Origin of the sequence: Corynebacterium sp. HS2168-gen11, assembly GCF_024834075.1 — a bacterium.
Taxonomy (GTDB): Bacteria; Actinomycetota; Actinomycetes; order Mycobacteriales; family Mycobacteriaceae; genus Corynebacterium.
Map to the genome: position 1 here is coordinate 1 of NZ_JANUXR010000002.1, position 115,343 is coordinate 115,343.

At 48.5% G+C, this 115,343-nt stretch carries 103 protein-coding genes, 2 tRNA genes and 1 rRNA gene; 45 read left to right on the forward strand and 61 right to left on the reverse strand.

Translation table 11 applies throughout. From position 1 onward, the window contains the following. The 17 genes from rrf to der all read left to right on the forward strand — a co-directional run. Positions 1–115, forward strand: a 5S ribosomal RNA gene (rrf, locus tag NXS99_RS01345); the annotation flags it as partial. A 95-nt stretch (positions 116–210) separates the two neighbouring features. After that, positions 211–1,494 (forward strand): hypothetical protein, encoded by a 1,284-nt coding sequence (locus NXS99_RS01350; RefSeq protein ID WP_259286885.1) that lies wholly within the window; start codon positions 211–213, stop codon positions 1,492–1,494. 13 nt (positions 1,495–1,507) lie between these two features. After that, a complete protein-coding gene (locus tag NXS99_RS01355; protein ID WP_259286886.1) occupies positions 1,508–2,500 on the forward strand; it encodes an HAD-IIA family hydrolase in 993 nt (330 codons plus the stop codon). Next, complete coding sequence (locus NXS99_RS01360) at positions 2,501–2,779, forward strand: hypothetical protein (RefSeq protein ID WP_259286887.1); 279 nt, start codon at positions 2,501–2,503, stop codon at positions 2,777–2,779. It begins immediately after the preceding gene. Positions 2,780–2,791: 12 nt separating this feature from the next. Beyond that, positions 2,792–3,616: a TlyA family RNA methyltransferase gene (locus tag NXS99_RS01365; RefSeq protein WP_259286888.1), complete on the forward strand. Its 825-nt coding sequence runs from the start codon at positions 2,792–2,794 to the stop codon at positions 3,614–3,616. Continuing rightward, positions 3,613–4,536: an NAD kinase gene (locus tag NXS99_RS01370; protein WP_259287103.1), complete on the forward strand. Its 924-nt coding sequence runs from the start codon at positions 3,613–3,615 to the stop codon at positions 4,534–4,536. The genes NXS99_RS01365 and NXS99_RS01370 overlap by 4 nt, the downstream gene beginning before the upstream one ends. Positions 4,537–4,747: 211 nt before the next feature. After that, entirely contained in the window at positions 4,748–6,508 is a 1,761-nt protein-coding gene (recN, locus tag NXS99_RS01375; protein WP_259286889.1) for a DNA repair protein RecN, read from the forward strand. A gap of 63 nt (positions 6,509–6,571) precedes the next feature. Beyond that, positions 6,572–7,768, forward strand: coding sequence for a putative cytokinetic ring protein SteA (steA, locus tag NXS99_RS01380; RefSeq protein WP_259286890.1), 1,197 nt, complete (start codon positions 6,572–6,574; stop codon positions 7,766–7,768). A gap of 44 nt (positions 7,769–7,812) precedes the next feature. Next, on the forward strand, positions 7,813–8,745 hold the full coding sequence (locus tag NXS99_RS01385; protein ID WP_259286891.1) for a copper transporter: 933 nt from the start codon (positions 7,813–7,815) through the stop codon (positions 8,743–8,745). 19 nt (positions 8,746–8,764) lie between these two features. Continuing rightward, positions 8,765–9,415, forward strand: coding sequence for an NUDIX hydrolase (locus tag NXS99_RS01390; RefSeq protein WP_259287104.1), 651 nt, complete (start codon positions 8,765–8,767; stop codon positions 9,413–9,415). A gap of 13 nt (positions 9,416–9,428) precedes the next feature. Next, positions 9,429–10,349, forward strand: coding sequence for a site-specific tyrosine recombinase XerD (gene xerD, locus NXS99_RS01395; RefSeq protein WP_259286892.1), 921 nt, complete (start codon positions 9,429–9,431; stop codon positions 10,347–10,349). 211 nt (positions 10,350–10,560) lie between these two features. Next, positions 10,561–11,433: a ParA family protein gene (locus tag NXS99_RS01400; protein ID WP_259286893.1), complete on the forward strand. Its 873-nt coding sequence runs from the start codon at positions 10,561–10,563 to the stop codon at positions 11,431–11,433. After that, a complete protein-coding gene (locus NXS99_RS01405; protein WP_259286894.1) occupies positions 11,434–12,258 on the forward strand; it encodes a ScpA family protein in 825 nt (274 codons plus the stop codon). 264 nt (positions 12,259–12,522) lie between these two features. Then, positions 12,523–13,074 (forward strand): SMC-Scp complex subunit ScpB, encoded by a 552-nt coding sequence (gene scpB, locus NXS99_RS01410; protein WP_259286895.1) that lies wholly within the window; start codon positions 12,523–12,525, stop codon positions 13,072–13,074. A gap of 156 nt (positions 13,075–13,230) precedes the next feature. Then, the gene (locus NXS99_RS01415; RefSeq protein ID WP_259286896.1) at positions 13,231–14,214 is read left to right on the forward strand and encodes a pseudouridine synthase; all 984 of its coding nucleotides are present in this window, start codon (positions 13,231–13,233) and stop codon (positions 14,212–14,214) included. Next, complete coding sequence (gene cmk, locus NXS99_RS01420; RefSeq protein ID WP_259286897.1) at positions 14,214–14,933, forward strand: (d)CMP kinase; 720 nt, start codon at positions 14,214–14,216, stop codon at positions 14,931–14,933. The genes NXS99_RS01415 and cmk overlap by 1 nt, the downstream gene beginning before the upstream one ends. After that, a complete protein-coding gene (gene der / locus NXS99_RS01425; RefSeq protein ID WP_259286898.1) occupies positions 14,930–16,576 on the forward strand; it encodes a ribosome biogenesis GTPase Der in 1,647 nt (548 codons plus the stop codon). Before cmk ends, der begins: the two co-directional genes overlap by 4 nt. A 310-nt stretch (positions 16,577–16,886) precedes the next feature. Here der and NXS99_RS01430 read toward each other — a convergent pair whose 3' ends face one another. Next, entirely contained in the window at positions 16,887–17,723 is an 837-nt protein-coding gene (locus NXS99_RS01430; protein ID WP_259286899.1) for a class I SAM-dependent methyltransferase, read from the reverse strand. A gap of 180 nt (positions 17,724–17,903) precedes the next feature. On the opposite strand from NXS99_RS01430, the gene NXS99_RS01435 reads away from it, so the two are divergent. The 3 genes from NXS99_RS01435 (at position 17,904) to glpK (ending at position 21,744) form a co-directional block, all read left to right on the forward strand. After that, a complete protein-coding gene (locus NXS99_RS01435) occupies positions 17,904–18,077 on the forward strand; it encodes an antitoxin (protein ID WP_259286900.1) in 174 nt (57 codons plus the stop codon). Between the two features lie 407 nt (positions 18,078–18,484). Further along, on the forward strand, positions 18,485–20,209 hold the full coding sequence (locus tag NXS99_RS01440; RefSeq protein ID WP_259286901.1) for a glycerol-3-phosphate dehydrogenase/oxidase: 1,725 nt from the start codon (positions 18,485–18,487) through the stop codon (positions 20,207–20,209). 2 nt (positions 20,210–20,211) lie between these two features. Continuing rightward, positions 20,212–21,744 (forward strand): glycerol kinase GlpK, encoded by a 1,533-nt coding sequence (gene glpK, locus NXS99_RS01445; protein ID WP_259286902.1) that lies wholly within the window; start codon positions 20,212–20,214, stop codon positions 21,742–21,744. 96 nt (positions 21,745–21,840) lie between these two features. Here the strand turns inward: glpK and NXS99_RS01450 are convergent. The 4 genes from NXS99_RS01450 to NXS99_RS01465 form a co-directional block, all read right to left on the reverse strand. Further along, positions 21,841–21,914, reverse strand: a tRNA-Pro gene (locus NXS99_RS01450). A 57-nt stretch (positions 21,915–21,971) separates the two neighbouring features. After that, positions 21,972–22,670, reverse strand: a complete 699-nt coding sequence (locus tag NXS99_RS01455; protein WP_259286903.1) for a type 1 glutamine amidotransferase — start codon at positions 22,668–22,670, stop codon at positions 21,972–21,974. Positions 22,671–22,673: 3 nt separating this feature from the next. After that, positions 22,674–23,087: a YchJ family protein gene (locus NXS99_RS01460; protein ID WP_259286904.1), complete on the reverse strand. Its 414-nt coding sequence runs from the start codon at positions 23,085–23,087 to the stop codon at positions 22,674–22,676. 86 nt (positions 23,088–23,173) lie between these two features. After that, entirely contained in the window at positions 23,174–24,358 is a 1,185-nt protein-coding gene (locus NXS99_RS01465) for an alpha/beta fold hydrolase (RefSeq protein ID WP_259286905.1), read from the reverse strand. A 245-nt stretch (positions 24,359–24,603) separates the two neighbouring features. Between NXS99_RS01465 and secA2 the strand changes: the two genes are divergently transcribed. The 5 genes from secA2 to NXS99_RS01490 all read left to right on the forward strand — a co-directional run bounded on the left by secA2 (position 24,604) and on the right by NXS99_RS01490 (position 29,746). After that, complete coding sequence (gene secA2 / locus NXS99_RS01470) at positions 24,604–26,898, forward strand: accessory Sec system translocase SecA2 (protein WP_259286906.1); 2,295 nt, start codon at positions 24,604–24,606, stop codon at positions 26,896–26,898. A gap of 236 nt (positions 26,899–27,134) precedes the next feature. Beyond that, entirely contained in the window at positions 27,135–27,557 is a 423-nt protein-coding gene (locus tag NXS99_RS01475; RefSeq protein ID WP_259286907.1) for an FHA domain-containing protein, read from the forward strand. A gap of 50 nt (positions 27,558–27,607) precedes the next feature. After that, positions 27,608–28,342, forward strand: a complete 735-nt coding sequence (locus NXS99_RS01480; RefSeq protein ID WP_259286908.1) for a MerR family transcriptional regulator — start codon at positions 27,608–27,610, stop codon at positions 28,340–28,342. Between the two features lie 8 nt (positions 28,343–28,350). After that, positions 28,351–29,046 (forward strand): bifunctional nuclease family protein, encoded by a 696-nt coding sequence (locus tag NXS99_RS01485; RefSeq protein WP_259286909.1) that lies wholly within the window; start codon positions 28,351–28,353, stop codon positions 29,044–29,046. Positions 29,047–29,185: 139 nt separating this feature from the next. Continuing rightward, positions 29,186–29,746 carry a MerR family transcriptional regulator gene (locus NXS99_RS01490; protein ID WP_259286910.1) on the forward strand — a complete coding sequence of 187 codons (561 nt, stop codon included), beginning with the start codon at positions 29,186–29,188 and terminating at the stop codon, positions 29,744–29,746. A gap of 398 nt (positions 29,747–30,144) precedes the next feature. On the opposite strand, the gene NXS99_RS01495 is transcribed toward NXS99_RS01490, so the two are convergent. From NXS99_RS01495 to gndA, 6 genes are all read right to left on the reverse strand, one after another. After that, a complete protein-coding gene (locus tag NXS99_RS01495; protein ID WP_259286911.1) occupies positions 30,145–31,590 on the reverse strand; it encodes a VWA domain-containing protein in 1,446 nt (481 codons plus the stop codon). Positions 31,591–31,640: 50 nt separating this feature from the next. Next, positions 31,641–32,519 carry a hypothetical protein gene (locus NXS99_RS01500; protein ID WP_259286912.1) on the reverse strand — a complete coding sequence of 293 codons (879 nt, stop codon included), beginning with the start codon at positions 32,517–32,519 and terminating at the stop codon, positions 31,641–31,643. A gap of 16 nt (positions 32,520–32,535) precedes the next feature. Then, positions 32,536–33,597 carry a hemolysin family protein gene (locus tag NXS99_RS01505; RefSeq protein ID WP_259286913.1) on the reverse strand — a complete coding sequence of 354 codons (1,062 nt, stop codon included), beginning with the start codon at positions 33,595–33,597 and terminating at the stop codon, positions 32,536–32,538. 2 nt (positions 33,598–33,599) lie between these two features. Further along, positions 33,600–34,994, reverse strand: a complete 1,395-nt coding sequence (locus NXS99_RS01510; RefSeq protein ID WP_259286914.1) for a hemolysin family protein — start codon at positions 34,992–34,994, stop codon at positions 33,600–33,602. Between the two features lie 188 nt (positions 34,995–35,182). Beyond that, on the reverse strand, positions 35,183–36,589 hold the full coding sequence (locus NXS99_RS01515; protein ID WP_259286915.1) for a DEAD/DEAH box helicase: 1,407 nt from the start codon (positions 36,587–36,589) through the stop codon (positions 35,183–35,185). Between the two features lie 129 nt (positions 36,590–36,718). Further along, a complete protein-coding gene (gndA, locus tag NXS99_RS01520) occupies positions 36,719–38,173 on the reverse strand; it encodes an NADP-dependent phosphogluconate dehydrogenase (RefSeq protein ID WP_259286916.1) in 1,455 nt (484 codons plus the stop codon). A gap of 212 nt (positions 38,174–38,385) precedes the next feature. Here gndA and NXS99_RS01525 point away from each other — a divergent pair, with 212 nt between their 5' ends. Then, entirely contained in the window at positions 38,386–38,856 is a 471-nt protein-coding gene (locus NXS99_RS01525) for a PaaI family thioesterase (protein ID WP_259286917.1), read from the forward strand. Positions 38,857–38,861: 5 nt separating this feature from the next. On the opposite strand, the gene thiD is transcribed toward NXS99_RS01525, so the two are convergent. Continuing rightward, entirely contained in the window at positions 38,862–39,710 is an 849-nt protein-coding gene (gene thiD / locus NXS99_RS01530) for a bifunctional hydroxymethylpyrimidine kinase/phosphomethylpyrimidine kinase (RefSeq protein ID WP_259286918.1), read from the reverse strand. Between the two features lie 126 nt (positions 39,711–39,836). Then, positions 39,837–41,225 (reverse strand): NAD(P)/FAD-dependent oxidoreductase, encoded by a 1,389-nt coding sequence (locus NXS99_RS01535; RefSeq protein ID WP_259286919.1) that lies wholly within the window; start codon positions 41,223–41,225, stop codon positions 39,837–39,839. Between the two features lie 469 nt (positions 41,226–41,694). Here NXS99_RS01535 and NXS99_RS01540 point away from each other — a divergent pair, with 469 nt between their 5' ends. Continuing rightward, positions 41,695–43,020, forward strand: coding sequence for a class I SAM-dependent methyltransferase (locus NXS99_RS01540; RefSeq protein WP_396124791.1), 1,326 nt, complete (start codon positions 41,695–41,697; stop codon positions 43,018–43,020). 88 nt (positions 43,021–43,108) lie between these two features. On the opposite strand, the gene NXS99_RS01545 is transcribed toward NXS99_RS01540, so the two are convergent. The 4 genes from NXS99_RS01545 to NXS99_RS01560 form a co-directional block, all read right to left on the reverse strand. Continuing rightward, positions 43,109–46,027, reverse strand: coding sequence for an FAD-binding and (Fe-S)-binding domain-containing protein (locus tag NXS99_RS01545; protein WP_259286920.1), 2,919 nt, complete (start codon positions 46,025–46,027; stop codon positions 43,109–43,111). Between the two features lie 1,013 nt (positions 46,028–47,040). Further along, entirely contained in the window at positions 47,041–47,229 is a 189-nt protein-coding gene (locus tag NXS99_RS01550; protein WP_259286921.1) for a hypothetical protein, read from the reverse strand. A 16-nt stretch (positions 47,230–47,245) separates the two neighbouring features. Then, complete coding sequence (locus tag NXS99_RS01555; RefSeq protein ID WP_259286922.1) at positions 47,246–47,938, reverse strand: YceI family protein; 693 nt, start codon at positions 47,936–47,938, stop codon at positions 47,246–47,248. Positions 47,939–47,947: 9 nt separating this feature from the next. Next, positions 47,948–48,280, reverse strand: a complete 333-nt coding sequence (locus tag NXS99_RS01560; RefSeq protein ID WP_259286923.1) for a hypothetical protein — start codon at positions 48,278–48,280, stop codon at positions 47,948–47,950. Positions 48,281–48,459: 179 nt separating this feature from the next. Between NXS99_RS01560 and NXS99_RS01565 the strand changes: the two genes are divergently transcribed. Continuing rightward, positions 48,460–48,864 (forward strand): RNA polymerase-binding protein RbpA, encoded by a 405-nt coding sequence (locus tag NXS99_RS01565; protein WP_259286924.1) that lies wholly within the window; start codon positions 48,460–48,462, stop codon positions 48,862–48,864. 95 nt (positions 48,865–48,959) lie between these two features. Here NXS99_RS01565 and NXS99_RS01570 read toward each other — a convergent pair whose 3' ends face one another. The 3 genes from NXS99_RS01570 to NXS99_RS01580 are packed head-to-tail and all read right to left on the reverse strand — an operon-like array spanning position 48,960 to position 51,846. After that, positions 48,960–49,763: a polyprenol monophosphomannose synthase gene (locus NXS99_RS01570; RefSeq protein ID WP_259286925.1), complete on the reverse strand. Its 804-nt coding sequence runs from the start codon at positions 49,761–49,763 to the stop codon at positions 48,960–48,962. A gap of 17 nt (positions 49,764–49,780) precedes the next feature. Next, the gene (gene lnt, locus NXS99_RS01575) at positions 49,781–51,289 is read right to left on the reverse strand and encodes an apolipoprotein N-acyltransferase (protein WP_259286926.1); all 1,509 of its coding nucleotides are present in this window, start codon (positions 51,287–51,289) and stop codon (positions 49,781–49,783) included. A gap of 14 nt (positions 51,290–51,303) precedes the next feature. After that, positions 51,304–51,846: an FxsA family protein gene (locus NXS99_RS01580; protein WP_259286927.1), complete on the reverse strand. Its 543-nt coding sequence runs from the start codon at positions 51,844–51,846 to the stop codon at positions 51,304–51,306. Between the two features lie 190 nt (positions 51,847–52,036). Here NXS99_RS01580 and NXS99_RS01585 point away from each other — a divergent pair, with 190 nt between their 5' ends. Beyond that, positions 52,037–52,960, forward strand: a complete 924-nt coding sequence (locus NXS99_RS01585; RefSeq protein ID WP_259286928.1) for a precorrin-3B synthase — start codon at positions 52,037–52,039, stop codon at positions 52,958–52,960. 168 nt (positions 52,961–53,128) lie between these two features. Beyond that, positions 53,129–53,425, forward strand: a complete 297-nt coding sequence (locus NXS99_RS01590) for a hypothetical protein (protein ID WP_259286929.1) — start codon at positions 53,129–53,131, stop codon at positions 53,423–53,425. A 170-nt stretch (positions 53,426–53,595) separates the two neighbouring features. On the opposite strand, the gene NXS99_RS01595 is transcribed toward NXS99_RS01590, so the two are convergent. The 4 genes from NXS99_RS01595 to NXS99_RS01610 form a co-directional block, all read right to left on the reverse strand. Continuing rightward, entirely contained in the window at positions 53,596–54,330 is a 735-nt protein-coding gene (locus NXS99_RS01595) for a precorrin-6A/cobalt-precorrin-6A reductase (RefSeq protein WP_259286930.1), read from the reverse strand. Positions 54,331–54,531: 201 nt separating this feature from the next. Beyond that, the gene (gene cbiE / locus NXS99_RS01600; protein ID WP_259286931.1) at positions 54,532–55,815 is read right to left on the reverse strand and encodes a precorrin-6y C5,15-methyltransferase (decarboxylating) subunit CbiE; all 1,284 of its coding nucleotides are present in this window, start codon (positions 55,813–55,815) and stop codon (positions 54,532–54,534) included. 21 nt (positions 55,816–55,836) lie between these two features. Beyond that, on the reverse strand, positions 55,837–56,586 hold the full coding sequence (locus NXS99_RS01605; RefSeq protein ID WP_396124792.1) for an SDR family NAD(P)-dependent oxidoreductase: 750 nt from the start codon (positions 56,584–56,586) through the stop codon (positions 55,837–55,839). A 23-nt stretch (positions 56,587–56,609) separates the two neighbouring features. Beyond that, positions 56,610–57,737, reverse strand: coding sequence for a Xaa-Pro peptidase family protein (locus NXS99_RS01610; RefSeq protein WP_259286932.1), 1,128 nt, complete (start codon positions 57,735–57,737; stop codon positions 56,610–56,612). Positions 57,738–57,957: 220 nt separating this feature from the next. On the opposite strand from NXS99_RS01610, the gene NXS99_RS01615 reads away from it, so the two are divergent. After that, a complete protein-coding gene (locus NXS99_RS01615; RefSeq protein ID WP_259286933.1) occupies positions 57,958–58,554 on the forward strand; it encodes a serine protease in 597 nt (198 codons plus the stop codon). On the opposite strand, the gene NXS99_RS01620 is transcribed toward NXS99_RS01615, so the two are convergent. The 11 genes from NXS99_RS01620 to NXS99_RS01670 all read right to left on the reverse strand — a co-directional run bounded on the left by NXS99_RS01620 (position 58,511) and on the right by NXS99_RS01670 (position 72,026). Continuing rightward, positions 58,511–61,282, reverse strand: coding sequence for an RNA helicase (locus NXS99_RS01620; RefSeq protein WP_259286934.1), 2,772 nt, complete (start codon positions 61,280–61,282; stop codon positions 58,511–58,513). The two genes, NXS99_RS01615 and NXS99_RS01620, sit on opposite strands and share 44 nt — an antisense overlap. A 204-nt stretch (positions 61,283–61,486) precedes the next feature. Next, positions 61,487–62,395, reverse strand: a complete 909-nt coding sequence (tatC, locus tag NXS99_RS01625; RefSeq protein ID WP_259287107.1) for a twin-arginine translocase subunit TatC — start codon at positions 62,393–62,395, stop codon at positions 61,487–61,489. Between the two features lie 108 nt (positions 62,396–62,503). Beyond that, positions 62,504–62,785 (reverse strand): Sec-independent protein translocase subunit TatA, encoded by a 282-nt coding sequence (gene tatA, locus NXS99_RS01630; protein WP_259286935.1) that lies wholly within the window; start codon positions 62,783–62,785, stop codon positions 62,504–62,506. 107 nt (positions 62,786–62,892) lie between these two features. Further along, positions 62,893–63,843, reverse strand: a complete 951-nt coding sequence (locus NXS99_RS01635; RefSeq protein WP_259286936.1) for a YafY family protein — start codon at positions 63,841–63,843, stop codon at positions 62,893–62,895. Then, a complete protein-coding gene (locus NXS99_RS01640; RefSeq protein WP_259286937.1) occupies positions 63,843–64,844 on the reverse strand; it encodes a YafY family protein in 1,002 nt (333 codons plus the stop codon). The genes NXS99_RS01635 and NXS99_RS01640 overlap by 1 nt, the downstream gene beginning before the upstream one ends. After that, positions 64,837–66,231 carry a Pup--protein ligase gene (pafA, locus tag NXS99_RS01645; RefSeq protein ID WP_259286938.1) on the reverse strand — a complete coding sequence of 465 codons (1,395 nt, stop codon included), beginning with the start codon at positions 66,229–66,231 and terminating at the stop codon, positions 64,837–64,839. Before pafA ends, NXS99_RS01640 begins: the two co-directional genes overlap by 8 nt. Beyond that, positions 66,232–66,417 (reverse strand): ubiquitin-like protein Pup, encoded by a 186-nt coding sequence (locus tag NXS99_RS01650; RefSeq protein ID WP_259286939.1) that lies wholly within the window; start codon positions 66,415–66,417, stop codon positions 66,232–66,234. A gap of 6 nt (positions 66,418–66,423) precedes the next feature. Next, on the reverse strand, positions 66,424–67,908 hold the full coding sequence (gene dop / locus NXS99_RS01655; protein WP_259286940.1) for a depupylase/deamidase Dop: 1,485 nt from the start codon (positions 67,906–67,908) through the stop codon (positions 66,424–66,426). Next, positions 67,905–69,428 carry a proteasome ATPase gene (gene arc / locus NXS99_RS01660; RefSeq protein ID WP_259286941.1) on the reverse strand — a complete coding sequence of 508 codons (1,524 nt, stop codon included), beginning with the start codon at positions 69,426–69,428 and terminating at the stop codon, positions 67,905–67,907. Before arc ends, dop begins: the two co-directional genes overlap by 4 nt. Positions 69,429–69,914: 486 nt before the next feature. Beyond that, entirely contained in the window at positions 69,915–70,751 is an 837-nt protein-coding gene (locus tag NXS99_RS01665) for a tRNA (adenine-N1)-methyltransferase (protein WP_259286942.1), read from the reverse strand. Positions 70,752–70,757: 6 nt separating this feature from the next. Continuing rightward, a complete protein-coding gene (locus tag NXS99_RS01670; protein WP_259286943.1) occupies positions 70,758–72,026 on the reverse strand; it encodes a M18 family aminopeptidase in 1,269 nt (422 codons plus the stop codon). On the opposite strand from NXS99_RS01670, the gene NXS99_RS01675 reads away from it, so the two are divergent. Beyond that, positions 72,025–72,855: a RecB family exonuclease gene (locus NXS99_RS01675; protein WP_396124793.1), complete on the forward strand. Its 831-nt coding sequence runs from the start codon at positions 72,025–72,027 to the stop codon at positions 72,853–72,855. The two genes, NXS99_RS01670 and NXS99_RS01675, sit on opposite strands and share 2 nt — an antisense overlap. A 130-nt stretch (positions 72,856–72,985) precedes the next feature. On the opposite strand, the gene NXS99_RS01680 is transcribed toward NXS99_RS01675, so the two are convergent. From NXS99_RS01680 to NXS99_RS01710, 7 genes are all read right to left on the reverse strand, one after another. Further along, positions 72,986–74,638 (reverse strand): formate--tetrahydrofolate ligase, encoded by a 1,653-nt coding sequence (locus tag NXS99_RS01680; RefSeq protein ID WP_259286945.1) that lies wholly within the window; start codon positions 74,636–74,638, stop codon positions 72,986–72,988. Positions 74,639–74,783: 145 nt separating this feature from the next. Next, entirely contained in the window at positions 74,784–76,199 is a 1,416-nt protein-coding gene (gene aspA, locus NXS99_RS01685) for an aspartate ammonia-lyase (protein ID WP_259287108.1), read from the reverse strand. Positions 76,200–76,474: 275 nt separating this feature from the next. Beyond that, positions 76,475–77,179, reverse strand: coding sequence for an HAD family phosphatase (locus tag NXS99_RS01690; RefSeq protein WP_259286946.1), 705 nt, complete (start codon positions 77,177–77,179; stop codon positions 76,475–76,477). Positions 77,180–77,187: 8 nt separating this feature from the next. Continuing rightward, positions 77,188–77,376 (reverse strand): hypothetical protein, encoded by a 189-nt coding sequence (locus NXS99_RS01695; RefSeq protein ID WP_259286947.1) that lies wholly within the window; start codon positions 77,374–77,376, stop codon positions 77,188–77,190. Positions 77,377–78,423: 1,047 nt separating this feature from the next. Further along, the gene (locus NXS99_RS01700) at positions 78,424–78,813 is read right to left on the reverse strand and encodes a hypothetical protein (protein WP_259286948.1); all 390 of its coding nucleotides are present in this window, start codon (positions 78,811–78,813) and stop codon (positions 78,424–78,426) included. Continuing rightward, entirely contained in the window at positions 78,810–80,057 is a 1,248-nt protein-coding gene (gene mshC, locus NXS99_RS01705) for a cysteine--1-D-myo-inosityl 2-amino-2-deoxy-alpha-D-glucopyranoside ligase (protein WP_259286949.1), read from the reverse strand. Before mshC ends, NXS99_RS01700 begins: the two co-directional genes overlap by 4 nt. A gap of 107 nt (positions 80,058–80,164) precedes the next feature. Further along, the gene (locus tag NXS99_RS01710) at positions 80,165–81,028 is read right to left on the reverse strand and encodes an undecaprenyl-diphosphate phosphatase (protein ID WP_259286950.1); all 864 of its coding nucleotides are present in this window, start codon (positions 81,026–81,028) and stop codon (positions 80,165–80,167) included. A gap of 128 nt (positions 81,029–81,156) precedes the next feature. Between NXS99_RS01710 and NXS99_RS01715 the strand changes: the two genes are divergently transcribed. Further along, positions 81,157–82,161 carry a hypothetical protein gene (locus NXS99_RS01715; protein ID WP_259286951.1) on the forward strand — a complete coding sequence of 335 codons (1,005 nt, stop codon included), beginning with the start codon at positions 81,157–81,159 and terminating at the stop codon, positions 82,159–82,161. Positions 82,162–82,191: 30 nt separating this feature from the next. Beyond that, the gene (locus tag NXS99_RS01720; protein WP_396124794.1) at positions 82,192–83,307 is read left to right on the forward strand and encodes a quinone-dependent dihydroorotate dehydrogenase; all 1,116 of its coding nucleotides are present in this window, start codon (positions 82,192–82,194) and stop codon (positions 83,305–83,307) included. 159 nt (positions 83,308–83,466) lie between these two features. Here the strand turns inward: NXS99_RS01720 and NXS99_RS01725 are convergent, their stop codons facing one another. Then, positions 83,467–84,036, reverse strand: coding sequence for a YbhB/YbcL family Raf kinase inhibitor-like protein (locus NXS99_RS01725; RefSeq protein WP_259286953.1), 570 nt, complete (start codon positions 84,034–84,036; stop codon positions 83,467–83,469). A 240-nt stretch (positions 84,037–84,276) separates the two neighbouring features. Here NXS99_RS01725 and NXS99_RS01730 point away from each other — a divergent pair. Next, positions 84,277–84,362 (forward strand) — tRNA-Leu (locus NXS99_RS01730). 316 nt (positions 84,363–84,678) lie between these two features. Further along, entirely contained in the window at positions 84,679–86,175 is a 1,497-nt protein-coding gene (locus NXS99_RS01735; protein ID WP_259286954.1) for an SDR family NAD(P)-dependent oxidoreductase, read from the forward strand. Positions 86,176–86,301: 126 nt separating this feature from the next. On the opposite strand, the gene NXS99_RS01740 is transcribed toward NXS99_RS01735, so the two are convergent. Both NXS99_RS01740 and NXS99_RS01745 read right to left on the reverse strand, forming a co-directional pair. Further along, entirely contained in the window at positions 86,302–88,047 is a 1,746-nt protein-coding gene (locus NXS99_RS01740; RefSeq protein WP_259286955.1) for an ABC transporter ATP-binding protein, read from the reverse strand. Further along, complete coding sequence (locus NXS99_RS01745; RefSeq protein WP_259286956.1) at positions 88,044–89,618, reverse strand: ABC transporter ATP-binding protein; 1,575 nt, start codon at positions 89,616–89,618, stop codon at positions 88,044–88,046. Before NXS99_RS01745 ends, NXS99_RS01740 begins: the two co-directional genes overlap by 4 nt. A 152-nt stretch (positions 89,619–89,770) precedes the next feature. Between NXS99_RS01745 and NXS99_RS01750 the strand changes: the two genes are divergently transcribed. Then, positions 89,771–90,796, forward strand: coding sequence for a siderophore-interacting protein (locus NXS99_RS01750; RefSeq protein WP_259286957.1), 1,026 nt, complete (start codon positions 89,771–89,773; stop codon positions 90,794–90,796). A 147-nt stretch (positions 90,797–90,943) separates the two neighbouring features. Here the strand turns inward: NXS99_RS01750 and NXS99_RS01755 are convergent, their stop codons facing one another. Then, entirely contained in the window at positions 90,944–91,357 is a 414-nt protein-coding gene (locus tag NXS99_RS01755) for a cupin domain-containing protein (RefSeq protein WP_259286958.1), read from the reverse strand. 483 nt (positions 91,358–91,840) lie between these two features. On the opposite strand from NXS99_RS01755, the gene NXS99_RS01760 reads away from it, so the two are divergent. Both NXS99_RS01760 and NXS99_RS01765 read left to right on the forward strand, forming a co-directional pair. Beyond that, positions 91,841–92,428, forward strand: a complete 588-nt coding sequence (locus NXS99_RS01760; RefSeq protein WP_259286959.1) for a TVP38/TMEM64 family protein — start codon at positions 91,841–91,843, stop codon at positions 92,426–92,428. Between the two features lie 19 nt (positions 92,429–92,447). Then, positions 92,448–93,011 (forward strand): MarR family transcriptional regulator, encoded by a 564-nt coding sequence (locus NXS99_RS01765; protein WP_259286960.1) that lies wholly within the window; start codon positions 92,448–92,450, stop codon positions 93,009–93,011. 87 nt (positions 93,012–93,098) lie between these two features. Here NXS99_RS01765 and NXS99_RS01770 read toward each other — a convergent pair whose 3' ends face one another. From NXS99_RS01770 to NXS99_RS01780, 3 genes are read right to left on the reverse strand one after another with little or no spacing between them, the layout of a single operon-like run. Next, positions 93,099–94,229: an SPFH domain-containing protein gene (locus NXS99_RS01770; protein ID WP_259286961.1), complete on the reverse strand. Its 1,131-nt coding sequence runs from the start codon at positions 94,227–94,229 to the stop codon at positions 93,099–93,101. Further along, a complete protein-coding gene (locus tag NXS99_RS01775; protein WP_259286962.1) occupies positions 94,226–94,657 on the reverse strand; it encodes an NfeD family protein in 432 nt (143 codons plus the stop codon). The genes NXS99_RS01770 and NXS99_RS01775 overlap by 4 nt, the downstream gene beginning before the upstream one ends. Positions 94,658–94,668: 11 nt before the next feature. Further along, positions 94,669–95,472: a DUF3097 domain-containing protein gene (locus tag NXS99_RS01780; protein ID WP_259287109.1), complete on the reverse strand. Its 804-nt coding sequence runs from the start codon at positions 95,470–95,472 to the stop codon at positions 94,669–94,671. Between the two features lie 48 nt (positions 95,473–95,520). Between NXS99_RS01780 and NXS99_RS01785 the strand changes: the two genes are divergently transcribed. Continuing rightward, on the forward strand, positions 95,521–96,228 hold the full coding sequence (locus NXS99_RS01785; protein ID WP_259286963.1) for a hypothetical protein: 708 nt from the start codon (positions 95,521–95,523) through the stop codon (positions 96,226–96,228). Here NXS99_RS01785 and NXS99_RS01790 read toward each other — a convergent pair. The 3 genes from NXS99_RS01790 to NXS99_RS09170 all read right to left on the reverse strand — a co-directional run bounded on the left by NXS99_RS01790 (position 96,192) and on the right by NXS99_RS09170 (position 99,969). Then, on the reverse strand, positions 96,192–97,268 hold the full coding sequence (locus NXS99_RS01790) for a ferrochelatase (RefSeq protein ID WP_259286964.1): 1,077 nt from the start codon (positions 97,266–97,268) through the stop codon (positions 96,192–96,194). The two genes, NXS99_RS01785 and NXS99_RS01790, sit on opposite strands and share 37 nt — an antisense overlap. A gap of 91 nt (positions 97,269–97,359) precedes the next feature. Then, a complete protein-coding gene (locus NXS99_RS01795) occupies positions 97,360–99,159 on the reverse strand; it encodes a DIP1281 family NlpC/P60 protein (protein WP_259286965.1) in 1,800 nt (599 codons plus the stop codon). A 339-nt stretch (positions 99,160–99,498) separates the two neighbouring features. Further along, a complete protein-coding gene (locus tag NXS99_RS09170) occupies positions 99,499–99,969 on the reverse strand; it encodes a DUF6676 family protein (protein WP_396124795.1) in 471 nt (156 codons plus the stop codon). Positions 99,970–100,428: 459 nt separating this feature from the next. Here NXS99_RS09170 and acnA point away from each other — a divergent pair, with 459 nt between their 5' ends. The 5 genes from acnA to NXS99_RS01820 all read left to right on the forward strand — a co-directional run bounded on the left by acnA (position 100,429) and on the right by NXS99_RS01820 (position 106,391). Further along, entirely contained in the window at positions 100,429–103,203 is a 2,775-nt protein-coding gene (acnA, locus tag NXS99_RS01800; RefSeq protein WP_259286966.1) for an aconitate hydratase AcnA, read from the forward strand. 148 nt (positions 103,204–103,351) lie between these two features. Next, positions 103,352–103,915 (forward strand): TetR/AcrR family transcriptional regulator, encoded by a 564-nt coding sequence (locus NXS99_RS01805; RefSeq protein WP_259286967.1) that lies wholly within the window; start codon positions 103,352–103,354, stop codon positions 103,913–103,915. A 27-nt stretch (positions 103,916–103,942) separates the two neighbouring features. Then, positions 103,943–104,677 carry a glutamine amidotransferase-related protein gene (locus NXS99_RS01810; protein ID WP_259286968.1) on the forward strand — a complete coding sequence of 245 codons (735 nt, stop codon included), beginning with the start codon at positions 103,943–103,945 and terminating at the stop codon, positions 104,675–104,677. A 64-nt stretch (positions 104,678–104,741) separates the two neighbouring features. Beyond that, positions 104,742–105,011 carry an ACT domain-containing protein gene (locus NXS99_RS01815; RefSeq protein WP_259287110.1) on the forward strand — a complete coding sequence of 90 codons (270 nt, stop codon included), beginning with the start codon at positions 104,742–104,744 and terminating at the stop codon, positions 105,009–105,011. Between the two features lie 15 nt (positions 105,012–105,026). Then, positions 105,027–106,391, forward strand: a complete 1,365-nt coding sequence (locus NXS99_RS01820; protein WP_259286969.1) for a PFL family protein — start codon at positions 105,027–105,029, stop codon at positions 106,389–106,391. 120 nt (positions 106,392–106,511) lie between these two features. Here the strand turns inward: NXS99_RS01820 and NXS99_RS01825 are convergent, their stop codons facing one another. The 9 genes from NXS99_RS01825 to NXS99_RS01865 all read right to left on the reverse strand — a co-directional run bounded on the left by NXS99_RS01825 (position 106,512) and on the right by NXS99_RS01865 (position 114,949). Next, on the reverse strand, positions 106,512–106,754 hold the full coding sequence (locus NXS99_RS01825; protein ID WP_259286970.1) for a hypothetical protein: 243 nt from the start codon (positions 106,752–106,754) through the stop codon (positions 106,512–106,514). 10 nt (positions 106,755–106,764) lie between these two features. After that, positions 106,765–108,396, reverse strand: a complete 1,632-nt coding sequence (locus NXS99_RS01830) for an ABC-F family ATP-binding cassette domain-containing protein (RefSeq protein WP_259286971.1) — start codon at positions 108,394–108,396, stop codon at positions 106,765–106,767. Between the two features lie 162 nt (positions 108,397–108,558). After that, complete coding sequence (locus NXS99_RS01835; protein ID WP_259286972.1) at positions 108,559–108,993, reverse strand: metal-sulfur cluster assembly factor; 435 nt, start codon at positions 108,991–108,993, stop codon at positions 108,559–108,561. After that, positions 108,990–109,439: a Fe-S cluster assembly sulfur transfer protein SufU gene (gene sufU / locus NXS99_RS01840; protein WP_259286973.1), complete on the reverse strand. Its 450-nt coding sequence runs from the start codon at positions 109,437–109,439 to the stop codon at positions 108,990–108,992. Before sufU ends, NXS99_RS01835 begins: the two co-directional genes overlap by 4 nt. A gap of 28 nt (positions 109,440–109,467) precedes the next feature. Next, positions 109,468–110,736 (reverse strand): cysteine desulfurase, encoded by a 1,269-nt coding sequence (locus tag NXS99_RS01845; protein WP_259286974.1) that lies wholly within the window; start codon positions 110,734–110,736, stop codon positions 109,468–109,470. 42 nt (positions 110,737–110,778) lie between these two features. After that, positions 110,779–111,537 carry a Fe-S cluster assembly ATPase SufC gene (gene sufC, locus NXS99_RS01850; RefSeq protein ID WP_259286975.1) on the reverse strand — a complete coding sequence of 253 codons (759 nt, stop codon included), beginning with the start codon at positions 111,535–111,537 and terminating at the stop codon, positions 110,779–110,781. A 54-nt stretch (positions 111,538–111,591) separates the two neighbouring features. Further along, positions 111,592–112,782 (reverse strand): Fe-S cluster assembly protein SufD, encoded by a 1,191-nt coding sequence (gene sufD / locus NXS99_RS01855; RefSeq protein ID WP_259286976.1) that lies wholly within the window; start codon positions 112,780–112,782, stop codon positions 111,592–111,594. A 2-nt stretch (positions 112,783–112,784) separates the two neighbouring features. Continuing rightward, positions 112,785–114,230, reverse strand: coding sequence for a Fe-S cluster assembly protein SufB (sufB, locus tag NXS99_RS01860; protein ID WP_259286977.1), 1,446 nt, complete (start codon positions 114,228–114,230; stop codon positions 112,785–112,787). Between the two features lie 44 nt (positions 114,231–114,274). Beyond that, entirely contained in the window at positions 114,275–114,949 is a 675-nt protein-coding gene (locus NXS99_RS01865) for a metalloregulator ArsR/SmtB family transcription factor (protein ID WP_259286978.1), read from the reverse strand. Positions 114,950–115,343 lie beyond the last annotated feature (394 nt).

Genomic DNA, 115,343 nt, shown 5'->3' on the forward strand with positions numbered 1-115,343 from the left:
CGGTGGTTATAGCATTGGGGGTACGCCCGGTCCCATTCCGAACCCGGAAGCTAAGCCTAATTGCGCTGATGGTACTGCAAACGGGAGTTTGTGGGAGAGTAAGACACCGCCGACCTAAAACTTAAAAGTGCAACGAGAAAGCGTGATGTAACTGGATGATATATACTCATCTTCTGGTTACATCACGCTTTTTTATTTCTGAGGATTTTAATGGCAGACTTCAACAATTCCAGTTCACGTAACAACGGTTCATCTGATCGTTCCCGTGGACAAGGCCAACGTTCGTCCAATAACGACCATGGACGATCACGACACAACGATTCACGTGATGGTGATCGTCGTTCGTTTAACGATCGCGGTCGTGACGGAGAACGTCGTTCCTATGGTTCGCGTGGCCGGTATGAAGACAGCCGCGGCGGCAACGACCGCCGTTCCTTCGGTGCTGACCGCGGTCGCGATGGTGATCGTCGTTCCTTCGGTAACGGCCGAGGCCGTGATGATGATCGTCGTTCTTACGGTAGTGATCGCGGGCGTGATAACGACCGTCGTTCCTACGGTAATGATCGTGGTCGCGATGGTGATCGCCGTTCCTTCGGTAACGGTCGTGGTCGTGATGGTGATCGTCGTTCCTTTGGTAATGATCGTGGTCGTGATGGTGATCGCCGCTCCTACGGTAATGATCGTGGTCGTGATGGTGATCGCCGCTCCTACGGTAATAACCGAGGACGTGAAGGCGACCAGCGACATCACTCCAACCGTGGCGGTGCGGATCGGAATCAACGACCATTCCATGCACAACGCCCAGGGTATCGTGAAGAGCGCATTAATCAGCGCGTAAACGAACCAGATTTACCAAATGATCTCGACGTACGCGATCTTGATCCAATGGTATTGCAGGATTTGAAGGTTCTTGCTAAAGACAACGCTGAGGTCGTCGCAAAGCATATGATTATGGCAGCGACTTGGTTGGCTGACGATCCTCAGTTGGCATTGCGCCATGCACGTGCTGCGAAAGACCGTGCAGGCCGTGTCGCTGTTGTACGTGAAACCGCAGGTATTGCTGCTTATCATGCCGGCGAATGGAAAGAAGCGCTTTCGGAGCTGCGGGCTGCTCGTCGTATGTCAGGTGGTCCAGGTTTGATCGCTGTTATGGCTGATGCTGAGCGTGGTTTGGGTCGTCCGGAAAAAGCGATTGAGCTTGCACGCACTGAGGGTGTGGGTTTGGATCGTGAAACAGAGATTGAACTTGCCATTGTTGTCGCAGGGGCAAGGAGCGACCTAGGGCAATATGATTCCGCAGTGGTGACCTTGCAGCAGCAAAATCCTGATCCGAACTTGAAAACAGTTTCTAATTCTCGTTTAAGCTATGCTTACGCTGATGCATTGGAAAAAGTTGGTCGCTTGGATGAAGCACGTGTGTGGTTTACCAACGCGAAAAAGCAAGATCAAGATCACTTATTAGATGCTGATGAGCGTTTAGCGCAGTTGTCCTAGTACACTAGAGGGCATGACACTTTCTGCCTTTTCAACTTACGATAGCCTGCTCTTCGACCTAGACGGAACCGTCTGGGAAGGAGGCAGGCTGTTGCCATTTGCTCAGGAAGTCATCACAAACGCTCCGGTACCGGTGATGTACATTACCAATAATGCTTCTCGGCACCCGGATGTCGTTGCCCAAATGCTCACTGATATGGGCATTCCAACTTCCAGTGGGCAAGTTGTGACCTCAGCACAAACAGCGGTTGAATTTGCAACAGAACAGTTTCCAGAAGGCGGCAATATTTACGTTCTTGGCACTCAGTCGTTTAAAGATCTGGCTACCGCAGCAGGTTTTACTGTTGTGGAAAGTGCCGATGACGAGCCAGTAGTGGTGCTGCATGGGCATAATCCTGAGACTGGATGGGCGCAATTGTCGGAAGCCGCTCTTTCGATTCGCAAAGGCGCACGATATTTCGCGTCGAATTTGGATTCAACGTTGCCAATGGAACGCGGTTTTATGGTCGGCAATGGTTCTATGGTGGCAGCAGTCAGCCATGCAACCGGTGTAGTCCCACAAGCTGCAGGTAAACCAGAGCCAGCTATGTTTTATTCAGCAATCAAAAAGCTTGGTGCAACTAACGCGCTTGCCATCGGTGATCGATTAAATACCGATATTGCTGGTGGCGTGGCAGCAGGTCTAGATTCATTGCATCTGCTTACTGGTGTGTCGAAACATTGGGAATTACTGCGTGCACCAGCTGCGCATCGCCCAACGTATATTGCCACAAGCTTGCAAGATTTAACCACACCACTTGAGGTTTTACGGCCGCAAACGCAAGGTGGCTTTGAAGTCAGCTTTGATGGTGATGATATCGTCGTCGATGGCGGAGATACATCGGCAACTGCAGTTGAACTCTTGCGTAGTGTGCTGGTGTATGCTTGGCAATCGCCTGAAAGCTATACAGGTGAGATCCGTTGTGTCAGCTCAGTGAGTCAGCAGCTTCTTCAACAGTGGGTATAAATGCACAACAGTTCACCCAGTGCGCATCAATCGATGCATACAAACCAAAGCTCAAGTGAAAAACACAGTGCAACGCACAGCATAATTGCAGAGCAGGCAAGTCCGAAGCCGAAGCCTCATCCTGGCCCAATTCCAGGTGATCGGCGTGCGGTGGTTGATCCTGAAGAACTCGCCAACTCTGTACACGCATTTTTGCAGCAACCTGTCACCTCGCTTGTAGAAGAAGTCCAAGTATTGCAAGCTGCCCACGAACTTTTAAGTGGTGCATTGCATGAATGAAAGAACTAGAACATGTCAGTAGCTCGGAAACGCCTTGATGCCGAACTCGTGCGTCGTAAAATTGCGCGTTCACGCGAACAAGCTGTCGAGATGATTCGTGGCCAGCGAGTATATGTTCAAGGCATGCTCGCGGTAAAACCAGCAACACAGGTCAGCCCAGATGTTTCGATTCGCGTTGAAGCTAGCGTCAATGACGACTGGGCCTCTCGTGGCGCCCATAAACTTTTAGGTGCCTTGGAAGTATTTGAACCCCTTGGTTTAACCCTGGCAGGTAAAAAAGTCTTGGATGCAGGTGCATCGACAGGCGGATTTACTGATGTCTTGTTGCGTCGAGATGCCAAGGAAGTTGTTGCAGTTGACGTGGGCTACGGCCAATTGATCTGGCGACTGCAAAATGATGATCGCGTCACGGTATTAGACCGCACGAATATTCGTCATCTCACGCAGGAGATGTGCGGCGGTATGTGCGATGCAATGGTTGGCGATCTTTCCTTTATTTCGTTACGACTAACCCTCCCCGCCATCGTGGCCGCTTTGGCACCAGGTGCAGATTTATTACCAATGGTCAAGCCACAATTCGAAGTAGGCAAAGATCGGCTATCCAGTGGTGGTGTGGTCAAAGATCCAGCATTGCGAGCAGCAGTAACCATTGAAATTGCTGAATTTGCACAATCGCTAGGATTATCCTTGCAAGCCGTGACCGCTTCACCACTGCCTGGACCATCCGGCAATGTTGAATACTTCCTCTGGTTAGTCAAAGACGAAGGTCAAACACAGCGATCCGCCGCAGAAATCGCAACACTCGTGCACACAGCCGTTGAACAGGGACCACAATAATGTCGCAGTCTGAATTCCAAGTTCTGTTGGTGCCACATACCGGCAGGCAGTCAAATATTGCTACTGCTGCGTTAGTCACTGAGCAGCTTATCGACGCTGGTATCGGCGTGCGTATTTGTGTTCCAGAAGATGATCAAGTGGTATGCACCCACCCAGTGCTAGGACAATTCCCGCTTGTTTCACATGGTCCTGCTGCCGTTGAAAATATCGACTTGATTTTTGTTCTCGGCGGGGATGGCACCTTCTTACGTGCTGCAGATCTGGCGCACTTTGCTGATTTGCCAGTTCTGGGTATTAACCTTGGCCATATTGGCTTTTTAGCTGAATGGGAAAAATCATCCCTTGATGAAGCAGTCGCACGGATTATTGCACGAGATTTTCGCATTGAAGATCGCATGACGCTTGGTATTGAAGCCTTTAATCCACAAGGAGAATTGATTGGCTCTGGTTGGGCTTTAAATGAAGTCAGCATTGAAAACCAAACCCGCACGAGTGTACTTGATGCCATCTTAGATATTGATGGTCGTCCGGTGAGCTCCTTTGGTTGTGATGGTGTGCTTGTGTCTACACCAACAGGTTCGACCGCCTATGCATTTTCTGCAGGTGGACCAGTGTTATGGCCAGAGTTGGATGCAATTTTGGTCGTTCCAAATAACGCACATGCGCTCTTTACCAAGCCTTTGGTGGTTTCTCCGCATTCGGTGGTTGCTGTTGAATCACGATTATCATCTTGGCCAGCACGCGCGGTGATGGATGGTTTCCGGTTTATTGAATTGCCACCTGGGTCACGCGTCGAAGTGCGTCGAGGGCAGCGTTCAATTCGTTGGGTTCGACTCGACGATAAGCCGTTTACTGATCGTTTAGTATCCAAACTGCGATTGCCAGTTGAAGGCTGGCGAGGCCCGCGTAATAAGCACTAATCTGTCACGAGCAGGAATGTTGTTACGTTCTTGCTACGGATGAAGTGAGTCTTGGCACCATACACAGACCACAACATACGGAAAGATTGCGAGTAGCGGCAATTGGCTGTCTTGCTGTCGTCTCGTGTCACACACAGCCACTGTGATGGGCGTTTTTTGGATAGCAAATTTTTCAACTGTACTGACTTGCCAAGCAGTGTAGGATAAGGGAATGCTCGCCGATATTGCGATTCAAAACTTAGGTGTCATTCCTCATGCCACGGTGGAACTGAGCGAAGGTTTGACGGTACTGACCGGTGAAACTGGCGCCGGTAAAACTATGGTCGTAACTGGGTTGCGATTATTAGTAGGTGGACGTGCGGATGCTTCGCGCGTGCGTACTGGCAGCACTGCAGCTTCGGTAGAAGGGAGATTTCGCCTCGATACCTTACCAAGTGAGATTGCGTCGCAAATTTTTGATTTTGTTACCGATGTTGGTGGCATTCCTGATGAAAACCAGGAGATCATTGCCTCTCGCAGTGTAAGTGCCCAAGGGCGTTCAAAAGCATATCTAGGTGGGCGAGCAGTACCAGCTGCACATTTAGGGAAGTTTTCCGCAGAACTGTTAACGATTCATGGTCAAAATGACCAATTGCGTCTGCTCGCACCGGATCAGCAACTTGCTGCTTTAGACCGGGTAGATCCTGCAATTGCAGGGTTGAAGCAGACTTATCAGGAGCATTACAAACGCTGGCGAAGCTTAGATAAACAGCTGCAAGAACGCATCGAAAAACGTCGTGAGCTTGCTCAAGAATCCGATCGTCTCGATTTTGCTATCCAAGAAATTGTTGCGGTTGATCCACAACCTGGCGAAGATATTGAACTGGTCGCAACTATTCGACGTCTACAAGATGTTGACGACATTCGAGAGATCGTCACCACAGCAATTGCAAAACTTGATGGTCTCGAGGCTCTCGGTGAATATGCCGGTGGCAATGTTGAAGAAGAATACTCAGCGTCGTCAAGCCTAGGCGAAGCATCAGCAGCGCTTAGTCACAGTGATGATCCAATTTTGGCGCAGTTGGGACAGCGTTTGCACCTCATCGTGGAAGAGGTTGCAGAAATCTCTGGCGAATTAGGCTCGTATTATTCCGGTCTTCCTGTTGATCCTTTGGCACTCGAGCATGCGTTGGAGCGTCAGCAAGAGCTCAAGAAGCTGACGCGAAAATATGCACCAACTATTGATGAAGTATTGGTGTGGTTAGCAAAAGCAGAGGCAAAGCGAGCATCAATTGATATTTCTCCGGCTGCCTTTGAGCAATTACAACGCGATGTTGCCCAAGCTCGCCAACAGGTAAATACCACCGGAGCTGCATTAACGAACGCACGTCAAGCAGCAGCGAAATCTTTAGAATCGCTCGTGACTGAAGAATTACACGGTCTTGCGATGCCACATGCACGGTTGACTGTGGCACTGCAGGCTACCAAACCGGGTCCGGATGGACTCGATGCAGTTGAATTTTTGCTTGCGCATAATAAAGCTGCAGAACCACGCCCATTAGCAACATCTGCCTCTGGTGGTGAACTTTCGCGTGTCATGCTTGCTTTAGAAGTGATTCTTGCAGCAGGTACGCGTGGAACCACCTTGGTCTTTGATGAGGTTGATGCAGGCGTTGGTGGGCGAGCAGCTGTGGAGATTGGTCGTCGCTTAGCAAGACTAGCGCTGCATACTCAAGTGATTGTGGTTACCCATTTGCCACAGGTCGCAGCATATGCCGATACACATGTGCATGTAGCGAAAGAAGTCAGCGATGAATCGGTGGTTTCTGGAGTGGAAAATCTTTCGGAACAGCGTCGAATCGAAGAGCTTTCGCGTATGCTCGCAGGCTTAGACGATACCGAAACAGGTCGTGCGCATGCGTTAGAATTATTCAGGACCGCACAGGAAGAAGTCGCAGCTCTGCGCAACAATTCAGCAACTATACAAAAGTGATTTTTCACAATTTTTTGCATTTTCTTGCGTGGCTTCTGACAATTTGCTCAATTTATTAGCACAATGGCAAGCATGAGTCTGTTCTCGCGTTCTGCTGATTTGCCAGGTACCCACGGTGTCATTCGTGACCTTACGACACCAACTTCAAAAGGGCACAAACGTCTATCTGCTGGTGACATTGCAGTTATTGATGCTGCTGATATTTCCCGTGCCTTTGCGCAACGTCTACTCGAAACCCGTCCAGCCGTGGTGATAAACTCCTCGCGCTTTAGCACTGGTGTGATCCCTAATTATGGACCTCAGATGCTTTTCGACGCTGGCATTATTCTCGTTGAAGCCGTCACTGGCGAGATCTGGCAAGTATTAAAAGACGGTAAAAAAGCCCGTCTCACAGAAGAAGGCGAGCTCTATTATGGCTCGACGCTTATTGGACAAGGCACCGTACTCACGGCAGATAGTATTGAGCAAACCTTTGTCGATGCCCAGCAGCACCTCGTAGTGCATATGGAAGCCTACTTCGGAAATGCAATCCAATTCATTCACACCGAAGCACCACTGTTTATCGATGGTTTAGGCGTTCCGGATGTGGCAGAAACGTTACGAGACCGCAAAGTTATTGTGGTCAGCGATGGAGCAGGTTACCGTGACCAAATCCGTTTGCTGCGTAACTTTATTCGTGAATATGAACCGGCAATTATTGCAGTTGAAGCAGCCGCCGATACGTTGGTAGAAGCTGGCTATACACCAGATTTTATTGTTGGTAATCCAGTCAATATCGGCGCTGAGGCCTTGCGTTGCGGCGCGAAGGTGATTCTGCCTGCTGATCCAGATGGACATGCTGTTGGATTAGAACGTATCCAAGATCTCGGTGTGGGCGCTATGACCTTCCCCGCGGCATTAGAATCTCCAACCGACTTGGCTTTGCTGTTAGCAGGATTCCATGACGCAGAACTTGTGGTAAACGTAGGTGCACCATTTGATCTGGACGCATTATTTGCACAAGCTGATTCTGCAAGCCCATCTGCGTTGCTTTGCCGCGCGAAGTTGGGAGCAAAATTAGTGGATGCGTCAGCTATTTCAGCACTTTATAGTTATCGCAGTGCAGCTGGTTTCGGGTGGCTGTGGTCAGTGCTTGGAGTAATGGTTTTAATTGCCACCGTTGTTGTGATTGCAGGTTTCGTTGGTGATGGTAGTTTTGTGAACAACTTGATTGATACTTGGAACAGTATCGCGCTGCGATTCCAATCGTTATTTACCTAACGTCCACTGCCCGAAACTGAACTTGGAATCATGAAGGATAAACGATGAAGAAAACACGTAGTGGTGGATTTGCTGGCCTGATGTTTGGTCTTGCAGGTGGCATTGTAATTGGCAGCTTTGGTCTAGCGCCAAGCTTACAAGGTGGCAGTGGCTTTGCCGCTCAACAGCTGCAGCAAGAAAAAGCTGTGTTGCAACAGCAAGACGAAGTCCATAATAAGCAGCTGCAATCAGCAGATATTGCTGTGGAAAAGCTGTTTGATTCGGCAATCGTGGATGCGTTAAAAGATAAACGCATTACGATCATCAGCACTCCGGATACCTCCACTGAAACCGTGGATGCCTTCGCCGCGGCGATCACGCAAGCAGGTGGTCAAAGTACCAGCATCTTACAATTACAAGAGAAGTTTTTTGCGCAAGCATCTGCGGATGAATTGAAAAACTATATTGCTTTGAGCTTGCCAGCTGGCGAAAAGCTAAATGAAGATATTCGCGATGCAGGCACGCACTCGGGTGACTTTATTGGTGGTGGTTTGTTCGTACATGAGCAAGCCGATGATCCAGTGGTCCAAGCTGCGCAGGAGCATCGTGCTGAGATTCTTGGGGAATTGAAGAAAATGGGCTTCGTCGACTACGTCGCAGGTGAAGTTGTCCCAGCAGATGCGATTATTTTCTTAAGCGGTCACCCTGCGGAAGAGTTCGCGCAATTGAATCAGGCTTCTTTTGCTCGTTCATTAGCGAAAAAGGGCCCAGTTGTCGTTGCCTCTACGCTAACAGATGTGCAGGGCAGTGGCGTGCTTGCGATGTTGCGGAGCAATGAACCTGGTAATGATCAACTTAGCACCGTTGATTCGATTGATCGGCAGTGGGGGAAATTGGCAGTTATTTTAGCGACTCAAGAAAAACTCACCGGCGGACACGGTGCGTATGGCGCTGGTGCTCAAGTCACTGACGTGTTCCCAAGGATTGTTCAAGAGTAGAAAAGGATGTAAAGCTGTGATATCGCGGCATGAATTTCGCACTGTTGAGTCGCATCTTTTGATTGACGCTCCGATTCTGGCAGTGCGTCGCGATACAGTTGTGATGCCGGGTGATACTACCGCAGTTCGCGAAGTGGTGGAACATTTCGGAGCGGTTGCAGTAGTCGCCTTTGATGGTGAAAATATTGCATTGGTGCAACAATATCGACACGCCAGTGGGCGTAGATTATGGGAACTTCCCGCAGGTCTGCTTGATTATGCCAATGAACCTGAGCTGGAGACAGCACAGCGTGAATTATTCGAAGAAGCTGGTTTATATGCTGATCACTGGGCTGTCATTTGCGATCTTGTCACCAGTCCTGGCTTTTGCGACGAAGCAGTGCGCGTGTTCTTAGCAACAGATATCCGTGTTGGCACCCGTCCCGAGGCGAGTGAAGAAGAAGCAGATATGGTGTTGCAATGGGTGCCATTATCGCAAGCTGTTGAAATGGTGCTTGCTGGTGAAATTGTCAATGGCATTGCAGTTGCCGGTATTTTAGGTGCCTGGCAGGTCGTCGAGAAAAAGATGACCCCAAGAGATCCACAAGCGGCATTTTCGATTCGGCCAACCGCTTTAGCCAAGCGTCGTCAAGCAGCTGGTTTGTGCCATGATATGAAACAGCGATCCTAATTGTGAGCTGCAGATGAGCATAGATCCGGGCAGTCTTGCGCAACAATGGTTAACGCACTTAATTGTAGAAAAGGGTATTAGTCAAAATACGATCTCAAATTATCGGCGGGATATTCAGCGGTATCTGAGCTGGTTAGATGCTGCTGGATATGATGATCTCGAAAAATTGCATACGACCGATATTGAAGCATATGTGCTCGATTTACGGCAAGGTAGCAGCCGCCGTGCGCCACTTGCGGCATCTTCGGCAGCACGTGCGTTAATTGTGGTGCGTGGCTTGCATAAATTTGGGTTTGTCGAAGGGATATTATCTGACGACGTCGCAGCAGCAGTAGCACCACCTGCACAGGGACGTCATCTGCCAGATACTTTGACAATTAGTGAGGTCACGCAGCTCATTGAGGCAATTCCAACTGGTGAGTATGCTACAGCAACGGATCTTCGCGATCGCGCCTTGTTAGAGTTGTTGTACAGCACCGGTGCTCGTATTAGCGAAATTACGGCATTATTGCTTGACGACGTGCTGGAAACGCCTGGCATGCTCAAAATTACCGGTAAAGGCAATAAGCAGCGGCTGGTGCCAGTAGGATCATTAGCATTGCAAGCAATTGAAGCCTATATTGTGCGCGGACGCAGTAGTTTTTCAAAAGGGCGCAGCCATGCGTTGTTTTTAAATAAACGCGGAGGTTCGTTATCGCGACAAAGTGCCTGGGCAATTTTAAAACAAGCTGCTATGGGAGCTGGTATTACAAAGGAAATCTCACCGCATACGCTGCGGCATAGTTTTGCAACGCATATGTTAGAAGGTGGGGCAGATGTTCGTGTTGTCCAAGAGCTATTAGGTCATGCATCAGTGACCACAACACAGATTTATACCCATGTCACTGCTGATAATTTGCGCAGTGTATGGTTGCATTCGCATCCGCGTGCCTAAGAAATATCTCGGTGTGATAGTCGGGGAGAAACCTCAAGTTGAACTTTACTGTAGCTAAGTTCGATGTGATACGCGTAAAATATCAAGAGTGTAATTTATCTTCTGTGAAGATAAATGTTTTTGCTGAACAACCATAGCCGAAAAGGTTATGACCAGTGTTATTGGATGAATGCGCGCAAGCGAACCCGAGGGAAGCAGAAAGAGAAGTCGTATGGCGGATCAAGAACTATTTGATACTTCTGAGATCAAAGTTGGTTTAACTGGGCGTCCGCTACGGCAATTCCCAGAGCCAGCGCCGTTGACGAAGCACGGGCCAGCAAAAATTATTTCGATGTGTAATCAAAAAGGCGGCGTAGGGAAAACTACCTCGACGATTAATTTAGGGGCATGTTTAGCTGAAGCTGGCCGTCGCGTCCTATTAGTTGATTTAGACCCACAAGGTGCGCTGTCTGCTGGTTTAGGCATTCCGCACGAAGATTTAGATATTACCATTTATAACCTGTTGGTCGATCACCACATCTCGATTCACTCAGCGCTGCATAAAACTGCTGTGCCAGGATTGGACTTAGTGCCGGCAAATATTGACCTTTCAGCAGCTGAAATCCAGTTGGTCAATGAAGTCGGTAGGGAGCAAACTCTTGCTCGAGCTTTGCGTCCAGTGATGAAAGATTATGATTACATCATTTTGGATTGTCAGCCTTCACTTGGATTACTAACCGTTAATGCCTTGGCGTGTTCGCATGGAGTGATCATTCCAATGGAATGTGAGTACTTCTCGTTACGTGGCTTGGCTTTGCTGACTGATACGGTGGAAAAAGTTCGCGATCGTTTGAATTTTAATCTCGATATTGTCGGTATTTTGGTCACCATGTTTGATCGTCGTACGTCGCATGCGCGAGAGGTTATGTCGCGCGTTGTCGAAGTTTTTGGCAAGCAGGTCTTTGATACTGTGATTACCCGTACCGTGCGATTCCCGGAAACTTCAGTGGCCGGTGAACCAATTATTACCTGGGCGCCTTCATCTGCTGGCGCGCAGCAATACCGTGATTTAGCGCGTGAAGTTATTGAGCGTACCGCAAACTAAATGGCTCGTCGTCGCATACCGGTAGCTGATAATCAGCCAGAGATCACCGGCTTTCGAATTGTGTTGCACAATTTCGAAGGCCCGTTTGATCTGCTGTTGCATTTGATTGGTTCGAAAAAACTTGATGTGACAGAAGTTGCATTAGCGCAAGTCACTGATGATTTTGTTGCGTATACGAAACAGCTGGGCGAATTTTCCGCACTCGATGAAGTCACGGAGTTTTTAGTGGTTGCTGCAACCTTGTTAGAGCTGAAAGCCGCACGATTGCTCCCACGCGATGATGATCAGTTGCAGGAAGACTGGGAACTGCTCGAAACTCAGGATCTTCTGTTCGCTCGTTTGTTGCAATACAAAGCGTATAAAGATGTTGCGGATCTGTTTGCAACTTGGCAGCGTCAAGCACAACGTGGTTATCCGCGAGCAGTAAGCCTGGAACCACAATTTGCCAAGCTTTTGCCTCCAGTAACCCTCGGACATGACGTACATAGCTTTGCTGAACTTGCGGCCGGAGTATTTCGCCCACAGCCACCACCAACAGTGGCAACTTCGCATGTTCACCAAGTAGTTGTGTCCGTACCAGAACAAGCCGGTAAAATTCTGACGACCTTGGAGCTACTTGGGGCACATACCTGGATTGATTTTGTGCGGTTGACTAAAGATTGTACTGAATCAATGCACGTGATCGGTAGATTTTTAGCGTTGTTGGAATTATATAAAGCCAAAGCAATTGCCCTGGAACAAACGGAATCTTTAGGTGAGCTAAAAATTGCCTGGACCGGGTTAAGCGTTGATCCGCATGTGGTTGCTGCGAGTACTTGGGAATAGTTATTGACGGTAGTGAAAACGATCGAGATAAACTTTACGGTGCAGCGCTGAGTAGATGATTATTGTCGATTCTGGACTTGCAACTAGCGTCGATCAAACACCAGAGTGTTGGACAACTTGGCAGAGATGCAGTTGTACCAGCACCCGAAACTTTCTGTTTGGTAAAAGGCTGGTACATATCAGCGATGGTTGGGTGAAAAGATCAGCGCTTCGATAATCTGCTGCTTTTGAATACGCGTGTATCAACGAAAAGGAACATATAGGATGCAAGAAATTTCCCAACTTCGATCTGAGCTGGAATCGATTTTGTTAGTTGTTGATACACCAGTGACAGTGGAGCAGTTCGCTCGCGTGCTTGAAGCAGATTCAGCAACGATTACAACCACATTGCATCTGATCCAGCAAGAGTTTCATGATCGTGGTTCTGGAATGCGTTTACGGATGATCGATGGTGGTTGGCGGTTATACACTGCCACGGAAAATGCTGCTGTGGTGGAACGATTTCTACTCGATGGTAGCCAGTCGAAACTTTCCAAAGCAGCGCTAGAAACGCTGGCGATTATTGCGTATCGGCAACCTGCGACTCGCGCGCAAGTTGCCGCAGTGCGTGGCGTGAATGTTGATGGTGTGATGCGAACGTTGAAAATGCGTGGGCTTATTCGCGAAGTCGAAAATGGATCGGATAATGGAGCGCATCGATATGAAACCACACATTTATTTTTAGAATTATTAGGGATTGATTCTTTAGATGCTTTGCCAGATTTAGCGCCGCTGCTGCCAGATTTTGACGCGATTGATGAGTTTGATATTACGTAATCTGCAGGTAGTGATACGAAAAGTGTTGAATCCGAAGTGCGTCAGGGCAGTAGCAACGTATAGTATGTGCAGTTTGGCACACGAGCTATTCGCATTTGAGAGAAGCTTCGGCTAGAGTAGATTTTTTATAATCGCATATTTTGTAAGGACGTTTCAATGTCTAGAACCGCTCGCCGCGACGGCACACCGGAACATAATCGCCAATCCACTAAGCGTGGAGGCGCACAACGCCCACAACGTGGGAATAATGGTCGAACTGATAACAAACAATCATCGCGCCAATCACAACGTGGCCCACAAGCAGGCCAACAACCACGGAAACAACGAGCTTCAGAATTTCTTGTGTCACAAGCACGTCCAGCACGTCGTCAGCATGTGGCACCTCGTGTGGAAGCTGAAGTTGGCGGTGAAAACATCCGCTTGCAGAAAGTATTGGCAAAAGCCGGTGTAGCTTCACGTCGACATGCTGAAATTCTTATTGACCAAGGTCGCGTGGAAGTCAATGGCAAGATTGTCATGGTCCAAGGACAGCGTGTGAATCCAAATAGGGATATTGTGCGCGTCGATGGCGTTCGCGTGAATGTTAATGAAAACTTGCAGTACTTCGTGTTGAATAAGCCACGTGGCCTGCATTCGACAATGCATGATGATCTCGGCCGACCTTGTGTGGGCGATATCATTTCGGAACGCATTGCCTCTGGACAGCGCTTGTTCCACGTCGGTCGTCTAGATGCTGACACCGAAGGTTTGTTGTTACTGACCAATGATGGGGAATTGGCGAATCGCCTGATGCATCCAAAGCATGAAGTTTCCAAAACTTATCTGGCAACCGTACTCGGTGAAGCGAACCGCTCGCTGGTGCGTCAGTTATGCGATGGCATTGAGCTTGACGACGGTCCTGCAAAGGCCGATTTCGTACAAATCGTGGACGTGTATCAAGGTAAGTCCTTAATTCGCCTCGAACTACACGAAGGCCGTAAGCATATTGTGCGTCGTATGTTAAAAGCCGCAGGATATCCTGTGCAAGCATTGGTACGTACGAAGTTGCACACTGTGCAGCTCGGTGAACAAACGCCTGGTACGATTCGTGCACTCAATGAAATGGAATTGGCAAGCCTGTATAAGGCGGTGGGAATGTAATGGGGCACGCGTTTGCAAATACTGCCAATCAAGGGTTGATCGTAGCTGTTGATGGGCCATCTGGAGCAGGAAAATCGACAGTTTGCCGTGCCGTCGCTGAACATTTTTATGCACGCTACCTCGATACTGGTGCAATGTATCGAGTTGCAACGTTATTCGCATTACAACATGGTGTGGATGTTACTGATGCGCAAGCAGTGGCAATGATTACTGATGATCTTCCATTAGTCATCAATGATGATCCACGTTCAACTGCTGTGATGCTTGCTGGTGTTGACGTATCCCAAGAGATTCGTGGCGCTGCTGTGACACAACACGTATCCGCGGTTTCTGCGGTGATGCAGGTACGACAGAACCTTGTTGCGCTGCAACAACGTTTGGCACAACAAGCGCATCGCTGTGTCATTGATGGTCGCGATATTGGGACCACAGTACTTCCAGATGCACCAGTGAAGATCTTTTTAACGGCATCACCAGAAGTTCGTGCACAGCGTCGTTTTGAGCAAGATCAACAAGCTGGACGAACGAGTGATTATGAGACCATTTTGGCTGATATCATTCGTCGTGATGAGCTTGATTCTTCTCGAGAAATTAGCCCATTGCGTCCAGCCGCAGACGCTATTATTCTTGATTCCTCCGACCTGAGCCGTGAACAGGTCATTTCCACCATGATTTCGCTGGTAGAACAATCTGGCACAGCCAAGGAGCTACACCTATGACCGATAAACACAACACTTTTGAAAATGACGAACAAGAAACAGTGTTTGTCTATCACACCACTGGCGGAGAAATCCCAGCTGAACAAGCTTTTATTGAAGAAGAAGTAGCTGTTGCCGGAGCTGGATATGCTGCAGCTGATTTTGATGCAGAAGAATTCGACTTCGAATTCGATGATGATTCTGATGATGACAACACGGTCTTTTTTGCTGATGGCGAGTTTGATGAAACAGGCTTTGCTGATCCTGATTTTGGTGAGGGCTATTCTGAAGATGATTGGGAAGAAATCGAACGAGCCTTTGGCTTCGAGCGTCCAACGCACACTGAAGAAGCCCTGTGCACCGTTGCCATCGTGGGACGTCCGAATGTTGGTAAATCCACATTAGTCAATCGTTTTATCGGTCGACGCGAAGCAGTTGTAGAAGATTTCCCAGGTGTCACGCGTGACCGAATTTCCTATATCGCGGATTGGGGCGGACAGCGCTTCTGGGTACAAGACACCGGTGGTTGGGATCCAAACCAAAAAGGTATTCATGGCGCAATTGCACGTCAAGCTGAAACCGCAATGGAAACAGCCGACGTTATTGTGATGGTTGTTGATACCAAAGTTGGTATTACGGAAACTGATTCCGTAATGGCTAAGAAATTGCAGCGCTCTGAAGTGCCTGTAATTTTGGTGGCAAATAAGTTTGATTCGGACAATATGTATGCCGATCTTGCAGAGTTTTATGCACTTGGTTTGGGTGATCCTTGGCCTGTATCTGCTCAGCATGGTCGTGGTGGTGCAGACGTTCTGGAAAAGATTTTAGAGCTGTTCCCAGAAGAACCTCGTCATTCTTCTATTACTGAAGGGCCACGTCGTGTAGCCCTCGTCGGCAAGCCAAATGTTGGCAAATCTTCATTGCTCAATAAGATTACTGGCCAAGAACGTTCAGTGGTCGATAATGTTGCAGGTACCACGGTGGATCCGGTTGACTCTTTAGTACAACTGGAAAATCATTTGTGGAAATTCATTGATACCGCTGGTCTGCGCAAGAAAGTGAAGAACGCTTCAGGACATGAGTATTATGCATCTCTGCGTACTCGTGGTGCAATTGATGCGGCTGAATTGTGCGTATTTATGATCGATAGCTCGCAGCCAGTTTCAGAACAAGATCAACGTGTGTTGAACATGATTTTGGATGCTGGCAAAGCATTAGTGCTGGTGTTTAATAAGTGGGATCTCATGGATGAAGATCGTCGTTGGGAACTTGATCGTGAAATTGATCAGCAACTTCGACATATTCCGTGGGTCAAACGCATTAATATTTCTGCAGCCACGGGTCGTTCGTTACAGCGTCTTGAGCCATACATGTTAGAAGCTCTGGAAAGCTGGGATAAACGTGTCACCACTGGCCAGTTGAATAACTGGCTGCGTGCAGTGATCGCACAAAATCCACCACCGATGAAAGGTGGTCGTGTTCCACGCGTGCTGTTCGCAACGCAAGCTTCTACACGTCCTCCGGTTATCGTGTTGTTCACCACTGGTTTCTTAGATGCGGGTTATCGTCGTTATTTGGAGCGTAAGTTCCGTGAAGCATTCGGATTTGAAGGCAGCCCAGTGCGTATTGCGGTACGTGTGCGTGAACGTCGCGGTCGTAAATAACGCAAATCTTGGAGCACTCACAATTTACTTGTGAGAACAATCCAGGTACACAGCTATACAAGTACAGAGCTATGACATGGTAGATGTTGTGGCTCTGTTTGCATATTAAGTAGGTGTTAGTACATTCGGCACGCTAGTACCGCTCTATGACAATGTCTGGTGCGCACGATACTTGCCAGTAAAAGCACGTCGTGCAGACAGTACGTCGATGTGTACCTTGGCAATGGCGACGCGTTCGGCAGCGTCAATGGGGCAGCGACCATCTGGCAGTCACGGCAGCTTACGTGTGAAACATAATTTCTTAATCTGCCTATTTAGCGGCGTAAAATGCATCCACACGATACGGCAGGGACACAGGAGAGTGCGCAGTGAGTCCAAGATGCTCATATAAATACCAGTCCAGATTCTTTGTCAGACGTTGACGGGACTGTTCATTTGCCCGCAACCAATAGGATCGTGTGTGCGCAAGACGATGAAGATCCTGAGCGACTAATGCTTGCGACCACGTGTCGCGAATTGTTGTATGGATCATCCAAGGCTTGGCAATTGGTGGAACGAAATCTGGTTTCAGTGTGTCACCTGAATGCATAATACGACTTAACCGATGCACCCATGGAATGCTGACGTCTAAGGTATTCCACACCAGTAGAAATTGTGCATCTGCAGTAGAAATGCGAGCAAGTTCTGCGCTTGCAGCTAAAGGGTCAACCCAATGCCAGCTTTGAGCACACGTAAGAGTTTCAAACTGACACTGCGTAAGTCCAGTGTGTTCTGCGGTTGCTTGTAACGTGTGAACTTTTGGTAGTTGTGTGCGCAAAATATTGAGCATATCCATGCTCGGATCCAGCGCAGTGATCTGCGTGAATTTTTCGGATGCGCACAGTGCTGCTGTAAGTTTGCCAGTGCCTGCACCAATATCAATTGCAGTATTGGTGGCGCTTAACGTATCGACGACAAAATCTGGATATCCAGGGCGTATATCTTGATAGGTATCAGCCCCTTGAGTAAATGCTTGCGCAGTATTGGTGCGATGGACAGCGGAATGAAATTTAGGTTGATCGCGTCCAGAAACTGCAGGGATCTTTGTAGTGGTATCAGCGTAAATGTCGATGTGAGCAAAAGAATCTGCGGAAGGATTATTGGACATAGTGAGTATGAGTGTAATCGACGCATGCAGACACTGAATATTTCTAAGATATTGAGAGTTGAATAAATATCGCTGAACTTGTGAGATGTCGCCGAAAATACAATTATTTGTCAGCTGTACTTATAAATTCTGCTATACTGAAACAATCATACAAAAGTAATACACGAAAGGTTTGTATAAATGTCTTTATTTGATAAAGCAAAAGATCTGCTCAGCTCCGATAAGGTGGAAGAGCTTTCCGATTCCGCTCTCGACAAGGCTGCTGATTTGGCAAAAGGTACGCTTGGCGAAGAACATGCAGATAAAATCGATGCTGTTCGTGACACCATCGATGAAAAGCTCGGTAATGAGTAATACCTCTGCTTACGCATAATAAAATACTCGTGGTCGGATAATACGACCACGAGTATTTTTTTATCTTGTCTTACAATCCTTACAACGGTGGTCGAGTGCGCATGACGCTTCTTTCAACTTCGCCTGTAGCACTCTTAGGGTACCGTTGATCTTCTCAATCAAATATGGTGATCGCAGCGTAATGGTACCCATTCGGTTTTGATATATTTCTTGTCCTGCATGACGACTGGGCATGTCGATTCAGCCACACGAAAAGTTTTTGCTGCGTTGTCGTATTGTTCGATTTGAAAAACTTTTAGAATTGAGACTATCGACTTGCACCCTGACTGTACAGGAGATACACAAGTGAGCATCGTGCGAGAAACCTCTGATGCATAGATTCTTTGAAAGATTTGGAGTACGCGACTATGGCAACGACAACACGGCATAGCTTCAATGCTGACTACTTTACCCAAGCCTGGCACGACTTTAGCCATGAAGAATACGACATACTCATTATTGGCGCAGGCTCCGTCGGTGCTGGTACCGCCCTTGATGCAGCAACCCGTGGATTAAAAGTCGCGGTGGTCGAAGCACAAGACATCGCAGCAGGTACTTCTTCACGCTCATCAAAAATGTTTCATGGCGGTCTGCGCTATCTAGCCATGCTCGATTTCGCCTTGGTCGCAGAGTCATTACGCGAACGCGAACTTTCGATGTCACACATTGCACCACATTTGGTCAAACCACTGCGCTTTTTATTCCCATTGACCAGCAAAATCTGGCAACGACCATATATGGCAGCAGGATTTTTACTCTATGACCTCATGGGCGGAGCAAAACAAGTGCCAATGCAAAAGCACTATTCCAAACGTGGTGCTTTGAAATTAGCCCCAAGCCTGCAATCAGATGCCCTCGTAGGAGGCGTGCGCTACTACGATACGCTTGTCGATGATGCGCGCCACACACTTACCGTTTTGCGCACCGCTGCAGAATTTGGCGCTACTATTCGTACCCGTACCGAGGTCTTAGGCTTTATCCGCGATGGTGAACGAATTACTGGCGTAACCGTGCAAGATACAGATTCTTTGCAGCAAACCACCATTCGGGCCAAAGTCGTCATCAATGCCACAGGCCCGTGGAACGACCATATCAATTCTCTTGCCGGGGCAACCGGACCTTTTAGCGTCGCAGCTTCAAAAGGCGTGCATATTGTGGTCCCACGATCATGCATTGATTCTGAAGTGGCACTGACGTTCGTCACCGAGAAATCAGTACTGTTTGTCATCCCATGGGAAAACTACTGGATCATTGGTACAACCGATACTGCGTGGAAGCATAGCGTCGATAAGCCTGTGGCAACTGCCAGCGATATTCGCTACATTCTCGATCATGTCAACGCAAAAGTCACCCGCCCAATTACCCCAGAAGATATTGTTGGTGTATACGCCGGGCTACGTCCATTAGTATCAGGACGATCTGATTCCACCACGAATCTTTCTCGCAATCATGCTGTTGCACGCGTGTTACCAGGATTCATAGCAGTAGCAGGCGGTAAATACACAACCTACCGTGTCATCGGTGCAGACACAGTTGATCTTGCTGTCAAAGAACTTGATCAAAAGGTTCCAGCATCAGTGACTGCATCAATTCCATTACTTGGCGCAGACGGCTATCACGGCCTGGCAAACCAGGTGCCACAACTTGCCGCGCGCTATCAGCTTTCCGAGGCGCAGATTACCCACTTGCTGAACCGATATGGTTCATTACTCGACGAAGTTTTGCAGCCAGCACAGCATGATGAGCGTTTGTTGCAACCGCTGATTGGCGCAGAAAAATATCTTTTGGCAGAACTTTACTATGCAATTACGCATGAAGGTGCCCGCAGTTTGGAAGATATGCTCCATCGACGGATGCGAATTGGCATGGAATACGCAGATCGCGGACGTCGCACGGCACAGCAGTATCTTGAAGAAATTGCTCGCTTATGCCAGTGGGACCACGACACCGCCGCAGCAGAACTGGCAGCATTCTTGCGCGATCTTGATGCACAACAACAAGCGGAACAAGCATTAACGGATCAAGCCGCCGTGGATATTATCAATCAAGCCGCTGACTCAACGCAGACTCGTGCAACCAACCCAGAAGCATAATCATGACAGTGACCACACATCCGCATTTTGTTGCAGCAATCGACCAAGGCACTACCTCAACGCGATGCGTTATTTTCGACCGCGCCGGGCAACCGGTGGGGATGGGGCAGTTTGAGCATAGCCAAATTTTCCCGCAAAAAGGATGGGTGGAGCATGATCCGCTTGAGATTTGGACAAATACCCGGCGCGCAGTTGGCGCCGCCTTAGCTGAGGCAAATATTGCGCGTGAAGATATCGTGGCGATTGGTATTACGAATCAGCGTGAAACTACGGTGGTGTGGGATAAACACACAGGTGAGCCTGTGATGAATGCTATTGTGTGGCAAGATACTCGCACAACTGAGATTTGTGAGCAGCTCGCTGGTGATGTTGGGCATGACCGGTGGCGTGATCGTACTGGGTTATTGCTGAATTCGTATCCGGCCGGGCCGAAACTGAAATGGATTTTAGAAAATGTCCCTGGTGCTAGGGAACGAGCGCAACGCGGTGATCTGCTCTTTGGCACGATTGATACGTGGTTGTTGTGGAATCTTACAGGTGGGGCACAAGGCGATGAAGGTCAGCCAGCCGTACACGCTACTGATGTGACGAATGCTTCGCGAACACTGTTAATGGATCTTCACACCTTGCAGTGGGATGAACAGATTTGTCAAGAGATGGGTATTCCTTTGGCAATGCTGCCAACGATTCGTCCGTCGGTGACACAGTTTGGGCATGTGCGACAACGCGGCAGTTTAGGCGGGGTGCCAATTACTGGCATTTTGGGAGATCAACAAGCAGCCATGTTTGGGCAGTGTTGTTTCCAACCAGGTGATGCGAAAAATACCTATGGTACTGGGCTGTTTTTATTACTGAATACTGGTTTGGTGCCAAAGCAATCGAATCATGGCATGATTACCACCGTGTGCTATCAGATCGAAGATGAGCAACCTGTGTATGCCTTAGAGGGTTCGGTTGCTGTTGGTGGCGCATTAGTGCAATGGTTGCGAGATAATTTAGGCATTATTGAGTCTGCCGCAGAAATTGAGCAATCTGCCAGCCAAGTTGCAGATAATGGTGGCGTATATATCGTTCCGGCGTTTTCTGGTTTATTTGCGCCACGATGGCGTACAGATGCGCGTGGTGTGATTGTTGGCCTGACTCGATTTGCTAATAAGCATCATCTTGCCCGTGCAGTATTAGAAGCAACGGCATATCAAACCAGGGAAGTTGTTGAGGCGATGGTTGCTGATTCAGGTGTGCCGTTGCGAACTTTGCGCGTTGATGGTGGCATGGTGGCCAATGATCTTTTGATGCAGTTTCAAGCTGATATTTTACAAACTCCAGTCGTGCGTCCTGGCATGATTGAAACCACTGTTCTGGGAGCAGCGTTTGCGGCAGGCCTGGGGGTTGGATTCTTCGAATCGACCGAGCAATTGCGTGCGTTTGCAAAATCGGACAAGCAGTGGGATCCCATGTTGCCTCGAGAAACCACTGATCATCTCTATGCAGAGTGGAATAAAGCTGTTCAGCGTACATTAAATTGGGAAGAATAAGCACACGTGTAAGAATCCATAGCGTGGATTTCCCAATTGGTGGTCGGCATGCACACAAAAAATCCAGCTACAGTGTAGTAGCTGGATTTTAGAATGTCGGACTGACAGGATTTGAACCTGCGACCCCTTAACCCCCAGTCAAGTGCGCTACCAAGCTGCGCTACAGTCCGCCGTCGTTAAGCTTGACGACGCTATGAGTCTACAATAATTGCTAATTCAAGAAAAAATTACTGGCAAGTTGCCTGTTTGAAGGCAGTTGCGATCGTTTGGCGGACATCTTCTAGCTGTGCTGCATGGGCTTGAACTTCAGCGAACATCCGCGCGCCAATACCAGGGTTTTCCGCTTCGTATTCGCCACGCTCACCTTCAGCCCAAGCCTGCATGGTTGCCGCAGAGGCTTCTGGATGAAACTGCACACCGACAAGTGTTCCTAAGCGAAACGCTTGAATACTGCCTGTAGCAGAAGTTGCAAGTACTTCAGCTGCAGCAGGGGCTTCGAGCACACAATCATTATGGGATTGCTGCACCACGATCGGATGCGACAGCGATGCAAAATAGGGATCCTGCAGACCTGCAGCGGTTAAGGTAATTGGGTAGACTCCTTCTTCCGCACCACCTGGATGTGCAAGAGACACAGTTCCACCGAAGGTATCGGCTAAAATCTGGTGTCCTAAGCAAATGCCTAAGACAGCAATATTGTGTGTATAAGCATCTCGCAGCAACGCTTGCAGTGGTGGAATCCACGCAGAGGCTTGATGATCAAGCGCATTTTGGCGCCCACCGAGTAACAACAGACCATTACCGATATCAGTAATCGCAGGCAGTGGCTGTGAGGTGGGATCAATACTACGAACCTCATTTTCAGGGAACCAGCGTTGAAAGGTATCAAGGCGGACCCATGGATCTGGTTGAATAACAGTGATCATAGTTTAAGACTCATGGTCAAGCTCTCCGTCAAGATACACCCAGCGGCCAAGATGCCGAATAAACTTAGAGCGCTCATGTTGGTGTCCAAGCTGTTGCGTTCCTGAAGGATGCAGAGTGGAATATGTCGCAACAAATTCTACAATACCTGTGTCATGAAACGGACTGCCGGCTTCAGTGTGCACAATCTCCAAGCCGGTCCACTGCACAGCAGGATCAAAAGAAAGCTGCTGAGGCCTAGTGCGTGGTGCCCAGGTTTGCAATAAATACTCACTATTGCCTGTCACAAACGCACTATAGCGCGAACGCATCAACAACAAGGCGGTATTCGGATACGCAGTTCCTGCTAAAAATGGGCCGCAGCATTGTCCAAAAGTAGTGCCAGAATCGCATGGACATGGGTTTGAAGAGGTGAGCATATGCGACGCACTCGCTTTCGTATGAGAAAACTTCCAAATAATGGATGCATGCCGCACTACCGCGACATGCAATCTTTACAATCAGTCTAGTAGCTCGTATCCTCAATGACTACCGGTTGCACAAACATCGCTTCGATCGTGCTTGATTTCGCAGCCGTCAGTAACGTCTGACGTTGTGCATCTGAAAGATCGCCAATAAGTTCAATGCTGCGACGAAGATGGAGTGAATGATCACCAACAGTTTTCGCAACACTAACTTTTACATCTACAAGTTCTCGAATGCGATGTTGCTGTGCAGCTTCACGTACTGCCTGACTGGTTGCTGCCGCTAAACCAGAGAGCAGCAGGGAAGTCGGAGCAATACCGAGATTCTTGCCACCGTTATAAGCTTCCCGATCTGTACTAATAACATGTGTGCCAGTGTGGACTACATCAGTAAAACGGCCTGCTTTCGTGCTTGTCGCAATTGCAACACCTTCTGGAATACTTTCTGCCAAGGCTTCTATATTCTCAGGAACAATATGCTGCTCGAACCACGCCAGAATAATATCGGCAGCCTGCTGACCCGCACCTGGTTTCGTTAATAGATGATCCACCTTATCCAACGACACTAATGATTTTGGATAGCGGGTCGTTAAAAAGATATTTTGCGCATTTTCCACCCCAACAGTTTGATCAGTCGGAGAATGTAAAATTAATAACGGTTTGCGCAGTCGAGGTAAATAGGCCTCCGGATTAGTTTCGGCAAGATCCTCTAAATAATGCCGCGACATAATAATATCGCGACCACCTAAACTGATAGCGACCTCACCTTTTTCATCAATCTCTCCAATTCGATCGGCAAAATGCAGCACTGCATGCGCTGGATCAAACGGTGCACCAATAGTCGCCACAGCTTTCAGTGATGGCATCTCCACCGCAGCTTGCAATGCTGCAGCACCGCCTAAAGAATGGCCAACTAATAACTGCGGAGCACTGTAATGTTGCTCGAGCCAACGGCCGGCAGCACGAATATCCGCAACATTTTCCGAAAACGACGTCTCATGAAAATTACCTTCAGACTGCCCCAAACCTGGAAAATCAAACCGTAAACACGCAATCCCTTGTTCAGCCAAAGCCTTACTGACGCGCGCTGCCGCCGGTGCAAACCGAGAACAAGTAAAACAATGCGCAAATATCGCATATGCTCGCGGCGATGTATCGGGTAGATCTAAAGTAGCGGCCATCGTATAGCCCTGAGAACTTGGCAATTTCACACTGATTGCATGCATGTGTTCATCCTTCATTACTGAAGCTCCGTTTCCCATCACCAGATGTAAAAATCGGAGCATGAATATTCTGTGACAAAGAAAACAGCTTGGCGTATAACCCAAGACGAATTCAATGCGATTTAACGATTTAACATTGTAAGAGAAAAACTTCACCAACATGACACCCCAGATACTGATATGTTGGTTAAACTTGAGGGGTATTTGTAAAACAGATCACGAGCTATGCTCATGAAGGGTGGACTGCGGTGGCCGGATTCGATTGGTTTTGGAACGCAATGGGAGGAAAACAAGGCCGTAACCAAAAACGTAGCCGCACAATTGTCGGTCAATCCCTCAAACACAAAGAAACCTTTGCAACACTTAGCGATGCAGAGCTTCAAACCCGAGCCCGTGAATTATGCGCACAAGGGCAACTGACTCGCCCCGATGAATTTTTAGCAATTTTAGCGCTCGCGGCAGAACGCACCTTGCATATGACCCCATTTGCCGTGCAATCCCAAGCCGTTTTACGACTCCTTGAAGGCGATGTCATCCAAATGGCCACCGGCGAAGGTAAAACCCTAGTAGGTGCGATGGCCAATGCCGGCTTTGGCTTAATGGGCAAAAAAGTCCACGCGATTACCGTCAATGACTATCTCGCTGCACGCGATGCCGCCTGGATGGGGCCACTGGTGGAATTCTTCGGCCTGACTGTCGCCTCCGTGGTAGAAGGCATGACACCACAGGAGCGTCGTCAAGCATATCAATGTGATATTGTCTACGCGCCAGTGACCGAAATTGGTTTTGACGTGCTACGCGACCAGCTCATCACGCGCCGGGAAGATGCCGTGCAACATGGTGCGGATGTGGCGTTGGTTGATGAAGCTGACTCGGTGTTAGTTGATGAAGCACTTGTGCCATTGGTGCTGGCGGGAAATCAGCCAGGTGCGGCACCTACGGGACAAATTACTGAGCTTGTGAAGCGCTTGCAAGAAGGTGTGGACTACGCCGTTGATGATGATCGTCGCAATGTGTTTTTGCAGGAAACCGGCGCCCACAAACTCGAACGTGCTCTTGGCATTTCCTCGCTTTACGACGACGAACATGTGGGCACCACCTTAGTACAGGTGAATTTAGCCTTGCACGCGCAAGCCTTGCTGATTCGTGATGTGCACTATATTGTTCGCGATGGGAAGGTTGCCTTAATCGATGCTTCGAAAGGGCGCGTTGCAGAACTCCAGCGGTGGCCAGATGGTGTGCAAGCTGCAGTGGAGGCGAAGGAAGGGCTCGCAGTCAGTGAAGGTGGCAAGATTTTAGATACCATCACCTTGCAGGCCTTAATGGGCAGATATCCAATGGTATGCGGTATGACTGGTACCGCAGTGGAAGCAACCGACCAGTTGCGTTCCTTCTATGATTTGCGCGTATCGGTGATTGATCGACATCAGCCACTGCAGCGATTTGATGAAGCTGATCGTATTTATCTGACCTTGGAAGATAAAAATCGTGCCATTGTCGAAGAAATTGTGGCATTACATAAAACTGGCCAACCGATTTTGGTTGGTACGCATGATGTTGCAGAATCAGAGGCCTTAGCAGCACAACTCCGCAGTTTTGACATTGACGTGAATGTGTTGAATGCGAAAAATGATGCTGAAGAAGCCAAGATCATTGCAGAGGCAGGTGATCTAGGACGTGTGACTGTCTCGACTCAAATGGCGGGACGAGGTACTGATATTAAACTTGGCGGTGCCGATGAACGTGATCATGATGCAGTGGTTGCAGTAGGCGGTTTAGCCGTCATTGGTACAGCGCGTCATCGCAGTTCGCGTCTTGATAATCAATTACGTGGTCGTGCAGGCAGGCAAGGTGATCCTGGATTGTCGTTATTTTTTGTCAGCTTTGAAGACGATATGGTGGCCGTTGGTGGCGCTGATGAAGAAATTACTGCGCGCCCAGATGCACAAGGCTATATTGATTCACAACGCGTGCGTGATTGGGTCGAACACTGTCAGCGTGTTACTGAAGGGCAACTGCTGGAGATTCACTCACAGACGTGGAAATACAATAAGTTGCTTGCTGATCAGCGCAAAATTATTGATGAACGTCGTGCAGCGCTGCTTGATACTGAGGCTGCCTATGACAGCTTGGCGCAGCTTGCACCTGAGCGGATGCAAGAACTTTCTGAAACTGTGACTCATGAAGTATTGGTTCAAGCAGCTCGCGATATTATGCTCTACCATTTGGATGTGGGCTGGAGCGAGCACCTAGCGTTAATGGACGATGTACGGGAATCTATACACTTACGCGCAATTGCTCGAGAAACCCCAATTGATGAGTACCATCGCATTGCTGTACGCGAATTCAAACAGATTGCGCAGATTGCTGTTGATGATGCAGTTGATACCTTCCAAGAAATTGTGATTGATGATGCAGGTGCACATCTTGCAGATCTTGGCTTGATGAGACCATCGGCAACTTGGACGTATATGGTCAGCGATAATCCGCTTTCTGGCTCTGGAAATTCAGTGATGAAAGGTATTGGCAGTATTTTCCGTTAAAATATCATTACTGGTAATCAGTTGGAAAAATGTGCCAAGAAACCTTAAAAGTCAAGTTTTGGGGCTAGATACTCTAAGTTTCTCACGAACTGGCGAGAATACGGTTATTATAGAAATGATTGGCTGAATGTGTGACATGGTTGAGCGCACACTTTTATGACAACAATTGTTCAGATTTTGCAGCTTTGAATACATAAAGACGCGGTCTGCTTTGATCCAACTTGGGAGGTTTCACAGTGAGCGAGAATAACGGCATCTATGATGTCCAAACAGAAACAACGTCAGTGTTCCGTGCTGATTTGTTAAAGGAAATGGAGCAGGGGGCAGGTGCTTCTGCTTCCACAGGTGCTGATATTATTCCTCCAACTGGTGCTGGCTTGCTGATCGTCAAGCGTGGCCCAAATGCTGGTGCTCGTTTCTTGCTGGATCGCTCAACAACTACTGCTGGTCGTCACCCGGAATCTGACATCTTCCTTGACGATGTTACTGTTTCACGTCGTCACGCAGAGTTTCGCGTGGAAAATGGCGTATTTGAAGTTGTCGATCTCGGATCCTTAAACGGCACCTACGTGAATCGTGAGCCACGGAATTCCCACGTGCTCGCCTCTGGCGATGAAGTGCAAATCGGTAAGTTCCGTTTGGTCTTTTTGAAAGGATAAAACGCAAGCCGTTTCTTTATTCCCATCGCGAACCTAACGAGAGATTATTAATGAGTGCAGTACCAAATCCCACCCAACATCAAGCGGTAGCAAAGCCCCAAAAGACGATGTCTATTGGCGTGGTCTTGGATATTCTGACTGCAGAATTTCCCGATGTTACCGTCTCGAAGATTCGATATCTTGAATCCGAAGGCTTGGTGACCCCGCAGCGTACGAAGACAGGCTATCGACGCTTCGTGCAAGCTGATGTCGATCGTTTACGCTATGTGCTGACTACTCAACGGGATAATTATTTACCGTTGCGGGTGATTCGCCAACAACTCGAAGCGATGGATGCTGGTACGATTACTCCAATTTTGAAAACGGCTGATGATCAACCAATGGTCAGCCCGGAAAAATTCCGGGCACCACAGGTTACTCGACTCACAGATAGCGATGTAGCATTGAAATCTGGCGTCGAAACTGCCTTTGTTATTGAGCTTGCGCAAGCAGGTGTGATTCGACCTGATGAGTCTGGCTTCTTTACTGCAGATGATGTCCGAATTGTTTCAGCTGCCGCAGCGTTGGGGGAATTCGGTTTCCATGTACGCCACTTAAAACCACTGACAAATGCAGCTGCTCGACAAGCCGCATTGATTTCCCAAGCGGTGTTGCCAGTCACACACTCGAAGAGCGTTGATGCAAGACAACAGGCAGAAGAAATGAGTCAACAAATTATGGCGCTGGTTGCCTCTCTGCATGCTGGTCTCGTGAAAAATGCAGTGCGGAAAGAAATTGGCTTTTAAGTGCTCACATGAGTTTTCATGAAGTAGAGTATCTACAAATCAGTGAATTTCTGCAGCAATACTGCATTGTGCTGCGATGGAATGAGCGCAAACGTATTGTGCCCATCTGGATTAGTGCAGAAGCGGCCTTGGAGCAATTACGTCGCGAACAAGAAGCACCAGCGCCTCGTCCAACCGCACACGATTTACTTATTGATTTCCTCACGTCTTGCAGTCGTAGAGTATCTGAGCTGCGAATTGTAGATTATGAGCAAGGCGTATTTTTCGCAGAACTGATCACCAATGATGGTCACAGTTTCGAATGTCGTCCGACAGATGGATTAGCAGTTGCATATAGCTTGTGCCTGCCAATTATGGTTGATGCCGACGTACTTGAACGTGCTGGGGTGTATATGTCGAATACCGATATAGAAACCTATCTAGACTTAAGCTTTGCTGATGATCCTCTGGTTGAACTTGATGCCTCATTAGAGGCTGATGATAATACTGCAATAACTACTGCTGACCTGCATGAATGTAGTGCTGATTCGGATTTTATGAAGAATATACAGCGTCTGCGTCGACATCAACCACAACAATCCTTACCGTTTATCAAACCTGAGATAGCAGGGGAGTTTCATACTATCTTTGAAGCTTTTGAAACAGATGTGTCTGATGTGAATGCTGATAATTTTGTTATTAGAGATGACAATGATGAAATTTAAGTTTAAACTTCAAGTTGAGGTTTAAGTTTACGGGCGTGTCGCAAGTGAATTACTTGACGCTTGGGTATTCTTGCCTAAAGATAGAGATGAGTAAGACACCTAACTCATGCGAAGCCAGAGATCGCTAAGGAGCATCCAGATGAGCGTTGACCGCCCAGTTCAAGAATCGTTGTTTGATGTTGGACCAGACGAAGAAGTTGGATACCGTGTTCCAATTGCTTGCCAGGTCGCAGGTATTACCTATCGTCAGTTGGATTATTGGGCGCGCACTCGTCTCGTTGAACCAACTATTCGCACTGCACGTGGTTCAGGTTCTCAGCGTTTGTATTCCTTTAAAGATATTCTTGTACTCAAGATTGTGAAAGGTTTGCTTGATACTGGCATTTCTTTGCAGAATATTCGTCAAGCAGTTGAAAAACTTCGTGATCTTGGTGTGAGTGACCTTGCTGAAATCACGTTAGTTTCTGATGGTACTACCGTGTACGAATGCCGCAGCGCAGAAGAAGTTATTGACTTGCTCGGGGGTGGACAAGGCGTATTCGGTATTGCTGTTCCAGGCATTATGCGTGAACTTACCGGTACCATTTCGGCATTCCCATCAGAGCGTATTTCCGGTACTAGCTCTGTTCCAGTTCCAGCAGGAGATAATATCATCACTGTTGATGAACTTGCTGCACGCCGTAGCCGTAAAACTTCTTAATACTTTGCCTCGGTGCAGCTCAATCTGCGCCATGCCTGACACACCAGTTTGACCACTTGCAACTCTGGCATGCAAGTGACGAAACTGGTGTGTTTTTTCGTGTGCAATACCCATACTTGAGCATACAAACGGGCAGGAGTTGCAAAATGGAGTTGCAAATAAAACCGCCAAGCGTGCAATCTCATGCGAGCCTGGAATGTGCACCGCCTATGAAGGGTTGCACAGGTGCGTTGAAGGTAGCAGCATAAGTCTGCTACCTGTTGTGCGATCGAGGTGATATCGAGAAAAGTATTGTCTACAGGTAAGCTCCAATAACAATGTAGCCCTACTACGCAAAACGTTTCGTGGTAGACCGATGCCACTACGAAACGTCGCTAAGCAATTGTGTAAGCGAAGACTTAGTGCAATCCGACTGCAGCGCGCAAGGTAGGATCAAACGCTTGTGCATCTTGTACTTCTACGTTGCGTGTTGCGACTGCATTAATTGCTGGATCGGTTGCGATATGGCCAAAGTACAGGACTTTCAGCTGAACCTGATCGTTTAACCGAGCGGCAACCGCACCTAGATCAGCATCATCTATGCTACCGGAGGTCACAACAACCACCGAGACTGGTTGATGAGTTTCAGCTGACCACTGTGCAGCATATTCAGTTGCCGCAAGAATAGCCGCATGCGTTTGCGGTTCACCACCAGTGCCAAAGCCTACAGCGGTTGCTGCAACTGCCTCGGCAGCACTGGCATCTGTGAAATTAATATTGTCACGCCATCCGCGAGTCACCCCAGGGCTTAATGGAGAAGAATAATTCCACAGCGCAACCGCATGGCCTGCTTGGCCAAGATCGCGGGCAGCTTGGGCAATACTCTGAGTTGCCAGCGCAATATTGCTGAAGTTATCCACACCACTTGGCTGGCCCATTTGTTCAGAAGTATCGAGCACAAACAGCGTTGGGCCAAGTCGATCTAATTGTGCTGCAACGGTTGCTGGTTGTAAGAGCATAGATGGGTGGTTGACATTAAACATGGCAAGCGCTTCGTATGCTGCGGTTTCTGCAACAGTTTGGGAAGCTGGGATATCACTGCGGATACTTGCTGCGAAATCATGGGCAACCTGGGTGATTGCTTCTGAAACGGTATCCGAAGGCAGCAACACAACCGCATGAATTGGTTGCACAACCCCTGATACTGGGCTAAACACGCGTCCCTCAGGCACCTCATGTTCTGCAACGGCCACAACTGCATCTGGTAGTGCTGCTGCAGCAGCGACTGTTGTCGTAGCACCACTTTCAAGTGCGGCTTCAATTTCATCGACATTTGCACCTAGTTTTATCGCTGCAATCATTGCCGCAGCCACAGGATTATCTGCAGCGGCATAGGTGATTTCAGCAACCTGGTCAAGTTCTACTGAGGTAGTGGCTGACAGACCAACTTTTAAGGAACCGATCACTGGCCAATCATTCGCCGCTGCTGCTCGATCAGCTTGGGCAATGAGCGCATGTACGTAGCTCTGAGATTTTTCTGATAACAACACTCCCGCTTCCCGAATTGATGGGGTGTATTTCGCATGTACACAGTAATCATTCACCACTGGGGAGTTGTCGTTATAGCTTCGGATATAGTCTTTGGCCAATGCTTCACTTTCGGCTGCCACCGGCAAGACTAATTCTCCTTGGCTACATGCGACTGAGGCAGTTGTCGATGTCGTCGCAGAAGTATTTGATGTCGCCGTATCGTTGGCGGAAGGAGTAATCAGTATGATCGCGGTTAAAATTGCCAACAACAGCACTGCCACAATGAGCATTGGGGCAACCTTAAAATTGGATTCACCGTTTGAATGACGACCCATAAGGCGGCACTCTCCTCTCAACGTGGTCTGATATAGAGCAACAAATAGTTCTAGGATATTCCAGAAATAACCCTCGCGGTGGCTATAACACTCAGCAACGCTGTACGAAGTTTATTCGCACGAGCTGCCAAGGCGCGCTGCCGTGCAACATATTCTTGTTTTCCAGTAGGAGTTTCAATGGCGACGACCCCAAATCCATAGTCGCGACAATCATAAGGAGAAGCTTCCATATCCAGCACGCGCACGTCTTTGGCTAATGCAAAGGTATCTAACCACAACGAACCTGGCACCAGTGGACCGAGTTTGGTTGCCCATTTATACAAATCCATATTCGCATGCAGGCAGCCTTGCTGATCAAATCTTACCTGGTCGCTACGTTCAAGTACTGTAAAATTCAATGATCGTGCAGCAGGAGTGAAAAATCGAAATGCGTCAAAATGCGTGCATTTAATCTGATGATCTTCGACCACTTTATCGGTGGCCTGGGCTCCTAATCGCAGTGGCAAATCATGACGAATATCATCGGTGGCATACACCATGGCCCACTCGTGTAATCCAAAGCAATCAAAATGCGTGGGATTAGTGGTAGTTGCCCGCAAAAGCTGTTCGATAAAGTCGACAGTTTGCTGTTTGGCTTCCATAAACGCAGCAACATCTGCGAAGGTGACACCATTTTCGGTGACATACCATTTCCACCCAGCTTGCGCAGAAGTACCATCATCAGCGATCGCAACCCCAACGCCTGGATGCCATCGCTGTAAATGCGCAATGCGAATAGGGTAGTACTCGTATAAAAAGTCCCACACAGGGTGCTTTAAGCCTGCTTTGCGACGCTTAAGTTGATCATCCGTTAATGCCGCAGCGCGACGTTCGTGTTGAACGAGATGCTCGCGCCAATCGTCGTCAAGCGTATACCGTGTCAGTGTCATGCGTATCCAAGCGGTGTTAGTGCTGCTCGTGTGTCCAGTCCGAGAAAGTACCGACGTATTCCTCAATAAGATCTTCTAAAGTGATAATGCCAATTAGTTGGCCGCGATCACGCACCTGCGCCATGTGTGCAGATTTCCGGTGCATCGCTTGGAGCGCTTCATCTAAGGTTCCACCAGCATCAACAATGGTCAGTGGGCGAATCTCGGCGGAGTGGATAATCGCATCAGCAGGATAAGTTTCCGTATCAATAAAACGATCGAGCACATCTTTTACGTGGACGTAGCCTTTTAATGAACCATCTTGATTGACAACTGGGAAACGCGAAAAACCAGTTTCAGCAACTGCCGCCTCGAGATCTTGTAACTGCGGACCACGTTTCCCATAGGAGAGCGTGCGCATCTTCTCCATTGGAATTAAGACCTCGGAGATCGAGCGATCTTCCACTCGTAATGCGTTATTAAGGCGCTGATGTTCTTCGGCGTCTAGCAAACCTTCGGAGCGAGATTCAGAAATCATGGTTGCGAGTTGATCTGGATCAACTTTGGATTCCAGCTCGTCTTTTTGCTCAATACCAAACAACAGCAAAGTCATTCGAGCTACCCAGTTCATAAAGGCAATCAACGGGCGCGTAAGGTTTGCAAAGATCATCAACGATGGAGTCAACCAAATCGCCAGTGTCTCTGGACCAGCTAGCGAGATATTCTTTGGCACCATTTCACCGAACAAAATATGCAAGAAGGTAATAAACCCAAGTGCGATGACGAAAGAAATCGGGTGCAAGAAATGGTCCGGAACCCCCAGCGAGTGGAATGGAATTTCCACAAAGTGGGCGATTGCAGGTTCAGCAACCTTGCCAAGAATCAAGGAGGCAATAGTGATACCGAATTGGCATGCCGCTAGCATGATTGAAAGGCGTTCGGTTGCGTATAAGACACGTTTGGCGCCAGGACGTCCCTGGGCTATTAAGGAATCGATGCGATCGCGGCGCGAAGAGATTAAGGCGAATTCTGCCGCCACGAAATATGCGTTGGCAAGGAGTAATCCAACTACCATCAAAACGGTTGTGATAATACCCATGATTACTGCTCCTTCGCTTCGTGTTGGGACTGAGCTTCAGCATCGGTAATCGGTACCAAGATCAGCTTATCGACGCGGCGTTCGTCCATTGCAATAATGCGAGCCTCCCAGCGTCCGGTGAAACCAGAAGTGAATTCAGCAAGTACAGGATGATCCGATTCCGGTAGAACAACAGTGTCATTGACCACCGGGATGCGTCCTAACGTCGCCATGAATAAGCCGCCGAGGGTTTCATACGGGCCTTCTGGAGCAATATAGCCAACTGTTTCGGCTAGTTCATCCATCCGCACGAGGCCATTGACCTCCCAAGACGTACCAAAGCGTTGGAAATCGCGTTGTGCTTCTTCGTCATCGTGTTCATCGTAGACTTCACCTAAAATTTCTTCGATCACATCTTCAGTGGTAATAATGCCTGCTGTTCCGCCGTATTCATCGGCAACTAACACCATTTGTGAACCCGCAGTACGGACTGCGGTCAGCACGGAATCGCCATCGAGAGATTCTGGGACAACTTTCACCGCACGTGCAATCGATCCAAGGAGGGTGGTCGCACGTTGATTCGCAGGGATTGCGAATGCATCCTTGTAATGAACCACACCGATAGTCTCGTCGAGATCGCCTCGAATGACAGGGAAGCGCGAATGGCCGGTTTCTTGAGCCAAGGTAATTAAATCGAGCACAGTGTTGTCATAGGACAAGGTTTCGATGGTTGAACGAGGCGTCATGAGTTCTTCTGCTGTGGTTTCACCGAAGCGTAACGAGCGGTCTAATACCAAGGCAGTGTTTTCATCAAGCCCGCCTTGTTCTGCAGAATTGCGCACAAGTGCAGTCAATTCTTGAGTTGAGCGAGCAGTCGCAAGTTCATCAGCAGGTTCGATACCAAGTTTCCGAACAAGAGCATTCGCTGCTTTGTTTAAAAAGCGAATAAACCAGGCGAAGAAGAAATTAAAGGTGTGTACTGGTCCGACTACAAAACGTGCCGTATTCAAAGGGTCGGTAATCGCAATATTTTTTGGCACGAGTTCGCCAAAGACCATTGATAAAAATGTTGCGATCAATAACGCCAATACCAAGGCGATTGGTACTGACATTTCAGGAGTTACGCCTGCGAATTTTAAAGTTGGCAGGAGGAATTTCGCCAAAATTGGTTCAGCCAGATAACCGGTGGCCAACGTGGTGATCGTAATGCCAAGCTGTGCGCCGGAGAGTACAAACGATAAGTTCGAGTAGTCACGTTTGACAGCGAGTGCTCGTTTATCCCCCCGGTCTTGCACATCTTGATCAATGGTAGAGCGTTCGAGGCCGGTGAGCGCGAATTCTACGGCGACAAACAAACCTGTGGTAGCAGTAAGGAGCACAAAGCCGATGAGTGCGAGAATGCTAATGAAAATATCCATTGTGATGAAATCTCTTGTGACCTCATATGAAGCCACGATTGGAAACGTTAACCTTTCAGTACTGAACGTATTGTATTTTGCTTAGTCTAGCCGAAAGCGAATCGAAATCTTGCGTAGGAACGTGGAAGTTCGTTTCAGCGACTGGAGTGGATATTTGGTGATGTCGTTTTCCTTCTCACCAAAACCACTTAGGAGGAACGGCTGCGGCGAGTCGAACTACTTGGTCCCCAGGTTGATGTCGCTGGCGAATTGCGGGTTTGTGTTCGACGCTGAGAGGCGTTGCTACGACGTCTACCTTGACTCTTGCGGTTGCTGCCACCACGCCTTTCATTTGTGCGAGTCTGTGCGGCCTCACGTCTACGGCTTTGACCGCCAGGAGTGTTATTTTGAGAAGCAAGCATTTGCCCAAATGATGGCAATGGGGCGTGCCCTTGAGTCTGTTTTGCGCCGGTGAGCTGTACTAAAATTTCAGAATCTGGATGCACCTTATGAATTGGTGCCGTGACCCCAGCCTTCCGCAGCAATTTTGCCACTTCATCGCGTTGTTCATCGGTCACTAATGTCACCACCATACCTGCAGAACCTGCACGTGCAGTACGGCCAGCTCGGTGCACATACGCTTTATGCTCAGCTGGCGGATCGACATGTACAACTAAATCAACATCTGAAATATCAATGCCACGCGCAGCAATATCAGTTGCAACCAAGACAGGAATTGAAGTATCTGCAAATCCGGCCAAAGCACTGGTACGAGAGTGTTGTCCCTTATCACCATGAATACCAACCGCATGGATGCCAAGTTTGCGAAGTTTTTTCACTTGCTTATCGACGCTGTATTTTGTGCGCATAAACATAATGGTTTTGCCTTCGCGTCCGGCAATGCGCGCGACTACTTCATTGCGTGCCGCACGAGTACCAACATGTAATTGGAAATGTTGCATCGTAGATACGGTTGCTTCCACTTTCGCCGTAGCATGCGTGACAGGATTATGCATGAATTCTGCAACGATTTTATCGACATCGCCATCTAAGGTGGCAGAGAATAGCAGGCGTTGGCAACGTTTTGGTGTTAAGCGCAATAATTTGCGAACTTGTGGCAAAAAGCCCATGTCTGACATGTGGTCGGCTTCGTCAAGAGCAGAAATTTCGACCTGTGAGAAGTCTAAATAGCCTTGATCATGGAGATCCTGTGCACGTCCTGGAGTAGCCACGAGAACATCGACTGGTGCGGCGAGTGCACGGATTTGAGTGTTGATATTGACACCACCGACGACTTCAAGCACACGCAAGCCGACAACTCGAGCTGGATCTTCTAAACGGCTGCGAACCTGTGCAGCAAGTTCTCGAGTAGGAACGAGCACGAGTCCGCGTGGGCATTTCGGCTTGGACGCACCCGATTGGGAAAGTTTTGCAAGCATTGGCAGACCGAATGTGAAAGTTTTACCACTGCCTGTTGGACCGCGACCTAAAATATCTTTGCCGGCAAGGGCGTCGGGAATGGCTTTTGCTTGGATAGGAAAAGGAGTGTCGATACCAAGCTTGGAGAGCTCTTGAACGATCGGAGCAGGTAAACCAAGCTCGGAAAAATTAATCATTTCTCCCATCTTACATGGTGAACTGCCTGTATGAACAGTTTGTTCAATGGCAGAGACACCAAAGCTGTGTTCGAAACAAGAAAATATGTCTCGAACACAGCTTGTGAGAACCGTATAGCGATAGCTGTTTTACGCTTCGATCTCGGTGCGATCTTCAGACCACTTAGTGTGGAAATGACCTGGCTTATCGACGCGCTCGTAGGTGTGCGCGCCGAAGAAATCGCGTTGGCCTTGGATTAATGCTGCTGGTAGGCGGCTTGCACGTAAGGAATCGTAGTAAGATAGTGACGATGCAAACACAGGGATTGGCTGACCAATTTGTGTTGCTACCACAACGATGCGGCGCCAAGAATCAACTAAGCCGGTGAGCTCGTTCTTGAAATATGGATCAAGCAGCAAGGTCTCTAACGCAGGGTTCGCATCAAATGCTTCAACGATGCGGTTTAAGAATTTTGCACGAATGATGCATCCGCCGCGCCAGATTGTTGCTAAGTCACGTGGGTCAACATTCCAGTGGTTTTCAGCAGAGCCTGCCTTGATCTGATCGAAACCTTGAGCGTAGGCAACCAGCTTCGAAGCATAGAGTGCGCGACGAACATCCTCGATGAATGTTTCAGTGTCAATGCCTAATGCTTCAAGGCTAGTGACTTCACCAGATGGTAACTGTCCGTTGGTTGCAGCGCGCTGGCTGCGAGCACCAGACAGTGCGCGAGCGAACACAGCTTCGCCAATACCGGTGACTGGGATACCAAGATCGAGAGCGGACTTCACAGTCCAGCGGCCAGTGCCCTTTTGACCAGCGGAGTCAACAATCAAGTCAATGAGTGGAGTGCCGGTTTCCGCATCGACCTGTGCGAGAACCTCAGAGGTGATCTCAATGAGGTAAGAATCTAGATCTCCTGCATTCCACGTGCTAAAAATTTCGGAAATCTGCTGTGGCGTCAAACCAGCACCATAGCGCAGTAACTGGTAAGCCTCACCGATAACCTGCATGTCAGCATATTCAATACCGTTGTGTACCATCTTGACGAAGTGCCCAGCACCGTCTGGGCCAATATGCGTCACGCATGGAGTGTCATCAACGACAGCGGCAATGGATTCCAACAGTGGACCAAGTGCTTCCCAAGATTCTGCTGGGCCACCAGGCATAATCGATGGGCCGTTTAATGCACCTTCTTCGCCACCTGAGATGCCAGCACCGACAAAGTTCAAGCCACGCGCTGCAATTTCTTTTTCACGGCGAATCGTATCGGTATACAAGGAGTTGCCGCCATCGATGATGATGTCGCCTTCCTCCATAGCATCTGCAAGCTGCTCGATTACTGCATCTGTCGCAGCACCAGCTTGCACCATAATGATTGCGCGACGTGGCTTTTCTAAGGATGCGACGAATTCTTCAATGGTTTCAGCAGGCAAGAAGGTGCCTTCTGAACCATGGTTGGCAATAAGATCTTGAGTCTTAGAGTAGCTGCGGTTATAGACGGCAACAGTATGGCCGCGATGGGCAAAGTTACGTGCAAGATTTGATCCCATGACGGCAAGGCCGACAACGCCGATCTGGGCGAGAGTGCTGTTTTCAGTCATGTTGCACAGTTTACTCCTTTGATGCCCTGACTGCCTATTAAGGAACCTGTAAAAGGGGAGTGCTTCAGCCTTGTGGTGAATGTGTGATGTGTTACTTTTGTTGGGAAATTATGTCTGTATTCTTTTGTTTTCCTGCGTTTTTGTTTGGTTTAGCGTGATTGGTCAGTGATTGATAATTGGAAGGTGTGATATTTATCAGTAGGCTTTGGAGTATGGAACATTCTGAAGAGAAACAATCAATCACCGATCAGCTTCTGGAATTGCTGAAAAATATCTCGCCGGCAGGTTTGCATATGCGCGAGATCGCTACTGTGCAATCATTAATGGGAGGGTTCTCTCAGGCTTTAGGTATGCGTTTGACAACTGTTACGCCAACTGAAGTCACGGCAGAATTGCATGTGGATGTCCAGCATCTTCAACCTGCTGGTTTAGTCAATGGTGGCGTTTTTAGCGCAATTGGTGAGACGGTTGGTTCCTTAATGGGATTAGTAGCTGCTGAAGGCAAGTTTGTTGCAGGCGTGAATAACAACACGGACTTCTACCATTCCGTTGCAGCAGGTGTGATCGCTGCTAAAGCCGTTGTGTTGCATGCTGGTAAAACAACTCAGGTTATTGAAGTAACCATGACCCATCGCGATCGCGTGGTCGCACGTAGCGTATTGCGCACCGTGGTGCTGCGCTAATTTGTTCATTTGGCGCTGATAGGCGAATTCGATAAGCAGTGGGCAAAGTGATCGAGAGGACCAGATCCTTTGCCCACGCACAATGCATCTGCATGGGAAATTGCGGTATGCATCCACTCGGAAGTCCACTGTAAAGCGTCGATAAGCGAGTGTCTGGCCGCTAAACGAGTAGCAAACGCTGCAGAGAAGCTGCATCCGGTGCCGTGCGTGTTGCGTGTGGCAACCCGTGGTACTTCTACGCTGTGGAGCTTCCCGCTGCTGGTAATAATCGCATTCTTAAGCTGCGGGTCGTGTAAATGCCCGCCTTTGACCACGACCGCGCATTGAAATTGTTGTGCACAGGATGTGGCAACATCGCATGCTTGTGCGAAGGAATTAATCGAACCAACACCCATAAGTGCTGCTAATTCAGGGATATTTGGTGTGATAACCGTGGCACGCTGCAATAATTTCCGTAAGAGGGGTAGGGCATCGTCTGCAAGCAGTGGTTTTCCGCTTGATGCAATCATCACTGGATCGATCACGATTGGGATTTCAAGCGTAAGCGAAGTTTCGAGCCAATTCTGAACTGTATCAATGGTTTCTGCCGTGCCAAGCATGCCAATCTTTATTCCATCAAGGACTACATCTTGACTAATGGCAGTTAATTGCGCAGCTAATACCTCTCGAGGCGGAGTGAAACATTGCAACACGCGTTGTGTATTTTGGCTGACGATGGTGGTAATTGCGGCCAGTGCATACCCGCCAGCAGCACTAATGGCTTTAATATCTGCATGGATACCAGCGCCGCCGGTTGGATCAGTACCAGCAATTGAGAGAACACGGGGGCGCGAAGCAAGAATATCAGCGGTCACAAGTGGGACGTTTCCTTCTCTAGTCCTACGCTGTGCAGATCAACACTATCTGTGGCACATAAAAAACGGGATGTGTGTTGCAAGCATACTACAACACACATCCCGTTTGAAGCTTACTGAAGCTTATTATTTGCCAGGGTTGGTAAGTTCGGTCACCTCAATGGCGGACTCATCCACAGCAGCAAGCTTCTGCAGGCCATTGCGGCCGTGCAGCTGCTGACGGGTTGTTGCCAGATTCCAGCGCTTGCGGGAGAGTGCGTTGATACCCCACGAGATAATAGAGGTCAGGCGGTTACGGAAGCCGACCAAGAACATCACGTGGACAACCAACCACAGGATCCAACCGAAGAAGCCGGTGATTTCAACCTTGCCAAGCTTTACGACGGCATTAAAGCGCGAAACTGTTGCCATCGAGCCTTTATCAAAATATTCGAACTCAGGGCGCTCAGTATGTGAACGGCCTTCCGCTTCTGCAGCAATCTGCTCAGCGACGTATTCGCCACCTTGAATAGCGACCTGTGCAACACCTGGCAGGCCTTGGTAGCTCATCATGTCACCGATGACAAAGACATCTTTATTATCGGCAACCGAAAGATCGGAATTCACAGGTACACGACCTGCACGGTCAACTTCAACGTTGAGCTGATCGGCGATGATCTTACCCAGTGGGCTAGCAGCCACGCCGGCAGACCAAATCTTGCAGAAAGCGTTAATAGTATGAACTTCGTTGGTCTTAGTGTCCTTAAAGACCACGGTGTTCTCGGTAACGTCGGTCACAATGGCATTGAGCTTGACGGTGACGCCAATCTTTTCCAAGGAGCGCTGTGCATTGCGGCCCAAACGCTTGCCAAATGGTGGCAAGACCTGTGGTGAACCATCAAGCAAGATAATTTTCGCACTTGTTGGGTTAAAGCGGCGGAAGGTGCCAGAAAGGGTACGGTGTGCCATTTCTGCAATCTGGCCAGCAAGTTCCACACCGGTTGGGCCGGCGCCAACAATGACGAAGGTCAACAGACGTTCGCGTTCTTCTGGATCTTCAGTTAATTCAGCACGTTCGAATGCGCCAATAATGCGGGCGCGCAACTCTAGAGCGTCGTCAAGCGTCTTCATGCCAGGAGCAAACTGGGCAAAGTGATCATTGCCGAAATAAGACTGACCAGCACCTGCTGCGACAATCAAGGAATCGTATTCAATAATAGTGCTATATGCGCCAAGGGAAGCCGTGACAGTTTTTTCGGTGACGTTAATATCGGTGACATCACCTTTGAGAACGCTCACATTTTCCTGGTTCGACAAGATTTGTCGAGTTGCTGGTGCGATTTCGCCTGATGACAAAATACCGGTTGCTACTTGGTAGAGCAGTGGTTGGAAAAGGTGATGGTTGGTGCGATCGATTAATGTGATATCGACATCAGCATCTTTGAGGTTTTGTACGGCAAATAATCCACCGAAGCCTGCACCAATGACGACAACATGGTGACGACTGCCTTCGGGGCGGAATGGCTTTTCTGACATAACAATTATCTCCTTGTGAGAAGCCAATGCCTTCGACAACAACCGAACTACGGTCTGTAGTTGGACGATCATCAGGTGCGTTGACTACTCTGCATGCGCGTTTGATGAGTGAAAGTCCACAGTTGGTTTGAGAGTAACTGTGATTTTTACCATGTTACCGCCTTGGATAGTCTTTGCCTACTTGAGTTTTTGGTTCTTGGAACAAGAATGTGTGCATGTTTTGAGCGAAACTCGCTATTTCCACAAGAGATATATGGTATTAAATGTCACATTCTTCCTATTTGGGGGTAAAAAGAAGGAGATTATGGCAGATCACGCTCGTGATGGTTTGTAAAAGGTTCGAATGCGATTTTTCTGCATTTTTTGCTACGTGTGCCGATACCACCGCTGATGGATGACAGACTCTAAACTGACACATGTTATGTTTTGCACAACTCGATCAGTGCGACACTAGGAGGTGAACCGTACTGTGATCACGAATCCTTTGTATCCGCATGTCGGAGCCCATGAGCATTATTTGGCTCATATCGATGCCAATGCATGGCCTGGAGTAGTGGAAACTCCAAATGGGTTTATTACGAAGGTGAAAGCACGCAAAGCTGAAGCTGATTTTGCAATCGCATGCCAGAAGGCAGGCTTGAATTTTATCGGGGAATCGCCTGATCTTGCAGTCTTGCATGAAGAATTCTTTGCACGTTTAGCCCATGCTGGCTGGTTGGGCATTGCAGAAGGGTTTATGGCAGGTGAGTGGTTTACCGAAGATTTACCTAAAGTACTAGCTGGTCTTATTCGCACTGGTTATCGGCCGCGATCGACGCAAGTGTTAGCAGGCGGAAACTATGCCGGTAAAGAAATACCACTGAGTTTAGTGCGACATTATTCTGGCGATGGCATGAGTACACACGGCACTGTTTTTGCTTCTGGAGTACCAACGACAGAGCGGGTGAGCCTGAAAAGTTATGCTCCAGGTGCTGGACGTGCCAATGAGCCGAGCGCACATTTTGTCGATATCACCCATTTTGCGCCACCAACTGCAGTAGAACGGGCTGATTTGCAAGATGCTCAACTTCGTAGTGTCACCATGCTACTCGATCGTGCGCATGTGGGAATGGGAAGCCATATTGTTGACTATCCTTCTTCGGGTGGAGCGCTGCCACTTGCAGCAGCAGCTCGTCGTGCAACAGTTGATGTGTTATCAGCAGATGCTGATTTTGTGCAGAGTTTACGGAAAATACTTGAGCATACTGATGTAGATTCCTCAGTGCATATTGAATTGCTTGATGATCTCTTGCCGAAGCCTAAAGCTTGGCCGGCATCGTATGATGCAATCACCAGCGTGGAAAAGCTGGAGCTCATGGGGCAGAAATTACAGCGTGAATATGTGAAAAGTTTTGATCGGTTGCTTGCCTCTGGAGGATACGTCAGTGTGCAAACGGTGATTACAACTGATGCATTTTCCAATGCGGCTGATCGAAGCCTTGACGTGGTCCGCGCATATGTTGCCCCAGGACTGCATCATTTGAGTATGCCAGAGGTGCATAAGCTTTTCGACGTGTCTTCACAATTGCGCGTCATTGCGCAAACGCATTTCGGGAGTCATTATCTCCAAGGGCTACGCATGCAGCGTGAAGTTTTGGAAGGGAAATTACGCGAAGCTGCAGCTGATGGTTATGACCAAGTGTATCGACGCTTGTGGGTATTCCAATTAGCGCTAAAAGAAGCGTTGTTTGAAATCGGTGCACTTGATGCTGTGCAACTTACCGCAACTACACGCAAGCGTCGCGGGCGTCGCTGATTTCGTAAAAAATTATTGCAGACGTATCACTCAAAGGGACAGTGGCAGGTGTTGCTGCACTGTCCCTTTGAGCGTCTGGAAGGTGGGGTTAAGGAGTGATAACCGGTCGTGATGCACGTTCCAACAAGGTTGCAACATGTTCGTAGGTCTTGCCGGTAATCATTTCTAGTCCCATCTCGCAGGTACGATTCGCAGACAGGAACACGTCGAAAGACTCAGCCGCAAGACTCGCGCGCTGCTCGCGAGTTGCTGATTCCACAAGCTCAGGATGTAACATCACGCGATCACCAGCTGAGCCGCAACAGGTGCTGCCATCTGGAATCACTGCACGACCTGCAGCTTGCGCAATGGCAAGTAATTGATCTGTCAGGCCCATATGCTGAATTGAGCAGTTTGGATGCACGGCAATTGTTCCTAAGTCATGCACAATTGGTAAATGTGGCAAGACTTCCTGATAGATCCAGGTAACAGCATCGTAAATGGTTAATTGCGCTAATCTATCGGCATCGGTGGAATCTAATACCTGAGCAATATTTTCTAATACACCATGCGTGCAGCTGGCGGCGTCGATAATAATTGGCAGTTCACCGCCATTTGACCAACGCCAGAAATCATTGACCAGTTGAGCTGCTTGATACTTGAATCCTTCTTGGTAGCCTTTCGACGACCAAGGTGTACCGCAGCAACGACCAGCAACATCTTGTGGAATCCAGATCGGTGCGCCACTGCGACGTCCGAGTTCAACCAGTGCTGCTGTAACTGGAAGGTGATCGTCTGCTTGATGCGGAGAATTGCCAAACATGCGGTTAATACATGCTGGGAAATATACTGCTCGTGCGTGTGCTCGAGAAGTTTCTGGCAGGCGGGTTGCTGGCAGTGGAAGATCACCTGGAATAGTTGGTAACAGATCTTCATTGACAAATTTCCGGCCTATAGTTGCACCGAGTTTCAACGTGGAAGACCCTAAAACTTTCGCACTTACCAAACCACCGCGCACTAATTTTTCGACGACTGCCCATTTTTCAGCACCGCGGAGCGCAACACGCTGAGCAGCTGGACGTTGTTGCTCACTGCGTAAACGTTTCATTGCTTTACCAGTGTCGATACTAATCGGGCACGCAATTGCACAGGTGCTATCAGCTGCGCACATGTCAATTGCATCGTATTGATATTCTGCCTGAAGTTGCGCCAAGATCGGGGAGTCGGCGTCTTGTCGTGCCATCTCACGACGCAAAACAATGCGCTGGCGTGGCGTAACTGTGACATGGCGCGATGGACAAATCGGCTCACAGAATCCACATTCCACACAAGCATTAAGTTCTTTGTCGATCTGCGGGAAGGATTTGAAGTTTTGCAAGTGAATATCTTGACTACGAGTCAGTTTGATATTCGGCGCCAAAATAGCATGTGGATCAATTAATTGTTTGACTTCCCACATCAACTCCCAAGCCTGTTTACCCCATTCACGCAGCAAGAATGGGGCCATGTTTACACCAGTGCCATGCTCAGCTTTAAGCGAGCCATCGTATTTTTCCAGCACTAATGTGGCAAGATCATCGAGAAACGCTGCATACCGTTCGCGTTCTTCTGCATGCTCAAATGATGGAATTAAGAAGAAATGCAGATTGCCATATGCAGCATGTCCCATCACCATTTCTGGATATCCGTAAGATTGCAAGAGATCCAACAAATCAGCCGCGCCAGCGCCAACTTCAGCAGGCGGGAAGCATACGTCCTCAGTAATCAGAGCTGCGCCTTGTGGGCGATCTTGGCCAATCAATCCAAATAAACCATTTCGGATCTGCCACGAAGCACGCATGCCAGCGTCGGAGGTATCAAATGTCAGAGGTTGCAACAGTGGGGCATCGGTTAATTGCTCAGTTGCTTTTGCAATTGCAGCGTTGAGTTCATCCTCATCACGACCACCGACTTCTAAGAGCAACGCAGCTGCGTTATCGTCGATATCTGCCCATTCACGAGGTGCTTGTGGGAAATTCGCCACTGAGCGTGAAAGCACAGGTGCAACGAGTAATTCACATGCTAATGCGCCGGCTTCTACTAGAGGACGAACATAGTTTGCAGCATCTTTTAAGTTTGGCAGCATTACCCACGCCACGGCTTTTTTCTTCGGGAGTGCAACGGTCTTCATGACGATATCCGTCAGCGCACCAAAAATACCTTCCGAACTGACCATTAAGCGCAATAAGATGCGTACTGGTTCATCCTCATCGATAAATGCATCTAAACGGATGCCATTAGTATTGCGGATCGAAAATTTCTTTTTCAGTCGTGCCACCAACGCAGCATCACTCCGAATACGATCACGCAACTGAAGCAAACCAGCATGCAGTTCTGGTTCCTGAGCCTGAAATGCCGCATCGCCTGCAGCGGTGTCAATAATCGAGCCACTTGGAAGCACAATCGTCGCATCTTGCAAACTATGATAGCTATCGCGTTCAACCGTACAGCGCATGCCACCAGCATTATCAGCAACAACACCGCCGACAGTACACACTGGCGTGGACCCAGGATCAGGGCCGAGCATATAGCCATATCGACCCAAAACAGCTTGGGCATCAGCCATCACAACGCCTGGTTTCGCGTGTAAGACAGCGCCATCATTGTGAACTTCCATACCCACAAAGTGCGTTTTCATATCAACAAGAATGTCGTTGGTCATAGCCTGGCCATTTAATGAGGTTCCTGCCGCACGGAACACGAGATGGTGACCTGTGTGCGTCGCAAAGCGCATTAAGGCTGCAAGATCGTTGGCATTACGTGGACGTACCACAACTTTTGGTACGCGTCGATATGGACTGCCATCAGAGGCAAAGCGTACTAAATCAGATAGTCTGTGGAGCACATTTTCAGCACCAACAATTGCAGTCAGCTGTTCAACTAATTCGCATGGAGAACCATGTAAATATTCCAGGCCCACAGCGTCAGGTTGAGATGAGTGGCTTGGTTGCGTAATAGAAGTTGCATCAGGAGTGAAAAGCTTGTTCATGGCCATAACTGTAAGCGTCACGTGACAGAAATTTTAAGTTGGGTTTACCTTAGTTATGGATAAAGGGAATAATTGGATTGAAAAACCCCTGCAAAAACCATATTTATTGTGAAGCGCTCAAAAGATGTGGGGGTGAATCGAAGGGGTAAAAATGCAAAAGTTCCGGAGTGTGAAATTGCAATGATTGCTTGTCTCACTATTTGGGATACTGGTGGTTTGTGTGGCAAGTGTGAGTGATTGTTAAGGGATTGTAGGTCAGGATGAATGTGTGGCCAATCTCAGCGAGAGAAAGCCTGTGATATTGCTAGCATCTGGCGCGACTACAAGTTAGTAAATATTGCAACAAGGAACTTGGCTGAAATTGTCCATGCTGAAAGTTGCATTATCGGCCATGGCGCAACGGCGATGTGTTGTGTGGGTGTAAGGGTTGTGAAGTCGGTATGCATACTGAGATCGTGAGCGCTTTAGGGAAGTCCTATATGACATAATGTACATTATCGGAGTATTTTCAAAAGGGGTATGGCCGGCTGATATGTTGCAGGATTTAGCTGCCGCCTTACTTATCGGCACATCGTCTTACGTTTCGGATTTCGATTTTCCTGTTTGTATGTGCAATCGTTTTGCATGATTCCCAACGTGCGAGCTTTTCGACGCGTCGTACTGGCATATGTTTCAACTTTAAGAATGTCATCAGTGCGACAATCTGTGTCGTAAGTTAAAAAACTGTTCAGACTCGAACGGTTTTTGATCTCTCCTAAGCTTCGTTGTTGTATCTCTAGCATGTAGATACTTGCTTTCATGATTGTATGTAATGTGTACGGACTGTCGCTTATATACCTCAAGTATTATTTGGTGGCGGATATTGGCATTTGTGGGCTGCTGCCAACATGTGCCGCAAGGAGTCATTACTCGAGTTGTGTTTTGGCCGATATGAGGCATGGAAATACCCATTACATTTCGTAACAGTGACGAAATGTAATGGGTATCAAGAGATAGCTGGCAGTTAAGAAAGCTTAATAAGTTTCAACCGGTTGGCTGTCATACGATTTATATGCACTGCGGATCTGTAATCCAGTGAGAATCGCAAGACCTGCGCTAATGGCGGCGATGAGCCACATTTGCTCAGTCGCGACATAGATGCCAAAGCCAATCACAACGACAAGTCGCAGCCATAATAAAGGTAATACTTTTTGAGCAAGCATAACCTGCAACGATCCTTTACTGTTGAGTGAAGTTTATGAGAATATTCAGTTCGCCTTCTTCTGCAATTTTTGCAGCGACAAACTCTGGAGTCTCAACGCCATAATCTAAGCGGTTAATTGGAATTGTTGCACTTGCAATCAACTCATCACCACTTCGTAAGAATGTAAACGGTTGCGTCAAGGTTTGAGAATTGCCCATAATCGTAAGTTTGCCAGTTACTGGCGCTTGACCTGTGATTCCATCAGCTGGAATTTCGCTCAAATCAGTCTCAGACGTGACTTCAAACGATGCAATTGGAAACTTATCGGTGTGGAAGATTCGGTTCTTAATGCTGACATCACGGCGTTCAGTGTCAGTGCTTAACGACGTCATGTCTACTTCAATACGACCACTGAGCAGCTTATCGTCACGAACCTCGATGCTTCCTCGCACACCACGAGTTGATCCTGATGTAGTTCGACGATCGGACGGTAATAATTCTTCAAAGGTGAACCCAACCGAAGTGTAATTAGGATAGCTACCTGGTTGTACTAACCAAGTGCCATTGACCTCGGTAGTTGCTGCCTGGGCACGACTGGTTGAAAGTTCTTCAGTTTTCACACCTGGGCCAAGTAAGACTGGAACTAATACCGAAGCGACAGCAAACAATGCCAAAGTTACAATCGCGACAACTATGCCACCGATGAGGAGTTTGCGTTGTGTTTTCATAAAACTAGGTCACCTTAATCTAAGATTTTCAACATGTTTCGCTAGGCTAACAAGTTCCTCACACAGTACTGTTAATTCGTCTGGTTCACAACCCTCACGTACAGCAGTTTGGATATCTTCAGCAGCGCAACGAAGCTCAAAGAGTGCATCGTTAAAAGCGTCTACTTTTTCAGGCGGAATAATCACAGCAGTGGGTGGAATCTGAGTGCCTTGTACTGTATGACGCTGTTCATAGGCGCGTTGTTTACATGAAGGCTTGCAGAATTTTCGCGGACGGCCGCGACCTGTAGTAACAATGTCTTGGCCACACCACTGGCAAGTTGGTGTTTTTATTCGTGCCATTGCAACCATAGTAGTCTGAAATCACTGTAAGGCAAATATAACCCCGAGTCTTCAACATATGACTGCTGATGAGCTCTGTCATGGGAACAAAAACTTACGCCGATGCGTTATACTTAATGGTTTATGGGTGAAAACCCGCTCGGCTTGAGCACGAACAAGTGAAAGGACTGATCAGCACAATGGCAGACCGCGTTCTCCGCGGCTCTCGTATGGGAGCTGTAAGCTATGAGACTGATCGCGACCACGACTTGGCACCACGCCAAATGGTTCGCTATAAAACTGAAACCGGTGAGATTTTCGACGTACCATTTGCCGAAGATGCAGAAATTCCAGGTACGTGGCTGTGTAAAAATGGACAAATCGGTCACCTCATGGAAGGTTCCGGTGTAGAGGCGAAACCGGCAAAACCACCCCGTACCCACTGGGATATGCTGCGTGAGCGTCGCTCACTCGAGGAACTTGATGAGCTACTAGAGGAACGCATTGAGCATTTACGTCGTCGTCGCCGCAACGCAGCTCGCCTTTTGAAGCAACAGCAAGAAGAAGCCGCCCAAGCTGCAGCAGCACTTGCTGAAGAAGAATAATGAGAAACTAACTGCTCAGAACCGATCAGCCTCATACTGTCGTCGACATTTGTCATAACAGTATGAGGCTGATTGTCTGTATCCAGACGAACAGGCTAGATATTATGCTTCTTGCGGAAGTTCTTCACTCCGTGTTGTGCGAGCTTGCTGAACTCTGACACAAAGTCTTCTACTTGATTCTTGCGGTGTTGCAGCCCCCATTTGGTGACTTCAAGCAAAGAATCTTTCACAAAGGAACCATCGAGTTTCGACTCCCCGATTTCGCGCTCAGTAAAGGTAATTGGTACTTCGCGTACATCAAAACCTTCACGAACGACGCGCCAGGCCATATCAACTTGGAAGATATAGCCAGCCTTCGACAACGCTGCAAGATCAATGGTCTCGAGCACTGTGCGTCGAAAAGCGCGATAGCCTGCGGTCATATCGGACAAGCCAGCACCCAATGCCATGGAAATATAAAGGTTGCCGCCCTTGGAAAGCACCCAGCGCTTCTTTGGCCAGTTCACAACTTTGCCACCTGGCACATAGCGTGAACCGATCACTAAATCAGCACCTGCATCAATAGCTTCGAGCAATACATGTAGTTGCTCTGGTGCATGTGAACCATCGGCGTCCATTTCACACAAGACCTGGTAATCGCGTTCCAATCCCCAGTTGAAACCGGCGATATAAGCACCGAGCAAGCCGCCTTTACCTTCGCGATGCAAAACGAAAATATGCGAATCTTGCGCGGCTAAAGCATCAGCTGCATCACCGGTACCATCCGGGCTATTGTCATCAACAATAAGAATATCGACAGTTGGGTTCGCCTGGCGTACGCGACCGGTAATGAGTGGTAAGTTTTCCAACTCGTTGTATGTAGGGATAATGACCAGAGTCGTATCACTTGGATTGTTCATAAGATTTAACACTACTCCTACTTTTTCCTTGCACGGGTGTGCTGGATAAGATGTCTTGGAAACAATAGCGCACCAGCTGCTGCAAGTACACCCAATGCGACACATAACCATTGCACATATTCTCCATAACGAGCGGCAAAGGTCAGAGAATCTTTGAGTGGCAGTTGTGCCACGAGCGTGTCAGCTTGGAAAATATCGGTGCGCTGCTGCACAGAACCATCGGGAAGCACAATTGCTGAGACACCAGAAGTTGCAGCAACAACAACTGCTCGATCGTATTCCAATGCGCGCATACGACTCATCGCAAGTTGCTGATATGTCATATCCGTAAAGCCGAATGTTGCATTATTTGTTGGTGTTGTAAGAATCTGTGCTCCGTGTCGCACACTCGAACGAAACGCCTCATCAAAGGCAACTTCATAGCAGGTTGCAATACCAACAATGACATCTTGCGATACTTGCGCTGCATGCATAGTTACGGTGCCAGTGCCTGTGCCAGGTTGGAAATTTCCTGCTTTGTCGACGAGTTCAGAAAACAACCGAAAGAAACTGCGCAGCGGCATGTATTCACCGAAAGGCTGCAAAAACTTCTTATAGTGATAGTCTCCTACCCCAGCAACTGGATCAAATACCTGCATCGTATTGCGTGGACCAATTTCATCGATGGTAATCGTGCCAACCAGTACCGGTGCTTGAACATGGGAAACAGCTGTTTGAATCCCCTGTGCTGTTTGCGTATCGGTAAATGGATTCACATCTGAAGAATTCTCTGGCCAAATCACGAGATCGACAGGCTCTGTAAGCTTTAATGTTTGGCGTACATGATTGTCTAATACAGCACGGCGTTGAGCATTAAAATCTAGCCCTAAGCGTGGCACATTGCCTTGAATCGCAGCTACTGTCACTGTAGCAATTGGTGGTGCCACAGGCGCAGAAATTGCGCCAAGTACTGCGACTATCACCACACCGATGCCGACGGCTAATTGCTTGGTGAATCGCTGCTGGATGATTGCATATGCCACAAGTGTTGCGATAAACACCGTCATAACCGTGACCAACGCAGGACCACCCCAAGCTGCTAATGGTGCAAGCGGGCCAGAAATTTGTCCCCAACTTAATCGCACCCATGCAAAGCCACCAAACGGCACCGATGAACGTAACAGCTCGACGACCAAATACACCATTGAGAATGCCCACATACCATAGCGGTGTAGCCATAGGCGTGCAGCAACTATGCCGAGCAGAATACTCCACAAGGATAAAAACAGTGCTAGAGCCAGATACGGCATCTTGCCAACGAAAACGCCAACCCACGGCAGTAACAAAAGGTAGACAACCAAGGCATGTAGCCACCCAAGGAATCCGCCAACGTGCAATGACACTGTATTCCCGCGCATTGGGCTGAACGCAATGATGAACGCACTCATGCCAATGATGCCTAAAAACCACAATCCAAGTGGTTCATAGGAGGCAAATACGAAGAGACCGCTCAGCGCAGCAAGGCACACTCGCAGAAGAAACACCATAAACGTGGACTTCCCTACCGATCAGCATTTCCAGAAGCATCAGGCCCGAAATCTTCAGGGCGAAGATTTTCCGTCCAACGCTTTAATGCTTCTTCATCAATCTCAAACGATGGTGCTGGAGATGATGCTGTGGCGTCTGCATCGACAAAGGTGCCGTACGTGGCCTTTTGCCGATAGGCATGAGTAGCCGAAAAACTCCGGACACCCATGGCCTCAATTTTTTCACGCAGCTTGTTCGCCAGTAGACGACGCACGACGGCTCGAGTTGGAGCAAAAATCAGTAACAAGCCAAGTATTGTTGTGACAAATCCAGGCATAGCAATACCGACGGCACCAGCAGCAAGTAATCCAAGATCGCCAGCGGTGGCAACAGGTGCAGGTTGTCCAGCTGTCAAGCGCTTCGAAATACGCGCCATCTCTAGTGCTGCCAGCATGATACCAGCAATAAATAGTCCGAATAGTAACAGCAAAGCGTAGCCGATGCCCAGCCACCAACTGACGAGCATAAACGCAATGCCTTCAATGAAAAAATACGGAATCGCAACAATCATAGGCATGTAAGCTAGTCTAGCTCAACAGTCCATAACTGCGGTGAAGATTAGTAAGACCTACAAAAACCCTTGACACGCAGATGACGACGATTCATCCTAGCAACCACAGCACTGCTGCCATTTAGACAATTCCTTCTCGCATGCGTCCAGCTAAGCGTTGGGCATTTTGCCTGAATCATCGGTAGCATACACAACTATGGATTCTGCTACTTCACCGCACCATAGCCCGACACCTGAAGCAATCACCACGAATCGGGAGCTATATTTTCCAGGCGGCCGCATAATGGCCGATACCTGGGAAGCACTTTCAGAACTTGCCGCATCATTTGGCGACGGCACTCTTGTGATCACCAAACGTGGCAATCTTCAAATTGCTGGCATTCATGATGAGCCTGCATTCCAAGCTGCACTCAAGCAGCTTAACTTAACGCCAGCAGCAGCCCAGCAGCACACTCGAAGCATCCTCCTCTCCCCTTTCGCGCTGGAATATGATCACGTCATCACGCAGCTTGATCAACGCTTAAGACAACACAGCGAACTTGCAACATTAAGTGCGCGCACCACGTTTGGATTCGACGCCGGAACCGGTGAGATTGCACTCCAACATCTTGATTTCGGAGCAATCGCGCTTGCAGAATCTTTCAGACTGATCCTCGGTGGTAGTTTGACCACGTTACACTGCACCGATAGTACGCATGTACCAGAGGTCCTCACCCAAGCTGCATTGTTATGGCATCAACACAAAGGCGCATATGACCGCATCCATGAAGCCCCATCTATTAGGGACAATATTATTGATGCTCTCTCAGCACTCACACATGTGCAAATTTCCGACCATACGCCACAGTTGCCCTCTTCACCAGTAACAATTCGACCAATCGGCTGGTTTGATCAACCAGACGGTACTGTCAGTCTCGGCGCTGGATTCCAGCATGGGCGCATGAGCGCACGCATGGCACAGCTGTTAGCTGCAATCGGTGCCCCGACAACGATTACACCGTGGTCATCACTGGTGATTCATCAGATTGCAGAAGGTGACGCTGAAGCTGTGGCAAAAATATGCGCTCCAATGGGCTTTATTTTCGACGCGGCCTCTAGCTTGCTGGATCCTATTCAATAATCACTACCGGCATGCTGTATATCAGTTTGATCGACATTTCGATAGCGTCGTTAAGCATGCATCTGGGATTCCTCGACAGTTTTTCGGGAATTGTTGTAAGCTAACTACCAGCTCCTTTGCACGCTGAGTGATACTGCAACATCAACATACAAGGAAGAAGTACCTTCAATGAAGTTCAAACATGCATGTGCTGCTTTGGCAACCACAGTGACATTGGCAACTGGAACGATTACCTGTGCAGCTCCAGCACTGGCCGCGCCGGGAATTCATCTGAATAAAGATCTTGGATCGATCGATTCGAATAGCTCACAGCCAGGACGCGGGAATGGCTCGAGCGCAACCGCGTGGTTCGAACGTCAAGATCAAGGCATTCAAAGAGCATTGATCGTGGTTGCAGTCTTGCAAACCATTGGATTGTTGCTAGGCCCTGTACGCTCAGTACTGTTTAATATCTTCCGCGTGTAGGCACCACACCTACCAATTAAATAGTTCATGAATGCACGACGAACGTGTCGAAACATGTGACTGCATGTATCGCGGTACGTGTGTGGTCAATTTTGTGAGAAAAATAGTAGGACTGAAATAGCTGAAATATAAGACAGTTGTAGACCCGTAGTAGATCAGAAAACTGTGGACTAAAACCATGTCTGAATCAGCGTAAATGCTTCCTGCGGACTGGTTGTGAGATGATGAGTTGCACCAGTTTCTGGACGTTGCAGCATAATGACTGCGATTCCAAGACTACGAGCTGCCATCAGAAGCACATCATCTTCTGGCTGACCATCATTTCGCATGACAATACAATCAATCTGATTATCGCGCAGAAATTTCTTCTCTGTTTCAAGGTCTACCTGCTGGTGCTTCGGCACGATTCGATGGCGTGCCGGAAGTGCGCCCAGCGGCGCTTCTGTTTTACGAAGTACGTAGAGATTATGTGGATCTCGGCAAAACTTGGGTAGTTGATTCGGCTGAAGATGAAGAAAAATATGATGGTACTCGCGCGATGCAGACGCTGCGGCTTCATCGAGAGTATGCACAAATAGCCATCGATCGTGCGTCTGTGGTGTCCATACTGGCTGCTGTAATGCAATCACAGGAATGCCTGTGGCACGTGCAGCTTCTGCAATAGTCACGGAAAGATGTTCGGTAAAAGGATCAGTCGTATCTACAATAATGTCGATATGCTCAGTGATGAGCCATTGCGCTAATGCGGCCGGATCATTGCACTGATCGATTCGAATATTGCCAACAGGAAGCTGCGTATGAGCTTGGATGGCGGTTAATGACGTGGTGACATACCAATAATCGTCATAGAGTAACGTTGCCATTTCCCGTGCTGCCGGTGTGGCACCAAAGATTAACGCATGCATAGTGTCGCCATTCTTGAAAGTCTGAATAGTTGAGGTTTGTGACGAAAGCGACGTGATTGTCGCAAATATTGTTCCCGTTTATGCATCAGCGCGCACATGTTGCGCAAGTGGTGTGCTGCTATCATCGCACCATCGCACCATCGCACCATCGCACCATCGCACCATCGCACCATCGCACCACCGCGTCAGCATGCGGCACTATCATGGTTGCGGTCTTTCACTGTGATGTGTCAACGAGGACTTTTCGACAACCCACTGGGTCACCGGCACGTCTGGTTGTAACGTATGGAATGCGCCAATTTGTTGGGTATGTGCGATTTCAAACTTCGTGATCATGCCACCGAAAATAGCATGTAGCTCCCAAATAAATTGTTCGGTTTCAGCCGTTGTGGCATGCACAACCAACCGACCACCTGGTTGTAGACGTTCCCAGGCACCTTCAAAGACACCATCGCACGTCAAACCGCCACCAATAAAAATCTTTTCAGGCGAATCTGGTACATCAATATATTTTTCCGGCGCTGAGCCTTGAATCGCAATGCGATGACACACACCTAAATTGCGTGAGTTTTTCAAAATTCTGGCTTGCCGTAATTGATCCTGCTCAAAGACAACTGCGCGAGTGGTATGTGTGGTGCGAAGTGCCTCAATTGCAATACTGCCGGCGCCGCCACCGATCACCCAAATCACTTCTTGCTCTCGAGGTGCTAATGCCGCAATCGCGACCGCTCGAATATGCGACGGCAAAATGTATTCATCGTGATCATAACAATCATCCGGCAGCCCCGGCGCGCGTGAGAGCGTGGCGTACTCAGGCGTTACAGCAATAACATTGAGCGCGCTCACAACCACTGGTGGTTTCGCTGCATGTCCTGAGGCGATGGTTTCGTCGGAGCTTCCTAAATCGCTTAAGATTTCCACTTGTGCCTGCGGCTGTCCCATATGAACAAGCAGCTCACAGATTTCAAGGGGTGTTTTTTCATCGCGGCCGAGCACTAAAAAGCGTTGTCCAGATTCAATTGCCAGGACTAGGGTTTCAACTACGGCATTGACCAGTGAATACACTGGAGTGCGTTCAAGCTGCCATCCAAGACGGGCACAGGCTAATGAAGCAGACGAGACATGCGAATAAATAACGACTTGTTTATGCGGCAGTTTGCGTTTTAAAAGTGCGCCAATGCCATGGAACATAGGATCGCCACTGGTTAATACTGCAATGCGCTTGCCTTCTAACTCAGCAAACACTTTTGATAATGCTGGTAGCAATGGTGATGTCCATGGGCGGCGCTCCCCTGGAACGTCATCGGAGATGAGATTTAATTGTCGCCATGATCCTAAGATCACATCGGCATGAAACAGTGCGGTCTTGGCGGCTTGACCAAGTTCGGACATTCCTTGTGCGCTGATGCCGATCACACTGACACTGTCGGCTGCGGCGGTGGCATCACCGACATCGTATAAAACTGTCACCTGTGCCTTTGTCATATCATCAAGTGTATCGAAGTTTTAGCGTGGCATCCGACGCCAGACCGCACGCGGGAGAAGTTTCATGAACCAAGCTAGGAGGACAAGTTTGCGTGGAATCCAAAGTGTTTTGGATTGTTGTAGGGTGCCGAGCTGCTTTGCGACGATCGTGGCCACCGTTGCTGCAGGTAACGATAATGGTGCTGGTGACATGCCGTGTGTCATCGATCCAATAATAAATCCTGGTCGTGCAATTAAAAGTGCTACTGGACTGTGATGTAATCGGTCGGTGAGTCCTTGGCAAAATGCATCGAGGCCAGCTTTGGTTGAGCCGTAGATATAATTTGCTTTTCGTGCACGCCACCCAGCGATTGAGGAAAAGGCGGTTAAGGTTGCCGGAGTATTTTGTGCTACTAAGCAATCTGCAGCAACCGTGAGTGCCACGATCTGGCTGGTGTAATCGATCGTGGCAATTTCGGCAGCATGATGTTCATCATGTTCTCCTCGATGTTGGTCACCGAGGATACCAAAGCACACCAGGAGGTGTTTGACTGTGTACTGTGCAAATATTGGTGTTAAGAGTTTGCGAGTGGCATGAAAGTCGGTCGCATCGAAATACGGTACGTCGACACTTTTCGCACCAGCAGCATAGAGCTGTTGTACCAGAGGGTGCAGATCGGCCGGGCGTCGTGAAGCAAGCACGATATGGTGATCGTTGGCAAGTAAGGTGGCTATTCTACTGCCAAGATCACTTGTGGCGCCTAGAATGACGATCGCGTTTGGCAACGACACAGATTCCTGGTGTGTAGTCGGCATTATTGCAGTACGCGTGGTTGTTGATTGAGTCTGCGGCAACCATCAGCGGTGACAACTACGATGTCTTCAATACGTGCACCGCTGGCACCTGGAATGTAGATGCCAGGTTCGACGGAAAATGCCATGCCCGGTTCTAAGACTAAATCGTTGCCTTGCATAATGAATGGTTCTTCGTGAGTTGATAAGCCAATGCCATGCCCGGTTCGGTGAATGAAATATTCGCCATAGCCTGCGGCGGTGATAATATCACGTGCGACGCTATCGATCTGGCTTGCGGTCATACCTGGGCGAACTGCCTGGCAGGCTTGTTCTTGGGCTTGGTAGAGCACGTCATAGAAGGCAGTTACAGCAGGATCTTCTAATGCGCTAGGTCCACCAACGACATAGGTGCGGGTGCAGTCTGAGTGATAGCCGACTCCGTACGTACCTCCGATATCGACAACTACGACATCGCCTGTGGCAAGTACTCGATTTGAGAAATCATGATGTGGGTTTGCCCCATTGGGCCCAGAGCCTACGATGACGAAATCAACTGCGCTGTGTTCGGTGAGAATCAACTCAGAAATATCTGCAGCGACTTCTGCTTCGGTGCGTCCAGGACGTAATAATGCAGGTACTTGGGCATGCACACGGTCAATAGCTGCACCGGCTTGTGCAAGTTGCTCAATTTCAGCTTCGTCTTTGCGGATAAATAATTCTGCTAGCACGGAGGTTGCTAATACCGTTGTGGTTCCAGCACCAAGAAGCTGCTGAATCGGAAGTAAATGATCAGCGGTGAGATCTGAACCAATGCCAATCACGCTGGTGTCAGTGGCATCTAGTGCAGCAACTGCAAGAGCATGTGGCTGATCGCCATCTTCCCAACCACGTACGGTGATATCAAGAGCTGGGATTGCAGATTTCGCAAGATCACCGCGATCGACAGCTGGGAGGAAAAAACTTGGTGTGCCATGAGTTGGAATGACTAAGGCTGAGAATCGTTCATGGGTGCTGATCCATGAACCGGTGAGATACGCCAACTGGGCACCTGGTGGAATAATGATGCCGTCGAGGTGCTGCTCGGCGCAAAGGCGCTGTACTGATGCAATACGATTGGCATAAATGTCAGGAGAAAAAATACTGCTCATAATTGTTCTATCTTAACTGCTGGGATGATATTAAAAAATACTTGGACACGTTTGGCACCTTGGAACAGCCATATTTATTATGTTCGCCATAAGTGGCGTGAAATATCGAAGGAACATGCATACGATCTGTGGGTTTGTCTATGTTACGCTGTGCTAAGCGATGGTCAGCACGGGGCTTCGTCTGTGCTGAACTTGTGGTACACAGTCGAAGGAGGACATCATGCAGCTACACCGTAGTGTGTTACGAATATCGTCCCCCTCCTCGCATGCCTCGGCAGTTGCAGTCGCTGATGATTTGGTGCTGACAGCACGACATTTTTTACGAAAGCATACTCCCGATGCAGTTTGGATCAGCTCTCGTTCGCAGCCAATTGGGATTGTGCAATGGATTGATATTCCAGGCACTGATATTGCAGTAGCACTGACGCACACTCCAATTCCACAGGCGCAGCCTGCGTCGCTAGCTCCAACGCATGCTTGGCTGGGAAGCACAACCGTGAGTTTTGGATATGCCGGTGGTGTGATTACTGAAAAACCTGGCCGGATCATCGGATGGCTACCGATAATGACAGGTCGTCGGATGGGACTAGCGGTGAGCCCAGCAACGTTAATTTTTCAGCCGAATCCCGCGATTCGTGGCGATTCTGGTGGCCCAATTTTTTGCGGCACTACACTTGTTGCACTGCAATCGATGATTACCGATCCATTTGGCTACAACCTGAAAATCGCCACCGGCGCGCTCATCCGCCCACACCTAGGACGCATTAAGAGGGCTATGTCCCAATTGCAACAACTCCGCGACGAATTGCGTCAATAGCTTGTCGCGCGGCTCGTGCAGTTTCGTCATTATACGCAGACTTTCGTACCTGCTCTAACAAATCGATAACCTGCAAGACCTGACGTACGAAGTCACCTGGGCTCAGCTCTGCACCAGATTCTGCCGCAGCTGCCAAACAATACCCTAATGGTGCGCCTGCTGCCCATTGATGCATAGCCAACGCAAAGCCTGCTTCTGGATACTTCGTCAACGGCAGATTATGGCGTCGCTCATCGGTGGAAAGCTGATCCCAAATCCGAATCGTATGATTCATCGCATCTGCCATTGCATCAGTGGCACCATCAGGCGAACCCTTGGTTTCACGGCGATTCTCAAAGGTACACATACTCACGACACCAGCAAGCTCTGCCGGATCCAAATTATCCCAAATACCGCGTCTTAAACACTGGGCGACCAACAGATCACATTCGCTATGAATAGAAGCAAGCCGCTCGCCTTCTTCGGTAATGTGTGGAATATTTTCAGCATCGAATTCCACATAGTCCATCTCGCTGAGCAGCTGTAAAATACGATCAAATGTTTTGCCCAGCGTATCGGTTGCACTACTGACAGTGTTGCGCAGCTTTTCGACGCTGGCACGAGCACGCATGAGCTGTTCACCAATGCGTGCCAGCTCATCAGTCTGTGGCCAATAATGTGCTGGATGCGCACGTAATCGGGAACGTAATTGCGTAATCTCAGCATTCGGACGCATGCGTGCAGTCGCCCGCATTTTTCGTGGTCGAGGGAAATCTAAGCTGGCAAAACTTTGCTGAATAATCTTGCCACCACGGCGTGGATTATTCAGCACTCCACGTGGAATGCGCATAGTGCCAACCACAATTGGTGCCAGAGCAAAGGCATCTGGGTCCACACGTCCTGCCCAACCTGATTCCATAATGATATATGGATGTGGATCATGCCGGCGCTGTGCAGGTTGCACCACAACCGCTAAAATCGGGCGCTTTTTTCCAGGCATAGCGATCACATCGCCAATACAAAGCTTGGATAAGACAGTGGTGATTTCTTGTTGGCGTTGCTCAATGGCAAAACGCTTTGCGCGACGTTCGGCGACAGTCAGTTCGCGTCGTAAAGCAAGATAACTTAAGAACTCTTCCACGGAGTTTGTGCTTGGAATCTCTGGTGCTTGCAGCAAGGTGAGTAACTGCTGGTAGATTGCTTCTGCATGAGCTTCAGCGCGTTCGAGTTCGCGAACTTCATTCACGACGCTACCGTCGGCTTGGTACTGGGCAAAAGACTTTTCCAGGAGTCGATGTGCGGCATCGAACTGAATTGTCTTGAGCAAATTCACCGACATGTTATAGCCAGGTGCGAATGTGGAATGCAACGGATACGTGCGTGTCGAGGCTAATCCAGCAACCCGTTGCGGATCCATCGCAGGAGCCCATTGCACGACGGCATTACCTAAAATATCGATACCGCGGCGACCTGCACGGCCAGTAAGCTGCGTATATTGACCAGGGGTGAGATCAACGTGGCCTTCCCCATCGTATTTCACCAGTTTTTCTAAGATCACGGTTCGGGCAGGCATATTAATGCCAAGGGCTAAAGTTTCAGTGGCGAATACGGCTCTGACCAAGCCTTGGGAAAATAGATCTTCCACGATATGACGAAATGCTGGCAACATCCCTGCATGATGTGCGGCAAATCCACGCATGAGCGCGGCTTTCCACTGGCGGAAGCCTAAGATCTTGAGATCTTCACGCGGAATATCTTCTACCCCGGCGTCAACGATTGCCGCAATGCGATCTGCCTCAGCTTGGGTGGTCAGCACAAGGCGCGAACGCATGCATTGTACTAATGCACTATCGCAGCCAACTCTGGAAAAAATAAACGTAATAGCTGGCAGCATGTCATGATCTCGCAAAATCTCCAAGACATCCGGCCGACTTAACGCTCGATGGCGATCTTGTGCTCTCGGCTGACCAGATCGGTGGCTCTCATTCCGATGGGAACTGCGCGCCCGAAAGCCTCTACCTTGGGCAAAATCTTGTCGCCCGCGCTGTAACTCGTCACCGTCGATGCGTTCGATTGTTGCTTCGAGACGACGATTCACCATACCAGAGTGATCCCCTGGCTCGAATAAAGGAAATAATTTACGGCCAACGAGCATCCACTGCTGTAATGGGATCGGACGATGCTCAGACACAATGACTTTAGTTTCCCCGCGAACGGTATTGAGCCACTGGCCAAACTCTTCTGAATTACTTACAGTGGCAGAAAGCCCCACAATGGTGACGGAATCAGAGAGCCCTAAAATGGCTTCTTCCCACACGGCACCACGTGATTTATCCGACAAGAAATGGATCTCATCCATCACTACATAATCAAGGCGATCTAATGTGCTTGATTGTGCATAGATCATATTGCGCAAAACTTCGGTGGTCATCACCAAAATATCGGCATCGCGATTAATTGAGACATCGCCTGTGAGCAGCCCAATATTTTCTTCCCCGTGTGCTGCACACAAGTCGTGATATTTCTGATTCGATAAAGCCTTAATAGGCGTGGTGTAAAAACACTTGGTGCCGCGTGCTAACGCAACCGCGACAGCGAACTCTCCCACAATGGTTTTACCAGCACCAGTAGGGGCACATACCAGCACACCTTGTCGTTGTTCGACAGCACGACAACCTTGAATCTGGAAATCATCGAGCGGGAAGTCGAGGTTTTCACAAAATTCGGTCAAGAGAGAATCAGCATTCATAGTTCTTAGGCTACAGAGAATCAAAAATAACCACCAATACCTAAGATCTGTGCAGGACAGATGCGCAACCTGCTTGATATGTTCACAGTTGTAATTGATCCACGAGAACAACCGTACTAAACGCAAACAACGCGAGTACTTTCCGTTGATACGAAGAAGGTACTCGCGTTGTCGAGACGTGTGTATTCGAGGTTTCTAAAACAACTAAATAATGTCGTCAAAGTAGTTTTGGCGGGCCTCTGTGGTGTCTAATGCTTCAGCAGTTGGCACAAAGCTGGTGGTTGGCTCAAGTCTTTCAGGGGTAGATTCCAACGGTGTTGATGCTTCGTCATCGAGATCCATCCATGCTGGTCGTGAAATATTGCGACGTTTGTCGTTGATACGACAAAACTGTGCTGCAATTTCCATTAACACAGTCAAACTTAATGCCAACGCTAGCATTGAGAATGGATCTTGGCCAGGAGTCATAACTGCAGCAAAAATAAACATGATCAAAATAATGATGCGACGTTTATCTTTGATGTAGTCATAGGTCAAAATTTCCACCACGTTGAGCATCATGATCACAAGGGGTACTTCAAAACTGACGCCGAAGATGACTAGCAGACCCAAGATGAAGTTGAAATACTGTGCACCAGATAATGTTGCAACTTGTGCTTCACCACCGATGGTCAATAAGAATTCCAAGCCATAGGCCACAACGACGTAGGCCAGAACTGCTCCAAGCACGAATAAGAACACAGCGGTAAACACGAATGCTACCGTCCACTTGCGTTCATTGGCTTTTAAACCTGGAGTAATAAAACCCCAAATTTGATACAACCACACAGGTGAAGCCAAGACTGTTCCTGCAAGTGCGCCGACTTTGAGGCGCAGCAGCAACATGTCAAAAGGTGTGGTTGCAATCAAACGACATTCCCCATCGAGTGTGAGTACTGCACGCTTATCCGGAGGAAGCTCACAATATGGGCCACGCAGGATCTCACCAAGACTTTTGAGACCAAACAGTTCAGTTTGATACCAAATAAACCCTATGATTGTGGCGATGACTAACCAGATGACGGAGATAATCACACGTCGACGCAACTCTTTCAAGTGCTCAACAAGCGTCATCGTGCCATCTGGATTAGCGTTCTGACGGAAGCGTTGAAAACGTTTCCGCTCAGTCGTGAGAGAAGCAGGTGATGTGCTCATAATCAAAGCTATACAGCTTTATACGGCCTACAGCTGATTTGGCTGGCCTGGAGTATGAGGATCGATAGATTCAACAACTGGTTGTTGTACCGGAGTAATCGGCGAAGGCGTGATTTGCTGCTGCTGTTGCTGGAGTGCACGCTGCTGCTCTTCGAAGCGCTTATCGTCGTTGCTCATCTCTTTGACTTCGGACTTGAAGATACGCATCGAGCGGCCCAGGGAACGAGCTGCATCAGGGAGCTTCTTTGCGCCGAAAAGCAAAATGATAAGTACGAAGATAATACCGAGCTCGAGTGGTCCTAGGGACATGAGGGTCACGGTCCTTTCACGATACAAAAACTTGAAGTTGCTAATGCCAATAGTAACAAGAAATAACCATCAGACACGTTTGAAATCAGACTTGTCTGATGTCTTATTTATTTCCTATCATCATACGCCTTTAATGCCGTTGCCGCCCGATTACGCACCGATTGGACGAAGTTTCGTGGTTCTAAGACCGTAATATCGCCACCATGTGCTAACACAAGTTGCTCCAACCACGAAGTCGAGACCAGCGAGAGCACTGCTTCCACGCTGCCATCTTCATAGACTGTGTAATCAATAGTTGGGATAGTTGAGATCAACCAAGCAGAGGCTGGACGGACGAAAATCTTGGCGTGTTCGGTTGCCTGTTGTAACCCAAATGGATCTGTTGCGTCATAAGCTGTAGCATCTCGCGGTATATCCGCAGCAACGGTGAGCACTTCTAGATCTTGCATATACTCAATTCTGAACGTACGTTTTTCTGCCACGTGATGATCAAATGCTGCAACGTATTCGTGACGATCATGGCGAAATAATCGTATGATCGACACAGTTTTGTCACTCACCGTATCTTTTGTACGGGAGTAGTACGAAAAACGCAGTTGCATGCCTGACTGGAGCGCTTGCATGCATACTTCTAGTTTCGCAGCGTGCGGATCGTCGTCTTCGATAGAGTCCGCCACTGCGATTTCATTATGCGGCAAGATCTCACGAATCTTTTGTGCAGCGCTGATAACAGCTTTTTTATCGACTAATCCTGCATATCCACGCAGCTGCTCTAACACAAGCAATAAGGCATTCGCTTCGGTAGTGGTTAAACGAATTGGACGATTCATACCTTGGTCTTCTAAAACGGTAATTGTCCGACCGGTATCAATCCAATCGACTAGCTCATCGTGATACTGTCCAACTCCGCAGCAGTGTAATCGCTCGAGATATTGCATCACGCGACGTCGTGGTAGTCCTAAATCTTCTGCTACTTCCAACACATCGCGATGTGGATGCTGTCGGAAATATGGCAAAAGATTTAGCATGTGCACAATATCTAAATAATCTTTATGCATCACAGCTCCTCAGCAGCAAGATGAGCAAAGATCGCGCGAATATCATTGCGGAGATCTTCTGGTTCAAGAACAACAACTGCAGGGGCAAGGATGAGCGCTTGACGTTTCAACCAGTTCGCATCAACGTCGACAAGCGTATAGCGATCATCTTCTTGCATAGTGGCTTTGGCGCGAAGTTCTGCGCCGTGGCCATCTTGAATCCTGACTACTGCGGTGATTCGTTGTTCATTGCGTTGCAGCTGTGCGATGACATAGCTGTGCAAAGAAGTATTGTCAGGAGGAAGGTGGAATGGGCCATACTGTTGGAAAAATTCATCATCAGCATCGTAAGCTTCAAAATCCGATAACTTGATATATCGAAATGTGCGCGGTGCTTGGCGTTCTAAATCGAAACCGACGAGATAGACACGTTCTTGGTAGGTAATAAGACCCCATGGATCCATCCAGCGAGGCTCGAGATCAGCTGCGACCGTGCGCTGAAAATAGAACCCTAATCGCTGGTGCTTCCGACAAGCTTGAACAATTAGTTCAAGATCTGTGCTACTGACCTCATCAATATCGCTGCGACTTTGAACCTCAAGCTGTGTGCCAAGTTGTGCTGTCGCTCCGGAAGCTGCCAGTTTCATCCATCCAGAACGCGCAAATGTGGCTAATTCACCGACCGTTCCGAACTTTCCGGCTAATCGCAAAACTGTGGCCTCAGCCTGTGTAAACTGCACCGCTGGCAGAGGATATTCTTGAGCATCGAGTTGCCACGATAAGGTGGTGCCATTGCGAAGCGTTTCAATAGGCACACCAGTGGATACCAGTTTTGCCACATCTCGATGGATGAGACGATTAATCGCGCTATCGGTACGTTGCTGTCCATGTTGATCACACGCATAGCCTGGTACTTTTTTCTTAATACTTTCAACAGTTAAATACTGTTCACCCTGTGTTGCAGTATTAAGAAATGCAAAAGTGAGATTCGTGAGACGATCGAGTTGATCGATACTAGCCATGAGTATGTGCCTCCATTGTCGCGAGTAATGCCTCAACACGTGAGTCCACAGCAAGGAACGGATCTCCCATTTCCACAATTTGTGGCTCTGGGCGAATGATTTTTACTCGTAACCAGTCCGCGGAATAGTCGACTCCAAGCTCTCGTGCACGTTGAATAAACGCGCCTCGTAACGCCGCACGAGTCGTTGCCGGCGGATGATTGATTGCGTGGGTAACAGCTTCTTCTGCAATCCACGTATTGATCAATCCTTTAGCTTGCAGCACGGATGCTAAGCCACGCTGTGGTCGGATATCGTGATACGCCAAGTCGATTTGCGCTAATTTTGGATGCGAAAAATCTGTCGGATCCACCCCAAGTCGCTGTTGATAACGCCGCAATAATTGCAGCTTGATTGCCCAATCAATGTCGCGGTCAATCAAACTTAGATGATCAGTTTCGATTGCCTCAAGTGTGCGTTGCCAAAGTTCAATAACTTTTGCCATTTCAGCGTTTGAGGTCCCTTGGCCATCTGGACGTTGCTGTAACCATCGTGTTGCTGCAGCAAGATACCCGCGTTGGACTTCTAGTGCAGTGACTGTTCGACCATCTTGAAGCGTGAGCACTGCTGATCCAGTACGATCGCGGGAAATATCTTGAATTGCTCGAATATCTTTGTCCAGTGGATATTCTGGCAGTTCAAACCCTGCTTCAATCATTTCCAATACCAAACAGGTTGCTCCTACCTTCAGGGCAAAGGATGGCTGCGCGACATTGGTATCGCCAACAATGACATGCAGTCTACGGTATTTATGAGAATCAGCATGTGGTTCATCACGGGTATTAATAATTGGCCGAGATCGTGTGGTTGCACTCGAAACACCTTCCCACACATGATCGGCACGCTGGGAAAGCTGGAAGCTTCCATCTTTGACCGATCCTGCGCCGCAAATGAGCTGTCGAGTAATTAAAAACGGCAATAATGCTTTGCCGAGAGTTTTTAACACAACCTCGCGCCCGACCAAATAATTCTCATGACACCCATAAGAATTGCCCACTGAGTCGAGATTATTCTTTAGTACATATACCGTACCCGGAAGCCCATCGGCTTTGAGGGTTTCTTCTGCCTGTCGCGCGAGCGTTTCGACGATCCGGTCACCAGCTTGTTCATATGCCAGAAGCTGGCTTAATGAATCGCACTCAGCTGTTGCAATTTCTGGATGTGAACCAACATCTAAGTACAAGCGTGAGCCATTGATGGTGAAAATATTTGAGCTTTGCCATTGCTCTAATACAGGGCGGAACATAACACGAGCTAATTCATCAGTATTGACATTGCGATGTTGCCCAGTGTGGGTATATGTCAAACCGTATTCAGTCTCAATGCCCATGATCCGCCGGACAAACATCTATTCGCCACCTTTTTGTACATATGAACGGACAAATTCTTCAGCGTTGTTTTCCAACAAGCCATCAATTTCATCTAATAAATCATCTACACCAGTGGTGTGCAATTGAGACAGTCCGGCACTGACGACCTCTGGCAATTCAGCGTCATCGGAATTACCGCCACCGTGTACTTGAAATGTTCCCATAATCACTCACATACCTTTCTGCTCTAAGTGCTGGAGAAGTTGTGCCCCTGATTCATAGTGATCGAGCACATCTGCCACGTCAGTGAGGGTAAACGCATACGGATCTGAAAGCATCACTCGTACACCATCGATGACAACACTTTCCCAGCTGGCACTTTCTACGCGCACATGCTTCTCAAGTATGATACGTCCTCGAAAGTACGCGCGGGTATTTGTGGGGGGATGAAATGCTGCCTGCGCAATCTCATCAGGTGTGGCAAGTGTGCGCATACGATTATTGCGCACAAGGGCGTGATACAAACTCTTAGCCGGATCAATATCGGCATATTGAAGATCGATTAAGGCTAATTTCGGGTCGGTTTCTGCCACTCCTTGCTCAATATAGTGCGAAATCAGTGACCATTTTGCACACCAATCGAGGCGATCAGCACATCCTTGGAATCCTTTGGTGGCAAGCAACTGCATAATTTCGCCCCACAGCGGATATACCTGTTCATCTGGTGTCACGCGATGATAATACTCAGTGAGTATTTCAAGAGCAGTTAACATCCGACCATCGCGTAATGTGAGTTTGTGGGATAACGAAAGATCATAGGACACTGCTGCGACCTCGCTGACGGCGTCGATAAGCGCAAGATCAGAAAAATCTACTCCAGCTTCAATGGCGTCTAAGACTAAGGACGTGATTCCAAGTTTTAAGAGTATGGAGGTTTGTGACATGTTCGCGTCGCCAATGATCACATGGAGGCGGCCGTACTGATCTGCGTTGGCGTGTGGCTCGTCGCGAGTGTTGATAATGCCTCGATTGAGGGTAGTTTCGAGGGAAATTTCTTGCTCAATATAATCTGCTCGCTGCGAAATTTGGAACCCTGCGACTTCCCCAGCTTGACCTTTGCCCCAGCGTCCTGCACCGATGATGACTTGGCGCGTGACAAATAGCGGAATTAATGCTTGGGCTAAACGATCGAAATCGGTGCTGCGGTGGTACAAATAGTTTTCGTGGCTACCGTAACTTGCACCTTTACCATCGACATTATTTTTATAAATCTTTAATGCCGGGCACGGGTCATGATGCTGCAAAATAGACTGATTCGCCTGAGTTAATTCCGCAACTAAACTTACTGCGCGTTGCATCACAAGATCCCCTGCTTGGTCATAAACCATTGCTTGATAAGGCGAATCTGTTTCAGGTGAGGAGTACTCAGGATGCGCATGATCAACATACAAACGTCCACCGTTAGCTAGCATCACATTTGCTACACCTAAAGCATCAGCGGCGACCACTGGCACATGTTGATAGCGTTTTAAATCAAAACCACGCTGGTCACGCAATGGATGTTCCGAGGCATAATCCCACCTCGTACCGGCTGAGTGTTGTTCCAGGCGGCCAAACGCAACTACTGCATGCGTTGAGGTAATAATTGGCGATATGGTGGGATCAGTTGGAGTGGCAATACCGTATTCGGTTTCGGTTCCTATAATCCGGCTCATGGTGTGCTTGTTCCTATCACTCTTACATGGCGAACGTTGAGGCCATGGCGACCTATAATACGACTCCACTCTTCAGGATTGGTAGTATTTGGCATATCTTCGCTTTCGCGATATTCAGCATCAACCGCCTGCTGCAAGCGACGTTCAGTAATGCCAGATGCATCACCTTCCAGATGCGCTTTGATGGCAAATTTCTTGGCACGATCAACAATATTGGCGATCATTGCACCAGAGATGAAATCACGGTAATGCAAAATCTCCAGACTTCCATCAAGCAGCGTTAATTCTACGTATGGACGATCGGCATACATATAGTCCACTACTCCAGCAATAAGCTGAGCTGCGGGGGCGGCAGTTGGTAATGAGTCGCGCAGATGCTTTGCAAAAATATCCACAGCTTGGTACTTCGTAGGACGCTCAATACGAATCTTGATGTCCAAGCGTCCTGGGCGCAAAATTGCCGGATCGATCAGTTCTTCGCGGTTGGTAGCACCGATAACGATGACATTGCTTAAACGTTCGACGCCATCAATTTCAGTTAATAACTGCGGTACGACGGTGGTTTCCATATCCGAAGACACACCCGAACCACGAGTACGGAAAATCGATTCCATTTCATCAAAAAAGATAATGACCGGGCGCCCATCTTCAGCTAATTCTCGCGCCCGTTCAAAAATCATACGAATGCGTCGTTCCGTTTCACCTACGTATTTATTTAATAACTCAGGGCCTTTGACATTAATAAAATAGCTGCGGCTTTCTAAGCCAATCCGTTGTGCGAGCGAATGCGCAACAGCCTTGGCAATTAAGGTTTTTCCACAACCTGGAGGGCCGTATAAGAGCACACCCTTGGGTGGGTGCAAATCATAGGTGCGATATAAGTCTGGATGTAAAAATGGCAGTTCGACAGCATCTTGAATCTGCTCAATTTGAGTGTGCAAGCCGCCAATATCGGCATAGGAAACAGTCGGAACTTCTTCTAATGCAAGACGTTGGATCTCAGTTTTTGGGATCACTTCAAAGATATAGCCAGCCTTGGTATCTACCAAGACAGTATCGCCTGCACGTGGTTGTCTGGTTTGGGCGGTTGTGACAGAAGCCGCAAGCTTGACGACGTACTCTTCCCCATTATGATCAGCAATGACACCACGCTTATCGTCGATAAGCTCAAGAAGCGTGGCTAAATGTCCGGTGTGAGAATAGCCCGTGACTTCTACAATGTGTAAATTCTCGCCAATGCGAACCTGGACTCCAGGGTGCATCAATTCAGTTGCAACTCCAGGTGCAACAGTTAAGCGCATATGCCGTTGTGCGGTAAAGACTTCTGCTGTGTTGGTTACTGGCGACCACTCTAATAAGGTGCCATATGTGGAAGGCGGAGTGGCAAGCTGTTCTACTTGGGCAGATAATTGTGCCAACTGTTCGCGTGAAGCACGCAGCAGTTCTGCCAATTTTTGATTGCGGGCAGCAAGCTGCGCGTTTGCTTGTTCTAAGCGAGAGGTTTCTGCAGAAGATTGCATCTGTCGTTGTATACCTTTGCGTATGCCAACTTCGATTTTCGACGCATGTGCATCGCAACCGATAGCTGAAGAAATGTTTCACCTACAGCATTGCCAGCATAAACGGCACACTGTTGGGTCAAACCACTAGTAAAACCTAGATGAAGTTATAGACAGTAGGAAGCCCTACTCTTTTGGGTGGTCCAAGCGTTGGTGTAACCATATGGGATGGTTTCGAGAACGATTGCCATCATGGAGATCAGTGTATATGCCATAGTACTTGCTGTGGATCATTGGCACACCGTGTGATCCTATGACCATACTTGCGTCCCTATATTGGGATCATGCAGACAGGCAACTGAAAGCATGCCACGACTCTGTACAAGCGCACTGCCGCAATAGTATCCATGTGCTGCAAGCTCGCCAGTCTTGTCACACGTATGCGACAGTGTCCTTTGACAAGTCAAAAGGCACTGTCGCATGTGTTGTGAATCTGCAATGTGAAAATTACTTGCGTGCGCGGCGCTGTGGACGTGGTGGCGTCACACCATCAGCCAGCCTGCGAGTCCATACCAAAAATGCGGTATGCGCATTCATGCGATGTTCTGGTCGGGTGGCAAGGCCTTCCACACGCCATTCACGCACTAAAGATTCCCACGCGCGTGGCTCAGTGAAACACTTTTGCTCACGAATGCCTTCCATAACCTTCATTAACTGCGGCACGGTTGCCACATAGGTCATCAGCACACCACCTGGCTGCAGCAAATCCTTACAGGTTTCCAAGCACTCCCATGGTGCAAGCATGTCAAGAATAATACGATCAACTGGGCCACCGAGGTCAGCAACGGTAACCTCTTTGAGATCGCCTAAACGTGGATGCCAATTTGCTGGACGTCCTTGGAAATATTGATCCACATTGGACTCAGCAAATTCGAGGTGATCTTCCCGAATTTCGTAGGAAAATACTTCACCCTTCTCGCCTACTGCACGCAGCAAGGACATTGAGAGCGCACCTGAGCCTGCACCAGCTTCAAGTACTCGTGCCCCTGGAAAAATATCGCCTTCGGTCAAGATTTGTGCTGAGTCTTTCGGATAAATCACCGCTGCACCACGTGGCATAGACAACACGTGATCAACAAGTAAGTGGCGGAAACACAGATACTCATATCCTTGCTCCGACTTGACCACAGTGCCTTCGTCATTGCCGATAATATCGTCGTGATGGATGGCACCCTTATGAGTGAAATACGAGGCGCCTGCCTCAAGCACAATAGTTGCGTGACGACGCTTCGGATCAGTCAGTTGTACACGATCGCCTGGTTGAAAAGGTCCGGAATAAGCCATGTGTATCTACGCTACCAGATAGGAGTGCAGGCAAGCAGTGAACGCTACCAGATCGGAAACATGACACATCTCGCGTGCAGAATGCATGCTTAACAAAGGAATACCAACATCAACAGTCTCAATGCCAAGACGTGTCGAAGAAATCGGGCCAATAGTTGAGCCACATGGCACTGCATTATTACCCACAAACACTTGCGTTTCCACCCCGGCGCGACGACATGCTTGGATCCACAGGGCTTCGGTTTGAGCAGTTGATGCGTAGCGCTGATTCGCATTGATTTTCAGCGCTGGTCCTTGACCAAGCAGTGGGAAGTTTTCGCTGTCGTGACGATCTGGATAATTTGGATGGATCGAATGCGCAGCATCGGCGGAGACACAGGAGGAACGAGCAAAAATTTGGTGCAGTTCATCGCTAGTTGCACCAAGGGCTGTTGCAGTGCGAGTCAAGAGATTTTCAAGTAGTGGGCCGCCTGCACCGGTTGCAGAAGCAGAACCGACTTCTTCATGGTCGAAGCACGCTAAAACCAAGCAATCATTGGAATCGATGTTCTGGCTCTCGTAGGTGTGCTTTGCCTGGATCATTGCTTGGAGCCCTGGGTATACGGAGCTGAGGTTATCAAGGCGTGCTGCAGCTAAAAACTCCTGCTTATGGCCGAAGGTTTGAGCTGGTTCGGTTGGAACCGTAATCAGATCGTGCGCCAGAATATCACCTGGTTGTACCCCTGCTGCTGCCGCAACAATTTCGAGAATCGAAGTTTCAGGGTTGTTTACCGCAAAAATTGGTTGGAGATGGCGTTGCCGATCAATGCTGAAGGTATCATTGGCGCTGCGATCTAAATGAATTGCCAGGTGCGGGATGCGTAACAGTGATTCGGTGTGCACTAACGCGGTGGTGCCGTCGGCAAGCGCGAGACTACCAGCGAGGCTTAATTCGCGATCGAACCAGGATGGAAGAATTGGGCCACCATAAACTTCGACGCCTGCTTGCTGGAAACCTGCGCCGGTGCGGTCGCCGTTGAATTTTAGTTTGAAGCCTGGGGAGTCGGTATGTGCTCCGATGATGCGAAATGATGATAAGTGTTGCAAGGTGGTTGGGATATACCAGGCTAATAAGGCGCCATTTTTGATCATATAGTGCCCGCCTGGGGTGGCATCCCAAGGTTGGTCTTCGTGTTGTGCTTGGAAGCCATTGGCAGCGAGCAATGCCGCACCAGCATGGGCGGCGTGGTAGGAACTTGGTGACTGCGCGAGATAGTCAATGAAGTTTTGAATCATGACTTCTAGTGTAGGTCAGATATGCTTGGATGCTATGAATATTGCGCTTTCTCCGTCTCGTGTTGCTGATTATCGTCAGTGTCCATTGCTGTATCGGTTTCGAGCCTTAGATCGATTACCGGAAGAACCAACGCGCGCGCAGGTCAAAGGTATTTTGGTACATGCGTGTTTAGAGCAGATGTATGGCTGGCTACGTGAGGAGCGTACCTATCCTGCGGTGGTGAAACTATTGAAGCCAACCTGGGCGAAATTGCAGCTCAAGAATCCTGAATACGTTGAACTTGTGCCTGAGGAAGACCTCTTGGATTTTTTGGTGGAATGCCGTGAGCTGCTGAAAAATTATTTTTATATGGAAAACCCGCAAGGCTTTGATGCCTACGCGAATGAAAAATTTATTGAGACTGTACTGCCTAATGGTGTGCCAGTGAAAGGTTTTATTGATCGTGTTGATATTGCGCCAACTGGTGAAGTACGCGTGGTTGACTATAAAACCGGAAAGAAACCTAAGCCGCAATATAGTCAGAGTGCAGAGTTTCAGATGCGGTTTTATGCATTGGTCTGGTGGCGTTTATATGGGGTGATTCCGAATCAGACACGTTTGATGTATTTACCAGCGCAAGATTCTTTGTATTCTCAGCCCTATCGAGAAGACCTGGAAGCATGCGAGCGTGAGTTAGGCGAATTGTGGCAGCAGATTCAGGCCGATATTGCTGCCCAACGCTTTACGACGAAAAAAGGTGTGTTGTGTGGTTGGTGTAGCCACCAAGCCTTATGCCCTGAGTTTGGGGGTACTCCTCCAGCGTTTCCAGAAAATATTGCGCTGACCTAAACTCGCTGCGTGCTGCTTGCACCTAGCGGTGGTGAAAGTCGCGCCGGGGTGAAAGTGCCAGCTGTGTTCCTGCTGTTGCGAGCCCGAGTCAGCCTCAGGCTCGCAACAGCAGGAATAAAACTTATGCAGCTTAGAACAAACCAACGATCTTGCCGTCAGTGACACCGATTGCATCAGCTGCTGGTTTCTTTGGAAGACCAGGCATAGTCATCACATCACCAGTTAATGCAACGATAAAGCCTGCACCGATACGTGGCAGCAGTTGTCGTACGTGCAGTGTATGACCGGTGACTGCTCCTAATGCCTTTGGATCATCGCTGAAGGAGTACTGGTTTTTCGAAATACAGACTGGTAGATTGTCCCAACCATTTTCTTGCATATAGGCCAGATCTTGGAGTGCTTGCTTCGACCATGCAACCTCTTGTGCTCCATAGATTTCGGTGGCAATGGTGTGAATAGAGGCTTTGATGCCGTGCTTGGTGTCATACAGTGAGCGGGATTGGCCTTCATGAAGGTTAGCCAGCACGGTTTGGGCGAGTTGTGTTGCACCTTCGCCACCTTTGGCCCAAACTTCCACCACTTCTAACGCGACACCAAAGGTATCAGCCCAGTTTTGCATCCACGCCAGTTCTGCTTCGGTATCAGAGGTAAAGAAATTCAAGGCCACTACTGGTTCGATACCGAATTTGCGAATATTGGTGACATGGCGCTCAAGATTGACAATACCTGCAGCAAGGGCTGTGAGATGTTCTTCAGTGAGCTGATCTTTTGGAAGGCCACCGTTGTACTTCAAGGAGCGAATGGTTGCCACAATCACGCAGCCTGCAACATCGAGTTCACCGGCGCGGGCTTTAATATCAAAGAATTTTTCGGCACCTAAATCAGAGCCAAACCCGGCTTCTGTGACAACCAGATCGGCGTAGCCAAGGGCAGTTTTGGTCGCAATCAAAGAGTTGCAACCATGCGCAATATTGGCAAATGGGCCACCGTGGACAAATGCTGGTGTACCACCTAAGGTTTGCACCATATTCGGATTAATCGCCTCACGTAGTAGCGCGGTTAATGCACCTTCGGCACCAAGATCTCCAGCGGTAATTGCCTTACCTTCGTAGCTTTGGGCCACCACCATCCGGGAGAGGCGATCTTGTAAATCTTCTAATGATGACGCTAGGCACAACACTGCCATGATTTCACTAGCTGCTGTAATGGTAAAACCAGTTTCAGTTGGTGTGCCATGTGTCGTGCCACCGAGGCCTGTAACGACATGACGCAAGCTGCGGTCATTGACATCAAGGCAACGTTGCCATGAAATTCGGCGTGGATCGATATTTAATGCATTGCCTTGGTGGATGTGGTTATCCAGGAGTGCCGCCAGCATATTATTAGCGGAGGTAATTGCGTGGAAATCGCCAGTGAAATGCAAGTTAATATCTTCCATTGGCACGACCTGGGAGTAACCACCGCCGGCTGCGCCACCTTTGATACCAAAGACAGGGCCTAAGGAAGGCTCGCGAAGTGCGACAAGGGTTGATTTACCGGTATTGCGCAGTGCGTCGGCAAGCCCGATGAGCACGGTAGATTTGCCTTCGCCAGCTGGTGTCGGTGACATACCAGTGACCAAGATTAACTTGCCTTGAGGTGCAGCTGTTGCACGCGTAATGTCGATTTTTGCTTTGCTATGGCCAAACGGCACACTTGCCTCTGCTGGGAGGCCAGCACGCTCGATAATCGTTGGCATTGGTTCGAGTTCGTGTGCTTGGGCAATAGCAACGTCGGTATTCACGGACATATTCTCCTTGGGAAATTGGGTGGAAGACTGCACCGGTGTATCGGCCTACGATGTTAAGACTAATAGAAACAAGGGCAAAGTATCATAACTTTGCCCTGTTGAAAATAGTTATCGCATAATGTGTGCGACGTCAGCTGTGCTATGTATCAAGATACAAGGTACCTCGGAATACCGGGTGCATCAGATTTTCTTTCGATAACACCTGATTCAAGGTCTGTTCATCCATCAAGCCTTTTTCCAGTACCAATTCTTTGACGGACTTTCCGGTGCGAGCAGCTTCTTTACCAATTAGATCGCCATTATGGTGACCGATAAATGGATTCAGATACGTGACAATACCGATGGAGTTTTCTACATACTTTCGGCATACATCGGCATTGGCAGTAATACCATCCACGCATTTTTCTCGCAGCGTATCAGCAGCATTACCCAAGATTGTCAAAGACTCAAACAGGGCTTGGCCAATTGCTGGTTCCATGACATTTAGCTGTAATTGTCCAGCTTCGGCTGCCATCAGTACGGTGAAATCATTACCGAACACCTTAAAGCAAACCTGATTCACAACTTCAGGAATCACCGGATTAACTTTTGCCGGCATAATCGACGAACCTGCTTGACGCTCAGGCAAATTAATTTCGTGCAGACCAGCGGTTGGGCCAGAGGAAAGCAGACGTAAATCATTACAGATCTTCGATAATTTCATGGCGGTACGTTTAACTGCAGAATGTACGAATACGTAAGCGCCAGTATCAGAAGTTGCTTCGATCAGATCTGCTGCTGATTTAATTGACAAACCAGTGACTTCAGCCAATGCAGCGGTAACTTGATGACGATACCCTGCAGGAGTATTAAGCCCCGTGCCAATTGCAGTAGCACCCAGATTAATTTCCAACAGTCGTTCTGCTGCATCACGTAGAATATGCTGTTCTTCTGCAAGATTATGGGCGAAAGCGTTAAATTCTTCGCCCAATGTCATTGGAACTGCATCTTGTAACTGGGTACGTCCCATCTTCAAGATATCCATAAACTCTGTGGATTTATGGTGGAATGATTGCTGCAATGCATCAATTTGATCAATGAGCCTGAGTACACTGTGGTAAACACCGAGCCGGAATCCTGTTGGGTACGCGTCATTGGTAGATTGCGACATATTGACATCATCATTTGGATTAATGGTGTCATAGTCACCTTTTTGTTTGCCGAGATGCTCCAGCGCAAGGTTCGCAATAACCTCGTTGGTGTTCATATTCAACGAGGTACCCGCACCACCCTGGAACACATCAATTGGGAATTGATCCATGCATCGGCCGTGTTCAAGAATTTGATCACACGCCCAGATAATGGCATCACTTTTGAAAGCCGGCAATGTATGTAAGCGTCGATTCGCCATCGCTGCAGCTTTCTTTACATACACCATGCCGCGAATAAACTCAGGAATGTTATTGATAGTGGTTCCTGAAATTTGGAAATTTTCCATTGCGCGCATGGTGTGAATGCCGTAATAATGGGCATTTGATACTTCCATGCTGCCGAGAAGATCAACCTCGGTACGCATTTCGCCAGTTGTAGCAGTTGTAGGGGTGTGTGCGCTAGTTTTTTTAGACTGTTTTGTCATGGGGTGTGTACCATCCCTCCCGTTGAGATGCTTGGCGAATAACCAAGCAACAGCAGTGAACAGTACCTAGCGTACGTCAGCGAATGTATTTATGGCATACCTTTGTGCGAGTACCCCTTATTTTCCTTAATATTCAGGGGAAATATTGCAATTTTCTGCTTCTGGCCCAAAAAGTACCCCTATTACGGGGTGTCATATAAAGTGCTATGAACGTTTTACGTGTGGGACTGGGTTGATAATTCTGCAAACCATTGTTGAATTTGCGGAGCTGTGACTCCTACAAAGCTGGCTTGCGGCATGGCATGTACCTCTTGCGGAAGAGGCAGTTGTGCTCCAGGTGCTGCGAGCACTCGACAGCCTGCAGCAAGACCTGCTGCCATTCCTGCTTGAGAATCTTCGAACACCAACACCGTTGAGGGCAAGACAGAAAGATGTGCACACGCTGTTTGATAGCCCAGCGGATTTGGCTTGCCGACGCTGATATCATCACCACAGACAATCGCGTCGAAAAGCTCAACACCAAGCCCACGTAATGCAGGAATTGCAAGCTCGCGGGCAGTATTGGTCACCACTGCGATGGGAATCTTTGCCTCACGTAATGACTGCAGGCAGGAACGAATCCCTGGAAAAATTTTTGAATATGGCAGCCGCGTTGCAAGCTTGGTATAACACTCGCGCTGGATGTCCTCAAATTCAGTTTCTGTAAGCACTACCCCAGCATGGTGGGCTGCAATGGCAACAGTGTTGCGAAACGATCCGCCTACAGTTTTGGCTTGTAATTCCGGTGTTAAGCGTTTGCCTAAGGATTCACTTAATTCGTAGGTGATGCGTTCCCAAATTGGTTCAGAGTTTAATAAGGTGCCATCCATATCCCAGGCAACTGCGGCAAGCGTTTGATGTTGCTGATTCGATATATTCAATTTTGTCCTTAGGAGAGTAAGGAACGGAGCTGATCGGTAATACCATAATAGTGATTCGCACCGAGAATGCTCACAAGAATGAGCAAAGAAATAAAACGGCGAATCATGTTGGTCACGATCTTAAAGATGATAAAACCACCAATAAGCACGATAGCTGCCATCATGAGTGGGTTTTGTAATAAAAAAGATAGTTCCATGATTATCCTGTGCATGAAAGTTGGTGCATTTGACTAAAACTATTGCGCATACTGAAAAACGTAGTATGCGCAGTACCTCCTTATCCTACACGGTTGCTAGTGTGCACTGCAGTAGCAATCCGGCCGTAGAGCTTAATACAAGCTCAGGCTTTAATGCTTATCAATCCTGCTTACGGTGCTGATTTATCCACTGCGGGAGATATTCAGCAGCTTGAGGATCAATAGCTCGTGGATAGTCTGAGTGAAAAATCTATCACGTGAATTCCACAGCGTTGCCTACTAGAATGCCGTGCATGTGAGACAGAAGTAGCGCAAGCACAATCATCTTGCAAACAATAATCAATGCAAGGAATGGTTGGTCTTTGCGCGCTACTATGCCCTATTACAGGTGCTTGTAGTGTAGAAGTGCCCAACACAATTCCAGGATGAGTGGTGTTATCAAGTAGTGGATTGCCAAGATACATAGTGCCGAGCATATGGTGATCACACGCAAGCGTACGTTCTGGTAGCTGTAACAGCATCGACAAAACTTTGCAATAATTTGTACGCGACTATCTTCAGTAGCGAAATCACTAATTCGTGTGCAAGTCATTGAGAAAGTCGGGCAAAGGATTGTCCGGTTCAAAGGTGTTCATCTTTTTGTGGCAATGTCGAAACTGACAGGGTAGCTGTATATACTGCAGGTGCTAATCCGAGCACTTCTACCTGCTCAAAGGCATTAGCTTCTTGAGAATGTTTGGCCTAGTAATCTCAGGTATAGGACACTATAGGTTCTAAAAATTTCACTTTTATAGCCATAGCTGTGATAGGGAGCAAAATTTGCACTGTTTAGGAGCATATGCAGTTGGATCTTTTGATAGTGCTTTCAACGGTTTTTTATTGCTATGGGCAGCAAGAATCGTGACTTAGTATTTCTTGAACGAAACCAACAACATACATTCAGACTCAATCATGATGGCCACAACACAAAATATCGGAGATGTTTATTACAGAACATCTCCGATAGTGGCGTGATACTACAGTGATTACTACCTTGTGAAAAAAGTTTCACTCATCTCTTTCCGACAACAGCGGAATCGCCTGTAAGAATATTTCAGGCAATCTGCGCGCTTGCCAGACTTCTACCAGGAGCGCTTGAATATCTGCTTCTTCTTCTGGCTCAATCACTGACCATTGGTATTGTTCGTTAAACGCCTCAAGCTGATCATAGAGCGCAATAATCGAACCTAACGCGATTTCAGAATCGTATGTTTGATAACCTGCAACAGTTTCGAGATAATCGAGGAGCAATTGACGCAATTCAGGCAATGCTGTTGGCGGAAACGGCTGATCCCAATAAGCATCTTCCCCATCGCGTAAATATCCACCCGAGGCAAATAATTCAAGATCAGCAATAAAACGTTCTACCTGTGGGGTAAATTGCTCAACAATACTCATAGCTCAACTCCTAATAAGGCATGCAATGCACGTTGGACAAGCTGACCTGCCTGATGTGAGACATTTCCAGACGAAACTGGTACTTGAGCTGCCCACTTATCAACAGCTTGTAATACTGCTGGTGTTTGCAGATCATTGGCAAGTAATGTGCGAATCTGCTGAACAAGTTCTTCAGCAGCTTCAAAAGAACTCGCCACCGAAATTGCTTGCCGCCACAATGCCAAGCGTTGTTCGGCTTGTGTGAGAACCTCTGCAGTCCACTCACGTTGCGCACGATAATGACCAGCAAATAACCCTAAACGAATAGCATTTGCTTCATGCCCTGCAGCGCGCAACTTGGAAACGAAGACTAAATTGCCCAACGATTTAGACATTTTCGTGCCTTCATACGCGATCATGCCGGCGTGTACATAGTGATGGGCCATGCGTGGACTGCTATATGCTGCTTCGATATGTGCCGCAGAAAATTCATGGTGTGGGAAGCGCAGATCAGCACCGCCACCTTGAATAGCGAAATGACTACCAAGGCGTTTCGACGCAATGGCGGCACATTCAATATGCCAGCCAGGGCGTCCTTGCCCAAATGGTGATGGCCACGATGGTTCACCTGGACGAGCTTGCCGCCACACAAGTGCATCAAGGCAATCACGTTTCCCAGCGCGTGTTGGATCGCCACCGCGTTCAGCGAATAAGGTTTCCATCAACCCGCGTGAATAATTCGACTCGTAGCCAAATTGTGTGGTTGCAGTAATCGGGGCATATACATCTGGATAATTAGGATCCTCGAGAACATATGCCTTTTCGGCGTCGAAAAGCTTTTCTACTAACTCGATGACCTCAGGGATAGCCTCGATCGCACCAACATATTCTGATGGCGGAATGACCTGTAACGCTTCCATGTCACTACGGAACAAATCGATCTGACTTGTGCCAAGAGCTTGCCAATCGACGCCATCACGTGCAGCACGTTCAAACAAAGGATCGTCAACATCGGTGACGTTTTGGATATACGTCACCTCAACTTGATTATCGCGAAGCACGCGATTGATCAGGTCGAAACTTAAATATGTTGCGGCATGGCCAAGGTGGGTGGAATCGTACGGAGTAATCCCGCAGACATACATACCGGCATGACCGTCGAGAACTTCAACTGGCTTCACAACGCCGTCAGCAGTATCGAACAAGCTCAGCGCAATAGGATTGCCTGGAATCTCAGGAATATGTGGAAAAGGCCATGATTGCATGCCACATAGTGTAGCAATGTTCGACACCAAGACCTACACGCTCTGGTCACCCATGCGTGCAGGCTGTGGATATATCGTTGTGAGAGGCTGTATTACTAGAACAATTTTTAAGGCTGTAGCACACCAGAGGCAAGTAGTGCCATCACTGCAAGACCAGCGGGAATACGATAGGCTGCAAACCAACTAAAGGAGTGGTGTGACACAAACTTCAGCAGCCATGCAATTGAGGCATAACCTACTGCAAAGGCTATAGCGGTACCAACGAACAGCTGCATGCCCGTTGCTGCTTGTCCAGCTTGTGGATCAAAAGCATCGCCGAGCGAAAAGAGCCCGGATGCCAGCACCGCTGGAATTGCCAGTAAGAAACTAAAACGTGCAGCAACTTCACGGTCAAGCCCAAGGAATAAGCCGGCCGAAATCGTACCGCCAGAACGTGATACACCAGGAATTAATGCTAAGCATTGGGCAAGACCCATGATGAGTGCATCGCGGAAAGAAAGTTCTTCATAGCTGCGAGTTTTCTTTCCATAATATTCGGCGGCAATGAATACGAAGGAGAATGCAATGAGCACTGCTGCCGTGATCCACATATTGCGTAAATATTCTCGAATAATATCTTTGCCTAAAAATCCCACGACGCCGACTGGAATTGTGCCAAGAATGACCATCCATCCCATTCGATAGTGGAATCCGCGTGCCTTGGGGTTGGCTAATCCTTGAAACCACGCGCGAAGAATTGTGTAAATGTCGCGTGCAAAATAAACCAACACAGCGGCTTCGGTGCCAAGCTGGACAACCGCGGTAAAAGAAGCACCGGCATCTGCACCGAAGAATAATGAGCTAATGATTCGTAAATGGCCTGAGGAACTAATCGGAAGAAACTCAGTTAAGCCTTGGACAATGGATAAGACAATCACCTGGACCCAGCTCATGGTCGATGGTGATACAAGTGCAAGTAATTCGGAATTCATAACATGATCACCGTAGCGCATTTTTGTGGCAAACGGCGTCAGACTCATCGTAGATGAACGCTGATCCAACGTAGGTTTTTCTATTGTTGGATGATGTGCAAGCTTGAGAGGTGATAAGGTGAAAAGTTGTGAAACTCAAAGCGATGATTGCACTGTGTTCGATTAGCCTACTTGCTGGCTGTACCCCACCAAGCGTGGAAGAAAAGTTGCCAGAAGCAATGGGCAACGCTGCTCCTGTTGCATCTTCTGACTCAACCGGTGTCATTGACGGTTTGATTGAACTGCCATCAGAAATTGCAATGGCAACCGATATAGAAGCAGTTGGTCAAACACTGGCAATTCGCAGTGGTGCCCATCTTGCGATTGGATCAGTACACGATTTCCAGCAGCAACATTGGACGAGCGTGAACATTGATGCTGCTTGTGGTGATATGACAAGCACCGCGGATGAGTTTGTGCTGGCTTGTCCACAAGGAGTGTTTACCATCGCTGCCAAGTCACCGAAATTAGAGTTAGCAGCCGCAACTGATATCCCAGTGACTGCTGCAGCTAAAACCGCTGACGGTAGCATCGTTGCTGCAGGTAAAGAGAGCGCCGAGGTGCTGTATTTCAAAGATGGTCAAAGCAAACGAATGCGCGTCACAGATACGACCGATCAACTTATTGCTGCTCCAACTGATAATGGCAACTCTGTGGTGTATCGCATTAGCCGAGCCAAAACGTTGATTCAAAACTTAGATGTTGTCACCGGTGAACCTGGTGCAATCTTGCGTGTTGGGCTTGGCGTGGGCCAAGTTGCTCCAGGCGAGCACGGAATGGCAGTAACCGCTGACGCCTTGGGCCGTCAGTTTGGCGTGTATCTGACTGATCCAGTGATTCGTTTACAACAAACCACTCCAACCATGGATCAATCACCGTGGGATGTTGCTTGGAATAGCACCACACAGCAAGTGTGGACGGCAACCACCACTGATAATATGTTGCGCTCCTACGATATTTCATCTGGTGTCGGTGAACTTAGCCGTGAGGTTGCAACAGTTGCAGATGCTCAAAATATTGCAGTGCTTGACGACGGTACAGTAGCTGCGGTTTCAGCAACCGGCGGCGGTTTGCACATCGTTGCTGCAAAATAATTGTGTTCATTTGAAAGAAAGATGCGTGTTGTGAATTATCAAACTCCTGCTTGGCGGCTCAAAGCATACCAGGTCGCATTATCAATCATGTTCAAGCTTTCGCCTGAACGCATCCATGGCATTATTGCCAAAGGCATGTCAATCTTGCAATCATTGCCAATTGTGCAACGTGGCATTGCAAAACTTGTGACAGTCAATGATCCAGTGCTATCCCAAGAAGTTTTTGGTGTGACCTTCCCACGCCCATTAGGGCTTGCCGCAGGGTTTGATAAAGATGGCCATGCCCCAGATGCGTGGAGCGCATTGGGATTTGGATATGCCGAACTTGGAACCGTGACTGCTTCTGCGCAACCGGGTAATCCACAGCCACGTTTATTCCGTTTGCCAGCGGATAAAGCCATTTTGAATCGAATGGGCTTTAATAATTCTGGTGCTGCTGTCGTTGCTGAAAACTTACGACGTCGTCGAACAAATGCTGTAATCGGTATTAACATTGGCAAAACGAAAGTAGTACCAGCAGAGCAAGCTGTCGATGATTATCGTAAATCTGCTTCCCTCCTTGGTGGGTTAGCTGACTACCTGGTTGTCAATGTGTCTTCCCCGAACACACCAGGTCTGCGTGACTTACAGGCAGTAGAGTCTCTCCGTCCGATTTTAGCTGCAGTGCAGGCGGCAACGGATACGCCAGTATTGGTGAAAATTGCGCCAGATCTTTCTGATGCAGATGTCGACGCGGTGGCAGATCTCGCGATGGAATTAAAGCTCGATGGCATTGTGGCAACCAATACCACTATTGGTCGAGAAGGTTTGCAAACACCGAGCCAGATTGTGGCCGATATGGGACCAGGCGGCATTTCTGGTCCTCCTGTTGCCGAACGCAGTTTGGAAGTGCTGCAGCGACTGCGTCAACGTTGCGGTGATGCTATGGTGCTGATTGCGGTTGGTGGTATTTCCACGCCGCAACAAGCCTGGGAACGAATTGCCGCAGGTGCCAGCTTGCTGCAAGGCTATACCCCAATGATTTATGGTGGTCCGGATTGGATTCGCGAGATTCATGCTGGTATTGCCGCACAAGTGCGTGCTCACGGCTTGCAATCGCTGTCACAAGCGGTTGGTTCGAATCTGCCTTGGACTTTAGAATCATAATTGTAGAAGTAATGAAAATATCCCACTCACGTTGGTTGTGAGTGGGATATTTTTTGCAACATCATAAGTGGCATCGCCTGAGATACTGTCCTGATTTTTGCTGGCAATACTGATCTTCGCTACAGCATAATCATGATGTAGTGTCGAGCATATAAGGATCTAGTGTTCGCCGGTGGTTTCATAGCCGGTGGTTTCATACCAGCCCCAATAGATGCTTCGGGCCAAACTATGGAAATTGAGATGGAAGCCTAGTACTGCTGCTGGTGTGCTGGCAGGCAGATCGAGATGATCGACATCTAAGGCATGAACGGCAAAGAGATAGCGATGTGGGCCGTGTCCGGCTGGTGGTCGTGGACCATAATAGCCAAATACGCCAGAATCACAGCCAAGAGTGGTGGTTTGAGAAAGTCCAAGCAGAGACGTATCAGCTTGTCCTGCACCTGTTGGCAGTTCTACAACTGTTGGTGGCAGATTGAACACTGCCCAGTGCCAATAACCAGAAGCAGTCGGCGCATCTGGATCAAAACATGTTATGGCGATAGAGCGAGTTTCTGCTGGTAGATCACTCCATTGCAAATGCGGACTTTGATTGCTTGGCGCAGTATGAATCTCTGGAATACGACTGCCGAGTGCAAAATCATTGGAGTGGAGTGGAAAACTTGGAACTTGTCTTAAAGGCGCATAAGGATCAGGGCCTGGAAAACGATCATCGTTGGCATAATCAGTCATAGTTTTGTTGTACTTGATCGCGGGAAATATTTCCATCTTTATATTCATGCTCATAGCAATGCCAGTGCAAGTATCGTGAACAGTAGTGCGTGCGAACCAGAATCGCTGCCAGCAGTAGGTGCGTACATGTCATGTGTTTTCTCATTATGAAAAGTGTTCTGAACAGCTGATTTGTTTATATCGCGAATGTTGTCTATAGTTTTGGAAGTGCCCAGCTGAAAGGCTGAAAACAAAACCCAAGCCCGGGTGGCGGAATGGCAGACGCGCTAGCTTGAGGTGCTAGTGTCCTACTAACGGACGTGGGGGTTCAAGTCCCCCCTCGGGCACACTGTGTTGAGACAGTATATAAGCCGCAGATTTTCTGTGGCTTATTTTTTTGCGTTTCACCTCCTTGGTTGCGCTCCCCTTTCAATGATGCGCGAGTTCGCGAGTCGTTTTATGTTTTCCATATCTGGATTGATGCAGACCTGATTGGTACAGGAGCATTGCCCCTCATATTCCCATATTGTGCTATACCTGCAGTATGTAGATTGCTGGTATCCGCGACTATTCTCGATTCGCTGCTATGTGTGCATGACGCACGCACTCATTGCTACGATACAACCGATTACTTATTGTCGTACCAATCACCAAAGGACTGTTGTGTCGCATCCACAAATTTCTGCACAGGATCTTCAAACTTGCCTGAATGTCCTCCAGCAAGCAGGCGAACTCGATTTCGATGATCCTACCTCAGTCCAATTGCAACAAGCAGTGGCAAGACTGTTCAAAGCGGTGAAGAAAAACCGCAGGCAGCAAGCCAAACAAAAACGTCAAGCGCATACCCAAGCTATTCTTGCCGCCACAGCGACTGCGAATCCTCGTCGAATCGATGATGAAACGCAAGGCTTATTGCTCAAACCTGGTGCTCCTGCACTCGGTGGTGTGGCAACTCCACACGGTTGGGCAGGAAAGCTTTATCGACCACAGAAATGCTATGTGTGTAAGAATCCATATCAACTGGTCGATTCGTTTCATCACCAACTGTGCCCCGATTGTGCTCAGGACAACCGGCAGCGTCGTGAAGCAAGCGTAGATTTATCAGATCGTCGAGCTTTGCTTACCGGTGGGCGGGCGAAAATTGGCATGTATATCGCACTGAAGCTGCTGCGTGACGGCGCAGATTTGACCATTACTACGCGTTTCCCCAAAGACGCGATACGCCGGTTTCATGCAGTACCTGATAGCGTCGATTGGCTGGATCGATTGCACGTCGTTGGCATCGATTTGCGTGATCCGCAGCAAGTCGTGGCCCTGGCAGATCATATGGCCCAAAAGCCGTTGGATATTTTGATTAATAATGCCGCACAGACTGTGAAACGTAAACCAGGTGCATATTCTGGGCTTGTCGACGCTGAACAAGCACCTCTGACCCAACGAGAATTGCAGCTGGATTGCGTCTCGTTTGGTGCAACCAGCCAAGTACACCCTGCAGCCTTAATGGGAGCTGAAACTGCTGTAGTGCCAGCATCCTCAGCTATTGATGCCGATGCGGCACAAGCACAGATTCATGCCGCGCAACTAGCCGCGTTAGCGATGACTGGTGGCTCAGCTGATATGCAGCGTACTGCCGATGGCATTGCCGTGGATGCAGGTGGGTTGCTTCCAGATTTGGTTGAGCATAATTCGTGGGTGGCGAAAGTTGGTGAAGTTGATCCGCTGGAATTATTAGAGGTGCAACTGTGTAATGCCACTGCCCCATTTATTTTGATTAATCGACTGCGTCCAGCATTAGAGGCAGCACCTGCTCGGCGGAAGTATATTGTGAATGTTTCTGCGATGGAAGGTGTATTCTCTCGCGGCTATAAAGGGCCTGGACATCCGCATACCAATATGGCCAAAGCAGCGCTGAATATGCTCACGCGTACGGCTGCAGGGGAACTCTTTGAACACGGTATTTTAATGACTGCGGTGGATACTGGATGGATTACTGATGAGCGTCCGCACACAACGAAACAGCGATTAGCGCAAGAGGGATTTCATGCACCGCTGGATTTAGTAGATGGTGCCGCTCGTGTCTATGACCCTATTGTGCAAGGCGAACATGGGGTTGATTTGTATGGTTGTTTCTTAAAAGACTATCGACCGCATCAGTGGTAAGCCCGAGCTAGCAGCCGCCTAGATGGCGTTGTGGCATGTGCAATTGGTTTTACACATGCCACAAGCCGTGGTCAATGCCTGCGTTTCACAGATAAGCAGGCATAAAAAGCCTTTTGTATCGCTTCCTTATGCTTCCCAGTGCGCAAACAGTTGTGCATAACGTCCTCCAGCGGCAAGCAGTTGTTCATGGGTTCCATCTTCGATGATGACGCCGTTATCCATTAAGATAATGCGATCTGCCAGCATTGCTTGATCAAGCCGGTGTGCAACAACCAAGGTTGTGCGATCAGCTGCCACTGCAGTTGCAGCTGTTTCTAACATTTTGGCGTGCTCTGACCCGGCTTCAGAGGTGGCCTCATCCATGATCAGAATTGGCGGATCTCGAAGAATAATACGAGCTAAGGAGATCTGCTGCTCAACTTCTGGCGAAAGTGGTTCAGCACCAGCGCCGATGCGAGTATCAAGGCCTTGCGGGAACCACCTGGTAAAGGTTTCTCCCGTAAGACCGACTTTTGCTAATACGGCAAGAATCATCTCATCGCTGGCATCTTCTTGTGCCATGCGAAGATCATCGCGCAAGGTTCCAGAAAATAGATGAACTTGCTGACTAATTAAGGCCACATGGCGAGCTGTCCAGTTTTCCGAAACCGTTGCCGTATCAATACCGCCAATGCGAACAGTTCCTGCGGTAGGATGCTGCAAACCTGCAATAATATTTGCCAAAGTGGACTTGCCAGCACCGGAAGCACCAACCAGTGCTGTGGTAGTACCAGCTTCCAGGTTTAAGTTGAGATCTTGCAGAATCGGCGCGCCACCTGGGTACGCGTATGAAAGATGCTCGATGCTGACGCTTGGTTGAATATGATCTGGACCATCTGGTCGGTGATCGTTGGCAGACATTGTTGCCACTGCAACTGCTCGGCCTAATGAGGTCAATGCTTGTTGAATAACGCCGGAGAAAAAGAGCACATTAAAGATATGCATTTCAAGGCGGACAACCAGTGTAATTGCAGCTGCTGCTGTACCTGCTGTTAACACTGAAATATAGGCCAAATATACTGCGAGGCTAACCACGCCGGTCAATAATAAAACATAGATCAGCTGTGCAGTGGCCAGAATATAGGTAAACACATCTACTTGATGTGCAGTCGCAATAATGGTAGTCCAGCTCTTGTGTTCGATGCGCTGCAGCGCCCAGCGCTGTAATCCTAATGCCCGAATCGTCGACATGCCGTGAATGGTATCGAGCAGCATATTATTGCGCTGAGCCTCGGTCGACGATAACCGGTTTTGGGTTGTCGGGAAATCGCGGATAATCATCCGAACCACAGGCGTCATCAAAATGATAATGCCGAACGTGAGAAGCCCGAATGACCAATGGATCAAGCTTAAGGCTGCAATGGTAAACGGCATCATAAAGATTGTGGTGGTCAATCGTGAACCGACATTGGCTATAGCCGTCGTGACGCGGTCAATATCTTTTGTTAACCGCGTAATGATATTGCCAGTGCCAACTTCCATAATGGTTGGAATCGGTGCATGTAAGACCGCATTCAAACATGCTTTTCGCAGGTCAATGGACATTTGCGAGGTTTTTGCCAACAACACGTATTCGCCTGTAAAGCGCCCGACGTTTTCTAATAGGAATCCCAGGCTGATCAAACATAAAAAGGCAATAAATAATGTGCGATCATGGACAACGTCGATGACTCGCCCGAGCAGCGTTGAGGTACCGACCATGACTGAAATAAAAAGAGCATAGAGGGTAAAAGTACCCAAATACCACCGTTTGCGTGGTGTTGATGGCAAGGTGGTTAAAAATTTGCCTGATTCTTTCAGTGTTGCGGGTGCGAGTTTGTCTACTTCAATCATGCCTGCTGCCCTATTTCGCTAAGAAAATCTTCATCAGTTCGTACTCGAGTAGCCGCGTTTATCCACGCTGATGAGGTCGAAAGCACAATTGTGTGCTGCTTTGCACGCAATTCAGCAACATTGTTCACCACTTTGCTCAAAGTCACGGTATCCAGTCCAGTGGTTGGTTCATCAAGAATCAAAAGTTGCGGATTCATATTGAGCACACGAGCAAGCGCTAATCGCTGGCGCTGGCCGCCAGAAAGGTTCAAGCCACCTTCGCCGATTGGTGCTACTGGTAGCTTGCCATCTGCTTGGTATCCGCCAAGGCGTGTCAGAATATCACCGCAGTTTGCTGCATCAAGACCAATATGTGAATCGCCGACATTATCTTCTAACGTGCCTTCAAAAATACTGACCATATGCGGTTGAAATATTCCGTCATATGCAGCAGCCATGGCAGTAGCGTGTGCCAATGCCGCCTGACGTGCAGATTCAGTTGAAAGTGACCACACTTCTAGGCCTGGTTCTGGTAGATGTGTGTCTACTTGCGGAATTGTGACTGGCCGGAGGTCGTCGAGAAGCTCTTGCACTCGTCTTGCTGCGGCAAGACCGCGCGCCCATACATACGACATATAGCCGAGCGAAAAGCCAGAGGCTTGCAGTGCAGGTGGGCTAAGCAACACAATGGTAAGTAATTCGCCTTCGGTAATTTTCCCACGCGCCAGCAAAAACGCGCTGTAGAGAATCACCACGACAATAAAACATGCAGGTACTAACTGGCGCTGAATATTGATAACGGTATTGACTTTGTATTGCTGCATGATGGAGGTAAGAGAATGATCAACTGCGGCTTCGAACTTGTGCTGTGATCGTTCAACCGCTCCCATGCCCTTGAGCTGACGAACACCCTGCGCATAGTCGGTGCCGAGTGAAACTGCATGTGCTTCAGCTTCGCGACGCTTGGAACTTACCTTATCAATTTTGCTCACCGTGCGGCCTGAAAACCATGCAGTTGCAGCAACACCAACTGGAATTACCAGTGCCACTTCAATCGAAATTGGCGCAAGCACAAACACCGTTCCCAGAACATAGCCTGCCATTGCCAACGGAAAATTTAAGGTTTGTTTGAGCTGGCCGAGTGCCGACGTATCTTCATCGATGGTATTGAGCAACTCACCTGGAGTTTTTGCGTTCGGCTGTTGGAAAGCCAAACGATCCGTTAAACCCATCCGAAGATTATGAGTGGTACGGGCTTGAGAAATTTCCGTAAAACCGTCAGCGGTGGCTTCGAACAGCCACACGCAGAATGCCAGTGCGAAAATTGCGATGATAGGCATAATTAATGCATGCAAGCCTGCATTCGCGATTAATGAATCGGCAATATTTCCGACAAACTTCGTTTGGAAAGCAGCCGCAATATTTGAGGTCATGGCACAAATAACCAACAGCACAACCAGTTTTGGATGTGCGAGTAAAGCCTTTTTTGTGTATGCCTGAATGTTCTCAGTTGTGTATACCAGATTGGCGTTATCGTGTGGTGCCTCATTGGGTGCTGACCAAGACCAGGTAGGAAGCCGACGATAATTCATAACGGATTAACCTACCAGAGTAGCTGGCACAAGCAGAAAGCATACACACATATCATTCTTGATTCTGTGGGAAGGTGCGTATCTGTAATAGTTTTTGCTAAGGTAAACCTCAATCAAAAGTTGTATATGTAAGTATTGTTGAGGGCATGCCCATGAAGAAAATATTGCCTGTGACCCCGGCGAAGCAATATTTCGCACCATTTCTGGCAGAAGTTGCTGAGATTATTCCTGTTACTGCAAGCCTCACTCGAATCGTATTTCGACATCCGGATTTACTCCACGCTGCATTAGGACGTGAGGTCTTGGATCAGCGAATGAAAATTATTTTTCCAGGAGAATCCGGGATTACTCCAACATATGATCGACACGAGTGGCGAGCGCAACGAGCTGCCTTGCCCCCAGCACTCAAAGGTGTGATGCGTACCTATACTGTGCGCAGCTGGCAAGAATATCCAGATTTTGGCGAAGTGTGCATTGACTTTGTACGTCATGATGATCGCTATGGTCTTGCTGGTCCAGCAAGTAAGTGGCTTGCAGCCGTAAATATTGGTGATCGTGTGAATTTGGTCCTGCCACGCAAAGGTATGCCGGTAACAGGTATTGAATTTGCTCCAGGCGATGCTCGTAGCATTGTGTTGGTAGGTGATGAAACCGCATTGCCGGCGATTGCAAATATTCTCATTTCCGTAAGTGCTCAGTCACCAGGGAAAACTGTCCATGCTTTTGTCGAAGTTCCAACTCGGGCAGATACACACTACTTCCAACACCCAGACATCACCTGGTTGATTCGTGACGAACATGCTGTGCTATCCCCTGGTCAGCACATTTTGACTGCATTGCAGCAGTATATTCCTGCCTTGTGTAGGCGTGATGAGAACTTGGAGGAAGCAGTACCTAGTGCTGATCGCAATGCTGCTATTGGAAGGAGTGTAACTGCTGGCAGCCATGAGGATGCCAATGAGATTATTTGGCAAACACCGACGTATTCAAAATCTGGTGAGGAATTAGCCCATGATACATCTGTGGCTACCGATGATCTCGCGCAGTACTTTTGGATCGCTGGTGAAAGCACCATGGTGACCAGTGTGCGTCGCTACTTGGTTCATCAGTGCGGCATTCAACGTCGCCAGGTAGCGTTTATGGGATATTGGAAACAAGGTGTGGCGATGCGCGGGTAATGGTGCAGGCGTGGCGCATACTTTACATTCACGTCTTATGTTTGCCTGAAATCGGACACCACAAACCGCTATAACAGCATCAAGCCTTGGCAAAGACAACTTCCCTGCCAAGGCCTGATATATCAGTTTTGCACGTTCAAATAGCGCTTAGTGCTGCTCGTTTGGATCGTTGTCAGCATCTTCCTTGGTTGGGTGGATGGTGCCATGAACGTGATCTGGTGCTGCATACAGGGAGTAGAGCTTCAAAGGCTCATCGGACTCATTGACAACATTGTGCCACTTACCTGCAGGGATAAAGACTGCCCAATCGTCTTCGACAACTTGATCAATGTCCAGCTCGGTTTCCGAAGCGCCAATCATGACATGGCCCTTGCCGGATTCAATACGCAAGAATTGATCATGATCATCGTGAATCTCAGCGCCGATTTCGCCGCCAGCTGGAATCGTCATAACGGTCATTTGCAGGTACTGACCAGTCCAGACAGTCTCGCGGAAATGTGGATTCTCGAGGGTCTTTTCTTCAATGTCTAAGATGTATGGGTTTGGGCCAAAATCAGCCATGATGGTTCCTTTCGTTGTGTGTCTGTAGAGATCTACCAATAGGTATGTTTATTCAATACAGTTTAATCTTTAAGTAAGAACTTTCAACTTGTCGCCTTCTTCTTTGGCGAATGCACCTTTCAGTGTACTCATAAATCATGCTCAATGTTGAACATTGTTGCCAATATTTCAGCTGTGAACGTTCCATAAGTCTTGCGCAATGCTTGCGTTGCAGTCGCAGGTAAGCAGCATTTTATGTGTCTTGCCGACATGCTTGTCGACGCCTTTCTGCACCACTGAATAGCTGATAACACCACAGCTTCAGCTTTTCTACGATGTCAGTTGGTCAAAGATGGCTGGAAAATGCCTTGCTGCGGTATTGTGCAATAAGTGGAGAACATTCGAGATTTTTGCAGCATGATAGTCACAGATGCGCGTGCCAGCATACAAGCGTGGTCGTGGCGCAAAAAACTTTTCGTGAGTGTTGTTGTCATAACTGTTTGCATGGCAACAGTTCTGCTGCCGCTTCCAGATCTTGCTGCGCTCCAACGCTGGTCGCTTGCCACCGGCAAGTGGTTCTTCCTCCTATACCTGCTGCTGTATGTCGCTATGACGCAGCTACCAATTCCACGTACAATTTTTACTCTTAGCTCGGGTGTGCTGTTCGGACCAAAACTCGGCATTCTATTAGCCATTAGCGCCACAATGATTTCTGCTGGCATATCACTTGCCGCGATTCGATATTTCCTTGGCGAATGGATCAAACCGAAATTGCATCATCCTGCGGTACGCACTATTAATACTCGAATCGAACAACGCGGTTGGCTGGCGGTTGGCAGCTTGCGCATGATTCCTGGAGTACCATTTTCAATCCTGAATTATGTTGCAGCGCTGACTCCTATCCCGTGGCTCTGGTTTGTGGTAGCCACCGGTGTTGGCTCAGCGCCTGGCACAATTGCAACCGTACTGCTCGGGCATGCTGCGGTAGTTGGTTTTGACAGCCGATTATTGATGATTTCTCTCGGCTTTGCGTGTCTTGGCACCATTGGCTTACTTATTGATAATAAACTTCCAGTCAAGCCTTTACACTAGATACCCAAGGAAGATGTCTATGTTCGCAATACATGCACGTTACCGCGGTCGCGATCGACGACGTGCTGAACTGGTGCGTAATTCAGCGAAGGCTTTATCGCAATTGCCGAATGTAGGCGAGTTTGAAGTTGTTGGGGTCGAAGATATCGCCGCAGCTTTGCACACAGCCGATGGCCTATGTGATGTCACGATGGCACTGCTGTCACATGGTGACTGGGCTGTCAGTATTGCCGTTGCTCCATCCGTTGAAGCCGCTCAAGCGTTGGCGAAATCAACACTTGGGGCTCATGCGCGAGCTGGCATTGTCAAAGTAGGGATTCGTGGGGAAAAAGCTCTCGCTGCGGATATTGCGGGTGCGTTTTTGATGCTTGGCCACATCTTGACCAAGCGCACTCTTGAAGGACGCGAAGCTACCAGCCTCATGCGAAGTGGCTACAACCAAAATGAGTCAGCTCACGAATTAGGGATTTCTAAACAAGCTATGAGCCAACGTCTGCAAGCAGCTGGGTGGCAAGCAGAACTTGCTGGTTGGCGCTTGGCTGTGCGACTGCTTGAACAAGCTGGCACGTTGATGCAGAAGTGACTCCTCACTTACGCACAGCATCATAAAAAATCTCAAGCAACATCGCTTTTCCAAGGTGTTGCTTGAGATTGATTCGTTATAGGGCACTTACTGCTCAGGTAAATGCTCTGGTTCTGCGCTTATCGACGCCGGAGTTGGTATAACTGGTTGTTGCGCTACCGCATTTGCTGCGGCTAATGCAGCTTTAATTTCTGGATTGCTCGTGGCTGCAAACCATTCTTCTGGCACGTCATCATTGCGCTTCTTTTCATGCTTTGGTGGTTCATAACGGAACACACCATCAGCATCTTTGGTTCCAAACGCTTTGGCAAATTGTTCTAAAGAATTGCCAAATTCACTTGGAATCAACCACATAGTAGAAGCTTGACCTTCAGCCATCTTCGGCAATTTCTCCAGGTACTGATATGCCAGCACTTCTGGAGTGATCTCAGATGCCTTAATGGCTTCATTGATATGTTCAATCGCGCGTGCTTCACCTTGTGCTTCTAAGAACTTCGCAGCACGTTGGCCTTCTGCTTTCAAGATGGCAGCTTCACGTTCTGCTTCAGCTCGCAGAATCGCTGCATGTTTTTCACCTTCAGCAGCTAAAATTCGTGCTTGTTTTTCTCCCTCAGCAGTACGAATATCGGATTCACGACGACCTTCTGCCTGCAAAATCATGGCACGTTTTTCGCGGTCTGCCTTCATCTGCATTTCCATGGATTGCTGAATCGATGGTGGCGGATCAATGGCTTTCAGCTCCACACGAGAAATACGCAAGCCCCACTTCGTCGTTGCTGCATCCAGCTCACCGCGCAGACGTCGGTTAATAACTTCACGGCTGGTTAAAGTTTCCTCTAATGTCATACCGCCGACGACGTCACGCAACGTTGCAACCGAGATCTGCTCGACGCCGACAATATAGTTATCGACACCATAAATAGCTTTTGCTGCATCATTGATTTGGAATGTGACAACAGTATCGATGGCCACAGTAAGGTTATCTTGGGTGATCACCGCTTGTGGTGGGAAACTTACCACTCGTTCACGAGTGTCGACGCGTTGGCGTACGCGATCAATAATTGGGATCAAAAACGTCACGCCACCGGAAACAGTGCGAGTATAGCGTCCGAGACGTTCAATGACTGCCGCTTCGCCCTGCGGGATGAGGGCTACTGATTGAAAGAGGATCACGCCCACAATCACAGTCAGTAGCACACCTGCAATTAAGCTGCTCATAACTCGATTCCTTTCGAAACAAATGCTATTGGCCCATCAATTGACATCACATCTACAGCTGTTCCTGGTGGATGCACTTCGGTGGGAATAAAACTGCGAGCCGACCAGATCTCACCATCAATTTTAATTTGGCCATTATGATCGTCAACAGTTTCCAACACGATTGCTCGTTTGCCATGTAGTTCTTGCTGTGCGCTTAAGGCTGCGGCAGGCATAATGCGTGAATGCAGTAGCGGTTTGAGCAATACTACGGTTGCCAATGCGCTTACGCTAAACACAACCAGCTCAACTGTCACTGAAGGGTAAAAATAGGCAGCGCCAGCGGTTGTCAGTGCCGCAAGTCCAAGCATGAACAGCGTAAGTTCGCCCACGAACAGTTCAGCACTTGCGAGCAAGATTCCAGCAACTAACCAAATAAGTGCTCCCATACTTCTCGATGTTACAGTAAATCTTGCTTTGACAGGCTAGGATTTGTCACAAAATCGACAAGCCGTTCTACTGCCCCAATTAACGTTGCATCAACATCTTTGTAGGTGTTGACAGCGCGATACACCCGATTCCATCCTTCTTGAGTACTTCCCCACCGTAATTGTTGGCAAATACCTGTTTTCCAATCTTGACCATATGGAATCTCAGGCCATGTACGAATCCCTAATCGTTCAGGTTTCACCGCGGCCCAAATGTCGATAAAAGGATGTCCTGTGACCAACACATGCGGGCCAACATCTTGGGTCAAGCGCATTTCTTTGCTTCCGGTAATCAAGTGATCTGCCAAGACACCGATACGTCGCGTTGCACTCGGCTGAAACTCTGCCAGGCGCTGCTCAAGATTATCGAGGCCTTCGAGATATTCCACCACGACACCTTCGACACGTAAATCGTGCCCCCAAATCTTTTCCACAATGGCTGCATCATGGATACCTTCTACCCAAATACGTGAAGGAGCAGCCACTTTAGCTTCGACATTGGCAACTTTGATCGATCCTGAATTACTGCGTTGTGGTTGTTGCTTCGCAACTTTTCGCTGAATCGACACACGCTGACCGTCAATCAAAAAAGCACCGTTTCGAATCTTGACCAGTCTTTCAACCCCGCGTCGATCTTCTAAACGCACGAAATCGCCATCATAGGTTTTTTCAAACCCAACAATTGCCCCCACAAAACCGTCGGCAAGCACTTCAAGCACATCGTCGATACTGACCGGTACGACAGGGTACGTTGGGCCAGTTTTCTTTTGAAAAATATCGCCATATTCTCTCACGAGCTAAAACCCTACTAGAGTATCAGTACGATGAATGACTTTTACTCGCCGGTACAAAATATTAGTCTCTGGTTCGGTGCGTGGCTGTACGGACATGTTTCGTTCGATGAGCTGCATGCATCCTTATTAGAGCTTGATGGTCCGCATATGCTTGACGACGCTCCTGAGCACCTGGTGGATCTTGCAAAAATTGTACGTACCCATGCTCCGATAGGCCATGAAGTTCCTGCATTAACCTTTTTATTTGGTGGTGCTGGACAATCTTTGGGGCCGAGTATCGGCAGCCAACACGCAATATTGCTTGGCAGTTCTACTGTGCTTGTCCCACATGCGATCCCCGATGGCATGATTTGGCAGCATCGTGAGTATCCTTTGCCATATCCAGGAATATTACTGCCAGGTGAAGCAGACTTGCAGCTTGCAGAAGCTGCGCGGCGTGCTGCGAGGTTGATTGATACGGCAATTCCAAGTCATGAGGTTCGGGTGGATCCTCGTTTGAAGGTAGGCACGCTGCACGATCACTATGATATTCCTGGATTACCTGCAGCAACGCCGGCTCGCAGCGTGAAATTACTCGCGCGTGCAAACCGGCTTAGTGCAATTGTTGAAACCGTGCTGAACCACTATGGCCAGCATCGATATGATCCTGTGCTCTTAGAACTGGCAATGGCAGTGCGTCAGGCACGGATGTCTGCGGTGCATTATGCAGTGGCAGAATGGGGCCGTTTGGCTGGCTGACAACAGCTTGGTGCACATGGTTCACCATTGACGGTACAGCCTTTGACAGGCATGGTTCCTAAGCTGCGAGGAGTATTATGCTCTCCTGCTGCTAAGAGCAACTCAAGGATCATGTCCGCAAATTCTGGCATATGACCAACTGTGGCAGCGCGTTTGACGTGCATCCCAAGTGCGGTGGCTTCATCTTGGAGTTCGTTATCTAAATCCCAGATCACTTCCATATGGTCGGAAATAAAACCAATTGGGCTAACCAGTAAGTACTTCACCCCTTGTGCCGCTTGTGCCTTGGCATAGTCGACAATATCGGGATCGAGCCATGGTACCTTGCCATCACCTGAGGCTGATTGCCACACCAGATCATAGTTGGTGAGGCCTAGTTCTTCTGCAACCAAGCGGCAAGCTTCTGTGACTTGGCTAGAATACAGCGGACCTTCATCTGCAGTGCCAGAGTGGTGATCGGCAACAACTGGGATTGAATGGGCTGTAAACACTAGGCGAATATCTTTATTTGCAACTCCTTCTGCAGCAAACTCTGCATAACGAGCGCGTATAGCATTGGCATTCGCATGGATAAAGATTGGGTGGTTGAAAAACTGCGCTAAACGAGTAAATCGGATTGCGGGGTAGCTTGATGTGGCAAGATGTTCGCGCATGTGCACGATATCGTCTTGGTATTGCTTGCAGCCAGAAAATCCGCCCCAAGCAGAAGTCGCGAAGACCGCAACGTGTTTGTGCCCTGCTTGCGCGATGGTGGTGATTGTGTCGGAAGCAAACGGATGCCAATTGCGATTGCCGAAATACACTGGTAGGTCGATATTGTTCGAGCGTAAAGCGTGTTCGACGTTTCGGATAATTTCTTGGTTGCACGCATTCAATGGGCTGAAACCATCAAAATGATGATAGTGTTCAGCGACTTCTGCTAGGCGATGATCTGGAATACCACGGCCTCTAGTGACATTGCGAAGAAAAGGCATAACATCTTCAGACTTCTCTGGAGCTCCGAAGCTTAACACTAACACTGCATCAATGGGGGCGTTCATAAGTAGCAAGACTAGCACTACTTTTGATTGATATAGCAATATCTCCTCAATTGCTTAGCAATTGAGGAGATTGTACAAAATCAAGAGATCATTAGAGTAAACGAACGACGTATGGGCTCATACCGCCCCAACGCACAGGCGCAACTCGAACCGTTGAACCAGATTGTGGTGCTTCAACCATCTGACCATCACCAATATAAATGGCCACATGATTCTCAGCATTTGGTCCGTAGAAGATTAAGTCGCCACGCTGCATTTCTGTTGGACTCACTTTCGTACCGTGCTGATATTGATAGCCGGTGTAATGAGGCAATTTCAATCCTGCGGCACCGAATGCGTACAGTACTAAGCCGGAGCAGTCGAAACCGACTTTTGAATAGTCGCCATGACGATCGGCTGTGCCACCATCTTTAATGCCCTTCGTTGGACCGTTCAGGCTGCCACCACCCCAGGCGTATGGTGTGCCGACTTGGCTCAGTGCACGACTAATGACTGCTTCAATCCGAGCATTGCGATCACCATCGACAAGTGGCTCTGTATCAGGTGTTGATTCGCTTGGTGCTGCATCAGGTGCAGTGTTTGGTTCTGCATCAGGTGTAGACGTGCTTGCTGCATTGTTCGTGGCATCTTCCAACGTGACATAAATGTCTTCCGCTATCTTTGCAGCATCTGCAACTGAAGGTGTTTGCTGAGATGTATCCTGATCACTAGGCGCCGCTGCTGCAGGTACATTTGCGGCAGTTGGAGTTGATGCTTCTGCTGCTGCAGCGAGAGCCTGTACCAACTCAGTCGATGCCTGAGCAGCTTGTTTTGCAGCTTCACGCTGTTGTGCCGCTGCAGCTTCTTGAGCTGCCTTATCTGCAGCTGCTTGTGCCTGCGCCGCTTGAGCGGCTTCAGCAGCGCGACGAGCGAGTTGTTCTGCCTCTTTTTGCTTTGCCTGAGCAGCTTGACGTTCTTGCTCTGCTTTCGCTTGAGCAACGGCTGCAGCTGCCTGGCGAGCTGCTTCTGCTGCACGTGCTTCAGCCTCTGCTTTAGCTTTCGCTTCCGCCTCAGCGCGTTGTTGCTTCTCTAGCGCAAGACGTGCAGCCTCTTGAGCAGCTACCCGCTCAGCCTCTGCTTGTTGATACGCATCGTATTCGGCGCGTTGGCTTTCTAACTGCTCAGCTGTCGCTTTTGCAATATCAAGTTGAGACTGTGCAGCTGCGCGTTCTTCAAGCAATTGCTGATATTCTTGCTGCTTGGTTGCAAGCAGCGCAGAGTTTTCTTCAATTGCTTGTTCAGCAGCTTCTTTCGCACGAACAGCTTCTTGCTCTTTTTTCTCGGCAACAATTTTGCGCGCACGCAATTCTGACTCATGATTTGCCTGGCGCGTACGCAACAAATCTAGATCGTCAACTGCTTTACGCTGTTCTGCAATTTGTGTACGAATAAGGGTTTGGCGATCCAGTGCATCTTTACTGGTATTTTTACCGCTAATATCCCCCACTATTTTTGTCGAACCTTGTCGATACACGGAACGAGAAATCTCATCGAGAGTCTGCTGAGCGTGCACAATCTTGGTTTGCGTGTTTTCCAAATCGCCACGCGCCTGGCCGACTGCATCACGAGCCTGCTGTGCAGCCTGTTCAGCTTCACTGAGATCAACAAGTGCTTTGTTTACTTGTTCACGAAGACTACCCATAGTCATTTCGGCATCTGCAATTGCCTTATCGGCTTGCACGATGACGGAACTCAGTTCTGCCAAAGAACTTTCTTTAGCCTTAAGCTGAGTGTGGGCTTGTGAGAGCTCTTGATCAGATGGGTTCGCTGGCTGTGCTAATGAAATCGGGTGTAACGACGATACACACGCGATTGTGGCAGCAAGTGCGATTGCGCGAACAAATTTGTGCACAAGGACTCCTTGTTCAAAATAGGCATAAAGACTATTTGATCCTCTTATGCCGCAACTTGCTTCCCCACAGGCGCAACAATTTGAGGTAAATAGTCAGAAACCATGTTAGTCAAGTTTCTAGAATCGACTCATGAGTCGTTATTCAAACCATAGACCACATTGAAATCTATATCCACTTAAATTTCTTTTATTCCCACAAGTCACAGAGGTCACTTTAGATATAATTATGTACTTGACAAGGAACTTTGGGTTAAAAGTATCTATAGTGTGATTTGCAATACACTTTAAGAATTATCGGCGCGTCGTTATGTAAACAGAGCTCTACATTGTTAATTGCAGTTAAGTTCTAGACCTTGACTGCCAGATTATAAGTGTCAAAGCCATTACGCAGATTATGCTTAGGACTACCAGTGGCCAAAGCTGGAGACCTGTTGATTCTTGATGGATGGCAAGTATGAATTGTCGAAATCCATCTATATAGTCAGGGCTGGAAACTAGACTATGTTGCGCTTGCTCGAGCATTGCGCGTGAGTGTCCATGGGAGACTACTGCAGCAGAGTGAGGCGTTCGTACTATGACAAGTTCATAGGTTGAGTGATCAAGCATGTGCTGCGCAAGGTCGCGTAGTTGTGGTGTATGTGTTGGCGTGTGATCGAGAATAACGATGCCAATATCGTTTGGCTGGGTGGCAAGGTCTGTAACTGTTGTATGGAGCGCCGCCTCAAGGTCGGGATGGGCCACTTCCATGGCGATGCCGTCATGTTTGAGCTCTTGGAGAAGTGTGTCTGGCGAAATGCCTGGAGGTAACATAACTCATTCTTTCAAGGTGGTCGATGTGGCGTGAGGTTGAAGCGTTGCGTTTACATTATACCCCCTGCTGTGGGTAAACTTTTGTCCCTATCTTTCGGATGTGGCCAAGTTTGAAATATTGATGATTTTTACGTAAATGTGCAATGTTTCAAAAACCTGCATGTCAGGGCATGTATATTTTGGTGGATTGGTAAATGACTTAGGTTAGGCATGGCTGTTTATCTGTGCGAACGTGGGGGAAGTGTGGAAAAAATTTTCAAAAAAAGTGGTTTTTATTACTTTACAGAACGGTTGTACTGTTAGAATGTGCGTCAGGCGACGATCATGAAGTGTATCGCTTTATATTCGAGCGCGAAATCCCGCACTCCTATGCGGAAATAGAATTTTTTACACTTACATACTTTCAGACAAGTAATTGGAATCAAGACTATCTGTCTGGACGAGGAAATGGAGCTCAACGTGTCAGAGAGCAAGAACTCTTTTAACGCCAAGAGCACGCTTACAGTTGGCGAGAAGTCCTATGACTACTTCGCGTTGCAAGCTGTGCCAGGTATGGAAAAACTGCCATATTCTTTGAAGGTACTCGGTGAGAACTTGCTGCGTACTGAAGATGGCGCAAATATTACTGCTGAACATATTCAGGCAATTGCGCAGTGGGATCCACAAGCAGAACCAAGCATTGAAATTCAGTTCACGCCTGCACGTGTGTTGATGCAAGACTTTACCGGCGTTCCTTGCGTTGTCGACCTCGCGACGATGCGTGAAGCTGTCAAGACTTTAGGTGGCGACCCAGATCAGGTGAATCCACTGAATCCAGCTGAGATGGTCATTGACCACTCCGTGATTGTGGAAGCTTTTGGTTCGGCTGAATCCTTGAAGCAAAACGTTGAAATTGAATACGAGCGCAATGAAGAGCGTTACCAGTTCCTGCGTTGGGGTGCTGAAAACTTCTCGAACTTCCGCGTGGTTCCTCCAGGAACCGGTATTGTGCACCAGGTAAATATTGAGTATCTGGCACGCGTTGTCTTTGATAACGATGGTTTGGCATACCCAGATACCTGTATTGGTACTGACTCTCACACCACCATGGAAAATGGTCTCGGTATTCTTGGTTGGGGTGTTGGCGGTATTGAGGCTGAAGCTGCAATGCTTGGCCAGCCAGTCTCCATGCTTATTCCAAAGGTTGTTGGCTTTAAGCTCACCGGTGAAATTCCTGCTGGTGTAACCGCTACCGACGTTGTGCTGACGATTACTGAGATGCTGCGCGAGCATGGCGTAGTGCAGAAGTTCGTTGAGTTCTACGGCAATGGTGTGAAGTCTATTCCACTGGCAAACCGTGCAACGATCGGTAATATGTCTCCAGAATTCGGCTCGACTTGTGCGATCTTCCCAATCGACGAAGAAACCACCAAGTACATGCACTTGACTGGTCGTCCAGAAGAGCAAATTGCTTTGGTCGAAGCATATGCAAAGGCTCAGGGCATGTGGCTGGAGCAAGACGCTCCAGAAGCTGAGTACTCTGAGTACCTCGAACTTGATTTGTCCACCGTGGTACCTTCCTTGGCTGGTCCAAAGCGTCCACAAGACCGCATTTTGCAGTCTGCTGCAAAAGAACAGTTCCGCAAGGATCTGCCAAACTACACCTCTGATACCGAAACCGTTGCTCCAGTTAAGGCTTCCGGTAACTTCGAGGCAAACTATAACTCTTCTCGTGCAGGTAACGGCGAGTCTGCAGCACTTGGCGCAGAAGGTCGTATCTCCCGTCCAGTGGTCGTGACCTCACCAAATGGCGGCGAATTCACCCTTGATCACGGCATGGTTGCCATTGCATCGATCACCTCTTGCACCAACACCTCGAACCCATCGGTGATGGTTGGTGCTGGTTTGATTGCTCGTAAGGCTGCAGCTAAGGGTCTGAAGGCAAAGCCTTGGGTTAAGACCATATGTGCTCCAGGCTCTCAGGTTGTCGATGGTTACTACCAGCGCGCAGATTTGTGGAAGGATCTTGAGGCACTTGGCTTCTACCTCGCAGGTTTCGGTTGTACCTCTTGCATCGGTAACTCCGGTCCACTCCCAGAAGAAATCTCTGCAGCAATTAACGAGCATGACCTGACTGCAACCGCAGTGTTGTCTGGTAACCGTAACTTCGAAGGCCGCATCTCCCCAGATGTGAAGATGAACTACCTGGCTTCGCCAATTATGGTGATTGCATACGCAATCGCTGGCACCATGGACTTCGACTTCGACACTCAGCCACTGGGTCAAGATCAAGATGGCAACGATGTGTTCTTGAAGGACATCTGGCCATCCACTGAAGAAATCGAAGCAACTATTGCTGAGTCTATTTCTCGTGAACTTTACGAAGCTGACTATGCTGACGTATTCAAAGGTGACGCTTCTTGGCAAGCATTGCAGATCCCAACTGGTAAGACCTTCGAATGGGATGAGTCTTCGACCTACATCCGCAAGGCACCATACTTCGATGGCATGACCATGGTTCCAGAACCTGTCCAAGACATCAAGGGTGCACGCGTGTTGGCAAAGTTGGGCGACTCTGTCACCACTGACCACATCTCCCCTGCTTCTTCCATTAAGCCTGGTACTCCAGCTGCACAATATCTGGATGCCAACGGTGTGGCACGCCAAGACTACAACTCCTTGGGCTCTCGTCGCGGTAACCACGAAGTGATGATGCGCGGTACCTTTGCAAATATCCGTTTGCAAAACCAGCTCGTCGATATCGCCGGTGGCTATACCTTGGACTTCACCAAGGAAGATGCACCACAGGCATTTATCTTCGACGCTTGTGAGAATTATAAGGCTGCTGGTATTCCGTTGGTCGTTCTCGGCGGTAAGGAATACGGTACCGGTTCTTCTCGTGACTGGGCGGCAAAGGGTACGAACCTGTTGGGTGTCAAGGCAGTTATTACCGAATCCTTCGAGCGTATTCACCGTTCGAACTTGATCGGTATGGGTGTCATCCCACTGCAGTTCCCTGCTGGTGAAACCCATGAGTCCCTTGGTTTGGACGGTCACGAAACCTTCGATATCACCGGTATCGAAGCATTGAACGAGGGTATTACCCCGAAGACTGTTCATGTCACCGCAACTAAGACCAACGGCGATGTTGTTGAGTTCGACGCAGTTGTTCGTATCGATACACCAGGTGAGGCTGACTACTACCGCAACGGTGGTATCTTGCAGTACGTGCTGCGGAATATGGCACAGTCTTAATCTACTGTGTAGTGACAGCCCATCGTCGTATTTATGATGATGATGGACTGTCGTTGTAGCCAGGGGCTCAAAACCAATTGCAGGTTTTCAGCCCCTGTTGCTCTATTGCTATACTTTTGTACATTGGAAGGAGGTTGAACATACCACCATGCCAGTTGTTTCACATGTTGAACTGAACCAACGTCGCCAAGAAATTCTTGATGGTGCGCGGAAATGTTTTGCTGAATATGGCTACGAAGGCGCAACGGTGCGGCGTTTGGAAGAATTTACTGGGAAATCCAGAGGTGCAATTTTCCACCACTTCAGTGATAAAGAAAACCTCTTTCTTGCGCTTGCTCGCGAAGACGCATCACGAATGGCGGCAGTTGTAGCTGATCACGGCCTTGTCGAAGTCATGCGCGACATGATTACCTACCCAGATAAATATGATTGGCTTTCCACCAGGCTCGAAATTTCCTCAATGCTACGCACTGATGCAAGTTTTCGCGCTCGATGGCTGGATCATCAAAAAATTCTCGACGATGCCGTGCTAGAACGCTTAACTGCTAAAGCGAAATATGGCGGCTTGCGTGACGACGTTTCGATCGAAGTACTGCATACCTATTTGGAAACCATGCTAGATGGATTTATTACTCGAATTGCATCTGGTGCCTCGGTTAAAGATCTCGATGCGGTTTTAGATATTGTAGAAGGCAGCGTTCGCCGTCAGTAGACAGAACAGGCTAGAATAAAAATCCTTATGGCTGACTTACTCTTTCTTTCCCTTCGATCAGGTGAACTTGGACCAAAGGTTGCTGAATCAGAATTCCAGGATCTCTTACGCACTACTGGTTATAAAGCAACTGATTTTGATCACATTGTAGTGTCAGACCAATCGGTTGCGATTCCTGACCTAGCCCCATATGCCGGCGTTGTGATTGGCGGCAGCTCGTTGAATATCACCGATGAGACGTATTCGGAATACCAGCAGTATGTGCATACCAAAGTCAATGAGATTATTCACAGTGGCAAGCCAACATTTTTAATCTGCTTTGGTATTGGATTGTTGGCTCTTTTGACTGGTGGCAGCGTCGATAAGCAGCATCCTGAGCAAACCAGTCCAACTGAGGTCGAAGTGCTTGCCGACGACGTTTTATTGCACAATATCCCACGGACATTCACAGCCTTTACAGGGCATCGTGAATCAGTGGCAACGCTTGGGCCTGAAGTTCAGGTGCTCGCGAGTGGCCCAACCTGCCCGTATCAGTTTATTCGGTATCGGGAACATGTGTGGGCAAGTCAGTTTCATTTGGAAATGGATGCGCTTGGCACCGAACGTCGGATGCGCTTTTTTATGGATTATGGCTATTTTTCGCCAGAAGATTTCTCCACAATTGTTGCTTCCCTGCAAGCACATGATTCTTCTCATGCGCATCAAATTTTGCGGAACTTTTTAGACTACGCTCGTGGGTTTGAGCCTGGGCAGCAACGCTAGTATTGCGTTGATGGGTCGGTTCGAAGTTAGGCCAGTGTGAACAAACAGTTGTAACATGGAGTTCATGTTTGCGATTATGACTGTTACAGGTGCAGATCACACCGGCATTATTGCCGCCGTCTCTACCGCTTTGGCCACTCTTGAAGTCAACATCAACAATGTTTCACAGACCTTGATGGATGGCTATTTTACGATGATTTTGCATGTCTCGTTTGATGAGACCAAGCTGGATATCACCGCGATTCAAGAAGCCATGGCGCTGGTTGAACGCGAGCAACAATTAGTCATTCGCATTCAATCGCAAGCCATTTTCGAAGCAATGAATACCATCTAAGCGGGCTTGGCGATTATGGATTTTAATATTTCAACGTCCTCTATTTTGGAAACCATCGAGATGATTGAGCACTATCGTCTCGATATTCGCACAGTGACCATGGGTATTTCCCTGCTTGATTGTGTGCGCGGTGATATGGATCAAACCTGCCAGGCAGTGTATGACAAGATCACCACCAAGGCGAAAGACCTTGTGGCGGAGTGCGAAAAAATTGAACGTGAGCTGGGCATTCCAATTGTCAATAAGCGCATCTCTGTCACCCCAATTTCGCTTATTGCACAGTCAGTGGCAGGTGATCCAATTGCTATCGCCCGGGCACTGGATGCAGCAGGCAAAGCAGTTGGTGTGAATTTCATTGGTGGTTATTCAGCACTGGTAGAAAAAGGCATGACACCAGGTGATGAACGTCTGATCCGTTCGATTCCACAAGCATTAAGCGAAACAGATATTGTGTGCGGGTCGGTCAATATTGGCTCCTCACGAGCTGGCATTAATATGGATGCAGTTGCCCTGATGGGAACTGTTGTGAAAGAAGCTGCAGAATTAACCAAAGATCGTTCTGCAATCGCCTGCGCCAAGCTCGTAGTATTTGCCAATGCCGTTGGTGATAACCCATTTATGGCAGGTGCGTTCCACGGCGTTGAAGAAGCAGACTGTGTGGTATCGGTTGGTGTTTCTGGCCCAGGTGTGGTCAATCGAGCATTGGGCAATCTCGACGGTGCTTCTTTGGACGAAGTCGCAGAAGCTATTAAGAAAGCCGCATTCAAGATTACTCGTGCCGGCCAACTGGTTGGCACAATGGCGTCGCAACGCTTGGGCGTACCGTTTGGCATTGTAGATCTTTCATTAGCACCGACTGCTGAATTAGGCGATAGTGTGGCCCATATTCTTGAACATATGGGACTCTCGCAGGTCGGCACCCACGGCACTACAGCGGCATTAGCGCTGCTCAATGATGCGGTGAAAAAAGGTGGCATGATGGCATGCTCACGTGTTGGCGGACTTTCAGGGTCGTTTATCCCAGTATCGGAAGATAAAGGCATGATCGACGCAGTACGTGCTGGCAGTATTTCGATTGACAAACTCGAAGCCATGACTGCTATTTGTTCAGTGGGACTGGATATGGTGGCAATTCCAGGTGATAGCTCTGCAGCATTGATTTCAGGCATGATCGCTGACGAAGCTGCCATTGGCGTGATGAACCATAAAACCACCGCTGTGCGCGTGATTCCAGTACCTGGAACAGTTCCAGGTGATGAAGTGAATTTCGGTGGCCTCTTAGGTTATGCACCAGTCATTGAGGTTTCCACCGTTGGAAATGATGAATTCATTTCCCGTGGCGGATATATCCCTGCACCAGTGCATGGTTTTAGAAACTAATCACGGCTGCTTGCCCTAATACAACACCGAGGAGCACAGATCTTTGTACTCCTCGGTGTTGGCGTTTGTGTACCGCATATGAGAACGGGTTATAGAAATGATGCAGGAATACCGCGTATGTTATTGCTTGCGGTAACGAATACCTTTGAGGAAAAACCACGGTACACCGATGAAATCGATACACGTGATTAGCAACCACTTCTTTTTCGAACCACGAATCTTCTCGGCAGGCAAATGATACAGAAAATGCCAGGCAACGAGTTTGCTGAAGATATCGAGGGCCAGATACCCTAACAAGAATTTTCGATATGGGTGTTCAGCCCATCGTGTGCAAAGAGCACAATTATGAGAGTGTTGTTTCATACTGTCGAGTCTAGGCCAACTCCACGATCTCCATATACTCATCACTCCATAGATCTTCGTCACCATCTGGTAGCACGATCACGCGTTCAGGCTCCAAGGCCTTAACTGCACCAGGATCGTGTGTCACAAGTACCACCGCACCTTGATAGGTGCGCAAAGCATCAAGTACTTGTTCACGTGAGACCGGGTCGAGGTTGTTGGTTGGCTCATCGAGTAGCAGCACATTTGCCTTGGAAGAGACCAAACCAGCTAACGCCAAACGAGTTTTTTCACCACCTGATAAGGTTCCCGCTGGCTGTTGCAGTTGATCACCAGAGAACATAAATGCACCTAGTAAACCGCGTAAATCTTGCTCATCAGCTTCTGGACTCGCAGCTACGGTATTTTCCCATACCGTTTTATCTGGATCGATGGTGTCGTGTTCCTGTGCAAAATAGCCAATTTTTAGGCCATGTCCTGAAACAATGCCGCCTTCCCCATCGGTGCGTTCCACACCAGCTAAAAGCTTTAATAAGGTGGTCTTACCAGCACCGTTAAAGCCAAGCACAACCACGCGTGAACCTTTATCAATCGCAAGATCGACACCAGCAAAGACTTCCAAAGAGCCATACATTTTCGTCAACCCAGTTGCATGCAAAGGCGTTTTACCGCATGGCGCTGGATCTGGAAACTTAATATGCGCAACACGATCAGCCACGCGAATTTCATCAAGCTGGCCCATCATCCGCTCAGCACGAGCAAGCATCTGCTTTGCCGCGGCAGCTTTGGTGGCTTTCGCACCCAGACGTGCAGCTTGATCTTTCAGCGCAGCTGCTTTCTTTTCAGCATTTGCGCGCTCTCGACGACGGCGTGCTTCATCGGTTGCTCGAGCATCAAGATATTTCTTATAGCCCATATTGTAGACATCAGCTTCGGCACGAACAGCGTCTAAGAACCATACTTTATTACAGACGGCTTCGAGCAAATCAACATCGTGGCTAATCATAATCAAGCCACCTTCATGTTTCGATAAGAAACCGCGCAACCACTGGATCGAATCGGCATCGAGGTGGTTGGTGGGCTCGTCGAGAAGCAATGTGGTTTCGGATTTACCAGAGCCGGCAGAAGCTGCGAAGAGGATCTGAGCAAGTTCCACGCGACGACGCTGACCACCAGATAAAGTTTTGAGTTGCTGATCTAAAATACGGGCCGGTAAGCCGAGGTTATCGCAAATTTGGGCAGCTTCTGAATTTGCTTCATAACCACCGAGTGCATGATACCGCTCTTCAAGCTTGGCATATTTTTTAATTGCCTGATCTCGCTTGCGATCATCTAGGGTGGTTTCCATGATCTCTTGTTGGCGCTCCATATTGCGCTGAATGGTATCTAGGCCACGCGCACTTAATACGCGTTCTCGCGCGGTTTGCTCAATATTGCCTTCGCGTGAATCCTGCGGCAAATAGCCTAATGATCCTGAGCGAATCACGCTGCCACCATACGGTTCAGTCTCCCCCGCTAGAATACGCATGGTTGTGGTTTTACCAGCACCGTTGCGGCCCACCAGACCAATGCGATCGCCAGGTTGAACGCGCAGATGTTGGCCAGGGGCATTGAGCAAGGTACGAGCACCAACTCGTACTTCAAAATCAGAAGTCACAATCACGAAGGGTTATCCTATCAGTTTCACAGCGGCAACTCATCTTTTCAGACGGTTGCGGTAGGCGATGCACACAACAGCGAAAACCGCCTGCATGCTGACTCTCACGCAGACGGTTCGCAACAAGCTTGAGAACACACACAAGTGTTTTCTCTTAAAAACTATGGTTTAGACCGAGAAACCCAAAGCGCGCAGTTGTTCGCGGCCTTCTTCAGTAATCATATGTGGACCCCAAGCTGGCAACCACACCCAGTGCAGATGCAGTTTGGATACCACATTATTACCCACGACGGCCTGCTGGGCTTGATCTTCAATCACATCAGTTAGTGGACATGCAGGTGACGTAAGGGTCATATTAACATGTGCTTCACCAACGGAATCGATCCAAATATCGTAGACCAAGCCAAGGTCAACCACGTTAATACCCAGCTCTGGATCGATCACATCGCGAAGATATTCTTCAATATCAAATGCTTTAGCCTGGTCTTCTGGGCTTTGCTCAGGACGGTCTGCCGCTGCCTGGCGTGCAGCTTCAGCATGATCCAAGATGGTCTTCTCTGGCTCGTCAGCGTTATGCTCGTTGTGCTCGTTATGTTCACTCATGACTGTTCCTTCACTGCTTCAGATACTGCTGCTTGAAATGCTTTCCAACCTAAAAGTGCGCACTTCACACGTGCTGGATACTTCGCAACACCAGCAAACGCTATGCCATCACCAATAATTTCATCATCACCAGCATAGGTGCCACGAGAGGTGATCATCTTTTCAAACTCTTCAAGCTTGCCAAGTGCCTCATCTAATGGCTTGCCAATAATCTCATCTGTCATCACGGAGGTAGATGCCTGTGAAATCGAACATCCCTGTGCGTCATAAGAAATATCAGTAATGGTCTGCTGATCCTCAGACAAGTGGAGGCGTAAGGTAAGTTCATCGCCGCATGAAGGGTTCACATGGTGAACTTCAGATTGAAAATCATCACGCAACCCGGCATGACTTGGGTGTTTGTAGTGATCCAAGATCACTTCTTGATACATCGATTCAAGATTCATAAAAACTAATGTCCTGAGATTGTGCTCGTTACTGACTGTGTGTGATGCCGAAAAATTCTAAAGTAGCTTGAATAGCTTGCACTAACGCATCAACTTCTGCAAACGTGTTGTACAAATAAAATGACGCACGCGCAGTTGATTGTACATCTAAACAACGATGAATCGGCCACGCACAGTGATGTCCAACTCGGATACACACACCATGTTCATCAAGAACCTGGCCCAAATCGTGTGGATGCACGCCAGCAAGCGTAAAACTAATTGCCGAGCCACGTTGTGTGGCAGTTGTTGGCCCTACAATCTTTAACCCAGGCACATTGCTAAGTTGTTCCAACGCATAGGCAGTCAGCGCATGTTCATGAGCCGCAATGCGATCCATCCCAACTTCGGTTAAAAAGTTCACAGCAGCACCGAGTCCAATAACTTGGCTGGTCATTTGCGTGCCAGCTTCAAAACGCTCTGGCGGTGACGCATAAGTTGCATGTTCCATGGTGACGATTTCGATCATGGAGCCACCAGTTAAAAATGGTGGCAATTGTTCCAGCAATTCGGCTTTGCCATAGAGCGCGCCGACGCCGGTAGGTCCGAGCATTTTATGTCCAGAAAATGCAGCGAAATCTACATCCAGGGCATGGAAATTAACTGGCATATGCGGTACTGATTGGCATGCATCAAGTACCACGAGTGCATCAACAGCACGAGCCTTTGCCACCAGCTTTTCGACGTCTGCGATGGCACCGGTAACATTCGACTGATGTGTAAAGGCTAGAACCTTGACACTTTGGTCGAAATCTAGAGATTCAGTGTCAATGCGACCATCAGAGGTTGATTTTAACCAGCGCAACGTTGCGCCCGTGCGTCGGCAAAGCTCTTGCCATGGAATTAAGTTTGCGTGATGTTCGAGTTCTGTGACGACAACAGTATCGCCAGGTCCTACCGCATATTTTCCAGCACGTTGATCGCCTAAGGCATAGGCAACAAGATTTAATGCCTCGGTGGCATTTTTGGTAAAGACCAGCTCGGCTGGATCTGCGCCAACAAAAGCGGCAATCGCGGCACGTGCTTGATCATAAGCATCGGTGGCTTCTTCTGCCAACTGATATGCGCCTCGATGTACAGGCGCATTGGTGTGGAAGACGAATTGTTCTTCGGCTTGCCACACCCGTAATGGTCGTTGCGAAGTTGCTCCGGAATCGAGATACACCAATGGTTTCTCTCCGCGTACCGTACGTTGCAGAATCGGAAACTCATTGCGGATTGCTGTGGTATCGAGTGTGCCGTCAGCTTGTGAAAACATTGGTGTATCTTTCTTTCGGATCAAACGCGAACAACAAGCAGTTTATGCCAAGTAACGATCGTAACCGTTTGCTTCCAGGTCGTCTGCAAGTTCTGGTCCACCGGAAGTTACGATACGGCCATCAGCAAACACGTGCACGTGATCTGGCTTAACATAGTTCAAAATGCGCTTGTAGTGCGTGATGAGCAAGATGCCGCCATTGTTTTCGTCGCGGTAACGATTAATGCCTTCCGAAACAATACGCAATGCGTCAACATCGAGACCAGAGTCGGTTTCATCCATCACGGCGAATTTTGGCTTCAGCAGGTCAAGCTGCAAAACCTCGTGGCGCTTCTTTTCGCCACCGGAGAAACCTTCGTTCACAGAACGCTGCGCGAATGCTTTGTCAATGAGCAAACGCTCTTGCGCGCTATTGACTTCTTTCATCCAGTCGCGCAGTTTTGGAGCCTCGCCGCGCACAGCAGTTGCTGCACTGCGCAAGAAGTTTGCCATAGAAACGCCAGGGATTTCAGTTGGATACTGCATTGCTAAGAACAGACCAGCGCGTGCACGCTCATCAACTTCAAGCTCGAGTAGATTCACACCATCGAGCAAAACTTCACCTTCGGTGACTTCGTAGCGTGGGTGGCCTGCAATGGTATAGGACAAGGTGGACTTACCAGAACCATTTGGTCCCATGATTGCATGGGTTTCACCGGAGCGAATGGTCAAGTTTACGCCCTTGAGGATTGGCTTTGGCTCAGCATTTTCATCAGATGGAATCACCTGGGCATGCAGGTTACGGATTTCCAAAGTGCTCATTGAATTTTTCCTTATTAAATATGAAGTGACAGTGTGTGGGACAAGCAGTCAGACTTAGCTGCTTTGCGACGAGCGGGCTTGCAGTGTTTCAAGTTCTGCAATCACACGCGATTCCAAAGTTTCGCGAATCTCAGCCACAGGAATGCGGCCAATGACCTCAGAGAAGAAGCCGCGAATGATCAAGCGGCGAGCTTCTGCAACTGGAATGCCGCGAGAGCGCAAATAGAATTCCTGCTCGTCATCGAAACGACCAACAGTAGCTGCGTGACCAGCACCTGCAATGTCGCCAGTTTCAATTTCCAAATTCGGCACGGCATCTGCACGTGCGCCTTCAGTCAAGACCAGGTTACGGTTGGCTTCATAGGTGTTGGTGCCTTGTGCACCTGCACGAATTAAGACATCGCCAACCCAAGAGGTGTGGGCTTCTGGTTTGTCAGAGTTTGGATCTGCCTGCAATGCGCCCTTATACAGCACATTTGAGCGGCAGTTTGGTACAGCGTGGTCGATCAGCAAACGCTGTTCGAAGAACTGTCCGTCATCTGCAAAGTACACGCCAAGCATTTCAGCATCGCCATCAGGAGCGGTGAAACGAACACGTGGAATCATACGAACAACATCGCCGCCGAAAATTGCGGCAGAGTGGCGCAAAACTGCAGCGCGACCAAGAACTGCAACTTGGCCATTAAGGTGAACTGCGTCGTCATTCCAGGAGGCATCAACAATAACAGTCAGTTTTGCATGATCTCCAACGACAAACTCAACGTTGTCGGCGTGAATACCTGAACCAACATAGCGTAAATCAACGACAGCTTCTGCCTCTGGCAATACTTCGATCACAATATGGGCAAAGGTGGTGTTTTCCATGCCTTGGCCAGTTACTGTGATGATGACTGGTTCTTTGTTGATGCTTTGCGCGGCAAACTGCACATAGGTTACGTCTTGAGCTGCTTCGAAAGCTTGAGCGCCAACGCGATCCACTGGTGCACCAGCGATACCAACATGCTCGGAATCTTTGGCAACGACTGCGGTTGTGACACCGACTGCAGCAGCTGGAATTTCAACCTGCAGCTGAGGTGCAACTGGGGCTGCGAACGTAGCGTCGTGAAGCCCATGCAGGCGACGAAGCGGTACGAAGCGCCAGACTTCATCTTTACCTTTTGGCACGTCGAAATCTGCGACTGCAAAGGAAGTAAAGACGTCTCCCTTGTTATTATGTGGAGTTGCGTTTTTGACAATGTTAGTCATAATTAACCCACCGATCCTTCCATCTGCAATTCGATCAAGCGATTGAGCTCCAATGCGTATTCCATCGGAAGTTCTTTCGCAATTGGTTCCACGAAACCACGCACAATCATTGCCATAGCCTCGTCTTCTGCAATACCACGAGACATTAAGTAGAACAGCTGTTCTTCTGAAACCTGTGACACGGTTGCTTCGTGACCCAACGAAACGTGATCATTGCGAATGTCGTTATATGGGTAGGTATCAGAGCGTGAAATATTATCTACCAGCAACGCGTCGCATTCTACGTTTGACGTCGAATGATGTGCATTGGCATTAATGCGAACTAAGCCACGGTATGCAGCACGTCCACCACCACGGGCAACCGACTTCGAGACAATATTCGAAGAGGTATATGGTGCCATGTGTACCATCTTGGCGCCTGTGTCTTGGAACTGGCCTTCACCAGCAAATGCGACAGACAAAACTTCGCCCTTTGCGTGTGGACCCGTCATCCAAACAGCTGGGTACTTCATCGTAACCTTGGAGCCGATATTGCCATCGACCCATTCCATGGTTGCACCTTCTTCGCACTTGGTGCGCTTGGTGACCAGGTTATACACGTTATTCGACCAGTTCTGGATGGTGGTATAACGGCAGCGGCCACCCTTTTTCACAATGATTTCGACTACTGCAGAGTGCAAGGAATCGGACTTGTAAATAGGAGCGGTACATCCTTCGACATAATGCACATAAGCGTCTTCATCAACAATGATCAAGGTGCGCTCGAATTGGCCCATGTTTTCGGTGTTAATACGGAAGTATGCCTGCAGCGGAATATCGACGTGCACACCTTTTGGCACGTAGATAAATGACCCACCAGACCATACCGCAGTATTCAAGGCAGAGAACTTATTATCGCCAGCTGGAATCACTGTTCCGAAATACTCACGGAATAATTCTGGGTGCTCTTTTAACGCAGAGTCTGTGTCTAGGAAGATGACACCTTGACGTTCTAAGTCTTCACGGATCTGGTGATACACAACTTCAGATTCGTATTGTGCAGCAACACCTGCAACCAAGCGCTGCTTTTCAGCTTCTGGAATGCCCAGACGATCATAGGTATTTTTAATGTCTTCTGGAAGCTCATCCCAACTGGTAGCTTGCTTTTCGGTAGAACGAACGAAGTACTTAATGCTGTCGAAATCGATAGCAGAAAGATCTGCACCCCATGTTGGCATCGGTTTTTTATCAAAGATGCCCAAAGCCTTCAAACGCAGTTCGAGCATCCATTCTGGCTCATTCTTTTTGGCGGAAATATCGCGGACGACATCTTCATTGAGTCCACGGCGTGCTGCCTGTCCGGCAGCATCAGAATCATGCCAACCGTAGTTATATGGTCCGATTGATTCAATGATCTCATCGTCGGTCGTAGGATTGCTAACTCCTGCCGCTGGGGGCGCCTGGGTCATATACCTAGCTCCTTTCAAGCTTGTTGGTAAAGGCGTTATCGCTTTTATTGTTTCCGGATGGGGGTCAGTGGAATATTTGTAGTACACACGCTGTGACCATTGGCAATTGACGCTAATGGTTGCACATGATGGCCAAGTAGGTTGGCAATTACTTCATGTTCTGCAGCGCAAAGTTCGGGGAACTCAGCAGCGACTTCAGAAATTGGACAATGGTGCTGACAAATCTGCACGCCTTGACCAACATTGGTGATGGTAGCTGCATATCCTTGATTGCTAAACGCGGTGACTAATGCTTCTGCAGCTTTACTCAGCGAATCCTCGTCATCTTCTTCAACATGAACATTTGCGACAATTGCTTCAGCACGTTTACGAGCGAAAGCCTTCACCGCTTCATCACCACCAGTTTCCCTCAGCGCAGAAAGCGCAAGGGCTGCTAAGCCATCATAGTCGTGACCAAACTGGCGTTTGCCTGCATGTGTGAGCCGAAATTCTTTTGCTGGGCGACCACGAGAACCCTGAGTGAGTCGTCGTGGTGGAGCCGGTTCAGCAAGCCCTTCATCCACAAGAATGTCTAGATGGCGGCGAATACCTGCAGCTGAAAGGTTCAGCGTCTGGCTCAGTTGAGTTGCTGTAAGACTGCCATGTTGAAGCAAGCTCATCATGATGGCACGACGGGTTTCACCGTCAGTAGTTCGAGACTCTGCATGCTCTTTTCTCATAACATTCTCACCTCCTTGAGTTTCATACTTTGGTACAGCCGTCAAAAAAGGAAAACACCTTTTAGACAACATTAGTGTTACTTAATTATAGACGAACTTTCAAGCTGGAAAATTCCCTATCGCTCTCACCTCGTTTATTTAGGGCAGCCTATATAGCTTAGATGTGATGATTGCGCGTTCGTGATGTTCAAAACTATTCGGACGTGTTCTCGGGTTGAGTGCAATCAAAATGGGGTAACTAAGGGTGTAGTGCCCGACATGGATACTCATTGCGACCTCTTTGCAGTTCAGAATACCGTTAGGAAACAAACTGCTTTGATCGGCAGTGTTGCACGGTTACAAGGAGACAAATGGCGCAATGGCATCGTGACGATGTGTTTCGAGCATTTCAAGG

What these genes read in the sequence shown, in the direction of transcription:
- NXS99_RS01350 (WP_259286885.1), top strand. Translation starts at nt 211, where the DNA reads ATGGCAGACTTCAACAATTCCAGTTCACGTAACAACGGTTCATCTGAT.
- NXS99_RS01355 (WP_259286886.1), top strand. Translation starts at nt 1,508, where the DNA reads ATGACACTTTCTGCCTTTTCAACTTACGATAGCCTGCTCTTCGACCTA.
- NXS99_RS01360 (WP_259286887.1), top strand. Translation starts at nt 2,501, where the DNA reads ATGCACAACAGTTCACCCAGTGCGCATCAATCGATGCATACAAACCAA.
- NXS99_RS01365 (WP_259286888.1), top strand. Translation starts at nt 2,792, where the DNA reads ATGTCAGTAGCTCGGAAACGCCTTGATGCCGAACTCGTGCGTCGTAAA.
- recN (WP_259286889.1), top strand. Translation starts at nt 4,748, where the DNA reads ATGCTCGCCGATATTGCGATTCAAAACTTAGGTGTCATTCCTCATGCC.
- steA (WP_259286890.1), top strand. Translation starts at nt 6,572, where the DNA reads ATGGCAAGCATGAGTCTGTTCTCGCGTTCTGCTGATTTGCCAGGTACC.
- NXS99_RS01385 (WP_259286891.1), top strand. Translation starts at nt 7,813, where the DNA reads ATGAAGAAAACACGTAGTGGTGGATTTGCTGGCCTGATGTTTGGTCTT.
- xerD (WP_259286892.1), top strand. Translation starts at nt 9,429, where the DNA reads ATGAGCATAGATCCGGGCAGTCTTGCGCAACAATGGTTAACGCACTTA.
- NXS99_RS01400 (WP_259286893.1), top strand. Translation starts at nt 10,561, where the DNA reads ATGGCGGATCAAGAACTATTTGATACTTCTGAGATCAAAGTTGGTTTA.
- NXS99_RS01405 (WP_259286894.1), top strand. Translation starts at nt 11,434, where the DNA reads ATGGCTCGTCGTCGCATACCGGTAGCTGATAATCAGCCAGAGATCACC.
- scpB (WP_259286895.1), top strand. Translation starts at nt 12,523, where the DNA reads ATGCAAGAAATTTCCCAACTTCGATCTGAGCTGGAATCGATTTTGTTA.
- NXS99_RS01415 (WP_259286896.1), top strand. Translation starts at nt 13,231, where the DNA reads ATGTCTAGAACCGCTCGCCGCGACGGCACACCGGAACATAATCGCCAA.
- cmk (WP_259286897.1), top strand. Translation starts at nt 14,214, where the DNA reads ATGGGGCACGCGTTTGCAAATACTGCCAATCAAGGGTTGATCGTAGCT.
- der (WP_259286898.1), top strand. Translation starts at nt 14,930, where the DNA reads ATGACCGATAAACACAACACTTTTGAAAATGACGAACAAGAAACAGTG.
- NXS99_RS01430 (WP_259286899.1), bottom strand. Translation starts at nt 17,723, where the DNA reads ATGTCCAATAATCCTTCCGCAGATTCTTTTGCTCACATCGACATTTAC.
- NXS99_RS01435 (WP_259286900.1), top strand. Translation starts at nt 17,904, where the DNA reads ATGTCTTTATTTGATAAAGCAAAAGATCTGCTCAGCTCCGATAAGGTG.
- NXS99_RS01440 (WP_259286901.1), top strand. Translation starts at nt 18,485, where the DNA reads ATGGCAACGACAACACGGCATAGCTTCAATGCTGACTACTTTACCCAA.
- glpK (WP_259286902.1), top strand. Translation starts at nt 20,212, where the DNA reads ATGACAGTGACCACACATCCGCATTTTGTTGCAGCAATCGACCAAGGC.
- NXS99_RS01455 (WP_259286903.1), bottom strand. Translation starts at nt 22,670, where the DNA reads ATGATCACTGTTATTCAACCAGATCCATGGGTCCGCCTTGATACCTTT.
- NXS99_RS01460 (WP_259286904.1), bottom strand. Translation starts at nt 23,087, where the DNA reads ATGCTCACCTCTTCAAACCCATGTCCATGCGATTCTGGCACTACTTTT.
- NXS99_RS01465 (WP_259286905.1), bottom strand. Translation starts at nt 24,358, where the DNA reads ATGCATGCAATCAGTGTGAAATTGCCAAGTTCTCAGGGCTATACGATG.
- NXS99_RS01480 (WP_259286908.1), top strand. Translation starts at nt 27,608, where the DNA reads ATGAGTGCAGTACCAAATCCCACCCAACATCAAGCGGTAGCAAAGCCC.
- NXS99_RS01485 (WP_259286909.1), top strand. Translation starts at nt 28,351, where the DNA reads ATGAGTTTTCATGAAGTAGAGTATCTACAAATCAGTGAATTTCTGCAG.
- NXS99_RS01490 (WP_259286910.1), top strand. Translation starts at nt 29,186, where the DNA reads ATGAGCGTTGACCGCCCAGTTCAAGAATCGTTGTTTGATGTTGGACCA.
- NXS99_RS01495 (WP_259286911.1), bottom strand. Translation starts at nt 31,590, where the DNA reads ATGGGTCGTCATTCAAACGGTGAATCCAATTTTAAGGTTGCCCCAATG.
- NXS99_RS01500 (WP_259286912.1), bottom strand. Translation starts at nt 32,519, where the DNA reads ATGACACTGACACGGTATACGCTTGACGACGATTGGCGCGAGCATCTC.
- NXS99_RS01505 (WP_259286913.1), bottom strand. Translation starts at nt 33,597, where the DNA reads ATGGGTATTATCACAACCGTTTTGATGGTAGTTGGATTACTCCTTGCC.
- NXS99_RS01510 (WP_259286914.1), bottom strand. Translation starts at nt 34,994, where the DNA reads ATGGATATTTTCATTAGCATTCTCGCACTCATCGGCTTTGTGCTCCTT.
- NXS99_RS01515 (WP_259286915.1), bottom strand. Translation starts at nt 36,589, where the DNA reads ATGATTAATTTTTCCGAGCTTGGTTTACCTGCTCCGATCGTTCAAGAG.
- gndA (WP_259286916.1), bottom strand. Translation starts at nt 38,173, where the DNA reads ATGACTGAAAACAGCACTCTCGCCCAGATCGGCGTTGTCGGCCTTGCC.
- NXS99_RS01525 (WP_259286917.1), top strand. Translation starts at nt 38,386, where the DNA reads ATGGAACATTCTGAAGAGAAACAATCAATCACCGATCAGCTTCTGGAA.
- NXS99_RS01535 (WP_259286919.1), bottom strand. Translation starts at nt 41,225, where the DNA reads ATGTCAGAAAAGCCATTCCGCCCCGAAGGCAGTCGTCACCATGTTGTC.
- NXS99_RS01545 (WP_259286920.1), bottom strand. Translation starts at nt 46,027, where the DNA reads ATGAACAAGCTTTTCACTCCTGATGCAACTTCTATTACGCAACCAAGC.
- NXS99_RS01550 (WP_259286921.1), bottom strand. Translation starts at nt 47,229, where the DNA reads ATGCTTGCTCAAAAAGTATTACCTTTATTATGGCTGCGACTTGTCGTT.
- NXS99_RS01555 (WP_259286922.1), bottom strand. Translation starts at nt 47,938, where the DNA reads ATGAAAACACAACGCAAACTCCTCATCGGTGGCATAGTTGTCGCGATT.
- NXS99_RS01560 (WP_259286923.1), bottom strand. Translation starts at nt 48,280, where the DNA reads ATGGCACGAATAAAAACACCAACTTGCCAGTGGTGTGGCCAAGACATT.
- NXS99_RS01565 (WP_259286924.1), top strand. Translation starts at nt 48,460, where the DNA reads ATGGCAGACCGCGTTCTCCGCGGCTCTCGTATGGGAGCTGTAAGCTAT.
- NXS99_RS01570 (WP_259286925.1), bottom strand. Translation starts at nt 49,763, where the DNA reads ATGAACAATCCAAGTGATACGACTCTGGTCATTATCCCTACATACAAC.
- lnt (WP_259286926.1), bottom strand. Translation starts at nt 51,289, where the DNA reads ATGGTGTTTCTTCTGCGAGTGTGCCTTGCTGCGCTGAGCGGTCTCTTC.
- NXS99_RS01580 (WP_259286927.1), bottom strand. Translation starts at nt 51,846, where the DNA reads ATGCCTATGATTGTTGCGATTCCGTATTTTTTCATTGAAGGCATTGCG.
- NXS99_RS01585 (WP_259286928.1), top strand. Translation starts at nt 52,037, where the DNA reads ATGGATTCTGCTACTTCACCGCACCATAGCCCGACACCTGAAGCAATC.
- NXS99_RS01590 (WP_259286929.1), top strand. Translation starts at nt 53,129, where the DNA reads ATGAAGTTCAAACATGCATGTGCTGCTTTGGCAACCACAGTGACATTG.
- NXS99_RS01595 (WP_259286930.1), bottom strand. Translation starts at nt 54,330, where the DNA reads ATGCATGCGTTAATCTTTGGTGCCACACCGGCAGCACGGGAAATGGCA.
- cbiE (WP_259286931.1), bottom strand. Translation starts at nt 55,815, where the DNA reads ATGACAAAGGCACAGGTGACAGTTTTATACGATGTCGGTGATGCCACC.
- NXS99_RS01610 (WP_259286932.1), bottom strand. Translation starts at nt 57,737, where the DNA reads ATGAGCAGTATTTTTTCTCCTGACATTTATGCCAATCGTATTGCATCA.
- NXS99_RS01615 (WP_259286933.1), top strand. Translation starts at nt 57,958, where the DNA reads ATGCAGCTACACCGTAGTGTGTTACGAATATCGTCCCCCTCCTCGCAT.
- NXS99_RS01620 (WP_259286934.1), bottom strand. Translation starts at nt 61,282, where the DNA reads ATGAATGCTGATTCTCTCTTGACCGAATTTTGTGAAAACCTCGACTTC.
- tatC (WP_259287107.1), bottom strand. Translation starts at nt 62,395, where the DNA reads ATGACGCTTGTTGAGCACTTGAAAGAGTTGCGTCGACGTGTGATTATC.
- tatA (WP_259286935.1), bottom strand. Translation starts at nt 62,785, where the DNA reads ATGTCCCTAGGACCACTCGAGCTCGGTATTATCTTCGTACTTATCATT.
- NXS99_RS01635 (WP_259286936.1), bottom strand. Translation starts at nt 63,843, where the DNA reads ATGCATAAAGATTATTTAGATATTGTGCACATGCTAAATCTTTTGCCA.
- NXS99_RS01640 (WP_259286937.1), bottom strand. Translation starts at nt 64,844, where the DNA reads ATGGCTAGTATCGATCAACTCGATCGTCTCACGAATCTCACTTTTGCA.
- pafA (WP_259286938.1), bottom strand. Translation starts at nt 66,231, where the DNA reads ATGTTTGTCCGGCGGATCATGGGCATTGAGACTGAATACGGTTTGACA.
- NXS99_RS01650 (WP_259286939.1), bottom strand. Translation starts at nt 66,417, where the DNA reads ATGGGAACATTTCAAGTACACGGTGGCGGTAATTCCGATGACGCTGAA.
- dop (WP_259286940.1), bottom strand. Translation starts at nt 67,908, where the DNA reads ATGAGCCGGATTATAGGAACCGAAACCGAATACGGTATTGCCACTCCA.
- arc (WP_259286941.1), bottom strand. Translation starts at nt 69,428, where the DNA reads ATGCAATCTTCTGCAGAAACCTCTCGCTTAGAACAAGCAAACGCGCAG.
- NXS99_RS01665 (WP_259286942.1), bottom strand. Translation starts at nt 70,751, where the DNA reads ATGGCTTATTCCGGACCTTTTCAACCAGGCGATCGTGTACAACTGACT.
- NXS99_RS01675 (WP_396124793.1), top strand. Translation starts at nt 72,025, where the DNA reads ATGACTTCTAGTGTAGGTCAGATATGCTTGGATGCTATGAATATTGCG.
- NXS99_RS01670 (WP_259286943.1), bottom strand. Translation starts at nt 72,026, where the DNA reads ATGATTCAAAACTTCATTGACTATCTCGCGCAGTCACCAAGTTCCTAC.
- aspA (WP_259287108.1), bottom strand. Translation starts at nt 76,199, where the DNA reads ATGCGTACCGAGGTTGATCTTCTCGGCAGCATGGAAGTATCAAATGCC.
- NXS99_RS01695 (WP_259286947.1), bottom strand. Translation starts at nt 77,376, where the DNA reads ATGGAACTATCTTTTTTATTACAAAACCCACTCATGATGGCAGCTATC.
- NXS99_RS01700 (WP_259286948.1), bottom strand. Translation starts at nt 78,813, where the DNA reads ATGAGTATTGTTGAGCAATTTACCCCACAGGTAGAACGTTTTATTGCT.
- mshC (WP_259286949.1), bottom strand. Translation starts at nt 80,057, where the DNA reads ATGCAATCATGGCCTTTTCCACATATTCCTGAGATTCCAGGCAATCCT.
- NXS99_RS01710 (WP_259286950.1), bottom strand. Translation starts at nt 81,028, where the DNA reads ATGAATTCCGAATTACTTGCACTTGTATCACCATCGACCATGAGCTGG.
- NXS99_RS01725 (WP_259286953.1), bottom strand. Translation starts at nt 84,036, where the DNA reads ATGACTGATTATGCCAACGATGATCGTTTTCCAGGCCCTGATCCTTAT.
- NXS99_RS01740 (WP_259286955.1), bottom strand. Translation starts at nt 88,047, where the DNA reads ATGATTGAAGTAGACAAACTCGCACCCGCAACACTGAAAGAATCAGGC.
- NXS99_RS01745 (WP_259286956.1), bottom strand. Translation starts at nt 89,618, where the DNA reads ATGAATTATCGTCGGCTTCCTACCTGGTCTTGGTCAGCACCCAATGAG.
- NXS99_RS01750 (WP_259286957.1), top strand. Translation starts at nt 89,771, where the DNA reads ATGAAGAAAATATTGCCTGTGACCCCGGCGAAGCAATATTTCGCACCA.
- NXS99_RS01755 (WP_259286958.1), bottom strand. Translation starts at nt 91,357, where the DNA reads ATGGCTGATTTTGGCCCAAACCCATACATCTTAGACATTGAAGAAAAG.
- NXS99_RS01760 (WP_259286959.1), top strand. Translation starts at nt 91,841, where the DNA reads ATGGCAACAGTTCTGCTGCCGCTTCCAGATCTTGCTGCGCTCCAACGC.
- NXS99_RS01765 (WP_259286960.1), top strand. Translation starts at nt 92,448, where the DNA reads ATGTTCGCAATACATGCACGTTACCGCGGTCGCGATCGACGACGTGCT.
- NXS99_RS01770 (WP_259286961.1), bottom strand. Translation starts at nt 94,229, where the DNA reads ATGAGCAGCTTAATTGCAGGTGTGCTACTGACTGTGATTGTGGGCGTG.
- NXS99_RS01775 (WP_259286962.1), bottom strand. Translation starts at nt 94,657, where the DNA reads ATGGGAGCACTTATTTGGTTAGTTGCTGGAATCTTGCTCGCAAGTGCT.
- NXS99_RS01785 (WP_259286963.1), top strand. Translation starts at nt 95,521, where the DNA reads ATGAATGACTTTTACTCGCCGGTACAAAATATTAGTCTCTGGTTCGGT.
- NXS99_RS01790 (WP_259286964.1), bottom strand. Translation starts at nt 97,268, where the DNA reads ATGAACGCCCCCATTGATGCAGTGTTAGTGTTAAGCTTCGGAGCTCCA.
- NXS99_RS09170 (WP_396124795.1), bottom strand. Translation starts at nt 99,969, where the DNA reads ATGTTACCTCCAGGCATTTCGCCAGACACACTTCTCCAAGAGCTCAAA.
- NXS99_RS01805 (WP_259286967.1), top strand. Translation starts at nt 103,352, where the DNA reads ATGCCAGTTGTTTCACATGTTGAACTGAACCAACGTCGCCAAGAAATT.
- NXS99_RS01810 (WP_259286968.1), top strand. Translation starts at nt 103,943, where the DNA reads ATGGCTGACTTACTCTTTCTTTCCCTTCGATCAGGTGAACTTGGACCA.
- NXS99_RS01815 (WP_259287110.1), top strand. Translation starts at nt 104,742, where the DNA reads ATGTTTGCGATTATGACTGTTACAGGTGCAGATCACACCGGCATTATT.
- NXS99_RS01820 (WP_259286969.1), top strand. Translation starts at nt 105,027, where the DNA reads ATGGATTTTAATATTTCAACGTCCTCTATTTTGGAAACCATCGAGATG.
- NXS99_RS01825 (WP_259286970.1), bottom strand. Translation starts at nt 106,754, where the DNA reads ATGAAACAACACTCTCATAATTGTGCTCTTTGCACACGATGGGCTGAA.
- NXS99_RS01835 (WP_259286972.1), bottom strand. Translation starts at nt 108,993, where the DNA reads ATGAGTGAACATAACGAGCACAACGAGCATAACGCTGACGAGCCAGAG.
- sufU (WP_259286973.1), bottom strand. Translation starts at nt 109,439, where the DNA reads ATGAATCTTGAATCGATGTATCAAGAAGTGATCTTGGATCACTACAAA.
- NXS99_RS01845 (WP_259286974.1), bottom strand. Translation starts at nt 110,736, where the DNA reads ATGTTTTCACAAGCTGACGGCACACTCGATACCACAGCAATCCGCAAT.
- sufC (WP_259286975.1), bottom strand. Translation starts at nt 111,537, where the DNA reads ATGAGCACTTTGGAAATCCGTAACCTGCATGCCCAGGTGATTCCATCT.
- sufD (WP_259286976.1), bottom strand. Translation starts at nt 112,782, where the DNA reads ATGACTAACATTGTCAAAAACGCAACTCCACATAATAACAAGGGAGAC.
- sufB (WP_259286977.1), bottom strand. Translation starts at nt 114,230, where the DNA reads ATGACCCAGGCGCCCCCAGCGGCAGGAGTTAGCAATCCTACGACCGAC.
- NXS99_RS01865 (WP_259286978.1), bottom strand. Translation starts at nt 114,949, where the DNA reads ATGAGAAAAGAGCATGCAGAGTCTCGAACTACTGACGGTGAAACCCGT.